The organism is Rathayibacter tritici, assembly GCF_002932875.1.
GTDB classification, from domain to species: domain Bacteria; phylum Actinomycetota; class Actinomycetes; order Actinomycetales; family Microbacteriaceae; genus Rathayibacter; species Rathayibacter tritici.
In genome coordinates this window covers 55,184-169,528 of the sequence record NZ_PSWS01000058.1, presented here as the reverse complement: position 1 = coordinate 169,528, position 114,345 = coordinate 55,184, and the positions used below count along the sequence as shown (strand labels likewise).

The following is a 114,345-nucleotide window of genomic DNA, read 5'->3' as shown; positions in this document are numbered from 1 at the left end:
GAGGACGTCGGCGTCGGCGTGCGGGTATTTGGTCGGCGTCGCCTCCCGGACAAGTTCGCGCAGCCAGGTCATCGAGGTGTGTCCCGCGGGGACCTGCTGGCGGGGGAGTCGGGGACGGACACGACCGAGTTCGAAAGCGATCTCGTCGGCGATGCGCACCGTGTTCTCGACGGAGCCCGGGTAGCGGGCGAAGCGCTCGGTCATCTCTGCACCGGAGCGTAGGTGGGCGCCGCCGGCCGCCGGCAGCCAGCCGTCCATTTCGTCGAGGCTCCGCCGCGCTCTGACCGCCGCGAGCGCTGTCTGGAGGGGGCGTTCCTCCGGCCGGGCGTAGTGCACGTTGCCGGTGGCGACCACCCGCAGCCGCAGGCGCTCGGCGATGCCCGCCAGTTGGTCGTTGGAGCGCGAGGCGAGCGGATCACCGTGGTCGTAGAGCTCGACGAGGACGTTGGCGGGCCCGAAGAGCCGGACGAGCTCGCGGACCTCCCGCTCGGCTGCGGCTTCGCCCGAGGCGGCGAGCGCCTGGCGGACCGCTCCCTTGCGGCAGCCCGTGAGCACGATCCAGTGCCCGTCCGCCGCGCGGGCGAGCTCCTCGAGCTCGTAGCTCGGTTTACCCTTCTCGGCTCCGGAGAGCTGGGCGGTGGTGATCGCGCGGGCGAGGCGGTGGTACCCCTCCTCGCGACGGGCGAGGACGAGCAGGTGGGATCCCTCCGGGTCGGCGACGCCGTTCTGCGGCGAGGTGAGTCCGATCGAGAGCTCAGCCCCGAACGCCGTGCGGACGTCGTGGCCCTGGGCGGCCTCGGCCATTCTGACGATGCCGTAGAGGCCGTCGTGGTCGGTGAGCGCGAGGGTATCGATGCCGAGCCGGACGGCCTCCTCGACCAGCTGCTCCGGCTTGCTTGCCCCGTCGAGGAAGCTGAAGTGGGAGTGGGCGTGCAGTTCGGCGTAGGGCACGGTGTGCGCCGGCGGGCGGACGTCGTCGCCCGGCATGTAAGCGGGCCGCTTGTGCGACCAAGCCGGGCTGTCGCCGCCGTCGCCGCGGACGACCGTGCCGTCGGCACGTCTGCCGCTGGAGAGGCGGCGCTCGAACTCCGACCACGGGATCGGCGGGTTGTTCCAGCCCATCGGGGCTCCTTCGTACTCGTTCGCGGATGGAGGGGGGAAGTGACTGCGCGTCAGTCGTATCGGGCCTCGGCGGCCCAGACTCCGTCGAGGCAGAGCAGCAGCCAGGCGACCCCGGCGGCGTCGACCACCTGGAAGCGGTCGTAGCGGACGGCCGTGCCCGGGTCCCACCAGCGCTCGTCGATGGGCCACGGCCCGGCCCATCCCGCTAGGGGCTCCAGGCGTGCCTGGGAGGTGCCGGGAGTGAAGTAGGCGGGTACGGAGCTGAGGGCGCCCCGCTCGTCGACCGAGACGGGCTCGCCTCGTGGCCCCCGCACGAGCACCGTGGCCGGCTCGGCGAAGACTGTCGGCGGCAGCGGAGGTGGCAGCGAGCCGGGCCAGGGCAGGCCGCGTGGTCGCGCGTCCCCGGGCTCGCGGTCGCCCCACGGGATCAGGTGCTGACGGTCGCGCAGCGCACGCCCTCCTCCGATCGACGCGGTCATGACGGCCTCGTGCCCGAGCATGCTCTGCACGCGGCTCAGTCCGTGGTGCACGCGCTCCTCGGGAGCGGTGCCCCAGAGGCCCTGCTCGTGGTTCCCGATCGCGTCGACGGCCTCGGGCTCGACGCACAGGCGCGAGATCGGCGCTCCGAGCCCCGTGTCGATGGCCCCGCTGCCCTGGAGCTGCCAGCGCACCCGGTCGAGCACGTCGCCCGGGGTGAACCAGCGCGGATGCAGCCAGCTCCGGGAAGAGACCTCGCCCCGTTCGCTGACGACCTCGATGCGGATGGCGGTCGCGACCAGTTGTGCGCGGGTGAGCCCGGCGACGAACTCCTCGGCGGGAACCCGGAAGGCGAAGGCGGCCTGGTCGATGCGGTCCAGCGGCGGCTCGAAGTCCATCGCCCGGTCGAGCCGCTCGGGCGGCAGCCGCGGCACCACCGTCGCCGACTCGGCTCCGGCTGCAAGCAGGTGCGCCCGGGCCCCGTCGGGTCCGAACCGGGCCGCGACATCCTCGCGGGGGAGTGCAGCGAAGGCGCCGAGGGTGCGGACCCCGAGCTTGCGCAGCAGCGCGACCAGGTCGTCTCCGCGGTGGGGGACTCGGGCGGGAGCAGCGACGGCCTCGGTCTCGAGGGCGTCGAGCGGGAGCGGGGCGAGGAACTCGGCCGCCGCTTCGGCCGGGACGATCGCGACGGGGTGGCCGGAGTGCTTGGCGGCGAGCTCGGAGGCGAAGAGCCCGTCGGCGATCCCGATGCGCGCGCCGGGCAGCCCCAGCTCGGCCAGCCGCCGCAGGATCGCCTCGGCTGCGCTCTGCTCGCTCCCGTAGTAGCGGCGCGGCCCGCGGGCGCGGATGGCGCAGAGGCCCGGCCGGATCAATTGGACGCCCGGGGTGATCTCCTCGAGCGCCTGCATCAGCGGCTCGAAAGCCCGGTGATCGAGCACCGGGTCGTACGGCAGGACTGCGAGATCCGTGCAGCGGGACTGCGCCTCGCGCACGCGCATACCCCGGCGCACTCCCTCGGCTCGGGCGGCGGGGGAGGAGGCGAAGACGAGGCTCTTTTCGGTGAGGGCCAGGGGGCGTTCGGCGCCGAGACCGGCTTCGGCGGCGGCCGCGAGGAGGGGCCAGTCGGGGCACCAGACGAGGATCGTCCGCCGCAGCTCGGGTGCGCTCTCCATCTCAGACCGCCCGTTCGCGCAGGCGGCCGTGCTCGCTCTGGGAGCCGAAGGCGTGCTCGAGGCCCGGCATGCTCATCCGCACTGTGCGGACGCGTGTGCCCGCGCGGCCGACCACGTCGACCATCGCCTCGCGCGAGCGGAGGTAGCCGTGACCGGCGCCGAGGCCCTCCCAGCGGCTGCTGCGGATGCTGAGCCGGGCTTCGGCCTGCGGCCACTCGCCGAGGACCACGAGCGCTGCTCCCCGCTGCCGCAGCCGTGCTCCGAGCCGTGAGACGTCGGCCGAGGAGACGGAGGCTGGCGGACGGGTGAGCACGACGGTCAAGACGTCGATGAGAGCGGCGGTGACGGTGAGCCAGTGCTCGGCCGGCGAGGGCACGAGCACGAGCCGCTCGAGGTCGATCCCCATGCCCGCCGCCGCTTCGGCCCCGAACTCGGGAACCCCCACGACGCCGCACCATGAGCCCTCGGCCGACGGGCCGGCGAGCAGCCCCATTGCCAGGCTCATCGAACCCTCGACCGAGTAGGCCGCGCCCTGCTTGAGCGAGCCGCCGGGGAGCACGGAGGAGAAAGCGGGCAGGGTGGCGAGGCTCGAGGTCTCGAGCGTGGCCGCCTGCATCTCGCGGATCCGGGACTGCAGCTCCTTCACCGACGCGAGCTGTCGCAGAAGGGGCTCTGCGGCCTCGGCCGTCTCCGCGGAGACGAGGGGGGAAGGGGGGCTCATCTGCCCATGTTCGAACATGTGTTCGAGTATGTCAATCGCCACCGACATCCGCCGCGGCGGTTTCGGAACAGTGCAGAAGCGGGCGGGAAAGCGCCCTGTGGAGGAGTGAACCACGGCCCGCCCCGGCAGTCTCGCACCCGCCTCCGACATCCCCGCACCGCCCCCTGTGCCGCGTCGCCGCGCGGAACCGCCTCCTCCCGCGCCTCTAGCATGGGAGCCATGTCCGACGCCCTACCCGACCCCGCCGACTTCGACGTCACCGCCCCGGCCGCACCTCGCCGGCGGACTCTCGTGGTCAAGATGGGCTCCAGTTCGGTGACCAAGCAGTCCGGCCCCGACCCGGTCCTGCTCGCCAGTGCGCTCGAGAGCGCTTTCGCCGCCCGCGCCCTCGGCTGGGACGTCGTGCTCGTCTCTTCCGGCGCCGTCTCCTCCGGCCGCGCGCTCTTCGCCCGTGCGCAGGAGGAGCCGATCAGTGCACGGCTGGCGGCGGCTGTGGGTCAGACCGTCCTGATGGGCTTCTACCGCTCGGTGGCCGAGCTCTCCGGCGCGCTGGTCGCGCAGATCCTGATCGGCGAGTCCGACCTCGCCTCGCCCCGGCAGATGTCCCACGTTGCGGAGGCGATCCGCCACGCACTCGACGCCGGAGTCGTACCGGTGGTCAACGGCAACGACACGATCGACTCTGCCGGCTCGGACAACGACGGCGTCGCGGGAGGGCTGGCGATGCTTCTCGGCGCCGACTTGCTGCTGCTGCTCACCGACGTCCCCGGCGTCTTCGCCGGCAGCATCGCCGAGGGCGTGCACCTGGAGGAGCTGGGCATCTCGGAACTGCGCCGGATCGGCGTGCAGAAGGGCGGCACTGGCCGCGGAGGCATCCGCTCGAAGCTGCGGGCCGCCGAACTCGCCGCGCACAACGGCGTCTCGACTCGGATTGCCGGCGCCCGCACCCCCGAGGTCATCCTCGGTGCGCTGGGAGGCTCCGGCCCCGGCACCCTTGTCCGTGCCGTGCATGCGCATCCGCCTGTGGAGCAGCGTTGGATCTCCGGCGTGGCCACCGGCCGTGGCCGCGTCGAGATCAACCTTGAGGCCGAGCGGAGCATCGCCGCCGGCTCGAGCCTGTTCGCCTCGGGTATTAAGCGCGTCTCGGGCGACTTTGGCGGCGGTGACGTGATCGAGGTGCGCGCCCTGGGCGGCGAGCTTCTCGCGCGCGGTGTCTCGCGGGTCTCCTCGCGCCTGCTGACACTGGTCCGCGCGCTCCGGGTCGACGAGATCGCCCGGGTCTTCGTGGCGGTCCTCGGTCATGCGGCTTCACTGTCACCGTCCACGGTCCCCGAGGCGGAGGAGCGGCCGCAGCTGACCCGTGCGCTCGAGTACGCGCGCACCCTCTCCTCCGAGCATGCGCGGGCAGTAGCGATGGAGATCGTCTCGCTCTTCCCCGCCGAGAGCATTTCGGCGCTACTGGGTCAGGGTGCAGGAGAGCGCGAGCTGGTCGAGCGCTACACGCGTCTCGTGCGCACCCTCGCCATCGTCGAGAACGAGAATCTCGCCGTCTTCCGCCCCTGACGGTAGGAGGCGCGCCATCCTTCGGTGCGTTTCGCGCCTCCGCGTCATGATCGCCATTCCCGGGCGTCTTCCTGGTGATGGTGCCACTCCTGGGCGCCCGACGGAACGGATGACCAATGAGCGTCCCCATTTCTACTGCCGACCACGCTTCTGAGTTCAGCATCTCGCACGAGAGCTTCCAGTCCGAGCGTCTCGCACGCCGGCTCGCGCTGCTCGAGACCTCGATCGCTGAGAGCGAGCGAGCTTTGCGGGACAAAACCGATCCGCGCAGCGGAGAGCCTCTGCCTGGAGCGTGCAAAGGACACTGCGCGCAGCTGATCAGCAATCTGGCCACGGAGCGGGTCCTGGCTGAGCACATCCGGGCGATGATCGCAGCTCGGAACTGACGCAGTGCGTACGGCAGCATGGAGTGATGGTCACCATCACCGTTGCCGGTCTCGCCCAGCACTTCCATCCCGCGGAGCGGGGCACGGTTCGCCTCCAGATCTGCCGGGAGTCGCGCTCGCGTGCTCAGGCGCTCGCCGAGGTCACCGCCCTGCACGCGCGGGTCCGCGAGGAGGCCGCGGCCGAGCAGGCGTCCGGTGCCGCCACCTGGTGGTCCTCCGATCAGATCTCGGTCTCGTCGATCCGCAGGTACTTGAAGGACTCCGATGTCACCCAGCTCTTCCAGGTGGCGGCCGCCGGCGTCCGAGTGAAATACCGCGATTTCGCGGCGCTCGGACGCTGGGTCGGCTCGATATCCGAGGTGCCGGGGGTCGAGGTCTCGGGGGTCGACTGGACCGTCACGGCGGCACGGCGGGCGGACATCGAGCGCGAGGTCCGCACCGCGGCCGTGCGCGACGCCCGCGAGAGGGCGGAGGCTTACGCAGCCGCCCTGGGGCTCTCCGAGGTGCGGGTGCTGACGCTGTTCGAGCCCGGGCTGCGCCCGCACACGCGCATCGAGGGCGGATCGGCCCTGATGAGCCGCGCCGCGGCGTTCTCGTCGGCGGAGGAGGCGCTCACCCTCAAGCCCGAGGACATCGAGGTCTCGGCCTCCGTCTCGGCTGATTTCGACGCCTGCTGAGACTCAGCCTGCCTTGTCGAGCGTGCTCCCGCCGATCACGGGAGCCGCCCTCGTGCAGCACCCTGCGGGGCGCAATCACCTGACCCACGTCACTCCTCTCTGTCTGCCTACCTGATGCGATCACCATACAAGTATTGAGCACTCCTCGGCGGAGCTGTCGCGGATCATCGGTTGTCCTGCGCCAGCGGCGGGAAGAGCAGCAGACCGGCGGATGCTGAGGGCATGGTTCGGCGCATCAGCATCCTCTCGTGCGGCCACTATCAGTCGGTCCCGGGGTCGGTGACCCACACCGCGTGGGACGTTCTGCTTAGACGATCGAGTTCGTCGACGTGGCAGAGGACAGGCACTGACGGCGCCGACGTCCGCGTGTACCATTTCGCGCCGCAGCTCGCGTCCCGTTCCTGGTCCTGGTCCTGGCGGCGATCACCGCGCAGCTGCTGCAGCGAGATCGGTACCGGTGTCATCGACGTACGGTATGAGTATCCGCTGTACATCGCGGAGGAGGCGGCCGCCACTGATTCATCTTGGGCGGCAGGCTCGAGTTCGGCGTAACTCGGGATCACCCGAGACGGCTCTGCGCCGCTCTGAGGCGTTCGGCTTCGTCCCGCCGGAAGGAATGACCGACGCCGATCTCGCCCGGCAGAAGGTGCAGATCCTGCGGGAGACGCTCGCCGGCGCCATGAACACCATCGAACAGGGACGGTCCGTCGCCTCTCCGGGCTCACGTCCCGCGGAGGACTGAGTGCCGAGGGTGCGCCGTCAGGCACAGCGCAGGTGTTCAGGCGGCGTCTTCCAGGGCGTTCGACTGGCCGCGGCCCAGCTGCGTCGGGACAGTACCGGCGAGGTGGCCGGGCTCTTCAGCGCCGCGCGCCCGCTGCGCAGCGCGTCGCGGCAGTCCCCCTCGCCCGGCTGCCCGGGGGTCCTCACGACCGGCCGCACGATCCCGCATTAGCAGGGCGAAGGGCCGTCACTGATTCTCGTCGGCGGTGTTCCCCACGCGATCCATGGTGGGCAGCGTCAGCACGTGCAGCGCCGGGACCCCTGCGCTGAGGATGTCCTCGAGAAGGAGAAGCGCTCGATCGGTCAGTTCATCGCCTGGATAGAAGGAGCGGTGCACCTCCGCCGCTTCCTCGACGGAGGCGATGCGGTGAAGTGCGAGGAGCCGAGCGATGTCATCGTCATCACGTCCCGGGCGACTGGCCCGGAGCTTCATCGCCAGGAGCGCGCGAGTCGACGCGATCTCCACGACGATGTCGTTCGCCGAGTGGATCGTCGTCCATTCCACGGTCTCGCCGTAGTCGGGGGAGAAGATCGAGGCGTCCGGGTTCAGCCAGAGAAGGGGCCAGCCCCGCTTTCTGGCGACGACAGCGGCAGCTCTTCTGATGTCCTCGGCCGGGGTCAGGCGCGCGTCGACGTCGTCGGTGAGTCGGCGGTCGCCGAACCAGAACGCGATCGCTGCACCGCCCACGATTCGGATCCCGGCTGGCCGGTGGGATCGCGCCAGGATCCCGACCACGTCGGACAGCCCCTCGACAATGTCCTCGCGGCTGAGCTGATCCCTTACGCGCTCACCAGCGTTTCCGCCTCGATGAGGACGTTGCGCCTGGCGAACTCAGCCGGGACCCGCGTCGCATCCACCCGGGTGCGGACTCCGCCCGTCGGCGGCTGCCACGGCGCCGGGAGAAAGCGCGATGCATCGTCGATCCACTCGGCGCGAGGGAGGCCTTCCTCGTCGAGCCGGTACGCGGCGACGGCCGCGAGTGCCGCACCCCAGCCCGGGTCGGCGAAGGGAGGGGGCTCGGCGAGCGTGAGACCGACCCGGAGAGCGGAGTGCACGTCGGCCAGATTGTCGGCGAGTTGGATGAGCTGCCGGTAGGCGGTCCTGACATCGTCACGGTTCAACGCGTCCGAGATGACCGCCCCGATTGTCGCCGCGTCTTTTCGGATCGTCGGCACGAGCACGATCGAGTGCTGAGTGTGGGAGAGCAGCCGCTCCAGCAGGTCCACCGAAGGCTGCCGCCGAGCGTTCTCGATGCGCGAGAGTGTGGCCTCGGCCACGTCCGACGTCTCGGAGAGCTCGCGCTGGGACAAGCGCGCTCCCCAGCGGGCGGAGCGCAGAAGTCGTGCTGCCGTCATCGCGGCCTCCCGGTTGACGAATGAGTCAATCCTAGCTCGGGAACGCTGCCCCGATCATGGAGGAGGGCGCGCGGGCGACGCCGAAACGACGAATCCCCCCGCCTCTCCGAGGAGAGACGAGGGGATCCGATCGGTATGTCGCCCGATCACTGTGTCCGAGGGGGGACTTGAACCCCCACGCCCTATACGGGCACTAGCACCTCAAGCTAGCGCGTCTGCCATTTCCGCCACCCGGACGAGTGTTGCTGCCGACCTGTGTTTCCGCGGCCGAAGACGACATTAGCACGGTTCCGGGGCCTCGAAGGCCAGCCGCGGCCGCCATCGTCCGAGCGCCGCCGGGCACACGCCGGTAGCGTTGCCGGCATGCCTGACAGTGCAGACGTGACCGGCGCCACCCTCGATGAGACCGCGCTTCTCGCGCGCGACCTCATCCGCTTCGACACCAGCAACTACGGCGACGGGAAGGCCGAGCCCGAGCGCCCTGCCGCCGAGTACGTCGCGGCGAAGCTGCGCGACCTGGGCCTCGAGCCGGAGTTGATCGACTCCGACCCGGGACGCACCAGTGTCGTCGCGCGGGTTACGGGGGAGGACCGCGAGCGCGGAGCCCTCGTCGTCCACGGGCACCTCGACGTGGTGCCGGCCATCGCGGACAACTGGAGCGTCGATCCGTTCGGCGGCGAGATCAAGGACGGGATGCTCTGGGGCCGCGGCGCCGTCGACATGAAGAACATGGACGCGATGATTCTCGCCTCGCTCGGCGACATCCTCCGCGAGGGCCGGCGTCCCTCCCGCGACCTCGTCATCGCGTTCTTCGCCGACGAGGAGGCCGGCGGCGTGCGGGGCTCGGGCTACCTGGCGCGTGAGCGGCCGGAGCTGTTCGCCGGAGCGACCGAGGCGATCAGCGAGGTCGGCGGCTATTCGATCGAACTCGCGGGCAAGCGCGCCTACCTCGTCCAGACGGGGGAGAAGGCGCTGATGTGGCTGACGCTCCGTGCGCACGGCACGGCCGGGCACGGCTCGCAGATCAACGCCACGAACGCCGTCACCCGTCTGGCGCAGGCGATCGCCCGCATCGGCAGTGAGGAGTGGCCCACCCGCCTGACCGATACCACGCGCGAGCTGCTCGACGAGGTCGCGCGCCTCCTCGGCCACGACCCCCAGCGCAGCACTCCGGAGGAGCTCGCGCTCGCCACTGGCACCGCCTCGCGCTTCATCGCGGCAACGCTGCGCACCACCGCGAATCCCTCGATGCTCTCGGCCGGCTACAAGGCCAACGTCATTCCGGACACGGCGGAGGCGACGATCGACGTGCGCGTCCTCCCGGGCGAGGAGGACGCAGTGCTCGAACGCCTCACGGTCCTTGCGGGCGAGCACGTCGAGATCCTGGTGCAGCACCGCGACATCGGGCTCGAGGTCCCCTTCGCCGGCCCCCTCGTCGAGAGCATGGCCGCCTCGTTGCGGCGGTTTGATCCGGGCGCCGAAGTGCTCCCGTACCTGCTCTCGGGCGGCACCGACAACAAGGCTCTCTCGACACTCGGGATCACCGGATACGGGTTCGCGCCACTCCAGCTCCCGTCATCGCTGGACTTCCCGGCGATGTTCCACGGGGTCGACGAGCGCGTCCCACTGGACGCACTAGTGTTTGGCAGGAAGGTCCTGACCGATCTCCTGCTGAGTTCCTGACGGTGCTCCGAGGGTCAGCACCCACCGACTCCGACCGCCTGCTGGCCGACGACGCCCCAGCCCTCTTCGAAAGTGACGCATGGGCCTGCTCGACGCGCTGATCCTGGGACTCGTCCAGGGTCTGACCGAATTCCTCCCCATCTCCTCCAGCGCCCACCTCCGGATCGTCAGCGAGCTGCTGCCCGGTCTCGGCGGGCGCGATACCGGCGCCGCATTCACCGCGATCACGCAGTTGGGCACCGAGACCGCGGTCATCATCTACTTCTGGCGCGATATCGTGCGAATCGTGTCGGGCTGGGCGCGTTCGCTCATCGGCCGGGTCCCGCGTACCGACCCCGAGGCGCGGATGGGCTGGCTCATCATCCTCGGCAGCCTCCCGATCATCGTGCTCGGGCTCGTCTTCCAGGACGCGATCGAGACGACACTCCGCTCGCTCTGGGTCGTCGCCACCACTCTGATCCTCTTCGGCATTCTGCTCGGCGTCGCCGACGCGGTCGGTGCGAAGAAGCGCCGCCTGCGCGACCTCGGCGTCCGCGACGGTCTGATCTTCGGAGGCGCGCAGGCGCTCGCCCTGATTCCGGGTGTTTCGCGCTCGGGTGGCACCATCACCGCCGGCCTCTTCCTCGGCTACGAGCGCAAAGCGGCGGCTCGATACTCCTTCCTTCTCGCGATCCCGGCGGTGTTCGGCAGCGGGCTCTACCAGCTGTACAAGAGCATCAGCGACCCGGAGGTGCTGCCGAACCAAGTCCAGGTCGGCGGGCTCGAGACCCTGGTCGCGACCATCGTCGCGTTCGTGGTCGGCTTCGTTGTCATCGCGTTCTTCATGAGCTACATCTCGCGCCGCAGCTTCCTCCCGTTCGTCATCTACCGCATCGTGCTCGGAGTCGTCCTGATGGTCGCGCTCGGCACCGGCCTCATCGCCGCGTAGATGCGCGCCTGGACTGCCACCGACGTCCCCGCCCTGCCCGGCCGGGGCAGCGCCCCGCGCCTGTACGACACCGCCACCGCGGGCCCCGTCGAGCTCGCTGCGCCGACCGGAGTGGCGGGCCTGTACGTCTGCGGCATCACCCCCTACGACGCGACCCATCTCGGCCACGCCGCCACCTACCTCGCCTTCGACACGGTGCAGCGCGTCTGGCTCGACGCCGGGTACACCGTCGAGTACGCGCAGAACGTCACTGACGTCGACGACCCGCTGCTCGAGCGGGCGAATGCCACGGGTGTGAACTGGCGCGAGCTGGCCGAGGAGCAGGTCGAGCTGTTCCGCGGCGACATGGCGGCGCTGCGCGTGCTGCCTCCCCAGCACTACGTGGGCGTCACCGAGACAGTGGCTCCGATCGCGGAGGCGGTCGCTCGACTGGAGCGCGACGGCGTCGCCTACCGCGTCCCGGCTGGGGATGCGGCCGCGGACGGTGCGAGCGACCTCTACTACGACATCGCCGCAGCCGAGAGCGCCGTCTGGCACCTGGGCAGCGAGAGCGGCCTCGACGCGGAGTCGATGGCTCGGTTCTCGGCCCAGCGCGGCGGCGACCCGGAGCGCGTCGGCAAGCGCGATCCCCTGGATCCGCTGCTCTGGCGCGCCGAACGTGCCGGCGAGCCCGCCTGGGACGCCGAGGTCGGCCGGGGGCGCCCGGGCTGGCACATCGAGTGCTCGGTGATCGCGCTGGACCGCCTCGGTCCCGACTTCACCCTGCAGGGCGGCGGAAGCGACCTCATCTTCCCGCACCACGAATTCAGCGCCGGCCATGCGGCCTCGCTGTCCGGTCGCCCGCTGGCCCGCGCCTACGCGCACGCCGGGATGGTGTCCTACCAGGGCGAGAAGATGAGCAAGTCGCTGGGCAACCTGGTGCTGGTCTCTCGCCTGCGCAGCGAAGGAGTGGACCCGCGCGCGATCCGCCTCGCACTGCTCGCGCACCACTACCGCTCCGACTGGGAGTGGCTACCCGAGGACCTGCCGACGGCCGAGGCTCGCCTGGCCCAGTGGGAGGCGGCGCTCTCCGGCGAGGGCCCGCGCTCAGCCCTGGAGGTGCTCGCGCGTCTGCGCGAGGTGCTGGCCGAGGATCTGGACACTCCGGGAGCGCTGTCCGTCGTCGACGCCGCGCTGGCGGACGGAGTGGACGATCCGTCGCTCCTGCGCGACGCCCTCGACGCCCTCCTCGGCGTCCGCCCGGCCTGAGCGCGCGAAAAGCCCTCGGCTACTCCGGTGGACCAGCGCAGACTAGGGACGCCAGGGCTCCTCGCCGGACCGGCCGTCGCCGCGGCGACGGAGGTAGCGCTCGAACTCCTGCGCGATCGCCTCGCCGCTGGCCTCGGGGGAGTCGACCGTATCGCGTGCCTGCTCCAGCTGGGCGATGTAGGCGGCCATCTCCTCGTCGTCGGCGGCGAGAGCGTCGATGCCGCGTTCCCACTCCTCCGCCTCTTCGACCAGGTCCCCGCGGGGAATCGCCAGGCCGACGACCTCCTCGAGCTTCTCGAGCAGCGCCAGCATGGCCTTGGGCGAAGGAGCGTTGTGCACGTAGTGCGGGACGGACGCCCAGATCGACACGGCCGGAATCCCCACCTTCTGCGCGGCCTCGCCGATCACGCTGAGAATGCCGACCGGACCTTCGTAGCTGGAGCGTTCGAGTTCGAACGAGTTGCGCAGTTCGCCGTTTTCGCTCGACGCGAAGATCGAGATCGGGCGGGTGTGCGGGACATCCGCGAGCATCGCGCCGAGGAAGACCACCGCCGAGATGTCGATCGCGAGCATCGCGTCGACCACCTCTGCGGCGAAACTCTTCCAGCTGCGCGAGGGCTCGGTGCCGATCATCAAATAGAGGGCGCTCTCGGCGTCGACAGAGGTCTCGGCGGGGCCGAAGATCTGCGTGCCGGGCCAGGAAAGACTGCGACGTCCGTCCTCCCCGATGGAGAGCAGGGGGCGGGTGTACTGGAAGTCGTAGTACTGCTCGGCGTCGACGGCGAAGAGGGGCACGTACTCCCCGGCGTCCTTGACGAGCCTCAGCGCGCCACTCGCAGCGTCGCCGGCGTCGTTCCAGCCCTCGAAGGCCACGACCAGGACGTTCCCCGTGATCACGTTCATAGGCAGGATCTCCGCGTTCGGCTCGATGTCCGGGAAGCGCACATCGCGCCTGCCCCGTCGGTCCAGGATAGGACCCGCCTTCACCCTCGCCTGTCCCGGCCGCTGGGATCGGCCGCGCTGTTCGCTCTCGGCTCGCACATCACTCCGCGGGCGAGAGTCGGTCCGCGGGCGAGAGTCGCTTCGGGGCTCTCGGCCCGCTCCTGAGTTCTCGGCCCGGGGAGGCGAACGCGCTGCCGGTACCATAGACGCTCGTGACTCCCGAGACCTCTGCCCGGCCGCTACCCTTCGAGCCGCTCGAGGAGGTCGGCGCTCTCGCCGCCGTCCTGTGGGACATGGACGGCACACTCGTCGACACTGAGCCCTACTGGATGGCGTCCGAGCACGCTCTGGTCTCGTCGTTCGGCGGAGTGTGGACGCACGAGGACGCGATGGGCCTCGTCGGCTCCGGTCTGCCGGACGCCGCTCGAATCCTGCAGAGCAAGGGCGTCGACCTCTCCGTCGACGCGATCATCGACCGGATGACCGACGAGGTGATCGCGCAGCTCGCCGTGAGTATTCCGTGGCGGCCGGGAGCCCTGGAACTCCTCCGCGCCGTCGCGGACGCGGGTGTCCCGCAGGCCCTGGTCACGATGTCGATCTCGCGGATGGCCGCCGCCGTTGTCGACCGGATCCCGTTCGTCGCCTTCGCGGCCGTCGTCAGCGGCGACATGGTCGAACGCAGCAAGCCCGACCCGGAGGCCTACCTCCTCGCCGCGAGCACGCTCGGAGTCGACATCACCGCGTGCGTCGCGATCGAGGACTCGCTCACCGGCCTCAGCGCCGCCGTCGCCTCCGGAGCCGCCGTCGTCGGCGTCCCGCACCAGCTCGAACTGGACCCCACCGCCCCCTACGCCCTCTGGCCCACCCTCGCGGGCCGCACCGTCGCGGATCTCACGAGGGTGTCCTCCGAGCACCGCGGTGCCGGCCCGGCTCCGACCGAGACGGGGTCCCGCCGATGACCGGTGAAGCACTTCAGCATTCCGGCCCCTTCCGCGCAGGTGACCGAGTCCAGCTGACCGGGCCGAAGGGGCGGATGAACACCATCACGCTCGTCCCGGGCGCGGTGTTCCACACCCACCGCGGCGGCATCGAGCACGACACCGTCATCGGGCTGCCCGATGGCTCCGTCGTGACCAACACGGTCGGAGTGGAGCACCTCGCGCTTCGCCCGCTCCTCGCCGACTTCGTGATGTCGATGCCCCGGGGAGCGGCGATCGTCTACCCGAAGGACGCCGCGCAAATCCTCGCGCTCGCCGACGTCTTCCCCGGCGCCCGCGTGGTCGAGGCGGGCGTTGGCTCCGGCGCGCTCTCCCTGTGGCTGCTCCGGGCGGTCGGACCGACAGGTCGGCTCGCCTCGTTCGAACGGCGCGAGGAGTTCGCCGATGTCGCCCGCGCGAACATCGAGACCTTCCTCGGCTACGCGCCCGACAACTGGAGCGTCACGGTCGGCGACCTTGTCGAGGCGCTGCCCGAGACTGTTCCCGCCGGTGAGGCCGACCGTGTCGTGCTGGACATGCTCGCCCCGTGGGAGTGCCTGGACGTTGCCGCCGAGGCCCTCACGCCCGGGGGAGTGCTCCTGTGCTACGTGGCCACCGTCACTCAGCTGTCGCGGACGGCCGAGGCGATCCGCGCCTCGGGACTGTTCACCAATCCGGCGTCGAACGAGACGATGGTCCGCGGCTGGCACGTCGAGGGTCTGGCCGTCCGCCCCGACCACCGGATGATCGGCCACACCGGTTTCCTCATCACGGCCCGCCGCCTCGCTCCGGATACCGTGTTGCCCGAGCTCAAGCGGCGCCCGTCGAAGACGGACTTCAGCGACGAGGACGTGGAGGCCTGGACCCCCGGCGCGCTCGGCGAACGGGCCGTCAGCCAGAAGAGCCTGCGCAAGCGGGTCCGGGAGGCAGCCACCAGCGCTGAGCTCTCCCGCGCCCGCGGCTTCGGCGAGGACCCTGCGGAGCCCGACGACGAGGGCATCCTCTAAGCTGTTCCCGGCCTCCGGGCCGACTCCACTCGGAGCGTCACTACTCGGGATGTCACCGCTCCCCTTCTCTCGAATCGAGGACTCGTGCGCAGGACCACCGCGCTCATCGCAGGCATCGGAATCGTCGCCGCTCTCACCGGATGCACCGCGTCCTCCTCGACAGCGGACTGCGACGCTCCGTTCTCCTCCGGCGACTCGTCGGCCGCGGTCAGGGCCACGGGCGACTTCGGCGTGAAGCCGGACGTCAGCGTGCCGTCGCCGCTGAAGGCCGACGGCACCCAGGTCAGCACGCTGATCAAGGGCTCCGGTGCTCCCCTCGAGAAGGGCCAGCTGGTCACCATCGACTACACCCTGGTCAACGGAGCGGACGGCACCGTCCTCGAGACCTCGCCCTACGACGGGTCGAGCACCGCGCGCTTCGGTGTCGGCGGGGCCGGACTCGCCGGCCTCAACGAGGGTCTGCTTTGCACCCGGGTCGGCTCAAGGGTGGCCATCGCGATCGCCCCCGAGGACGGCTTCGGTCAGGCGGCCTCCCAGCTGGGCATTTCTGCCGATGACACCCTCGTGCTCGTCGCTGACGTCCGCGAGGCGTCGCTCGCCCGCGCGAACGGCTCCGCCCAGCCCGTCCCCGACGGCTTCCCCATCGTGACCCTCGGCAACGACGGACGCCCCGGCCTGGCGAAACCCTCCGGTAGCGCTCCGACCGACCTGCGCATCGCGCAGCTCAAGAAGGGCGACGGCGACGTAGTCGCAGAGGGCGACCAGGTCGTGGTGGCCTACACCGGCTGGCAGTGGAGCGACGGGAAGGTGTTCGACTCCAGTTGGGAGAAGGGCGCGCCCACGGTGTTCACCGCGGCCGACGGATCGACGACCCAGGGCGGAGTGATCGCCGGATTCGCGAAGGCACTCATCGGCCAGCCCGTCGGCTCGCAGGTCATCGCGGTGATCCCGCCGGAACAGGGCTACGGCGACCAGGGCTCGCCCCAGGGCGGTATCCCCGGCGGCGCCACGCTGATCTTCGTCGCCGACATCCTCGGAAAGGTCTGACCGGACCCGCCCCTAGACTGGAGAGCGTGCCTGCCGACGCCCCGCCATCGAGCCGCGTTCCGGCCGAGGAGCGTCTGTTCAACCTCGTGCTCGCGCTCGTCGCGGCCGAGAACGGATTGACGAAGGCCGATGTGCTTTCCACTGTGCAGGGCTACCGCCAGCGCTCGGGACGAGGTGACCGTACGTCGCTCGAGCGTCAGTTCGAGCGGGATAAGGACGACCTGCGCGAGCTGGGCATCCCGATCGAGACGGTCGACGCTCCGGGCGATCCCGGCAACACGCAGACCGTCCGGTACCGCATCGCGAAGCGCAGCTACGATCTCCCCGCCGACCTCGCTTTCGACCCGGAGGAACTCGCCCTCCTGCGTCTGGCCGGCGCCGTGTGGCGGGAGGGTACCCTCTCGGCGGAGTCGCGGCGCGCGCTGATCAAGCTGCGCTCACTCGGCGTGGAGTCGGTTGACCCCGTCATCGGCATCAGCCCCTCGATCCGAGTCCGCGAGGCCTCGTTCGAGCCGCTGAACGCCGCGCTGGACCGCGGCCAGGTCGTCCGCTTCCCCTACCTCAAGCCGGGAGGCGACAAGCCGCGAGTGCGCACCGTGCAGCCCCGCGCGCTGGTCCATCACCAGGGCCGCTGGCACTTGCACGGCTGGGATGAGGGCGCCGAGGGCACCAGGACCTTCCTCCTCTCCCGGATCGTCGGACCGGTCGCTTCGACCGGCCGCCTCTCTCCGCCGGCGGACGGCGCTCACGCGGCGACGGCGCTCGCCCAGCTCGACGAGATCCTCCTGCGCAACAGCGCGCTCCTGCGGGTTGCCCCCGACTCCGACGCTGCCCTTCGCCTGGGCGGACGCGCCGAAGCCGCCGACGAGGGGCAGGACCTGCTGCGACTGCACTACACCGACCCCGACGTGCTCGCCGACGAGCTCGCCAGCCACGGCCCCGAGGTCCGCGTTCTCGAGCCGGAAGAGTTGCGTCGGCGCGTCCTCGAGCGCCTCCGACGCACCCTGGACGATCACGAAGGCGACCCCCGTGGCTAGACCCCGCTCCCTGCAGGCCCGTGACCGCTTGGCCGTCCTGCTCTCGCTCGTGCCCTACCTGCTCGACCGCGGCCGGGTCTCGGTCGCCGAGGTCGCCGCCCACTTCGAGATCGCCCAGGAGGAGGTGCGGCGCGCCGTGCGCCTCATCGCCGTCTCGGGGATCCCGGGCGAGACAGCGCAGTACCAGGCGAACGACCTCTTCGACATCAGCTGGGACGACTTCGAGGAGAACGATCACGTCGTCCTCACCCAGCAGGTCGCGATCGACGACTCGCCGCGGTTCTCGGCGCGCGAAGCCGCCGCGCTCATCGCAGGGATGCAGTACCTCGCGGCGCTGCCGGAGAACCAGGGGAACGATCGGATCGCCTCGCTGATGGGCAAGCTCGCGCGCGGCGCCTCGTCGGCCCCGAGCGCGGTGGCTGTTTCACGCGGCACCGGCGCCGACAGTGCGGTGGCGCTTCTGCGCACCGCGATGGCGTCAGCGACTCAGGTCGCCTTCGACTACCGCAGCGCGCGCGGTGAGACGGAGTCGCGGCTCGTCGACCCCTTCGTCCTCGAGTCCGTCGACCGGGACTGGTATCTGCGGGGGTGGGACCACCTGCGCGAGGGCGTCCGCACCTTCCGCGTCGACCGGATGCGCTCGCTCCGCGACACAGCGACGCCGATCGTCCGCCGCCGCAACGAGGTCACCCTCTCGGAGCGGCTGTTCGAGGCCTCCGCATCGGACCTGGTCGTGGATGTGCGGGTCGCGCCGAGCGCTGTCGTGCTGCTGGGTGACTACGCGGCCGACGCCGAGTTCCCCGAGCCGGTGCCGGGGGAGGAGGACCGGGGCGTCCTGGTGCGCCTGCGCGTTGCCCACTTGCAGGGTCTGACCCGGCTGGTTGCGTCGTTGGCGGGACTCGTCACCGTGGTGGCACCCCCTGAGGCGCGCGTCGCCGTCAGGCAGTGGGCGGCCGCCGCACTCGCCGCGAACGAGGAGGAGTCGTCGTGACCTGGTGGTCGTGGATCCTGATCTGGGTCGGGCTCGTTCTGGGTGCTCTCGCGATGCTCGTGCTCGTCGCGCTGGCCTACTGGCGCAAGGGAAAGCTCCTGCTCGGGCAGCTGTCGGAGGTGACCGCGAAGCTCGAGACCCTCAGCCCGGGTGCGACGGACGATCTGCCGCCGCGGCCGCCCTCGTCACTGTTCGCCGATCGGGACGACGTGCGGCGTGCTCGCGAGGGCCGCCGCGACGCCCGGCGCGACAGGATCGATCTCAGACGGTCGGAAAGGGTCGAACGGGGTAAGCTCCTGGTACACCGCAACCGACAAGTGAAGTGAGTCTGCAATGTTCGCTGGCCTCCAGGGGTGGCACCTCCTCATCATCCTCGCCGTGATCCTCCTCCTGTTCGGTGCGCCCAAGCTCCCGCAGCTGGCCCGCAGTGTCGGGCAGTCGATGCGGATCTTCAAGAGCGAGGTCAAAACCATGAAGGACGAAGACGGCACCGAGCGCCGTGAGTCGACCGACGGAACCAGCGGCACTGTCGCCGGGTCCACCGGGACGACCACCGGAACCGGCACCACCACGCCGCCTGAGTCCCCGCTCAAGTAATGACGTCCGTGGCAGCGAAGAAGCCACGGACGAAGCGGACGAAGAACACCGACGGGCGCATGTCGCTCGGGGCACATCTCGTCGAGCTTCGCAATCGGCTCTTCAAGTCGGCGATCGCCATCGTCATCGCGTGCGTCGTCGGATGGTTCGTCTCGGAGTGGGTCTTCGAGGCCCTCAAGGCTCCGATCTCCGAGGTGGCCGCGACCCAGGGCAAAGAGGCGATCCTCAACTTCCCGACCATCGCCGGCGCTTTCGACCTTCGGCTCCAGATCGCCCTCACGGTGGGCATTGTTCTGGCGAGCCCGGTCTGGCTCTACCAGATCTGGGCGTTCCTCGTGCCCGGCCTCACCCGCAAAGAGATGCGGTACGGGCTGGGATTCATCCTGACCGCCATCCCGCTGTTCTTCGCGGGGTGCGCGGCAGGCTGGTTCGTGTTCCCGCACATCGTCGAGCTGCTGACCAGCTTTACCGGTACCGACGCCGCTAGCTTCCTCGACGCGAAGATCTACTACGAGTTCGTGCTCAAGCTGGTCCTCGTCGTCGGCATCGCTTTCGTGCTGCCGGTATTCCTCGTGCTGCTCAACTTCCTCGGCGTGCTCCCCGGCATGCTGATCCTGAAGTCGTGGCGCTTGGCGATCATGGCGATCGTGCTCTTCACGGCGATCGCGACGCCGGCCGCCGACCCGATCTCGATGTTCCTCCTGGCCATCCCGATCATTGTCCTGTTTTTCCTCGCGTGCGGGATCGCGATCCTGCACGACCGGCGCGCCGCCAAGCGCCAGCTGGTGTTCGACGGTAGTCCCTCCGACCTGCCCGCGTGACCGAACCGTCTCCCGCCGAGCGGTTCGCCGCGTTCCGCACGCGCCAGGGTCACGCGAGGGTCGAAGCGTTCCGCTCGACCCTCGCGTTCGACCTCGACCCCTTCCAGTACGAGGCGTGCAGCGCTCTCGACGACGGCCACAGTGTCCTCGTCGCGGCACCCACCGGTGCCGGCAAGACGGCCGTGGCCGAATTCGCGATCCACCTCGCCATGCAGGATCCGACGGCCAAGGTCTTCTATACGACGCCGATGAAGGCGCTGAGCAACCAAAAGTTCCAGGAGTTCGTCGAGGACTACGGGGCGTCCGAAGTGGGCCTGCTCACCGGTGACTCCAACGTCAACTCGCGCGCTCGGATCGTCGTCATGACGACCGAAGTTCTGCGGAACATGCTCTACGCCGACTCCGACCTCCTGCGCGATCTCGCCTACGTGGTGATGGACGAGGTGCACTATCTCGCCGACCGCTTCCGCGGCGCCGTCTGGGAGGAGGTGATCATTCACCTCCCGCAGCGCGTGCGGCTGGTCTCGCTCAGCGCGACCGTGTCGAACGCCGAGGAGTTCGGCGACTGGCTGCAGACCGTCCGCGGTGAGACCGAGGTGATCGTCTCGGAGGAGCGGCCCGTGCCGCTCGACCAGCACGTCCTCGTGGGCGGCAAGCTCGTCGACCTCTTCGACTCCTCGGGCCGGGCGGCGACCAACCGGGTGAACCCGGAGCTCGCTCGGATGGCTCAGGGCGGCTCGCGCGTCGAGCGCGGTGGGCGCAGCGGCCGCGGTGGGCGGGGCGGTCGTGGCCGCGTCCCGGAGCAACGCAGCGAGGAGCTGGTGCTGCGTTCGGAGGTCGTCGACATCCTCCGTGGCAAGAATCTCCTCCCGGCGATCTTCTTCGTCTTCAGCCGGGCCGGCTGCGACCAGGCCGTCCGCCAGGTGCTGCGCTCGGGCGTGCGCCTCACTGAGCGGCACGAGCGCGACGAGATCCGCGCCATCGTCGAGGAACGCTGCCGGACCATCCACGACGAGGACCTCGCCGTCTTGGGCTACTGGGAGTGGCTCGACGGTCTGCAGCGCGGAGTCGCGGCGCACCACGCCGGCATGCTCCCTGCCTTCAAGGAGGTCGTCGAGGAACTCTTCCTGCGCCGACTCGTGCGCGTGGTCTTCGCGACCGAGACGCTCGCTCTCGGCATCAACATGCCGGCCCGCACCGTGGTCCTCGAGAAGCTCGAGAAGTTCAACGGCGAGGCGCGCGTGCCGATCACTCCGGGGGAGTACACCCAGCTCACGGGTCGCGCGGGGCGGCGCGGGATCGATGTGGAGGGCCACTCCGTCATTCAGTGGCGAGGCGGGATGGACCCCCAGGCGGTCGCCTCCCTCGCCTCGCGGCGGACCTATCCGCTCAATTCCAGCTTTCGCCCCAGCTACAACATGGCCGCGAATTTGATCGAGCAGTTCGGCCGAGTGCGCACGCGCGAGATCCTCGAGTCGTCGTTCGCGCAGTTCCAGGCCGATCGCTCCGTGGTCGACCTCGCCCGTCGGGTCCGCCAGCAGGAGGAGTCGATGGCGGGCTACGTCGCGGCGATGCAGTGTCACCTGGGCGACTTCGAGCAGTACGCGGCGATCCGCCGAGAGATCGGGGACCTCGAGCGCAGGGGAGCGGTGCGCGGCGAGTCGGCCTCGCACGCCGAGCGCGAGAAGCGGCAGGGACAGCTGACGAGTCTACGGCGGCGGATGAAGGCACACCCGTGCCATGCCTGCTCCGACCGCGAGCAGCACGCCCGCTGGGCCGAGCGCTGGTGGAAGCTGCGCCGCGAGACAGACGAGATCGAGCGTCAGATCCGCTCGCGCACCGGAGCCGTCGCCCGCATCTTCGATCACATCACCGAGGTCCTGCTCGAGCTCGGGTACTTCCGCCGCGACGAGGTCGGCGAACTCTCCCTGACTCCCAACGGACGGACACTGCGCCGGATCTACGGTGAGCGCGATCTGCTCGTCGCGGAGTGCCTTCGCAAGCAGGCGTGGATCGAGCTCGACCCCGCCGGCCTCGCGGCGATGGCGTGCTGCCTCGTCTTCGAGCCGCGGCGCGAGGAGGGGACGCTCGGTGAGCGCTTCCTGCCTCGTGGCGCGTTCCCGGAGGCACTCGAGAAGACGCAGCTGCTCTGGGCCCGCCTCGACGATGTCGAGCGCGAGCACCGGCTGCCCGGCAGCAACCCGATGTCGACGAGTCTCGCGCTCTCGATGAACATGTGGGCCAAGGGGATGCCGCTCGACATGGTGCTGCGCGAATCCGACATGGCGGCCGGCGACTTCGTCCGCTGGGCCAAGCAGACCATCGACCTGCTCGACCAGCTGTCGGTCGTCGCCGAGGGGAAAGTCGGCCGCGCCGCGCGCACCGCCCTCGACCTCGTGCGCCGCGGCATCGTCGCCTACTCGACCGTCGCATGAAGCCGGTCGGCCCTCCGCCCGACGGGCGGACCGTTCCCCTGTGGGTGGCGTTGCCCCTCGCGGCCCTCGGCGGCGCCGTGCTCGATCGCGGCTTCCCCGACTCGGATATCTGGCCGCTCGCCATCGCGGGTACGGCGGCTATCCTCTTCGCCCTGGCGGGACGCGGCTTCTGGAGCGGCGCCCTCGTCGGCCTCGTCGGCGGCGCCGTCTTCTGGGGTGTCCACATCGAATGGCTGACCCTCTACCTCGGACCTGTTCCGTGGGCGGCTCTCGCCGGCCTGCAGGCGATCTTCTTCGCTCTCGCTGCGGGGCTCATGGCGGTCGTCTCGACGCGCGGCCACCGCGTCTGGACGGGTCCGCTCGGCCGCATGGTCGGCCTCCCCGCCCTGCTCGCCGCGCTCTGGATCGGGCGGGAGACGACCACGAACGTCTGGCCGTACGGAGGGTTCTCCTGGGGACGGCTGGCGATCTCGCAGTCCCTCGGCCCGCTCGCTGGTCTCGCGGCGTGGATCGGCTTCGCCGGCCTGGGCTTCGTGGTGGCGTTCCTCGCCGCCGTGCTCGCGCAGGCGGTCCGGGAGGTCTCCGTCCCGGCTCCCGCACGGGTGAGTGCGGTCGCGGGCTTCGCGATCGTCGCTCTGGTGTTCCCCGCCTGGCCCGCGCCGACCGAGGGCACCACGCGAATTGCCGCCGTCCAGGGAGACTCCGACGCGGGGCTGTTCTCGCAGAGCTATCGCGGTCAGATCCTCGAGGATCACACTTCCGCGACGTTGCCGATCCTCGACCAGGACGTCGACATGGTGGTGTGGCCCGAGAACGGAGTCGACATCGACCCGACTCGCAACCGCCAGTCCGCCGCCGTGCTCGACTACCTCAGCCGGACGATGGACGCGCCGTTCATCATCGGCACCATCACCACTCCCTCCGACAACGTCTTCTACAACAGCTCGCTGCTCTGGAAGGCGGGGGAGGGTGCCACCCAGGTGTACGACAAGGTGCACCCGGTCCCCTTCGCCGAGTACATGCCGGACCGAGCGTTCTGGCGGATGTTCGCACCCGACCTGGTCGACCTGGTGAGCCGCGACTACTCGATCGGCACCCGGCCCAACGTCTTCGATGTGAACGGCGTGCTCGCCGGTATCGCGATCTGCTTCGACATTTCGGACGACGCGCTGACGAACGCGATGGTCGACGGGGGTGCGCAGGTCATCCTCGGACAGACCAACAACGCCGACTTCGGCCGGACCGACGAGAGCGTCCAGCAGCTGGCGATCGCACGCCTGCGCGCCATCGAGACCGGGCGGAGCGTGGTCAACATCTCGACCGTCGGGACGAGCGCGATCATCGGTCCGGACGGCACAACGATCGACTCTCTGACATGGTTCGAGCCGGGTGTCATGGTGGACGAGGTTCCCCTCGCCTCCACCACGACCCCGGCTCTGGTGTGGGCTCGAAACCTGGGCTGGTACTTCCTGGCCGCTGGTCTCGTCGGCATGGTCTCGTTCGTCCTCAGGACTCGCGAGACGCTCCGCCGTTCCCGCTGAGCGGCGCTAGGCGCCGATCTTGTGCTCGCCGCGCCGGGCCCGCAGGTAGGCGAGCCGCTCCTCGAGCAGCTCCTCCAGCTCTGCACGGGTGCGCCGCTCGAGCAGCATGTCCCAGTGGGTGCGCGGAACTTTTTGCTCGCCCTTGTCCACGACGACCGGCTTCGAGTCCACCATCAGAGTGGCCTCGTGGCCGCAGGAACGGCACTCCCAGGTCTCTGGCGCTTCCGCGTCGGCCGAGAACACCATGTCGGTGTCGTGGCCGCAGTTCGCGCAGTGGTATTCGTAGGTCGATCGCGCGGAGAAGACGACGCCTTCTTCGCTCTGCAGGCTCTGGGATCCGAGCCGCATTCCTCGCAAGCTTCGATCTGCCATTGTGTGGTCTCCTCTCGCTGTGATTCCCCAGTGTCAACGTCGTAGCTGGAGGTGGTCTTCCCGTCCCTGCCTTTGCCAGAGAATCCTCAGGTCGGAGGCATAATCGACGGCTCAGGCGGCCCGCGAGCGGGTGGCTTCGGAGAGCGTGTCGACGGCCGCTCGGGCGAGGTCGGTGCGGTCGGTCACGAGGGCGTCGACTCCGAGTGCGAGGAGTTCTCTCATCCGCTCTGGATCGTTGATCGTCCAAAGGTGGATGTCGCAGCCGGTCGCCCGCAGCCGGGAGAGAATCCGCGGTCGGGCGACCCGCAAACCGACCGCGGTCTCGGGCACGTGGAGCGCGTCGATGCCACGGAGGGCGTGCGGCGGAGGCGCCCATGATTGCAGCGACGACCGGCACGACCGCGTCGCCCGCCTTCACGTCGATGCTGAAGCGCGCATGGGGGAGGGAGGCGAGGGCCTGCTCGAGAGAGGCGCGTGCGTCGGTCTCCAGCAGATCGGCGCCGGCGGCGAGAGCCCGCTCGAAGGCGGCAATCGTGTTGCCCTCGGCGGGCGGACCACATCCGCGATGCGCGAGCACCCGGGGCGTCGGTCCGCTGAGGACGAGGGGACGCACGGGTGCGCGCATTGCGGGCTCTTCGCGCGGATCAGACGGCGGGCGGCGGGGGAGTGGGCGCGGATCCCGCCTGCGGCGAGTCCTGGGGCCGGACCGCGGGGGCGGCCTGGCCACGCTGGCCCAGCGCGCCTCCGATGCCCTTGAGCGCCTCCGTGAGCTCGCTCGGAATGACCCAGAGCTTGTTCGCACTGCCCTCGGCAATCTTGGGCAGCGTCTGAAGGTACTGGTAGGCGAGGAGCTCGCTGTCCGGGCGACCCTCGTGAATCGCGTGAAACACCGTCGTGATCGCCTTCGCCTCACCCTCGGCTCGCAGCACCGCGGCTTTCGCCTGCCCCTCCGCTGCGAGGATGGCGGCCTGGCGCTGTCCCTCCGCGTTGAGGATCTGGGACTGCTTCGTGCCCTCAGCGGTGAGGATCACGGCGCGACGGTCGCGCTCGGCGCGCATCTGCTTCTCCATCGAGTCCTGAATGGAGAGGGGCGGATCGATGGCCTTGAGCTCGACGCGTCCGACCCGGATGCCCCACTTACCAGTGGCCTCGTCGAGGACGATGCGCAGCTGGCCGTTGATGTTGTCGCGGGAGGTCAGTGCCTCCTCGAGGTTCAGGCCGCCGACAACGTTGCGGAGGGTGGTGGTGGTCAATTGCTCGACCGCGCCGAGGTAGTTCGCGATCTCGTAGGTCGCGGCCCGCGCGTCCGTCACCTGGAAGTAGACGACCGTGTCGATCGAGACCACCAGATTGTCCTCGGTAATCACGGGCTGCGGCGGGAACGAGACAACCTGCTCGCGGAGGTCGATCAGGGGGCGGACCCGGTCGACGAACGGCACCACGAGGTTCAGGCCGGGCAGCAGAGTCTTGTGGTACTTGCCCAGCCGCTCAACCACACCGGCGGTGGCCTGAGGGATGATGCGGACCGCCCGGAACAGGACGACCAGCGCGAAGAGGACGACGGCAGCGACGATGACGAGCGTCACCACGGAGGAGGGTGTCACGAAGTGCTCCTTTCGGCGGGGACGACGACCGCGGTCGCGCCCTCGATGGCGGTGACGACGACTCTCTCGCCGACTCCGAGTGTGCGGTCCTGGACGAGCGGGGACAGACGGACGGTCCACGTCTCGCCGTTGGCGAGCTTGACCTGGCCGGCGCCGGGGCCGGCGATGACGACGCTGCCGGCCAAGCCGAGGAGGGCGTCCGCACCGCTGGGGGTGGGATCTCCTCCGCGTTTGAGGAGGCGCAGAAGGGGAGGGCGCACGGTGAATAACAGCAGCGCGGCGAGGATTGCAGCAACGGGGACCTGGATCCAGAAGGGAACTCCGACCAGGCCGACGAGCAAGCCGCCGATGCTGCCGACGGCCAGCATCAGGAAGGTGAACTCGAGGGTGATCATCTCGATGATCACGAAGATGAGGATCAGCGCGAGCCAGAGGATCCACGCGTACTGGGTGACAGCGTCCATGCTGTGTGCTCCTTCCCCTCGACGAGCAGTTGCAGGCTAGCAACACCCCCCGGACAGGGCCTGAGAGCGGAGTGTGCTCCGTGGCCTCGGGGCGGTTGGTAGGCTTCGGGGTCGGGCCGCGGCCCGTTATCGTGCCCGATCCGGCCCCGAGTCGGCGTCCTGGAGGAATACCTCGTGTCCAATCCCCTCGCACCCGGTTCCCTCGACGGCACGCGCGCCCTCGTCACCGGATCGTCCCGTGGCATCGGCGCCGACACGGTCCGCTACTTCGCCGAGGCAGGAGCCCGCGTCGTCGTCAACTACCGCTCGAAGGCGCCCCGGGCCGACAAGCTCGTCGCGCAGATCGTCGAGGCCGGCGGCAGCGCCATCGCGGTCGGCGCCGACCTCACCGACGCCGACTCGCGCGCCCAGCTCTTCTCGCGCATCGAGCAGGAGTACGGCGGACTCGACATCCTGGTGCTCAACGCCTCCGGCGGCATGGAGAGCAACAGAGGAGAGGACTACGCGATGGTCCTCAATCGCGACTCGCAGCTCGCCGTGCTCGACGCGGCTCTTCCGCTGCTCGGCGAGGGCTCACGGGTCGTGTTCGTGACGAGCCACCAGGCGCACTTCATCCACACGACTCCGACGATGCCGGAGTACGAGCCTGTCGCCCTGTCGAAGCGGGCCGGCGAGGACGCCCTGCGCGAGCGGATCGGCGAGCTCGCGGAGCGCGGAATCGGCTTTGTCGTCGTGTCCGGCGACATGATCGAGGGAACCATCACAGCGACGCTGCTGGAGCGCTCGAACCCGGGTGCGATCAGCTCGCGGCGCGAGTCGGCGGGCAAGCTCTACAACGTGCAGGAGTTCGCGGCCGAGGTCGCGCTGGCGGCGGTCGAGCCGATCCCGGCGGACAACACGCGCTTGGTCGGCGACATCTCGGACTTTAGCTGATCAGATCCGCGGGTGATGGGCGCCCGTGGCGTCTCGGACACGTGCCGTCGACCAGTGCTCTGATCCGGTCGCTCCTCATACTCCGATAATGCACATTATGTCAGTTCGTGCTGACCAGTTCACCGTGGAGGGTCAGCGCTGGTGCGCAAGAATGTGCCGCACGATCGGGCCGGGAGTCCTGCTGTCGCAGTGCTCCCGGCCCGAGCTCGGTTACTCCAAGAAGTAAGCAGACACCGTCTCCTCGTTGACGGTCGCTGCTGTCACCGGTGACACGGCGCCGCCGAGTACTCCAGCAGACGTGATCGCCTCGAGGACGGGGCCGTCGAGGATGATCCTGACCGTGCCACCGGCATGCGGTGCGCTCCAGGTCTCCTCGCCCGTTCGTTCGAGCACGATGGAGTCTTCGGTCCGAATCAGAGCGGCGACTCGTTCACCGGCGTTGAGGAGGTCGATCCGCTCGCCGATCCCGCCCGGCGTCCATTCCAGGTCGACGACCTGCCCTGCGATCCGACTCAGATCCGCCCGACCGGCTCGAGCTGCCTCGAGCGACGGGTGGGCGGTGGTGACGAGGCTGCCGTCGCGGATCTCCAGGACGTGCGGGACGCTGAGTGCGCTGCTCCAGCCGACGTCCCCGTCCTCGACGCCACGCATCCAGAACATCAAGCACGGCCGGCCGTCGGCATCGCGGAAGAAGGACGGGGCGTAGTAGGACTCGCCGAAGCTCAGCCTCCCCCAGGTATCCGCGTCGAAGCGGCCGTTCGCGTAACTGCCGACGCCGTAGCCCGCGTAGTAGAGCACGTCGTCATCCCAGACCGAGCTGACCAGGACGTGGCGCCCGTCGACCTCGATGATCTGCGGGCACTCCCAGAGTGCACCGACCCAGACGGGTTCCCGTTCCGCTGTGTTGCGTCGTGCGGCGACGCCGTCGAAGGTCCAGTCCTGCAGGTCTGTCGAGGTGTAGGTGACGGCGAGGGCATCCCCGTCCGCGGTACCGGCGCCGACGACCATGCGCCAGCTCTTGCCCTCTCGGATGATGAACGGGTCGCGGAAGGCGATCAGGTCGAGGTCGTCGGGGGTTTCGAGCAGGACAGCGCCCTTCTCCCAGTGATCCCAGGATCCGTCCGTCGCACGGGCGATGCGGATGCGGCCCCGGCCGAGGTCGGGCTGGACGGTCGAGGTGTAAAGGATGACCGCTCCGTCGGGTTGATCGACGAGACTGCCGGTCCAGATTCCGTCGTCCCCATCGCCGGGCGCGAGGGCGACGGGTCGGCGGTCCCAGTGCAGCAAGTCCGGTCCGACCGCGTGTCCCCAGTGGCAGTTCGGGGCCCACACCGTGCTGTCCGGGACGTACTGGTGGAAGAGGTGGTACTCGCCGTCGTGGAAGGTGATCCCGTGCGGGTCATTGATCCACCCGGTCTCGGCAGTGAAGTGGATCCGCGGGCGGGTCACGCGCGTCCTCCGTCGTAGCGCCGGCGGATCTGCGCGGCCTGCTCGCGGTTCCCGCGTTCCCAGTCGTCGATCTGCGCACGGCGCTCCTCACGGAGGGCGTCGCGGGCGGAGGTGAAGTGCTTCATCCGTTCCGAGGCCGCCTCCCGCGCTGCCCGCTGCTCGTCGTTGAGGGCCGGGAGCTCGCTCGTGATCACCCGGTCGACGGGTCGCAGTGGGAGCCGCTCCTCGACAGGCGGAACCTCGAGGATCGGCGAGGGCAGTGTCTGGTACCAGTACGCGGTCGAGGACCAGTCGTCCGAGAGATGGTTGCCGTGCCCGTGCTCGAAGGTGACCTTGATGCGCTTCTCGAAGCGGATCGGGTCGACCAGGTGGAACCGGTAACTGTGGTGGAACCCGGGGACGTCCTCTTCGTGCACGATCGTGCCGTTGAACTGATACGCGTTGCGCTGCATTCCCCAGGCATGACCGAAGTAGTCCTCCATCCCGGTGCCGTGCAGGCTCGGCGGCCAGGTGTCGTCATCGATGAAGATCATGTCGTCGCCCTCACCCCACCAGGAGCCCTGGAAGTGACGGACCGCGAGGGTGCAGCCGACGTAGTGGCCGCGACCTTCGGTCTCGAGGGCGACGTAGTTGTCCTCGCCGGTCAGGTTCGCGACCGTCGTCTCGATGCTGTTCGCTTGCAGATCAGGACCCCAGCCAACGTTGGGGAGCGCTCGCCGCCAGTGTGCGTGGAAGTAGACGGTGTCCTCCGGCAGGGGCTCGGGCGAGAGTTCGTAGTCGATGTAGAAGTACTGGAGGTAGGGGATGTCGTTCTGGTTCTCGACGACCACGCGCGCGCGAGAGCCGAACGGCATCCGGAAGTAGCTGTTGAAGGCGGCGCTCCCGCCGAAGGAGTGCAGCTCCGGCTCCTTCGCGGAGACCGAGAGCGGGAGGGAATCATAGCTGCCGGAGAGGGAGTTCATCAGGCCGAAGAAGTCGCCCAGGGGCGCGACGACGCTCGGGGTCTCCTGGTCATCCCAGTAGATCTTGAGCAGGATCTTCCGGTAGTAGTCGGGGTCCACGACCTCCCAGCTCACGCCGAGCGCATTGTGGATCTCGAGCATCGGCACGCCGACGACCGCCGGGTCGATCTGCCCCGGACCGGGCTGGACGCGGCAGGACTGCGTCATCCAGATGTGGGTGATCGCACCGGGACCCTCGAGATCGGCGAGGGTGCGCTCCTCCCCCGGCATCACGATCCAGTTGTCCCGGTTGCGGCCGGTCTGATCGAAGCTCGACGCCCTGGCGGAGCGCCCCGGTCGAGTCCTCGTGAGATCGCCCAGGAGGCCTCCGGGAGTGATCGGATCGGTCATCATCGTCCTTCCTGCGAAGCGGCAGAGCTTCGATTCGCTTGTCGTACCGCCGCATCGAAACGTTTGCGCGGTGAGTGTGATCCTAGACAGGACGCCCCGTGGGCCGCAATGGCTCTGGAGCGGGAACCTGACTACGGTGGGGCCACGCGCAAAGGATTGATCGGAGAAAAATGGCCACCATGGTTCAGGTCGCACGCATGGCGGGGGTTTCGACGTCGACCGTTTCGCACGTCCTCAACAACACTCGGCCGGTCGACCCCGCCACGCGTCGCCGCGTGATGGACGCCATCAAGAAGACGTCCTACCGCCAGGACACCCTGGCCCGGTCCCTCCGGCGCTCCCGCACCGACAGCATCGGACTCGTCGTCTCGGACGCCGGCGAGCCCGCCTTCGCAGCCATGGTGCATGGCGTGGAGGATGCCGCCGCGGCCGAGGGCATGACCCTTCTCCTCGCCAACTCCTCCGAGGATCAGGTGCGTGAGGCGCGGGCCGTCCAGACCCTGCTGGGCCGACGCGTCGACGGCCTGATCCTCGCGCTCTCCGCAGACTCCGGCGACTCCGGGCTGGGCGAGCTGCAAGGCGGATCTCCCCCGGTCGTCCTGCTCGACCGCGTCTTCGACGCTGCGCCCGTCGATCAGGTCGGGGCGGACAATCGCGAGAGCATGCGCCGTCTCGTCGAGCACCTGCGCGCAGCGGGCCACCGGCGGTTCATCCTCATCGCAGGCGACCAGCGCGTGCCCACCCTGCGGGAGAGGGCGGCAGGATTCCGGGACGCGGTCCCCGCGTCCGACCGAGACGACCAGGCAGTGATCGACGACAGCGAGCGTGAAGCCGTCGATGCCGCGGTGATGGCGGCGATCCGTCGACCGCTTCGTCCCTCGGTGATCATCGCCTCGAGCACGCCGCTCGCCGTTCAAGCCCTCGAGCGCCTCCGCGCAGAAGGCCTCGCGATTCCCCGTGACATCGCCTTCGCGACCTTCGACGGCTTCGACCACGCCGATCTCTTCGAGCCCGCGCTCACGACGATCAGGCAGCCCGGATTCGACATGGGAACGGCGGCAGTGAGGCTGCTGCTCGAGAGAATCGAGCGGCCGGCCAGCAGCCCCCGCACCGTGCGGCTGCAGCAGACCCTCGAGCTTCGGACGTCGACAGAAGCGTTCGAGTTCTCCCTGTAAGCATTACTTGACAGCGGGTAGAAGCCGCTTCTACTCTCGGGCAAACGGTTCGCGCAAACGTTTCGATGTGCGAGTCTTCCTGACGCCCCCCTCATCAAAGGAGATGCCCATGCTCGGACATCGGATTCACCCGCAGAAGCCGAGGCTCACCGCGGCCGTCGCCCTCGCCCTCGTCAGCACCGTCGTCCTCGCGGGCTGCTCCACCGCCACCGGCGGGGACTCCGCTGACGGCACCACGACGATCACCCTCTCGATGCAGAACCCCGATGTCGAGACCGCTGACCCGGCAACCTGGGCGATCGTCCAGGCTTTCGAGGCCGCCAACCCCGACATCACCGTCGATGTGACCGGTCAGGCGGTCGCCGAGCACCTGCAGAGCCTGACCATCGCTGCGCAGAGCGACACCCTTCCCGACGTCTTCTGGGTCTACAAGGCCACCGCTGAGGACATGCTTGACGCGGGGCGACTCCTCGACCTCGCCCCCGTGCTCGACGAGCTGAACGTCACCGACCGCTTCCCGGAGAGCACGGTCACCAACTTCACGAAGGACGACGTGATGTACGGCGTCCCGTACCAGGGGCTGCTCACTGGCCTCTGGTACAACGAGAAGATTCTCTCGGACAACGGACTTGCGGTTCCCACGACGTTCGACGATCTCGTCGAGGTCGCCGACACCCTCAGCAAGAAGGGGATCGTCACGATCTCCAACGGCGCGAACCAGTCCTCGTTCAGCGTGTGGTCCTTCCTCGTGTGGCTCGACCGCTTCGGCTACCAGGACAAGATCGACGGCATCCTCGACGGCTCCGACAGCTACTCGAACCCCGACTTCCTGCGCATGTACGAGCACATCGCCGAGCTCCGCGACGCGGGTGCCTTCGCCTCGAACGTGTCGACGCAGACCTATCAGCAGGCCGTCGACCAGTTCCTGCAGGGCAAGGCTGCCATGCTCGACGCCGGCGTCTGGGCGTCCAGCTCCATCCAGGACTCGGCCGTCGCCGCCGACACCGGCTTCTGGGCCGGACCGCAGTTCAGCGACGGCGTCGGCGAACAGAACATCATCATGAACGTCGCCTCCGCCCCGCTCGTCGTCGACCACAAGGTCGGAGACGACGAGAACAAGCTCGCCGCCGTCGAGAAGTTCCTCGCCTTCTACTACAGCGACCAGGCGCAGCAGCTGCTGGTCGACAACGGCCAGCCACCCGTTACCGACTACGCACCCCAGCTCGACGCAACGAAGCAGAGCGCCCTGAAGAGCGCCCTCGACGCCACGACCGCCGACGGAGTGTCCAGCCCGCAGACCCAGCCCGATCTGCTCGTCTCGACCGCCGTCTCGAGCGCCATGTACGACAGCATCTACGGCGTGATCCAGGACCAGCTCAGCCCGCAGCAGGCCGTCGATCTCGTTCAGAAGGCCATCGACGCAGGCCAGTGACCTGCCCCGGGCGGAGTCGCAACCGCGACTCCGCCCCTCCCCCGATCACCCCTCTCGAATCGAGATCACTATGACCTGGGTCAGCTCTCGCTGGAAGATCACGCTGATGCCTCTCCCGGCGCTCGTCTTCTTCACCGCTTTCGTCGTCTACCCCGTCCTCTACTCCCTCGGCTACAGCTTCACCAGCTTCGCCGGCTTCGGCGCCGCGACCTTCAACGGGCTCGCCAACTACGTCGCGCTGGGCTCGGACCCTTTCTTCTGGCAGGCCCTGTCCAACACCGTCATTATCCTGATCGTCAGCCTCGCCGTCCTGATCCCTTCCTCGTTCGCCCTGGCACTCCTGCTCCAGCGGCACAAACGCGGCGGAGGACTGCTTCGAGCCCTCGTCTTCGGACCCGCGATCATCGCGCCGATCCTCGTGGGACTCATCTGGGTGTTCATCCTCGACCCGAAGATCGGACTCCTCAACCGCCTCCTCGCTCCACTCGGCGTCCCCGAGATCCAGTGGATCGGCGGAGACACCCTCACGCCCTACGCGGTCTCGCTCGTCTTTATCTGGAGCAGCATCGGCTTTGCCATGACGATTTTCTACGCCGGGCTTCAGCAGCTCCCGGAATCGATCATGGAAGCTGGCGACATCGACGGCGCCTCCGGCTGGCAGCGACTGCGCTACATCACCGTCCCGATGATGAACGAGACCTTCGGGATCGTCACCCTCCTCCTCATCACGAATGTCTTCAAGATTTTCGAGCTCGTCTACATGCTCACCGGCGGCGGCCCGGTCCATCGCTCCGAGACCCTGGTGAGCTACATGTACTTCGTCACCTTCACGAACCAGAACTACGGATCCGGCATGGCCATTGCCGTGATCGTGTTCGTCCTCGGCGCCCTGGTCTCCGGCGTCTACCTCGCACTCGCACGACGACGGAGCATCGCATGAGCACCCTCACCCCGCAGCACGACACCGTCCTGGCCACCGCGGAGACGGAGCAGAGAGGAGCAGACCGTGGTCCCTGGCGCGCCCGAGCCCGCCGAGCCTCGATCATCACGGGAATCGCCGCCTACCTGGTCACGTTCCTGATCATCCTGCCGATCCTCTGGATCGCCCTGCTCTCGCTGCAGCCCAGCGACAAGATCCTCTCCGACCCCTTCTCGCTGCTCTCCCTCACCCTGGACAACTACGCAAACGTCATCGGCTCGCTCCCGCTGCTGCAGATGTACGCGAACACGCTCCTCATCGCGGTGATCTCGGTCCTCGTCGGAACAGTCGTCTCGTTTATGGCCAGCTACGCGCTCACCCGGATGATCTTCCGGCGGCCGCGAGCACAGTCCGCGCTGCGCTTCTACCTCCTCGCGGGTCTCGCCGTTCCGGTCTATGTGCTGCTGTTCCCGATCTACCGACTCGACCTCGCGCTGGGCATCTTCGGCACCTTCGCCGCCGTGATCCTCCCCTACATCGCCGTCTCGATTCCTTTCAACACTCTCCTGCTCACCGGTTTCCTGCGCGAGTTCCCGACCGAGCTCGAAGAGGCGGCGATCATCGACGGCGCGGGACTGTTCCGCATCTGCCGATCCGTCGTGCTGCCCGTCATGCGACCGGTCATCGCCACCGTCCTGATCTTCAACATCGTCTACGTTTTCAATGAGTTCCCGTTCGTGTCGATCCTCCTCAACAATCCGGATATGGCGACCGTCTCGCTCGCAGTCTCCCGCTTCCAGGGGCAGTACACCGTCGACTACGGAGCGATGATGGCCGCCGCGACCCTGGTACTCCTCCCCCAGCTCGTGATCTACGCGCTTTTCCAGAAGCAGGTCATCGCGGGCCTCACCGCCGGCGCGGTCAAAGGATGACCGCCTCCGTGCTCGTGCTCGGCGACATCCTCGTCGACGAACTCCGCACTCCTGCAGGGTCGGTCGACGTCGCAGGAGGGTCCGCACTCAATGTCGCCGTCGGACTCGCCGTGCTGGAAGTCCCCGCCGTCCTGGCCGGGATGGTGGGCGAGGACGAGTCAGGCGGGATGCTCCGGCGGCACGCGGCCGACCACGGGGTGACCCTGCTGGCCACCACCGCTCCGCTGGGAACGGGGAGGGCGATCTCCGACCGGACGGCCGGGGAGCCGCAGTACTCCTTCTCCGAGGCCTCGCGCTCCCGTACTCTCGTGCCGACCGGGGAGCTTCGGCAGGCAGCCGCGCGAGCCGATCTCGTCGTCGTCAGCGGATTCCCGTTCGACGTCTCGGTCGAGGTCGCGATGCTGCGGGCCCTGGTCGTCGACGGCGCTCGATTGGCCATCGACGCCAACCCTCGACCCGGCCTCCTGCGCGACCGGGCCGCTTTCGCCGCGGGGCTCCTCGACCTCTCGGCCGGCGCCGCGCTCGTGAAGCTGGGCGCCGACGACGCCGAACTGATCTTCGCGACCGGGCTCGCTGCGGCAACCGCTCGCGTCCTCGACGCAGGAGCGCAGGCGGTGCTCGAGACGACAGGGCCCGACGGAGCAGCCTTCGTACGGCGCGGCGAGCGCGTCGCCGTGCCGATCGCGCGCGCCGACGGAGAGATCGTCGACACGATGGGCGCGGGCGACGCCGTCTTCGCCACCGTCGTCGCAGCTCTGGCCGCCGGCGTCCTCGATCCCGTCCCGGCGCTGACGCGAGCGATGGACGTCGCTGCCGCGACCATCCGCTCCCCCGGCGGACTCCTCCCACACTGCCAGCGAATGGATCGACGTGCTCACCGGACTCAGTGCCTTCCCCCTCACTCCCCTGACCGACGACAGTGTCGACGAGCCGTCGTTCGCGGCTCTCGTCGAGCGGCTGGCCCGTGCGGGGGTCGACTCAATCGGCGCGCTGGGCTCGACCGGCTCGGCGCCGTACCTCGACCGCGGCGAGCGCCGCCGGGCCGCGCAGATCGCCGTACGCAGCGCCGGCCCGGTGCCCGTCGTCGTCGGGATCGGAGCGCTGCGCACCTCGCAGGTGCTGGCGCTCGCCGAGGACGCGCAGAACGCCGGAGCGAGCGCGGTGCTGCTGGCTCCGCTCAGCTACCAGCCCCTGACAGACGAGGAGGTGTTCGGACTCTACGAGGACGTCACCGCGCAGCTCTCGGTTCCGCTGGTCGTCTACGACAACCCTGGGACGACGCACGTCACCTTCACCGATGATCTCTACGCCGCCGTCGCCGCGCTCCCGCACGTCGCGTCGATCAAGATCCCCGGAGTGCCTGCGGAGCAGGAAGCCGCGACCCTGCGCGTGCAGGCGATCCGGCATCTGCTCCCGAAGGAGGTGGGCATCGGGGTCTCCAGAGACGACGCGGCGGCGCGCGGACTGCTCGCCGGTTGCGACGCCTGGTATTCGGTGCTGGGCGGTCTCTTCCCGCAGACGGCGCTGAGGATGGTCCGGGCGGTGCGCGCCGGCGACTCGGCGGCGGTGACGGCGGAATCGGCGCGGCTGCAACCGCTCTGGGATCTCTTCGCCGAGTACGGCGGCAGCTACCGCGTGGTCGCGGCGATGGCGGAGCAGCTCGGGCTCGTTGCGGTGGACTGCCTGCCGAGGCCGGTCCGCGGGCTCGACCTTCGGGCGCGGAACCGGGTCGCGGAGGTGCTGGCGGCGCTCGGCTTGACGGCGGAGTGATTCGGGCCGGGAGGGAGTGATTCGGGCCGGGAGGGAGTGACGGAGCCGGCGCCGCCTCGCCGCGCTCCTCGCGTCTGCAACACTGGTCGCGTGTCGTCGACTCGTGCGCTCCGCACCCTCCGGGGTGTCGTGGCAGCGACCGTTTCGACGCTGATCGCTCTGTTCTCGCACGTCGTCGGGGGCGGGCCGATTCCGGGGCTGCTCGGCATCGCCGTGCCGCTGGTGCTGTCGGTACTCGTGTGCGTGGGGCTGGCGGGGCGGGGCTTGTCGTTGATCCGGGTCACGATCTCGGTCGCGGTGAGCCAGGTGCTGTTTCACACGCTCTTCGTTCTCGGTTCGAGCGAGGGCCCGGGCCCGGCGCCGACGCACGCACATCACGGCACCGTCATCGAGGTCAGCGGTGCGATGGCGCACTCCGGGATGGCCGGGTCATCGATGTCGATCGCGCACATGGTCGCCGCGGTCGTGACGATCGCCCTCCTGCACCGCGGCGAGGCGATGCTGATCCGGATCGCGGCAACGACCGGTCACCTCGTCACCCGGCTGGTGCGCCTGCCGCCGTTGCCCGCTGCCGCGCCTCGTCCTGCGCTGCGATCCTCGTTCGAACTCCGCGACGTCCTCCCGCTCGCGGTAGGAGTCTTCCCTCAGGCCGCCCCGCGCCGCGGCCCTCCCGTCCAGCGAGTTTCTTGACGAGACCGACGCCGGCCCGGCCGTGAACTCTGCCGAGGGTCCGGGTGAGCCGCTGTCGTGATGCCTCCGCGCCCGCTCCAGCGCGGCCGGACGTCAGGGCTTCGCCGTCCGCCTTTGCAGCGATGACGGCCATCGGGTTCCCCGGTGATCCCGGAGCCCTCGCGATCCCGCCGTGCACCGCCGAGAGCGGCTCCGTCGGCGACCCTCACTTCTCCGCACGCCAGCACCGAAGGACCACACTGATGACCACCACCGCCCGTGAGCCCCGCGAATCCGCCGACACCCCTCCCCCGCGCTCGCCCCGCCGGAGCAGTGCAGGCTGGTTCGGGCAGCTGCTGCTGCGCCTGCACTTCTTAGCCGCCCTGTTCGTCGGACCGTTCATCCTGGTCGCCGCAGGCAGCGGTGGGCTCTACGCGCTCACACCGCAGCTCGAGCAGCTCGTGTACGCCCAGGAGCTGCATGTCCCCGAAGCTGACCGCTCCCTGCCCCTGGCCGACCAGATCGACGCGGCCGAGGAGTACACCGGGGGCGGGCAGCGCATTGTCGCCGTCCGCCCAGCCCCTGATCCGGGCGACACCACCCGGGTCATGTTCGCGGACCCGTCACTCGGAGCGGGCGAGACTCGAGCGGTCTTCATCGACCCAGCGACCGCCGATGTCCGCGGGGATCTCACCGCCTACGGCACCAGCGGCGCCCTGCCACTGCGCACCTGGGTCAGCGACCTGCACCGCACGCTCCACCTGGGAGACGTCGGCCGCTCCTACAGCGAGCTCGCCGCCTCCTGGCTGGGTGTTGTGGCGCTCGCCGGCCTGGGCCTGTGGATCAATCGCGTCCGCCGGGCCCGGGTGAGAAGGGACCTGTTCCGGCCCGCGCCGAGGACAACCGGCTACCGGCGACTGTTCTCCTGGCACGCCTCCACCGGGATCTGGCTCCTTGTCGGCGCGCTGTTCCTCTCGGCGACGGGGATCACCTGGTCCCTGTACGGCGGGGGTAACGTCGAGAGCCTGCGCGCTGCGCTCGGCTGGACGACCCCCTCGCTGAAGACCACGCTCGGAGAGCGAACGGGAGACGTCGGAGACGAGCATGCAGGCCATTCCGGACACGCGGGCCACGGCGGAGACGTCGGACACGCGGCCGCCGCGGTCGACGACCCGCGGGGCTCCTACGACGACGTCCTCTCGCTCGCTCGCGAGGTCAACGTGAACACCGGAATGGTCGAGATCCGACCGCCCGCGGGCGAAGGGTCGGCGTGGGTGGTGCAGGAGATCCAGCGCAGCTTCCCGACCGAGGTCGACGCAGTCGCCATCGACGCGAAGACGATGCAGGTTGTCGACCGCGTCGACTTCGCCGACTTCGGTCTGGTCGCCAAGCTTTCCCGCTGGGGCATCGATACGCACATGGGCTCGATGTTCGGCCTGCCCAATCAGCTGCTGCTCTTCGTGACCGCAGCGGGAATCGCCACAATGGTCGTGCTCGGCTACCTGATGTGGTGGAAGCGCCGTCCCACCGGCGACCCACGGCGACCGGTGGGCAGTGCTCCTGCGCGTGGCGCCCTCCAGCGTGCCCCCTGGTGGGGTGTCGCTGCGGTCCTCGCTGTCGCCCTCGCGGTCGGACTGTTCCTACCGCTGGCGGGGGCTAGTCTCGCCGCGTTCGTCGTCATCGATGTGATCACCGGCCTCGTCCGGCGCCGTCGAAAGCGCGCAGGCGCCAGCGCAGGGTGACCCAGGCGGGGTCGGACGACGGCGGGAGCCGTGGTCGTCCGATCCCGCCGTCGCGCGGGTGTCGCGATTCGAGGGGGCAGCGGGCCCGCATCTCCCGCTAGCGTGAAGGAGTCAGACCCCGCCGATCCGGGCCGTACTGCCGATCCCGTCGGCGAGCGGCCTCCGCAGGAGGAGATTTCATGTCCCCCGACGATTCAGCAGGCATTTCTTCCCGAGCTCTCGGCCTCCGTCGGCGCACCGTCGTCGGCGGAGCCCTCTCGGGTGCTGTCGCGCTGGGCGCGGCATCGCTCCCGGCTGCCGCTGCTTCCCCCGTCCCCGGCCTGCCCGGGGAGACGAGCCGCACGACGTCCCTGAGGACGAAGAATCGAGGTGTGCTCTACGACGTCGTCACGGTCTCGATCAACGGCGACCTCGCGCGCATCTGTATCCCGCAGACGGTAGAGCCCAGGCAGGCGACCCCGACCCCGGTGATCTGGTTCCTCCACTCCGCTCAGGCCGACCACACTTCGCTGTCCACCGTCTTCGCCTACCCGGCTGAGCTCGCCGTCGAGCGGGGCGCCCTTGCGATCTGCCAGAGCCTCGGCGGCACGCTGTGGACCAACGACACTGCGCAGCAGCATCAGCGCGACGGCTACGCCTACCTCTCAGACCAGTTCCCGATCGCCGCGAGCTACCTCTGGGCGATGTCGGCCGGTGGAGCGCTGGCCTGCGAGAACTACGGTTCCCAGGTCTTCCCCGGCATCAACGGCATGTACCTGATCAACGGTGTCTACGACCTGCGCGACATCTACGACCGCACGGTCCGGGGCCGCTTCTCGATCGGCGGCGCCTTCGGCGGCAGCACCGCCCAGGTCGACGCGCACAATCCGAAGCGGTTGCCCGCCTCCGCCTGGGCCGGAGCCAACATCCGCGTCGTCGTCTCGGACACGGCGCACCCCGATACGAGCGTCCCGCCTGCCCTGCACGGTCGTGCTCTCGTCGACAAGGCGACATCGACCGCGAAGGAGGCGAGCGTCCGCACGCACAGCCTCGGCCACAACCCGCCGTCCTGGGCGAATCAGGACGGCATCGACGCGATCTTCCGCTGGCACTCCGCGCTGGGCTCGACACCTGCGCCGCCCGCAGTGGTCCGGCCCTCCCCCGCGGGCCGCTGGGACGTTGATCAGGCCGGAGCGCCGTACACGCGGGGGCCGGCGGCTCCCTCCGGATCGGGCTGAGAAGGTTCGACCAGTCCTCGGTCCAGCAGGAGCCACGCCTGGGCGGCGAGAGCCGTCGTCCGCTCAGTCGAGCCGCGGGCGGTAGGAGCGCACCACCGGGGCCCGCGCCGCCTGGTCCGCGCGCACCACGATCTCCACGCGCTGGAGCAGAGCGGGAATCGTCGGTGTCGTCTCGATCCTGCACTCGAGCTCCCCCTCGCGCCCCGGCAGGCTGAAGGCGAGCTGCGCCGCGGAGGCGCTCCACAGCAGCCGCTCGCGCAGGGGCCGCGCGGTCGGGTTCTGCGCGAGCCCGCCGATCTGGGCGATCGCAGCGGCGAGGCGACGCGCGCGCACCTCGGCCGGCACGTCGCTCAGGAGATTGGGGCTGAACAGGACACCGCTGCCCGCCGCCTGCGCGCGGGTGAGGTCTCCGGAGTCGATGATCGCGGCCTCGACGGCGCCGGCCGCGGCGAGCGTCGACGGGTGCAGGGTGATCGTCCGGGCCGGCGGGGCCGTATCCTCCAGGACTGCCCGGAGCAGGCCGGTCGCGGCGGAGGCGAGTTTTGCGCCGTTCGCGGTCGCGAACACCACGGCGCCGAGGCCCGAGTCGAGGTGCCAGCGCATGTTCGAGGACCAGCCCGGCAGCCCGCCGGAATGGTGGGCGATGCTGCCGAAGCGGACGTCGTGCTCGATCACGAGCCCGAAGCCGTAGGCCGAACCGTCGAGCGTGCCGTCCACGGCGCGCGGGCTGAGCGCGGGCACCGGGGTCAGCCCGCGCTGCATCTCGCGGCGGGAGGCGCGGCTGAGCACCGCGTCCTCGTCCGCGGGCCCGTCATCGCCGTCGAAGGCCGAGGACAGCCAGGCGCTCCACCGGGCGATGTAGCCGACCGTGCTGAACATGCTCGCCGCGCAGGCTCCGACTCCGGTGCCGGTGACGGGGCGCACTGTCCAGGTCACGCCGTCGTCGAAGCTGCTGAACCCTTGCGCGACATCCGTTCCGTTCGGGTAGGAGTCGGCGTCGTAACGAGTCTGCCCGAGCCCGAGGGGCTCGAGGATCGTCCGCGTCGCGAACGCGACGAAGTCCTCCCCCGTAACGTTTTCGACGACGACGCCGAGCAGCCAGAAGCCGATGTTCGAATACTGGTACACCTCGCCCGGCCGCTCCGTAAAGGTCAGTCCACGGCTGATGAGCTCGAGGAACTCCGCGCGCGGCATCGCCATGACGTGATCGGCCCAGCCGTTGTCCTCCGGGAGACCGGAGCAGTTGCTGAGCAGCATCCGGATCGTCACGGGCATCGTCCGGCCCGCGGCATTGACCGGGTCGGCGAACTCCGGCACGTGAGCGCCGACCCGATCGTCGAGGTCGAGCAGCCCCCGATCGCGCAGGATCAGTACGGCCGCCGCCTCGAAGCTCTTCGACATCGAGGCGATCCGGTGCACGGTGTCGGGGCCCGGGGCAGCACCGTCCCGCCGGTGCTCGCCGATCCCGTGCTGAACGAGGAGGCCACCGCGGTCGAACAGGGCCCAGCTGAGGGAGGGCGCCACGGGCGCTGCACCGTCGAACCACCGCGTCAGGCGGTCGAGCAGCTGAGGGGAGAGAGTCGTCTGCCGGGAGTTCGGGAGCGTCATGCCCTCATCCTTTCGCACCCGGTGCGGCCATCCGCCGCGTGCTGCGGGAGCACGCCTCGACCGGCGCGCACTCCGGTGCACGGTGCTCGTCGCGCATCGAACACTCGGATGACGGCCTGCTCAGAAGCGCGAGGCGACGTCGTAGAGGACGTCGTCGTCGCCGGCGTAGATCCCCTCTGGCCGCGGCCAGTGCGAGATCACGTCGGTGAAGCCGAGCTCTGCGGCTCTACCCGCCATGTCCTCGAAGCGAGCCACGCTCTCGAGGGAGTAGTCGCCTCCGGAGTCGAGCGAGAGGTGGCGCTCGAGGGTGCGCGGGTCGCGTCCGACGGTCTCCAGCGCCTGGTCGAGCCGGCGGCCGAGTTCTGCGACGCCCCGCCACCACTCCTCGCTCGACACGCCGCCGGGTCCGGTCGTGACCCACCCCTGCCCACGCTCGGCGACGAGAGCCAGCCCCTTCGGTCCGTTCGCGGCCAGGACGAACGGGACGCGCGGGCTCTGCGCGGGCTCGCCGACCATCCGAGCCGAGCGGGCAGTGAACCATTCCCCCTCAACACTCACGCCCCCCGAGCCAGGCTCCTCGAAGCGCAGCAGCGTGTCGAGGGCCGTCACGAATTCCGCGAAGCGCTCGTGCCGCTGTCGCGGCGAGTACTCCGGTTGCCCGAGCACGCGCGCGTCGAAGCCGGTGCCACCCGAACCGACGCCGAGGATCGCCCGACCGCCCGAGATCTCGTCGAGGGTGGCGATGTCCTTGGCGAAGGGCACCGGGTGCCGGAAATTCGGCGAAGCGACGAAGGTGCCCAAGCGCACGGTCTCGGTCACGAGCGCGGCGGCGGTGAGGGTGAGGATGCTCGCGCCCCACGGTTCGTCGGCGAGGGAGCGCCAGGAGAGGTGGTCGTAGGTCCAGGCGTGATCAAAGCCCAATCCCTCGGCTGACTGCCACTTCCTGCGGGCCAGAGCCCACGGGTCCTGCGGAAGGATGACGATGCCGTGTCGCATCATCCGAGTGTATGAGCGTCGCGGTCTCCGATCGCGGCGGCGGGCCCGCGCAGCACTCGGGCGGTGCTGCGCGGGTCGCCTTCTCGCGTAGGTATTGGAGTCGCCTCCGTCTCTCGGGGTGACGGTCGTGGACGCGGGCGTCTCTCCGCCTGGGACGACCCCCTTTCCCGACCGCGTCGAGTCACCGCCGAGAGGACAGCGCCAAGTGTTTTCTTCCATCGCCCGATGAGCACTCTCGCTCTTATCAGGCCCGTGTCACGCTCCCCGGGACATCAGGCGAGAGTGGATTTCTCGGCCGAATAGATCTGCTTCACTTGCTCCGCAGTCAATGCCCTGTCCCACACTCTCAGCCGGGCGAGAGTGCCGGTGAACCGATTGATCATCGTGCCGTCACGGCCGACCGCTCCGACCACGAAGTCACCCGGAGTCGCGTTCAATCCGTCGGGGTAGACGTAGGGATTCTTGGCGTAGGTCGCTCCGAGGGAGTCGGTGTAGCTCGGAGAGGCGGTCGCCGTGCCGTCGAGGTACGAGATCGCGACGCTGCCGTCGTAGGTGCCGACGTGCAGCTGCCAGATGCCACGGGTCAGACGGCGGGGCTCCGCCGAATAGTCGCGTGAGTGGGGGTAGCCGGGGGTGGGCCCGCCGAGCTTCGAGACGTGCATGCACACTCGCTCCCAGCCGCCGTACGCGGACAGATTGTTGAACAGCGCGTAAGAGCGCAGCGGGCCGACCGTCGATTCCTCCCAGACACCCGCGAGGCAGGCGCCGTCCGGGTCGGAGTTGAGCACCCAGACCGCGATCGTCACCTGGCCCGTCGAGGCGCCGAGATTGAGCGGACCCAGCTCTCCCTTGGGCACGAGGAGGTGATCCGTTTTCCCGTTCATCGCAATTCCGGGCCCGAACGGCGTGGCGACCACCTGGGCCGTGGATCCCACGCCCTGCTGCAACGCCGGTGCCCCCGCGACCGCCGAGGTAAAGGGGGCAGTGCTCTCGGCAAAGGACCAGTCGGCGACCGGGGAGGGCACGCTCGTCACGGGGGCGGGTGCGGAGTCGCCGACGACGAACGCGTCGAGGATCAGCGTGGTGCCGCTCGCGGCGGGGTTGCGGCTGCTTCCGCGCCGAATCGTTAGTGTGTGTGCTCCTGCGGCGAGCTGCCCGCTGCTCCATACCGTCTGCTTCGAGCGGGTGGTGGCGCTGTAGCGGTCGACCGTGGCGACGGGCACCCCGTCCACCTCCACCTCGTTGATGCCGGAGGATGCGGTGAGCCGGCTGATCCAGCTCACGCTGGTGCCCGAGAAGGCGAGCGTGGCAGAAGCGCCCGCCGTGGTGGAGTAGGCGATGCTGCCTCCGCTGTCCCCGGCGGCCTTCAACGTCGACCAGGTGCCGGTCGTGACGATCTGCGCGGCGCCGTTCTCGTAGGTACCCGCCCCGGGCAGCGCGGACACGGGCGGCGTCTCAGGTTCCGGCTCCGTCTGCGGCACCGGCCCCTCGGCGAGCCACCGCTGGAAGGTCTCGAGCATCTCCTTATTCGTGAAGCTCGGTACCGCGTGGCCGCCGGTGCCTTCTCCCGCGTGCGAGCGCAGGGTCGCCTCCTTCGCCAGCGGCAGCGCCGCGGCGTGCAGAGCCGCGCCGTGGAGGGCGAACGGCACGACCACGTCCTCCGGTGACCCCGTGATCCGCAGCCGCGCGCCGCGCCACACCGACGCCGGGAGACGCGCCGGGTTCGTGGCCACGACGGCCACGGCATCGACGTACTCGGGGCCGATCTTGTCCGGCTCGCTCGCGGCCCTCTCCTCCATGTCGTAGGAGCTGTTGACGAGATACGCGCCGCGGATGTTCGGCAGCATCCGGTTGCCGTACGCCCAGGCGAGCAGCGGTCCGCCCCCGGAGTCGGAGCGCAACAGGCTCGCGTCGATCCGCCACAGCGCCGTGGCCCAGGCGGCGACGGCGGTCTGGATCTCGATCGCCCTCGGGCTCGTCCAGATGCTGCCGCCGAAGGTCGGGCAGATGCTCACGATTCCGCGATCCACGGCGAGGTCGGCCGAGTAGGCGAAGGCGCTCGACAGTGCTGTGTGGGTGCCGTTGCGGGCGTGGTAGTACCAGAGCATCGAGGCGCCGACGCTCTGCGACGGGGGTGTCGCGTGCGGCACGAACAGGCGGGCTCTGTCTCCCGCAACGACGACATCGATGATCTCGTAGCGGTTCCGTCCGGTCCTCGAGGTCGCGGTCGCCTGGCGCGAGACCTCCCCCGGCAGACGCGGCACAGCGGTGAGGTCGCCGGCCGCGAGGGCGGGCGTCGCGAACGCGAGGGCGCCCGCGCCGGCGACGGATCCGGCGAGAATTGTGCGGCGCGAGAGAGAGGAGAGAGGTCGGGTGGCGGATCGGGAATCAGTGCGGGAAGAGTCGCCGGAGTCGCCGACGACGATGTCGCGAGGGGTCACGAAAGAAACTACCTTTCCGATCGTGTCCGTTCTGGGTACACCGATCGAAGGAGGAGGAGAAGGCGTTCAGTGAGAGAGCGGCAGTGCTCACAGTACTGATTCCGATTGCCTTCGCCTCAGCGGAAACAGGGAAGCCGTGTCAGCATAGAACAGTTAGTCAGAATCGGCTCCATTATTTTTTCCGCCTGGTCCTGAACGGAGAAGAGGATTGACTGACTCGGCTTATGCGGCGATAGTGCGGTCCTGTCCGGTCGGCTCATCACCCGCTCGACGCGTCGATCCCGCCTTTTCAGACCCAGGGAGAGCCCTCGGCCCAGGACTGGCATACCCGGAGCGACAGGTCGAGCAGGAGGGACCGGGTATCGCAGCGCGCCGGCCAGCCCAGCCCGCCACCTCGGACGGATCTCGCGCCACAGCGTCATGACCGGCGTCCGAGCGAGTCTCCCCTACATGCCTCTGCTCCACTGCGCACCCCCGACCATCCGCCCCGCGGGCACCCGCAGACGTCTGGACGTCCTCGCCATCGCGGCGGCCGCCCTCGTCAACGAGCGCTTCGTCGATCGACGCTTCACCGTCCCCGCGCTGGCCACCGAGCTGCGCATTCCGGTGATTCTGCTGCGGCTGCGCTTCCGGCGCTTCTACGGTCTCGGCCTCGACGAGCATCTCGCCCAGAGTCGCCTGGAGCTGGCGGACGTCTTGATGGCGAGCATCCCGGTCACGCTCGGTGGCCTCGATCGGATAGCCCGCGGCTCCGGCTACCGCGGCACAGCCGAGCTCGACCGCGACCATCGCCGGCACCGCCGCTACTCCGCCCTCGCCGCCTGGTTTCGGGCTGCCCCGCGACCCCGGACGTCGAGCCGCACCGCCTCTGCCGAGTCGCCGTCGGCCCGCTCGGCGCCAGTAACCCCCCTGAGGCCGCGCGCCTGAGCCTCGCTCCCGAGCGGTACAGTGCGACGATGCATAGCTCCGGGATCCGCCGATGACACCCGTCCGCTACGTCGCGATCGGCGATTCCTTCACCGAGGGCGTCGGCGACGAACGTCCGGACGGCACCCCACGCGGCTGGGCGGACCTCACGGCCGAGGGCTGGGCCGCTGCGATCGGTGAGCGGATCGAGTACGCCAACCTCGCCATTCGCGGTCGTCTGATCGCACCGATCCTCGCCGAGCAGCTCGAGCCCGCGCTCGCTCTGCGGCCGACCCACCTCTCCTTCAACGGCGGCGGCAACGACATGCTGCGTCCGCGCGCCGACATCGAGCGGATCGCCGACGCCTACCTCCGCGTCCTCGAACGATGCGACGAGGAGGGAGTCACCCTGATTGCCCTCGCCGGCCCCGATCCGTCCCCGCGGCTCCCCCTCGGCTCCCTCATCCGGCGCCGCGGCGATGCGCTGACCGACGCGGTGCGACGCCGGACGGACCACCGGAGCGATGTCGTCGTCGCCGACAACTGGCACGATCCCGCCTTCGCCGATCCGGGGCTGTGGGCGGAGGATCGTCTACACCTCGGCCACCGCGGGCACCGCCGGGTCGCCGACCGGGTCCTTTGCTCGCTCGGCGTCACGCCGCCGACGCCGCCCGCGGACCTTTCGGGCTCGCCCGCTGCCGCTCCTGCGCGCCGTGGCACAGTGCAGTATTACCGCCACCACGTCGCACCCTGGGTGCGGCGGAGGCTCACCGGCACGTCCTCCGGCGACGGTCGCGCGGCGAAGTATGGCGCCTTCGTCCCCGTCGATCCCGCCTGAGGTGCCGCCAGCGGAGAGGGTCGCGCTGGTCCCGGCGACACCGCTCAGCGCCTAGCGCTCAGCGCCTAGCGCTCAGCGCCTAGCGCTCAGCGCCACCCGTACCGCGCCGAGAGCACACGGGCGACAGCGTCGTACCGCGTCCGCTCCAGCGCGGCGCCCTCGCGGCGCATCCCCGCCGGATGCACCCGAAACACGCGCTCAGGATCGACCCAGCTGGGGCGCCCGTCCTTATCCCAGCCGCCGATCCCGACGGGCAGGTAGCCGGTGTGCTCCTTCGAGCTCAGCCGCACGGCCAGCACCGTCCCCGACTTCTCGACCGCCAGCACGAGTACCGGGCGGTCTTTGCCGCGGCCGTCGTCCTCCTCGTAGGGCACCCAGGTCCACACGACCTCGCCCGGATCCGGGTCGCCGTCCGGCGTGGGCGCATAGCCCAGGCGGACGCCGCGCAGGCGGCTCGGGTCGACCTCCACGGTGCGGCCGACTCCGCTCGCTCCGGGTGTCGGCGCCGTCGTGCTCAGGTACGGGCGCTGCGGCCGCGGGCCGACGTCCGGTCGTGGAGCGCCCGCGCGACCGAGGAGCCGGAGGAGCAGGGACACGACCGAGCGCGAGAAGGGCACCCCGGAACCCTAGCCCGGATGAGCGCTCCCCCGTCTCTCACGACGCGCCGCCCGTGCAGAGACGCAAACGGGGTGCCGACTCCGAAGAGCCGGCACCCCGTCCGGTGGCGAGGAGGGCGCGGAGTCAGTCCGCCAGGACGTAGCCCGCCTCGCCGTGGATGGCCGTGTCGATGCCCGCGATTTCGTCCTCGTTCTTCACGCGGAAGCCCATCGTCTTCTGGATGATCCAGCCGATGAGGAGCGTCATCACGAACGAGTAGACCAGGACGGTGAAGGCCGCGAGGGCCTGCTTGCCGAGTTGGCTTGCGTCGCCGGTGAGGAACAGGCCGACGCCGGTGCCGAAGAAGCCGATGTAGAGCGTTCCGATCAGACCGCCGACCAGGTGCACGCCGACCACGTCGAGCGAGTCGTCGTAGCCGAGGCGGTACTTGAGGTCGATCGCCAGGGCGCAGACCGCACCGGTGATGACGCCGAGGACGATCGCCCAGAACGGAGACAGGCTCGCGCAAGCTGGGGTGATCGCGACGAGGCCGGCGACCGCACCCGAGGCGGCACCGATGGAGGTGGGCTTGCCATCCTTGATCTTCTCGACGACGAGCCAGCCGAGGATCGCGGCGGCCGGGGCGGCGATGGTATTCAGGAACGCGATAGCCGCGATGCCGTCGGCCGCGAGTTCGGAGCCGGCGTTGAAGCCGAACCAACCGAACCAGAGCAGTCCGGCGCCCAGGAGCACGAACGGCGGGTTGTGCGGCTGGTGCGCACCCTTGGTGAAGTTGACCCGCTTGCCCAGCACCAGGGCGAGGGCGAGGGCCGCCGCACCCGCGTTGATGTGCACCGCGGTGCCGCCGGCGAAGTCGATCGCGCCGACGCCGTAGGCGATCCAGCCGCCGTCCACGACGCTCGCGTCGTCGCCGAGGGTGAAGTTGAAGACCCAGGACGCGACCGGGAAGTAGACGACCGTCGCCCAGACGCCGGCGAAGACCATCCAGGCGCCGAACTTCGCGCGGTCGGCGATTGCGCCGGAGATCAGCGCGACGGTGATGATCGCGAAGGTCGCCTGGAATGCAGCGAAGGCCAGCGTCGGGTAGGCCGCACTCTGCTCGCCGAGCGCGTCGGTGTAGAGGCCCTGCAGGCCGATCTGGGCGGTGTCGATGCCGAGGACGCCGTCGATGCCGACGAAGGTGTCGGTGCCCGCGGGGCCTGCCGGGCCGTTGCCGAAGGCGATCGCGTAGCCGTACAAGACCCAGAGGACTCCGATGAGTCCCATAGCTCCGAAGCTGAGCATCATCATGCTGATGACGCTCTTTGCACGCACCAGACCGCCGTAGAAGAAGGCGAGTCCGGGGGTCATGAGCAGGACCAGCGCGGCTGCGATGAGCAGGAACGCGGTATTGCCTTGATCCATTGTTGAACCTCTCGTGAATGTGCAGAGAAAAGCCCGGAGCGAGGACGCTGCGTCGGTGCGCGGCCTCGAGACACGCAGGTGTCGGGTCACCTCGGGTAGCGACAGTCTGGTCGCGAGAGGTTTCGTCCCGTGCGGCACCGCGTTTCGCGGAGGTTACGGATGGGGCCGCCGTGTAACAAGCGCGTGACGCAGCGCTGGCGATCGGTACCGATGACGGTCCCGGGTTCGTCGGAGATGCGCCGATCCGGAGCTAGGAGCGCGCCGCCATCGAGGTCAGCGCGATCAGGCGCGACATCGAGCGCAGGTACTTCTTCCGATAGCCGCCGCTGAGCATGTCGCCGCCGAAGACCTCGTCCAGCGGCGTCCCGGAGGCGAGCACCGGGATCTGCGCGTCGTAGACCCGGTCGATGAACGCCACCAGGCGCAACGCGTCGGTCTGGTCGGTGAGGGTCGCGACGTCGCGAAGCACGATCGTGTCGACGCCGTCGATTACCTTGATGTAGCGCGAGGGGTGCACTGTCCCCAGATGGCGCACCGCGTCGGCGAAGGAATCGTCCGTGACGACGGAGCCGGTCGGGGCGGCCGCGACGAGCGCGTCGATCTCGGCATCGGTGCGCACCACGGCATGGCCCTCGATGTCGCGGCGCCGGTAGTCGGTGCCGTCGATCCGCATCGTGTCGAAGTGCGCGGCCATCGACTGGATCTCGCGGAGGAAGTCGGCGGCGGCGAAGCGTCCCTCCCCCAGAGCGTTCGGCGGAGTGTTCGAGGTCGCCGCGATGCGGGTTCCGGAGGCGACGAGCTCGCCCAGCAAGCGCGTCATCAGCATCGTGTCGCCCGGGTCGTCCAGCTCGAACTCGTCGATGCAGAGCAGCGCAGAGCCCTTGAGGAGCGAGACGGTCGCCGCGTAGCCGAGGGCGCCGACGAGCGCGGTGTACTCGATGAAGGTGCCGAAGGAGGTGCGTCCCGGCACCGCGTGCCAGATCGCCGCGAGCAGGTGGGTCTTGCCGACGCCGAAGCCGCCGTCGAGGTAGACGCCCGGCTTGAGCGCCGGCGCCTTCTTCCTCCCGAAGCCGAGGAAGCCGCCTCCGCCGCCCGTGGACCCGCCTCCCGCCGCGAACGCACGCAGCGCTTCGACCGCTGCGGCCTGCGAGGGGTACTCGGGGTCGGGGCGGTAGCTCTCGAACGTGGCGCCCTCGAACTGGCGCGGGGGTACCAGGGTCGACGCGATCTCGTGCCCGCTGATCTGGGGCGAGCGCGCAGTCAGGCTGCTCGTCGATCGGACGTCGTCGGGGCTCACTCGCGTCTCGCATCCTGCGCAGGGCGGGGGCCGGTGCGCTCACGGGCGGCGGCCGCGCCGGGCACGGAGCCGCCGCGGTTCTGTGTCGAACTCTTACGGCGCCCTCCGTGCGGCGTCGTCCGCGGACGCGTACTGTCGCTGAAGGGCGGGCTCCAGCGTAGCCCGCCGTGGAATCACGCCCGCGCTCCGCGCACCATTCTGGAGGTCCTCCTTGTCCGTCGAAACCGATCCGTCTCCGAAGTTCGCCTCCTACGCGCACCCCGAGCGGCTCGTCAGCGCCGACTGGCTCGAGCAGCGCCTCGGCACTCCCGGCCTGGTCATCGTCGAGTCCGACGAGGACGTCCTGCTCTACGAGACCGGCCACATCCCCGGCTCGGTCAAGATCGACTGGCACACCGACCTCAATGACCCGGTGCAGCGCGACTACATCGACGGAGCCGCGTTCGCCGCGCTCGTCGGCGGCAAGGGCATCGCCCGCGACACCACCGTCGTCATCTACGGCGACAAGAACAACTGGTGGGCCGCGTACGCGCTCTGGGTCTTCACCCTTTTCGGTCACGCGGATGTGCGCTTGCTGGACGGCGGGCGCGACAAGTGGATCGCCGAGGGCCGCCCGACGACCACCGAGGCCTCCTCACCGGAGCGGGCCGAGTACCCGGTGCTCGAGCGCAGTGACGCCGAGATCCGCGCGTTCAAGGACGACGTGCTCGCTCACTTCGGCAACCCGCTGATCGATGTCCGTTCCCCCGAGGAGTTCACCGGCCAGCGCACCACCGCGCCGGCCTACCCGGAGGAGGGCTCTCTGCGGGCCGGCCACATCCCGAGCGCGCAGAACGTGCCGTGGGGCAGGGCCGCAGCCGAGGACGGCACCTTCCGGCCCCTGGACGAGCTGAACGGCATCTATCGCGAAGGCGCCGGTTTGAAGGACGGCGACTCCGTGATCGCCTACTGCCGCATCGGCGAGCGCTCCGCCCACACCTGGTTCGTGCTGACCCACCTCCTGGGCTTCGAGGGCGTCCGCAACTACGACGGCTCCTGGACGGAGTGGGGCAGCGCCGTGCGCGTCCCGATCGTGCAGGGCGCCGAGCCCGGCGAGGCCCCCGCTGCCCGCTGAGCGTCACAACGAAGGCCGAGTGCGCCGAGATGACCCAATGTGGGCCGAATCGGACCTCTCGGCCTTCGGTGTGAGGGCCCTTCGCCCCGCATCCCGATGAGACACTGGACCCGATGACTGACTCGACGCTCCCCGACGCTCTGCGCACCATCCGCGAGGAGTTCCTCGCCCTCGAGAAGCCGGAGCGTCTGCAGCTGCTCCTCGAGTTCTCGAACGAGCTCCCCGAGCTGCCAGAGCGCTACCGCGACCACCCCGACCTCTTCGAGCGCGTCGAGGAGTGCCAGGCGCCCGTGTTCATCGTCGTCGACGTTGAAGGAGGCATCGTGCACTTGCACGCGACGGCTCCCCGCGAGGCGCCGACGACCCGCGGCTTCGCATCGATCCTGGCGCAGGGGCTCGCCGGGCTCACCCCCGAGCAGGTGCTCGCCGTCCCGGACGACTTCCCGCAGACCATCGGCCTCTCGGAGGCAGTGTCGCCGCTGCGCCTGCGTGGGATGACCGCGCTGCTCGGCCGCACCAAGCGCCAGGTTCGCGCGCACCTGGCCGCATGATCCTCCGGCAGCTGGTTCCCACCGGACCCCCGATCGTTTTCGGCGAGGAGGGAGCGCGCGCGGCCGTCGTCGACGCGTGGCGCCCCGCCGACACGGTGCGGGTGCGGCTGAACATGATCGCAAGCGTCACCGGCTCGAGCATCGGCGCCGACGGCACCAGCGAGACCCTCACCAATCGGGTCGACCGCACGATCCTGGGTGTGATCCGCGAGCAGGCCGACGTGGTCCTCGTCGGAGCGGCGAGTGTCCGCGCCGAGGGCTACCGAGTGCCCAAGCGAGTTCCGCTCGCCGTGGTCTCCGCCTCGGGCGATCTCGTCGGGCACCGCCTCGAACTGGAGGAGGGTTCTCGGGTTCTCCTGCTGGTCCCGGAGTCGCGCGGCCCGATCGAAGGGCTCCCTGTCGGAGTCGAGGTGGTCGCAGTCCCGTCCGACTCGGACCGCCTCGGCGTGGACGCGCTGCTGGACGCGCTCGCCGCGCGCGGACTGCACCGCGTGGTCTGCGAGGGCGGCGCCTCCCTCTCCGGGCAGTTCCTCGCCTCCGGCCGGGTTGACGAGCTCTGCCTCACCACGTCGCCGCGCGTCGTCCTCCCCGGCCTGCCGGTCGCGACCGGTGCGGCCGAGGTGGACGACGCCTACACGCTCGTTCTGCTGGCGGCCGACGACTGCGGGGCCGTGTACACCCGCTGGAGTCGCGCGAGCTGACCGGCCGAGCTGACCGGCCGCGTCCGGCGTGCCTCCGCGTCCCTGGCGCGTTGGAACCCTATTCTGCACTCGTGCCCGAGTTCTCAGCGTCGTCCCAGCTCCCCGAGGAGTTCCGGGTCGCGACGGACTCGATCCGCGCTGCTGCGACGCGCGCCGAGCTGACCGTGTCCGAGATCGCCTCGCCCTCCGGCCTCGCTCCGTGGGCGCTCGCCCTCTCGGGCGACGTCTCGCCGGCCGCGCACGGCCGCGACTCCGATTTGGGCACCGGCCGCTTCATCCTGCTCTACGACCGCGACGAGCCGGAGCAGTGGGGCGGACCTTTCCGCGTCGTGTGCTTCGCCCAGGCGCCGCTCGAGGTCGAGATCGGCACCGACCCCTTCCTCGCCGAGGTCGCCTGGTCCTGGCTCATCGACGCGCTTGAGGCGCGTGGTGCCGTCTACTCCGCGGCGTCCGGTACAGCCACCAAGGTCCTCTCCACCGGCTTCGGCGAACTCGCCGCGCAGGGCGACGGTGCCCAGATCGAGATCCGCGCCTCCTGGAGTCCGGATGATGCGCACCTCGCCGCACACGTGGAAGGGTGGGGGGAACTGTTGTGCATGCTCGCGGGTCTCCCGCCCGTATCGAGCGACGGTGTGACCTCGCTCGCCTTCCGACGGAACAACCGTGACTGAATATCGTGTCCTCACCACGCCCGACGAGTTCCTCGCCGCGGTCGACGCTCTCGCCGCAGGCGAGGGCCCCGTCGCTGTCGACGCCGAGCGTGCCTCCGGCTTCACCTACTCGCAGCGCGCCTACCTGATCCAGGTCTATCGGCGCGGCGCCGGCGCCTTCCTCTTCGATCCCCCAGCCATCGGGCGGATGGACGCCCTGCAGGCGGTCATCGGGCAGGAGGAGTGGGTGCTGCACGCCGCCAGCCAGGACCTCGCCTGTCTGCGCGAGGTGGGCCTTGACCCGGTGCGGATCTTCGACACCGAGCTCGCCGCCCGGCTCCTCGGTCTGGCCAGGGTCGGCCTCGGCGCCGTCGTCGAGGACCTGCTCGGCATCCACCTCGCGAAGGAGCATTCGGCCGCGGATTGGTCGACTCGCCCCCTCCCGCAGAGCTGGCTCGTATATGCAGCACAGGACGTCGAGCTGCTCGTCGATCTGCGCGACCGCATGCAGGAGATGCTCACTGCCGCGCGCAAAACGCGCATCGCCCGCGAGGAGTTCGAGGCGACCCTCGCCCGAGCTCCCAAGGTCGTCCCGCCGGACCCGTGGCGCCGCCTCTCCGGCATGCACTCTCTCCGTGGGCCGCGTCCCCTCGCCGTGGCGCGGGAGCTCTGGCTGGCCCGTGACGCTTTCGCGCGCGAACGCGACATCGCCCCCGGACGTCTGATCCCCGATGCCTCGATCATCGCCGTCGCCCGCAACATCCCGACCAGCATCGGCCAGCTCTCCGGCCGCCGCGACTTCACCGGCCGCGCCAGCCGCGGCGAGGTTGAGCGCTGGTGGGCCGCTATTGAGCGCGCGACGACGACGGAGGACCTGCCGAGCGTGACTCGCCCGGCGGCCGACACGCTCCCCCCGCCCCGTGCCTGGGGCGACCGCAACCCTGCCGCCGACGCGCGCCTGAAGGCGGGACGCGCTGTCGTCACCGAGATCGCCGAGCTGCTCTCGCTGCCGGTCGAGAATCTGCTTACTCCGGAGTTGCTGCGCCGGGTGGCCTGGAACCCGCCGGAGCCGCTGACCGCGGAGACGGTCGCCGCCGAGCTGAGCCGCGCCGGCGCCCGTGCCTGGCAGGTCGAGGCGACGTCGGGCTCGATCGCGACTGCGTTTGTCGAAGCGGCCCAAGCGCCGACCGACGGCACCGAAACCCCTTCGTAGGAAGCGGCAAAGGATTCCGGCTGCGCGGTGCCGGTTCCTACGATCGACGGCGACCGTGAGTTCCTGGGAGGCATTGTGGCCGAGAGATCCGAAGTCGTGTTCGTGGATGGAGTCCGTACTCCGTTCGGGCGTGCCGGCGAGAAGGGCATGTACTGGCAGACCCGAGCCGACGACCTCGTCGTCAAGGCGATGATCGGGCTGCTGGAGCGCAACGGTGCGCTGCCGAAAGAACGGGTCGACGAGGTGGCGATTGCCGCCACCACCCAGCAGGGCGACCAGGGTCTGACCCTCGGTCGAACGGCGGCGCTGCTCGCCGGACTGCCGACGTCGGTGCCCGGCTTCGCCATCGACCGCATGTGTGCCGGAGCGATGACCTCGGTCACGGCCACCGCTGGCGGCATCGCGTTCGGCGCCTACGACGTCGTCTTGGCGGGCGGGGTGGAGCACATGGGCCGGCATCCGATGGGCTCCGGCGCCGATCCGAACCCGCGTTTCCTCTCGGAGCGCCTGGTCGGCGAGGACGCACTCACTATGGGCCGCACGGCCGAGCGGATCCACGACCGGTTCCCGCATTTGACGAAGGAGCGCGCCGACCACTACGCCCTGCGCAGTCAGCAGAAGCTCGCCGCCGCGTACTCCGCCGGCAGCATCCAGCCCGACCTGGTGCCGGTCGCGACGCGCAGCGCCTCCGGCTGGGGCCTCGCGACGGCCGACGAAGCGCCGCGCCCCGAGACGACCCTGGAGGGGCTCGCGGGACTCCGCACCCCCTTCCGCCCGCACGGCCGCGTCACCGCGGGCAACTCCTCCGGACTCAACGACGGCGCGACCGTGTCGCTTCTGGCGAGCGCGGAGGCGGCGAAGGAGCTGGGTCTGTCCACGAAGATGCGGATGGTGAGCTTCGCCTACGCGGGAGTCGAGCCGGAGATCATGGGCATCGGACCCGTTCCGTCGACCGAAAAGGCACTCCGCAAGGCGGGCCTGAGTGTCGAGGACATCGGGCTGTTCGAGCTCAACGAGGCATTCGCCGTGCAGGTGCTCTCCTTCCTCGACCACTTCGGCCTCGATGACGACGACCCGCGGGTCAACGAGTACGGCGGAGCGATCGCGGTCGGCCATCCGCTCGCCTCCTCCGGCGTGCGGCTGATGATCCAGCTCGCCCGGCAGTTCGAGGCGCACCCCGAGGTGCGCTACGGCCTGACCGCGCTCTGCGTGGGCCTTGGCCAGGGCGGCACGGTGATCTGGGAGAACCCGCACTTCGACGGCAAGCGCGGACGACGGAAGGGACGCTGACCCATGCTCGACGGATTCGAGAACCTCGTGGACCTCGCCGAGGGCGAGGTCGTCACCCACTCCTACGTCCGTGACGTGCCGCTGCCCAGCGGCCGCACGCTCGCCCTGATCACGCTCGACAACGATCGTGACCACACCCGCCCCAACACCTTCGGCCCGGCGTCGCTCTTCGAGCTGGCGGACGTGCTGGTCGCGCAGAAGGAGCGTGCCTCGCGCGGCGAGATCCAGGCGGTCGGTGTCACCGGCAAGCCGTTCATCCTCGCCGCGGGAGCCGACCTCAGTAAGGTCGGGACGATACCCAGCCGCGAGCTCGGCCGCCAGCTCGCGCGCCTGGGCCACCGCACGCTCGGGATGCTTGCCGAGCTGGGAGTGCCGTCCTTCGCCTTCATCAACGGACTCGCGCTCGGCGGCGGCACCGAGATCGGCCTGAACGCCGACTACCGCACTGTCGACTCCTCCATCCCCGCGCTCGGTCTTCCCGAGGTCTTCCTCGGCATCATCCCGGGCTGGGGCGGCGCCTGGCTGCTGCCGAACCTGATCGGGATCGAGAACGCTCTGAAGGTGGTCGTCGAGAACCCGCTGAAGAACAACCGCACCCTCAAGGGCCAGGAGGTGTTCGATCTCGGCATCGCGGACGCGATCTTCCCCCCGGCCACCTTCCTCGAGGACTCCCTCCGCTGGGCCGACGGCGTGATCGGAGGCTCCGTGACGGTGGAGCGGCCGAACGCGCCCGGCAAGCTGGAGCGCCTGGTCAAGTGGGATGTCGCGATCTCGATCGCGCGCAGGCAGCTGGAGTCGCGCATCGGCACCGTCGCCGCCTCGCCGTACCGCGCGTTGGAGCTGCTGAAGGCGGCGAAGAACACCACGCGCGAGGAGGGGTTCGCTGCCGAGGATGAGGCGCTGGCCGACCTGATCTCGGGAGATCAGTTCCGCGCGAGCATCTACGCGTTCGACCTGGTGCAGAAGCGGGCGAAGCGTCCGGCCGGTGCGCCCGATAGGGCGCTCGCGAAGCCCGTCACGAAGGTTGGAGTGGTCGGCGCGGGTCTCATGGCCTCGCAGTTCGCCCTGCTCTTCCTGCGTCGCCTCCAGGTGCCGGTGGTTATCACCGACCTCGATCAGGAGCGGGTCGACAAGGGGGTCGCGGGCATCCGCGCCGAGATCGACGCCCTGCTGGCGAAGGGCCGGGTCTCCCCCGACGACGCCAACCGCCTGCGCGCGCTGATCACCGGCACGACCGATCGCTCCGACTTCGCCGACGCCGACTGGGTGATCGAGGCCGTCTTCGAGGAGCTGTCGGTGAAGCAGGAGGTGTTCGCCGACATCGAGCGCTACGTCTCGCCGACGGCGGTCCTCGCGACCAACACCTCCTCGCTCTCCGTCGAGCGAATCGGCGAGCGGCTGCAGCACCCGGAGCGACTCGTCGGCTTCCACTTCTTCAATCCGGTCGCGGTGATGCCGTTGATCGAGGTGGTCCGCACCCCGCACACCGACGACGAGACCCTCTCGACCGCGATGGTGACCGCCGCGAAGCTGAAGAAGAATGCCGTGATCACTCGCGACACCCCGGGCTTCGTGGTGAACCGCGTGCTGGCGAAGATCCTGGGTGAGGCGATGCACGCCGTCGACACCGGCACCCCGTTCGAGGTGGTCGAGCAGTCACTCGTTCCGTTCGGTGTGCCGATGACGCCGTTCGAGCTGCTCGAGCTGGTCGGCCTCAAGGTCGGCGCACACGTTCTCGACACGCACCACGCCGCGTTCCCCGACCGCTTCTTCGAGAGTGCCAACCTGCACCGTCTCGCCGAACTCGGCCATGTCTTCGAGCGCGATGCGAAGGGCCGGGTGAAGGGCGTCGACAAGCGCGCGGTCGCGATCGTGGCGGGCGGCACGGAGCCGATGACGGCGGAGCAGCTGCGGCTGCGCGTCGAGACGGGTCTCGCGGACGAGGTGAAGCGGATGCTGGACGACGACGTCGTGCACGCCGCCGAGGACGTTGACCTCTGCGTGATCCTCGGAGCCGGCTACCCGTTTCAGATGGGTGGACTCACGCCCTACCTCGACCGAGTCGGCGCCAGCGAGCGCGCCTTCGGAGACACCTTCCACCACCCCGCCATCCGCGGCGTCGCCTGACCCGCAGGGGCGTCGGAACCTCCGACGCCCCTCCGCTCCTCGGGCGCCCGTCCAACGCCTGTCCGCTCCTCGGGCGCTCCTCCAACGCCTGTCCGCTCCTCCAACCTCCTCATCCCTCCGTTCGATCTGCAGGGGATGGTCCGATTCGCAGGAAATCGAACCATTCGCGACTACCTTTGGCGGCAGAATCACCAATCCGACGCAGGAGCCCTGCGAATCGCACCGTCTCCTGCGAATCGCACCGTCTCCTGCAAACGGCACGGTGGTCCAAGAGGCGCCCGCAAGCAGTCACCTCGTCAGTCGCTGCGGGCGTCGTCCCGAGCAGCGACCTCGTCCGGCAGAGGACGGGCGACCGGGATCTTGCTGCCCAGCACCTGCGCGACCACGTCGCGGGCGATGTTCTGCGGAGTGAGGCCCACGTCCTCGAGGATCTCCTCGCGCTTCGCGTGGTCGAGGAACTGGTCCGGGAGTCCGAGCTCGGTCACTGCGGTGTCCACCCCCGCCTGGCGCAGGTCCTGGCGGATCCGGGTGCCGATGCCGCCGACGCGCACGCCGTCCTCGATCGACACGACGATGCGGTGCTCCCGGGCGAGCTCGATGATGCTGGCGGGCACGGGCACGACCCAGCGCGGGTCGACGACCGTCGCACCGATGCCCTGCGCCGCAAGCCGCTGAGCCACCTCGAGGCCCATCGCGGCCATCGGCCCGACCGTGACAAGCAGCACGTCCCTCCGCTCGGCACGCGCAAGCACATCGACCCCGTCGTCGAGGCGCTCGACCGCATCGATCTCGTCGCCGACGCTCCCCTTGGAGAAGCGCACGACGGTCGGCGCGTCGGTGATCCCGACGGCCTCGCGCAACTCCTCGCGCAGGCGCACGGAGTCGCGTGGCGCGGCCAGGCGGATGTTCGGCACGACCTGCAGAATTGCGAGGTCCCACATGCCGTGGTGGCTCGGTCCGTCCGGCCCCGTCACTCCGGCGCGGTCGAGGACGAAGGTGACACCCGCCCGGTGCAGCGCGACATCCATCAGCACTTGGTCGAAGGCGCGGTTCACGAAGGTCGCGTAGAGGGCGACCACGGGATGCAGGCCACCGTAGGCTAGTCCCGCGGCCGAGGTGACGGCGTGCTGCTCCGCGATCCCCACATCGAACACGCGCTCCGGGTACTTTTCGGCGAGACGGTCAAGACCCACCGGGCGCAGCATGGCGGCCGTGATACCGACGATGGTCGGGTCCTCGTCCGCGAGGGCGACGATCTCCTCGGCGAACACGGACGTCCACGAGCGGGCCCCGGCCGCGCTGAGCGGCTCACCAGTCTCGGGGTCGATCTGGCCGACCGCGTGGAACTGGTCCGCGAGGTCGTGCACGGCCGGACCGAAACCCTTGCCCTTCTGCGTGATCGCATGCACGATCACCGGCTGGCCGTAGTCCTTCGCCTGCTGGAGAGCCTCTTCCATCGCGGTCAGATCGTGACCGTCGATGGGGCCCAGGTACTTGATATCGAGGTTGGAGTAGAGCGCCTCGTTGTTGATGAAGCGGCTGAGGAATCCGTGCAGGCCGCCGCGCATCCCGCGGTACATGGCCGCGGCGGGACCGCCCAGCCGCTCCGAGACGGCGCGGGAGCCGCGGTGCATCGTGCGGTAGGTCGGCCGGGTGCGGACGCCGTTGAGGAAGCGGGCCATGCCACCGATGGTCGGCGCGTAGGAGCGGCCGTTGTCGTTGACCACGATGACGAGGCCTCGGGAGTTGTCGTCGCTGATGTTGTTCAGCGCCTCCCAGGTCATGCCGCCGGTCAGGGCCCCGTCGCCGACCACCGCGACGACATGGCGGTCGGTCTGGCCGGTCATGGTGAAGGCGCGCGAGATGCCATCCGCCCAGGACAGCGAGCTGGAGGCGTGCGAGCTCTCGACGATGTCGTGCGGCGACTCCCTCCGCTGCGGGTACCCGGCAAGGCCGCCCCGCTGGCGGAGCTTGGAGAAGTCCTGGCGCCCGGTCAGCAGCTTGTGCACGTAGGACTGGTGGCCGGTGTCGAAGACGATGGCGTCGTGGGGCGAGTCGAAGACCCGGTGGATGGCGATGGTGGTCTCGACGACGCCGAGATTGGGACCGAGGTGTCCGCCGGTCTTCGAGACCTCGCGCACCAGGAAGTCGCGGATCTCCTGCGCCAGCGTCTCGAGCTCTGCTGCGGTCAGGCGATCAAGATCGCGCGGACCGCCGATGGTCTCGAGAACAGCCATGCGCGCCGCCTTCCGGGGGTGGGATCGTGGGGTGGGACGTTTCCCGAGTCTACGCACGGGCTCCCCGGAACGCGGGTGCGCCTCCCCCTTAGAGGAGGCGCACTCGTCCGGGAGCCGATTTAGACGAGCGAGCGCAGCACATACTGCAGAATGCCGCCGTTGCGGTAGTAGTCGGCCTCGCCGGGAGTGTCGATGCGGACGACCGCGTCGAATTCGACGGTCTGCTTGCCCTCGGCCGAGTGCTCGGTCGGCTCGGCGACCACGCGCACCGTCTTGGGGGTGACGCCCTGGTTCAACGTCTCGATGCCCGTGATACTGATCGACTCGGTGCCGTCCAGGCCCAGCGACTCCCAGCTCTCACCCACGGGGAACTGCAACGGGACAACGCCCATGCCGATGAGATTGGAGCGGTGGATCCGCTCGAAACTTTCGACGATGACCGCCTTGACGCCCAGCAGGCTCGTGCCCTTGGCCGCCCAGTCGCGCGACGAACCGGAGCCGTACTCCTTGCCGCCCAGGATCACGAGCGGGGTTCCCTCGGCCTGGTAGTTCTCGGAGGCGTCGTAGATGAAGGACTGCGGCGCGTCGGCCTTCGTGAAGTCGCGGGTGTAGCCGCCCTCCACGCCGTCGAGCAGCTGGTTGCGCAGGCGGATGTTCGCGAAGGTCCCGCGGATCATCACCTCGTGGTTGCCGCGGCGCGAGCCGTAGGAGTTGTAGTCCTTCCGGTCGATGCCGTGATCGTCGAGGTAGCGGCCAGCGGGGCTGTCGGCCTTGATCGAGCCGGCGGGGCTGATGTGGTCGGTGGTGACGGAGTCGCCGAGCTTGGCGAGCACGCGAGCACCGGCGATGTCGGTGACCGGAGTCGTCTCCATCGTCATGCCGTCGAAGTACGGGGGCTTGCGCACGTAGGTCGACGACTCGTCCCACTCGAAGATCGAGCCCTCGGGGGTCTGCAGCGCCCGCCAGCGCTCGTCGCCGTCGAACACGCCCGCGTACTGGGTGTCGAACATCGACTTATCGATCGAGGAGTCGATCGTCGCCTGGACCTCGGCCGCGTCGGGCCAGATGTCCTTGAGGAACACGTCGTTGCCGTCGGAGTCGGTCCCCAGCGCATCGACCTCGAAGTCGAAGTTCATCGAGCCTGCGAGTGCGTAGGCGATCACGAGCGGCGGGCTCGCAAGGTAGTTCATCTTGACGTCGGGGTTGATCCGGCCCTCGAAGTTGCGGTTACCGGAGAGCACCGCGGTCACGGCGAGGTCGTTGTCCTGGACCGCGGTGGAGATCTCCTCGAGTAGCGGCCCGGAGTTGCCGATACAGGTCGTGCAGCCGTAGCCGACGGTGTAGAACCCGAGCGCCTCGAGCGACTGCGTCAAACCAGCCTTCTCGTAGTAGTCGGTGACGACTTTGGAGCCGGGGGCCAGCGTGGTCTTGACCCACGGCTTGGCTTTCAAGCCCCTTTGCGCGGCGTTGCGGGCCAGCAGGCCGGCGGCGAGCATCACCGAGGGGTTCGAGGTGTTGGTGCACGAGGTGATCGCCGCGATCGCTACGGCACCGTGGTCGATCGTGAAGCTTTCGCCCTCGCCGAGCTCGACCGTGGTCGGCTTGGAGGCAGTGGACGGCGCGTGCGAGCGGTGGGTGTGCTCGTGGCTGCTGTGGGCGTCCTGCGGCTGGAGCTCGCCCGGGTCGGAGGCGGGGAACGATTCGGCGATCGTCAAGTCGACGATGTCGTGCGAGACGTCCGCGTAGTTGTTGAGGTCCGACTCGAACTGCGTCTTCGCGGAGGAGAGCTCGATCCTGTCCTGCGGGCGCTTCGGGCCCGCGATCGAGGGGACGACGGTGCTGAGGTCGAGCTCGAGGTACTCGCTGAACACGGGCTCGACCGCGGGGTCGTGCCAGAGCTTCTGCAGCTTGGAGTACTGCTCGACGAGCGCGATCTGCTCGTCACTGCGGCCGGTGAGGCGCAGGTAATCGAGGGTGACGTCGTCGATGGGGAACATGGCAGCGGTCGAGCCGAATTCGGGGCTCATGTTGCCGATGGTCGCGCGGTTCGCGAGCGGCACCGCGGCGACGCCGGCTCCGTAGAACTCGACGAACTTGCCGACCACGCCGTGCTTGCGCAGCATCTGCGTGATGGTGAGCACGACGTCCGTCGCGGTCACACCGGTCGGGATAGCGCCGGCGAGCTTGAAGCCGACGACCTTCGGGATCAGCATCGACACCGGCTGGCCGAGCATCGCGGCCTCGGCCTCGATGCCGCCGACACCCCAGCCGAGCACGCCCAGGCCGTTGACCATCGTGGTGTGCGAGTCGGTGCCGACGCAGGTGTCGGGGTAGGCGCGCACGACGCCGCCGACCTCGCGCGTCATCGTGACGCGGGCCAGGTATTCGATGTTGACCTGGTGGACGATGCCGGTCCCCGGCGGGACGACCTTGAAGTCGTCGAAGGCGGTCTGGCCCCAGCGGAGGAACTGGTACCGCTCACCGTTGCGCTCGTACTCGAGCTCGACGTTGCGCTCCAGTGCGTCCTCGGTGCCGAAGAGGTCGGCGATGACAGAGTGGTCGATGACCATCTCGGCAGGAGCGAGCGGATTGATCCGGTTCGCATCGCCGCCGAGGGCCGCAACGGCCTCGCGCATCGTGGCGAGGTCGACGATGCACGGCACACCGGTGAAGTCCTGCATGACCACCCGGGCGGGGGTGAATTGAATCTCGGTGTCGGGCTCCGACTCCGGGACCCACTCGCCGAGGGCGCGAATGTGCTCGGCGGTGATATTCGCACCGTCCTCGGTGCGCAGGAGGTTCTCGAGCAGCACCTTGAGGCTGAACGGAAGCTTCTCGTGACCGGGGACCCGGTCGATGCGGAACACCTCGTAGTCGGTCGAGCCGACCGTCAGGGTGTCTTTGGATCCCAAGCTATCTACCGCGGACACGTCGCCCTCTCCTTCGCTGACTGCAGCGTCCGCCGACGGGCGGCGCCGCTCTCCGCCCTCATCTTGACGACCGCGCACAGCGACCTGCCACCAAGGAGGACCTAACTCCACAACGTCGCAACTCCCGGTCGTCCTCCCCGCGACGATGCGGGGAGGCGAGCGCTATTTATCTCGACGTCGAGACAATTCTACGCACGATCCGGAGCATCGCCCGCATCGGCGCGCTCGGCGGCCCCGCGGTACTCCGCGCGAACGGCGAGCACGGTGAGCACCAGCAACGGCGCGTACAGGGGCAGACCCAGGACGAGCTTCCACGTGCCCAGCGCCGTGGTGTCCTGAGCGAGGTACAGCGGGTACTGCACGGCCAGGCGCAGGAGGAAGAGTCCGGCCCAGGCGAGAGTCAGCGCGCCGAAGAGGCGGCGCTTGCGCCGGTCGCCGCGCCAGGCGGTTCCGTCGCCCATCAGGTAGCCGGCGGCCACTCCGATCAGCGGCCAGCGCACCAGCACCGAGAGCAGGAAGACCAGGCCGTAGACCAGGTTCGTCACCAGGCCCGGCACGAAGTTGTCGACGGCACGCCCCGTGAACAGAGCGAGGGCCGCGGACACCACGACGCCGAGCAGCCCGCCGACCGCTTGGATGACCGGCGTGCGACCGAGGACCCTCGCCACGGTGAACGCCACGGCCAGACCGACGGAGGCGACCAGCGAGAGGACGAGCTCGGCAGTGATCGTGTAGAGCAGCACGAAGGCGATGCCGGGCACGACGGCCTCGAGGATCCCCCGCACGCCGCCCATCGTGCGCAGCAACGCGCGCCCGTCGAACGGCTCGCCGTCCGCTACGGCGCCCAGGCCGGAGCGGCGGGCCGCCTGCGCGATCGCGTCGCCCACCTCGGGCCGGGCCGCATCCTCGCCTCCGGTCGGGTCCTCGGGCCGCGCCGGGTCCATGCCGCTCAGCTCGCGCTCTGCTGGGTCTGGCCGCCGGTCGGCACCTTCAGCGGGATGAGGTCACGCGGAGGCATCGGGCCGCTGCCGCGCACCACGACGATGCTGCGGAAGAGCTCCTCGACCGAGGCCGCGGCCTGCTCGTCGACGGCACCCGCACCGGCGATCACGCCGCGGAGGAACCAGCGCGGGCCGTCGACTCCGACGAACCGCGCGACGCGGGTCTGACCGCCGGCGACCGGCAGCTCGGCGACGAGCTCGGGGCCGAAGACTCCCTCGCGCTCGGTGGTCGAGCCGCCCTGGCGGCCGATCTGCTCGGCGATCTGGCCGCGGATCTCGTGCCAGAGGCCCGAGGAGCGCGGCGCGGAGAAGGGCTGCACCTGCAGCGTCGAGCCTGCGTAGTCGAGGCCGACGGCAATGACTCGCTTGGTGTTCTCCTCGACCTCGAGGCGGATGTGCATGCCCTCGCGCGGGAGAACCTTCACCCCGCCGAGGTCGATGTAGGGGCGAACCGGATTGGCCTCGCGCTCGTCGAGCGGACCGGCCTCGGCGCGGTCCTCCGGGGCGGACTTCTCGAAGTCCTGCTGAACGGGCTCGGCGGCCTCGCCGGCCGTGGGCTGGATGTCGCTCATGCGCTCTCCTCGTGGATTCTGGTCTCCTGGGTTGCGGCGGCGTACCCGGTGGATCCGAAGCCGCCCGTTCCGCGCACCGACTCGGGAAGCTCCTCGACGGCTGTGAATCGCGCCCGCACGACGGGGACGATCACGAGTTGCGCGATCCGGTCGCCTGCCGTGATGCGGTAGCTCTCGCGACTGTCGGTGTTCAGCAGCGCCACCCGGATCTCGCCGCGATAGCCCGCGTCGATCGTGCCGGGGGCGTTGACGACGGTGATGCCGTGCCTGAAGGCGAGCCCGCTGCGGGGGACGACGAAGCCGACGTGCCCCTCGGGCAGCGCGAGGGCCACTCCGGTGCCGACGGACGCGCGCTCACCGGGAGCGAGCAGCACGTCCTGGGTGGACTGCAGGTCGGCGCCGGCATCACCCGGTCGGGCGTAGAGGGGGAGCCGCTCCGCGGTGATGGGGACGTCGACGGTTGCAAGCACGTGACGAGGGTAGACCACATCGTCTGGTGCAATAGGGTCATGCCGTCTTACCGAGAGAGGCTATGGCCCGCGCCCTGGCTCTTCGTCGCCACCGCCCTCGTCCTCCCCGCCAGCATTCTGGTTTTCGCGCCCATCGACCTCCAGGTTGGGGTGATCGTCGCGATCGTGCTGTACGCAGGTTGCGTGCTCTCGCTCCTCGCCCTGTCTCCGGTGGTCGAGGTAGCGGAGGGGGAGCTGCGCGCCGGTCGCGCGCACATCTCGCTCGATCTGCTGGGCGAGCCGTCCGCGCACACCGGAGATCAGGCCTTCGCCGAGCGGGGGCCCCGGCTGGACGCGCGGGCGTACCTGGTCATCCGCGGCTGGGTGAAGGACGTGGTTCGGGTCCCGATCGAGGATCCGGCCGACCCGACGCCGTACTGGCTGATCTCCAGTCGCCGCCCGAACGACATCGTCGCCGCGATCCGGGGATCACGGCGACGGAGCGGTCGTCCTTCGGAGCCTGGCGGCGTTTAGGCGGCGCACTCCAGGCAGATCGGCCCCAGCTTCTCCTCGTGATCGATCTGCGAGCGGTGCTTCACCAGGAAGCAGCTCACGCACGTGAACTCGTCCGCCTGGGGCGGAAGCACCACGACGTCCAGATCGAGGTCGGACAGATCGGCACCGGGCAGTTCGAATCCGCCCGGGTTGTCGGCGTCATCGACGTCGACGACTCCGGACATCTTGTCGGGGACTCGCTCCTTCAGGGCCTCGATCGACTCGGAGTCGTCATCGGTCTTGCGGGGGGCGTCGTAGTCCGTAGCCATTCCCATCCACTTCTTATTTCTGCTGTTCAACAAATCGGCGGGGTCAGTGTGCATCACGACGCATCGATTCGCAAACCACCGCGGACGGCTCTTGACACCCGCTCGCCCCGCCTCCTTCCGCACCAACTTTCGACCCGCCCGGGGTATTCCCGGTCAACGGCCCGGGCGCGTGGCATCCTTGCCCGGTCCGCGTCCACAAGGAGGGTCCCCGCGATGATGGAACTGAAGGTGATCGGCGTCGAGGGCGGATCGCTCGTGCTCGTGTCCGAAGGCGGCGAGCGCTTCTCGGTCCGCATCGACGAGACGTTGCAGAGCCAGCTGCGTCCGCGCGTCCACTCTCTCCCTCCTCGTGAGAAGCGTGTCTCTCCCCGCGAGATCCAGGCGCATATCCGCTCTGGGCTTTCGGCGGAGGAGGTCGCCGATCTCACCGGCGCCGACCTGGATTATGTGCAGCGCTTCGAGGGTCCGGTCACCGCCGAGCGCGAGCACATCGTCGCCTCCGCACTCGCGGTCCGCGTCTACACGAGCACCGACCCCGATCCGCTCGAGGAGGGGACGCCGTTCGGCGACGTGATTCGCGACCGGCTCGTCGCCCTCGGGGCCGAGGGCGAGCAGTGGTCCAGCTGGAAGGAGGAGGACGGCTGGGTCGTCAAGCTCCTCTTCCGCTCGGACGAGATCGATCACGACGCCCGCTGGCGTTTTGACCCGCGGAAGGCGCTGCTCTCCCCACTGACGTCCGAGGCCATCACGCTGTCCCAGCAGGGCGAGATCCGTCCGACGCTGATCCCCCGTCTGCGTGCCGTCATCCCCGCCGCCGTCGATGAGCTCGCGACGCGCTTCGACCCGGACTCGGCCGAGGCACCGACCCGACCCGCCCGGTCCGATCACCCGACGGCCGGCCGGCCGGCTGCGATGCCGCACGCGCGTCCCGCCGCCGTGCGTCCCTCCGACACGGAGCCGCAGCCGGCCCTCGCCGAGGCCCCGCGCCCGATCTCGACACTGCCCCGTCCCATCACCAGCACCACGGAGCAGCGCGAGCGCAATCTCACTGACACCGCCGACCTGCTCGACGCCCTGCGGCGACGTCGCGGCGAGCGCGATCACGCATCGAACCTTCGTGTCCGCGAGGAGCCGGAGCCCGAGGTCGAGGCTCCTGTGGTCGAGAAGGCGCCGGAGCCACCGCGTGCCGCTCCTGCGGCCCCCGAGCAGCCGTCGGGCGTGCGCGGGAGCATGCGCCGGGGCCGCGCCGCGATGCCGAGCTGGGACGAGATCGTCTTCGGAGCCCGCACGGACGACTGACCGGCGCTCACGGGCGCCCGGATCCGCTCAGGCCAGCGCGCCGAAGCGCAGGAGCGGCACCTGTGTCTCCTCCGGCGTGAGGGAGCCGTGCTGCCCGAGCATCGAGCGACCGGAGGAGTCGTCCGCCGCGTAGTAGGCGACGGTCTTCCGCGCTGCGACGAACACGTCGCCCATCCGGTCGGCCGCTGTCGGCGAGACCTCACCGAACCAGCCGCTCGCCACGACCTCCTCGCGTGTCGCGATCCAGGCGCGCGATCCCTCCGCTTCGACCCAGCGCCGCGCCACCTCCTCGGCCGGTACGCCCGTTTCGAGGTGCAGCTGGAGGCAGCGCGGCTCTCCGCCGAGGTGCCGGACGCCCTCGAGCAGCGGGCTGCGCTCGATCAGCACGTGCGAGGAGGCGGGAACGTCCACGATCCCGTGGTCGGCGGTGACCAGCAGCCCCTCCCGAGCCGAGAGCCCCCGGACTGCGCCGCCGACCTCGCCGTCTAGCAGCTCGAGGGCGCGGGTCCACTCCGGCGATTCCCAGCCCCGCGCGTGCGCCGCCTGGTCGAGTTCGGGGACGTAGAGGTACACCAGCTGTCGTCCGCCCTCGTCCAACAGGGCGCGTGCCGCCGTGAAGCGCTCGGCGACGCCGCCTGCGGAGTGGTAGTCGGCGCCACGGAGGATCGCGCGGGTGAGACCCGAGTACGCGTATCGCGCGGGGCCGATCACTCCCGCTCGGATACCGGCGGCCGAGGCCTGCTCGAAGACCGTGGGCTGCGTCTGCCACTGCTCGGGCACCATCCGCTCGTCCCAGCCGGAGAGTTGGTTCACCAGGCGGTCGGAGGCGCGGTCGAGCACGCGGTAACCGACCATCCCGTGCCCGCCCGGGCGCAGGCCCGTGGTGAGGCTCGCGAGGGCGACCGCCGTGGTCGTCGGGAATCCGGAGACGAGGGTGGTGCCGCGGTTCAGCGCGGGGGCGAGGATGCGCGAGTGGCCCGAGCGCTGGCGAAGGTTCGCGGCCCCGAGGCCGTCGACCAGGACCACCACGATGCGCTCGACTCGCGGAGATCCGAAGAGGCCGGGGCGACCCAGGAGCGCGTCGAAGGCTCCCGGCAGGACGTCGGCGAGGCTCCGCCGCCCGTCGGGGGCTGGCGGTAGCATGTGGGGCATTGCGCCCAGTTTCGCACAGCACCGCCGCTCCCGCCGGGCCGGTGCAACGGATCGCCTGCGTGCACGGGAAGGCCGGTCCCGTCCGCGAGGCGCTGCTTCCGCTCCGCTCGTCGGGAACCGATTGGCGGTGCACTCCCCCGCCGCCGTCCCGCGTCCGCCACCGAAGTGAGTCATGAACGCTGCAGCCCCCTCCTCCGGATCCTCGCTCACCGAACGCATCGAGGACGTCGACGTCTCGGCCGAGATGGAGGGATCCTTCCTCGAATACGCCTACTCGGTCATCTACTCGCGCGCGCTCCCCGACGCCCGGGACGGTTTGAAGCCCGTGCAGCGCCGCATTCTCTACATGATGAGCGAGATGGGTCTGCGACCCGACCACGGGCACGTGAAGTCGGCCCGCGTGGTCGGCGAGGTGATGGGAAAACTGCACCCGCACGGAGACGCCTCGATCTACGACTCCCTGGTGCGACTCGCGCAGCCGTTCACCATGCGGGTGGCGCTCGTCGATGGTCATGGCAACTTCGGTTCCCTCGACGACGGGCCGGCCGCGGCGCGCTACACCGAGGCCCGTCTCGCTCCGGCCGCCACGGCGATGACCGAGCACCTCGGCGAGGACGTCGTCGACTTCGTACCCAACTACGACAACTCGCACGACCAGCCCGAGGTCCTCCCGTCCGCGTTCCCGAACCTGCTGGTCAACGGCGCGAGCGGCATCGCCGTCGGCATGGCGACGAATATGGCACCGCACAACCTCGTCGAGGTGATCGGAGCGGCGCGGCACCTTATCGCGCACCCGGACGCCTCCCTCGACGACCTGATGTCGTTCGTCCCCGGCCCCGATTTCCCCAGCGGTGGAACGATCGTCGGCCTCGCGGGTGTGCGCGATGCCTATGCGACCGGCCGGGGCAGCTTCAAGACCCGCGCCCGCGTCTCGGTCGAGAGCATCACCGCGCGCAAGTCCGGCCTGGTCGTCACCGAGCTGCCCTACCTCGTCGGCGCCGAGAAGGTGATCGACAAGATCAAGGACGGGGTGCAGAACAAGAAGCTCAGCGGCATTTCGGACGTCACCGACCTCACGGATCGCGACAACGGCCTCCGCCTGGTGATCGGCATCAAGACCGGATTCAGCCCCGAGGCCGTCCTGGAACAGCTGTATCGCTATACCCCGCTCGAGGACGCGTTCTCGATCAACACTGTCGCACTGGTCGACGGCGGACCGCGCACTCTCGGTCTCAAGGAGCTGCTGCAGGTCTACATCGGCCACCGTGTGCAGGTCGTCACCCGCCGATCCCGCTACCGCCTGCGCAAGCGCCAGGAGCGGCTGCACCTCGTCGAGGGGCTTCTCCTCGCGATTCTGGACATCGACGAGGTGATCCACCTCATCCGTAGCAGCGACGACACGGCGTCGGCCCGCGCCCGGCTGATCGAGGTGTTCGACCTCAGCACTCTGCAGGCCGACTACATCCTCGAACTCCAGCTGCGCCGGCTCACGAAGTTCTCGCGCATCGAGCTCGAGACCGAGCGCGACACTCTGCTCGCCGAGATCGCCGAGCTGGAGGCCCTGCTCGCCAGTCGCTCGCGGATCGACGAGCTGGTCTCGGACGAGCTCGACGACGTCGCCCAGCGCCTGGGCACCCCCCGGCGGACCCTGCTGACCGAGGCGCGCCCCTCCGTCGCCACCACCGGGCGCAAGGCCGCGGCCGTCCTTGAGATCGCCGATGTCCCCTGCCGGGTACTCCTCAGCACCACCGGCCGCATGGTGCGCATCGACCGCGACCCCGACGCGGCGCCGCACCCCGAGCGCGCCACCCGCCGCTCGAAGCACGACGCGGTGCTGAGCGTCCTCGACACGACCACCCGTGCCGAGATCGGGGCCGTCACCAGCGCAGGGCGGCTGTTGCGCTTCTCCCCCGTCGACGTGCCGGCCGTCCCCTCCTCCTCCGTGCAGCTCGGCGCCGGGGTACGCATGAGCGATTACCTCCCGCATCTCGCCAAGGACGAGCGGGTGCTCGCTCTCGTTGCACTCGACGACGAGCGGCCGATCGCCCTCGGCACCCTGCAGGGCGTGGTCAAGCGCGTCGCGCCGGGCGAGCTGCCGAACCGCCCGGACATCGAGCTCATCGCGCTGAAGCCCAAGGACGCCGTCGTTGGAGCGGCCGCCTCGGCCGAGGAGGACGAGCTCGTCTTTGTGACCGGCGAGGCGCAGCTCCTGCGTTTCTCCGCGTCCGCTGTTCGCCCCCAGGGGCGCACCGCCGCGGGCATGGTCGGAGTGAAGCTCGCCGAGACCGACGACGTCGTGCACTTCGCCGTCGTCGCTGCCGAAGACAGGGACGGGGCGGTCGTCGCGACAGTCGCCGTCGACAGCTGGGCGCTCTCGGGGACCGACACCGGCAGCGCGAAGGTGTCGTCATTCTCCGAGTTCCCCGCAAAGGGCCGAGCCACCGGCGGAGTGCGCGCTCACCGCTTCCTCAAGGGCGAGACGGCCCTCGGAGTCGCCTGGGTCGGTCCCGGTCCCGCACACGCCCTCGAGGCCGACGGCTCGGCTGCCGCTCTCCCGGACTCCGGGATGAAGCGCGACGGCTCCGGAGTCGCCCTCGCGGCCCCGATCGCCACCCTGGGAGCGGCGCCCGAGCTGTTCTGACGCCGGGACGCCCGCACGTCAGACGTCGATGCGGTCCCGCGAGAGCGACTCCGAGCCGCGGACAATGAACTCCTTGCGCGGTGCGACGTCGTTGCCCATCAGCAGCTCGAAGACCCGCCCGGCGTTCTCGGCGTCGGCGACCCGCACCCGGCGCAGTGTTCGTCGGGCGCGGTCCATCGTCGTCGTCGCAAGCTGGTCAGCGTCCATCTCGCCGAGGCCCTTGTAGCGCTGGATCGGGTCTTGGTAGCGGCGACCCGCTTTGCCGAGGGTGGCGAGAACGCTCTGCAGCTCCTTCTCGGAGTAGGTGTAGATCGTCTCGTTCGGCTTCTTGCCCGCGTTCAGCACGACTAGGCGGTGCAGCGGAGGCACGGCCGCGAACACGCGCCCCGCCTCGACCAGGGGCCGCATGTAGCGGAAGAAGAGCGTCAGCAGCAGCGTGCGAATGTGGGCACCGTCCACATCGGCGTCGCTCATCAGGATGATCTTCCCGTAGCGCGCAGCGGACAGATCGAAGGAGCGGCCGGAGCCGGCGCCGATCACCTGGATCATCGACGCGCACTCGGCGTTCGAGAGCATGTCGGCGATGCTCGCCTTCTGCGTATTGAGGATCTTCCCGCGGATCGGCAGCAGCGCCTGGTACTCGCTGTGACGGGCGAGCTTCGCCGTGCCGAGCGCGGAGTCGCCCTCGACGATGAAGAGCTCGCTGTTCTCGACGTCGTTGCTGCGGCAGTCCACGAGCTTCGCCGGCAGCGAGGACGACTCCAGCGCGTTCTTGCGGCGCTGAGTCTCCTTATGCGCGCGGGCCGAGATCCGCGACTTCATTTCGGCGACGACCTTCTCGAGCAATTGCGCGGTCTGCGCCTTGTCCTCGCGGCGGGTGGAGGAAAAGACGGCGCCCAGAGTCGAGCCGATGGTCGAGGCGACGATCGCGCGGACCGCGGGCGTACCGAGCACTTCTTTGGTCTGGCCCTCGAACTGTGGCTCGGGGAGGCGCACGGTCAGTACGGCGCTGAGTCCCGCAAGCACGTCGTCCTTCTCGAGCTTGTCCGAGCCGACCTTCAGGCGCCGCGCATTCGCCTCCACCTGCGAGCGGAGCAGCTTCAGCAGGCCCTGCTCGAAGCCGGTCTGGTGCGTCCCGCCCTTGGGCGTCGAGATGATGTTGACGAAGCTGCGCATCACCGTCTCGTAGCCGGTCCCCCAGCGCAGCGCGATGTCGACCTCGCAGGTGCGCTCCACCTCGGTGGGCACCATCGCGCCGCCGGGAGTGAGCACCGGCACCGTTTCCGTGAAGGTTCCCGAGCCGGTCAGACGCAGCACATCGGTCACGGGCGCATCGGGAGCCAGGAACTCGACGAACTCCGAGATGCCGCCGTCGTAGCGGAACATCTCGGCGCGGCGCTCCTCCGCCCGGTCGTCGACGATGTCGATCGTGAGCCCCGGGACCAGGAACGCGGTCTGCCGAGCGCGGGTCACCAGGTCATCCGTCTGGAACGACGCGCCCTTCGTGAAAATCTGGCGGTCGGCCCAATAGCGCACGCGGGTGCCGGTGACGCCCTTGGCGACCTTCCCGACCACCGCCAGCTCCGATCCGTTCTCGAACGGCATGAACGGGGCGTCGGGAGTGGGCTCGCCCGTATCGGCGAAGCGGCCCGGCTCGCCGCGGTGGAACGACATCCGGTAGGTACGGCCATTGCGGTCGACCTCGACATCCAGGCGCTCCGAGAGCGCGTTGACCACCGAGGCGCCGACCCCGTGGAGACCGCCGGACGCGGCGTACGAGCCGGAGCCGAATTTGCCACCGGCATGCAGCTTCGTGAAGACGACCTCCACGCCGGAGAGTCCGGTCTTGGGCTCGATGTCGACGGGGATGCCCCGCGCACGGTCGCGTACCTCGACGCTGCCATCCGCGTGCAGCAGCACGCTGATCTCGGTGCCGTGCCCGGCCAAGGCCTCGTCGACGGAGTTGTCGATGACCTCCCACAGGCAGTGCATGAGGCCGCGCGAATCGGTCGAGCCGATGTACATGCCGGGCCGCTTCCGAACCGCTTCGAGACCCTCGAGGACGGAGAGATGCCGGGCGTTGTAGTCGGTAGAGGCCATCCGCTCAGTCTACTTTCGTGAGCGGATTCGACCGCGGTGGCGCGACGCACCGCGTGCGCCCGATGTCCGCCGGACGAGTGCCCCTACGCGCAGAGCGAAATGCCGCCCGATCGACTCCGTGCGGAAACAATCGCGTGCTTGGATGGGTTCCACTAAGCAGAGATCGAAGACCGAGTGCAGGAGGCCAAGTCATGTCGACCACAGCAACCCAGAACGGCGTGGACGAACTCGCCAGCGCCCACCAGCTCTCCGCCGCCGACCGCTGCGACAGCTGCGGTGCGCAGGCGTACATCCGAGTGGTCGTGAACAACGGAGAACTGCTGTTCTGCGCACACCACGGCAAGAAGTATCAGGAGAAGCTCTCCGGCATCGCCCAGAGCTGGCACGACGAGTCCGCCCGGCTTTTCGAGGAGCAGCGCCCCTAGCTGGTTCCCGACCGGCTCGGACGGCGTGTCCATGCCGCACTGACCGACACCGCTACCGACCGACACCGAGCCGCTTCGCGATCACATCGCGGGCGGCTCGTGCCGTGTCATCGACCGTGCGGATGCGCGCGTCGGACGCGGAGTAGGAGTCGCCGAGCGCGCGGCGCAGGATCGTATCGGCGAGTACCGGGTTCTTTGCCAGAACAGGGCCGTGCAGGTGTGTGCCGAGCAAGCCACCCGCGGAGTAGCCCTCATAACCGACTCCGTCCCCGGTGCCGTGCAGCACCCGGCCCAACGCGTCCGCGGGAGCGATGCCGGTCATCCGGCGCTCGTGGTTCTCGAAGCCCACCAGGACGCCAGAGGAGCTCTCGACCAGGAGGTCGTCGGTCACCCGCTCCCCCGCGATCGACGCGCCGGGAAAAAGGCCGATGCCCTCGACCTCGCCATGCGGAGTGCTGATCGACCCCGCCAGCATGTCCCAACCGGCGCCCACGGCGAGGACCTGCGTACCCTGCTCGACCCACGAGCGCAGCGTCGGAGCCACTTCTCGCAGGAGTGCGAGCACAGCGGCCAGGTCCTCGTCGGCGCCGGTGCCGGCGACCAGCACGTCCGGGCGCACCTCCGCATCCGCGGCGACGGCCAGGGGTACGACGTCGGCCGCGACCCCCGACCAGCGTGCGCGGGCCGCGAGGACCCGGGCGTTCGCTGCGTCGCCGTTGCTGTCCAAGACATCGGGGGCGAGCACGGCGATGCGGAGGGTGGTCACGCGGTCTCCTCGCGGTTGGTGACGAGTTGCAGGTGCGCGCGCGTGCGGCGCATGGAGTCGGCCGAGAAAATGATGGTCTTCCGGCCGGAGACGGGGGTCGGCAGTGCGAGGAAGGTGTCGAGCGCGCGGCCGAGGTCGTCGTCGACCTCGTCGATGACGACTCCGTCGTAGCGCAGGTGCAGCGCCGCCTCCTGCGCCTTCGACCCCGAGACGATCCGCACGCGTCCGAGCACCGAGGTGTCGACGGGCCAGAAGTAGGAGGGGTCGCGGACGTCGGAGCCGATAGCGAGCATGATCTGCTCGGTCCCCTCGGGGATCTCGGTGATGTTCAGACGGTAGCTGGCCGGGTTTTGCACGAGCACGAACTCGACCTCGTGTCCGCGCACAGTGACGATCTCGCCGCGCCCGAAGACGGGGTCGATGGCGGACAGCGCGGATGCGGTCAGCGTCGCGTCGAAGCGCTCGGCCAGGACGGCACGGGCCGTCGAGACGGCGGCTGCGGCGTCGACCGCGTAGTGCACTCCCCGGGCGGGCAGGCGCACCTCGAGCGGATCGCCGTCACTGACGATCCGCGCGGCCGCTCCCTGAGTGCTGTCGACGATGGTGGTGGCGCGATCGGCGCCGCCGTCCGACTCCGAGGCGTAGCCCAGACCGCCCGCAGCAGATGCGCGCACCGCGTCGGAGACCCCGTACCAGCGAACCCGATCGTCTGGGAGCGAGGTCGCGACATCGGCGATGTGGCGGTCGTCGGCATTGAGCACGACGGGACCGGTGGCTCGGGACGCGATCGTGCCGAGCATGCGGGCGACCATCGCCGGATCGAAGAAGCGGTCGATCTGGTCGACGACGACGTTCGTCAGCAGCACGACCCGGGGGCGCATCCGGGGCGCGAGCCGGGCACCGTGCCCCTCGTCCATCTCGAGGACGGCGATGTCCGCATCGATCCGCCCGCGCAGGTCGGCGCGTTCGAGCAGAGCGGAGGTGAGGCCCTGCGCGATGTTGGCCGTGGAGGGATTGGTGAACACGCGGAGACCGTGCGCGCGGAGGACGGCGACCAGCATCTTGGTGGTGGTCGATTTGCCCGCGGATCCAGTCACGACGACGAGGCCGTCGGGGAAGCCGTCGAGCGCGGCGGGCAGAAACCCGGGCGCGACCCGGTTCACGACGAGCCCGGGCACGGCGGACCCTCCGCCGGGCTTGCGGAGCCGCGCAGCGAACCGAGCGGCCCTCCCGAGGAGGACCGCCGGCGCATAGCGGATCACCGGCCTACTCGAGGTAGTCGCGGAGCGACTGCGAGCGGGACGGGTGGCGGAGCTTGGCCATCGTCTTGGATTCGATCTGCCGGATGCGCTCGCGCGTCACACCGAAGGTATCGCCGATCTGGTCGAGCGTCTTCGGCATGCCGTCGCCGAGACCGAAGCGCATGCGGATCACGCCGGCCTCGCGCTCCGAGAGCGAGTCGAGCAGCGACTCCAGCTGCTTCTGCAGCATGGTGAAGCCGACCGCGTCGGCCGGGACGACCGCCTCGGTGTCCTCGATGAGGTCGCCGAACTCGCTGTCGCCGTCCTCGCCCAGAGGAGTGTGCAGCGAGATCGGCTCGCGGCCGTACTTCTGCACCTCGATGACCTTCTCGGGGGTCATGTCGAGCTCGCGCGAGAGCTCCTCGGGCGTGGGCTCGCGACCCAGGTCCTGCAGCATCTGGCGCTGCACGCGGGCGAGCTTGTTGATGACCTCGACCATGTGCACCGGGATGCGGATGGTGCGCGCCTGATCGGCCATCGCTCGGGTGATCGCCTGGCGGATCCACCAGGTCGCGTAGGTCGAGAACTTGAAGCCCTTGGTGTAGTCGAACTTTTCGACGGCACGGATCAGACCGAGGTTCCCCTCCTGGATCAGGTCGAGGAACTGCATGCCGCGACCCGTGTAGCGCTTCGCAAGGCTGACGACGAGTCGGAGGTTCGCTCCAAGCAGGTGACTCTTCGCGCGCTGCCCATCCTTGGCCACCCAGCGCAGCTCGCGGACGAGCTCCGGGCTGAGCTCGCTGGAGTTGGCGAGCTTGTCCTCGGCGAACAGGCCGGCCTCGATGCGCATCGCGAGCTCGACCTCCTCGGCCGCGTTGAGGAGCGCGACCTTGCCGATCTGCTTGAGATAGTCCTTGACCGGATCGGCGGTGGCGCCGGTGATCGCGGTCGAGTAGACGGGGACTTCGTCGTCCTCGCCGCCGAACGAGAGGACGAGTGCACCGCTGGGGAGCGGCTCGACCGGAGCGGTCGCAACGGCGGCCGGAGCCTCGGGCGTCTCCGTGTCGTCTTTGGCCTCGGTCTCGGTGTCCTCGACGACGACCTCGGTCTCCTCGTCCTCCGCGACCTCGGCCTCGTCGGGCTCGGTGGGGCCTGTCGGCTCCTCGTCGGTCTCCGCCGGTGCAGCCGCCTTGGTGGTGGCGCGCGAGCGCGTGGTCTTGGCGGCGGCGTTCTTGGCCGCCGTGGTCTTCGCCGCGGGCTTGCGCGCCGCGGGCTTCTTCGTGGTCGTCGTCGCGTCGTCGTCGACGGCGTCGAGCGTTGCGGTCTTGGTAGCTCTGGTGGCCATGGCGGCACCTCTCCATCCGTTGCGACCCGGAGGCGGGCGGCGCCAGGAAAGGCGTCGTCCGTCGGTGGGCATTACGAGGACCCATGTCAAGTCGAGGACGTCGCACGCCCGACGTGGGCCTGGTGCTCCTCGACCCGAACGGGTCCTATTGACAATTATTGCACGTCTGAGTAGTGCAGCCGTGCGGTGCGGCGCGAGTGGGACTCGGTCCGAGGGATCCGGACCGCTCCTGGGGACAGTATGTCTACACGACGGCTGAGTTTTCGGATCGGCGAATCGGCGAAGACGATGGTCATCGCCCGGCGCGGCCGCGGCGCAGACGATCATTGAGTGCAACCCATAGCGGGGCCACTGTTATTCCCTCGTCCTCCGCGAGACGACGGCGGGTCCGGCGACGCGCGAGCAGGAGCCCCACGACTCCGGCTCCGATCACCACGTATTGCACGCACCACGCCAGGCGGAAGTGCTCCAACGCATAGGTCTGCGCGGAGGCGGCACCCGGGCCCGCGAGCGCGTCCAGGATCAGGCCGATCGCGAACATCATCGTGAAGCTGGCGAGAAAACCCCCGACGTTCACGACGCCGTTGGCCGCGCCGAGGCTCCTCGCGGGATTGAAGGTGCGGGCGAAGTCGAACCCGATCATCGACCCGGGGCCGCCCGCGCCTACGACGATCAGCAGGAGGACGATCAGCCAGTACGGCGGGACGCCGGGCCAGACCAGCACGACGGTCCAGGCGACGGCCATCGCCGAGACGATGCCGAGTACGAGGTTGCTGCGCCGCGTCGGGTGGCGCGCGGTCAGGATCCCGAGGACCGGCCCGACGATGATCCCCGCGATCACGACGATGGTGAGTGTTGGTGCCGCGACCGTGGGCGGCAGGCCGATCGCGTAGACGAGGAACGGGTAGCCCCAGAGGAGCGTGAACACCGTGCCGGAGGACTGCGTCACGAAGTGCGACCAGAAGCCGAGCTGCGTCCCCGGCCGTCGCATGCTCACTCCGAGCTGCGCGATCGTCGCGCGGAGTGTCGGCGGTACGAGAACGATCGGCTCGGTGCGCGGCGGGACATCGGCGATGAGGAGGAGGACGCCGAGGAAGGCCACGGCGCCCAAGCCCGCGGCCGAGAGGAACGCCGGCTCCCAGCCGAAGGTGTGCAGAACCGCCGCGAACGGAAGAGCGGAGAGGATCTGGCCGACCTGGCCGATGTTTCCGATCCATTGGGAGAGCTGGGGCACGATCGGCCCGCTGAACCAGGTGACGATCAGGCGGATCACCGAGGTGAAGATAGCCGCATCGCCCGCTCCCAGTAGGACGCGGCCGAGGATCGCAACACCGATGTTCGGTGCGAGCGCGACCACGACCTGTCCGGCCATCATCAGGGCGGTGCCCGAGAGGATGAGGGTCCGCGGACCGAATCGGTCGATCAGGATTCCGACTGGGATCTGCATCCCGGCGTAGACGATCAGCTGGACGACGGCGAGCGTTGAGAGGACGGCGGCCGCCACCCCGAACCGCTCAGCCGCGTCCACTCCGGCGACGCCCAGTGTTGTGCGGTCCAGGACCGCTACGAGGTAGGCGAAGGCTCCGGCACTGAAGACGAACCAGGCTCGACGATTCCGCACTCATCCGATCCTACGGCCGCTCAGGGGGCGGTCGGCTCCTCGCCGGGGCGTCGGATGGCGAGGAACTTCTCGAGTTCAGCGGCGATGGCGTCGGCGCTGGGAACGAAGCCGTCCTCGTCGGTGAGCGGCGAGCGCAGGCTCGTCCCCTCCATGTAGGTGTCGTGGCGGGCCTCGAGGGCCGAGACCAGTGTGTGCAGCTCCTCGTTTCCGCCCACCTGCTCGTCGACCTTGCCGAGGAACTCCCGCCCGCTTTCGCGCAGGCGATCGGTCGGGAAGATCAGACCGGTCGAGGCCGAAATGCTCTCGAGCGCCGCGACGGCCGCCTGCGGGTATTCGGTGTCCGAGAGGTAGTGCGGGATCAGCAACGCGAATCCGACGACGGCGAGACCGCGCTGGTAGAGGCGCAGCTCGAGCAGGTGGAGGACGTTCGAGGGGACCTGCGTGTGCGGCCTCCACACCGACATCGCGTCGATCAGGTCTTCGCGGTTGCCGCTCACGGTGACTCCGACGGGCCGCGTGTGCGGCACCGGCATCGGTATCGCCTGAACCCAGGTCGTCGACGCAACGTCGAGGCGCTCGATCAGCGAGACCACGGCCCGGGTGAACCGCTCCCACTGAAAGTCGGGCTCGAAACCGGTGAGCAGAAGGAACGGCTGATGCAGTTCGTCGTGCGCGAGCGAGAGCCGAAGCATCGCCGGTCGGTAGTCGGTCAAGTGGTCCTGGTCGAAGGTGATGATGGGACGCCGAGCACGGTAGTCGAGGAGCTGGTCCTGGTCGAAGACCACGACCTGGCGGTGTTCGAGTGTCTGGAACAGGTACTCGCCGAGCTGGCCCACCGCGCCGCCGGCGTCCGCCGAGCCGGTCAGACCCGCGACGAGGTGCAGCCCGCGCGGGATCTCGGAGAGGTCGCCCTCGATCTCGAACAGGTCTTCCGGATCCAGCATGGGTCCAGTGTAAACGGGGGTCTCCCCGCTCCGGCCGGGTCCGCTGAGCCCTCAGCGAACAGCGCCTAGCATTGCCGCCATGCCCCTCTCCTCTCTCGAGTACTCGAGCGTCCCCGCCTCCGACATCGACACCGACGCCCTGGTCCTGGGCGTCGCCCCCGGGCCTGACGGTCCTCGACTCGTCGGCGCAGAGGGCTTCGAGGAGCTGGCTTCCGCGCTCAGCGCGCTGGGCGCAACCGGTGCCGCCGACACGCTCGTCCGCGTGCCGTCCTCGGTCCGCGCGGGAGTGGTCGTCCTCGTCGGCCTCGGCTCGGCGGAGCCCGATGACACCGCCCTGCGCAGCGCCGCCGGGGCCGCTGTCCGCCTGCTGGCCGGCTCCGCCTCCGTCGCCCTGGCGCTTCCCGCCGGTTCCGACGGCACTCATGCCGCCGTTGCGGAAGGCGCGGCTCTCGGCTCCTACGCTTTCACCGCCTTCCGGGGCACCACCGCCGCGACGGTGAAGCCGGCTGTCGAGCGCGTCGTCCTGCTGGGCGCCCCCGAGACCGCCGACACCGCCGTCCTCGACCGTGCACTCGTGCTCGGCCGCGCCGTCTCGACGGTCAAGGACCTGGTCAACACTCCTCCGTCGCACCTCTACCCCAAGACACTCGCCGAGGCCGTGCAGTCCGGCGCGGAGGGGCTGCCCCTCGAGGTCACCGTCTGGGACGAAAAGGCCCTCGCTGAGGAGGGGTTCGGCGGCATTCTCGGCGTCGGCAGCGGCTCCTCCCGCCCGCCGCGACTGGTGAAGGTCGTCTACTCGCCCGAGGGAGCGAGCACTCACCTCGCGCTCGTCGGCAAGGGCATCACTTTCGACAGCGGCGGACTTTCGCTCAAGCCGCCGATGTCGATGATCGGGATGAAGACCGATATGGCGGGAGCGGCCACTGTCTACGCCGTCGTCCGCGCTATCGCCGAGCTCGGCCTGCCGCTGCGCGCGACCGCGTGGCTCTGCATTGCCGAGAACCTGCCTTCGGGCACGGCGATCCGGCCCGACGACGTGCTCACGGTTCGCGGCGGGACCACAGTCGAGGTGCTGAACACCGACGCCGAGGGTCGCCTGGTGCTCGCCGACGGCCTCGTTGCCGCGAGCGAGGAGCAGCCTGATGCGATCGTCGATGTTGCCACGCTGACCGGGGCCTCGGTCGTCGCCCTGGGCAACCGGACCATCGGCATCCTCGGCGATGACGAGCTCGTCGCGAGTGTCCTCGAGGCTGCTCGCACGGCCGGTGAGACCTTCTGGCAGATGCCCCTTCCCGCCGAGCTGCGACCGCTGCTCAACTCCGAGATCGCCGACATCGCGAACGTCAAGCCGGGCAACATCGCCGGCGGGATGCTGCTCGCCGGCCACTTCCTTCGCGAGTTCGTCGGCACGCGCGGAGAGGGAGACGACGCGACCCGGATTCCGTGGGCGCACCTCGACATTGCCGGGCCCTCGAGCAACGGAGGAACCGGCTACGGCTTCACCGGAGCCGGTGCCACCGGCGCCTCCGTCCGAGCGCTGATCGCACTGGCCGAGGGCTTCGCGAGCGCGTAGTAGGGTCGACAGGGCGGGAGATTCCGCCTCGTCCCTCCTCCCGATCCGCCGAGCGTTGTGCGCCGGATCAGGTCGGCCGGGCAGCGGGACCGCACGTCGCGAGGGAGTCACTGGGTGTCGGAAGAGCGCTACGACCTGGTCGTGCTCGGAGGTGGCAGCGGCGGGTACGCGGCCGCCCTGCGGGCGTCGCAGCTCGGGATGAGCGTCGCGCTCGTCGAGCGCGACAAGCTCGGCGGGACCTGCCTGCATCGCGGCTGTGTGCCGACCAAGGCACTCCTGCACGCCGCAGAGCTGGCGGACGGCGCTCGAGAGGGCGGCAAGTACGGTGTGCTCTCGAGCTTCGCCGGCATCGACATGGCGGGAGTGACCCGCTACCGCGAGGGCGTCGTCGCGGGCAAGTACAAGGGTCTGCAGAGTCTCGTGTCCTCGCGCGGCATCACCGTGGTCTCCGGCGAGGGTCGTCTGAGCGCGGCGGGCACGGTGACGGTGGGTGAGCACGTGCTGCACGGCGGGTCGGTCGTCGTCGCCACGGGATCCGCCTCGCGGACGCTCCCCGGGATCGAGATCGGTGGACGCATCATCACGAGCGACCAGGCGCTCGAGCTCGCTCACGTGCCCGCGAAGGTCGTCGTTCTCGGCGGCGGAGTGATCGGCGTCGAGTTCGCCAGCGTCTGGCGCTCGTTCGGAGCAGAGGTGACGATCGTCGAGGCCCTCCCCCACCTCGTCCCCAATGAGGACGAGAGCGTCAGCAAGCAGCTTGAGCGGGCCTTCCGCAAGCGCGGGATCGCCTTCCAGCTGGGATCTCGCGTCGCCTCGGTCTCGCAGGGCGAGGGCGGCGTCTCGGTGACGCTCGAGAGCGGCGCCACCGTGGAGGGTGAGGTGCTGCTCGTCGCCGTCGGCCGCGGCCCGGTGACCGCGGACATCGGCCTGGAGGAGGTCGGCGTGAGCCTCGATCGGGGCTACGTCCTCACCGATGAGCGGTTGCAGACCTCCGTCCCCGGCGTGTACGCCGTCGGCGACATTGTTCCGGGCCTGCAGCTCGCGCATCGGAGTTTCCAGCAGGGGATCTTCGTAGCGGAGGAGATTGCCGGGCTCGGCCCGCAGGTCGTCTTGGATGTCAACGTGCCGAAGGTGACCTATAGCGACCCGGAGGTCGCCTCCGTCGGCCTCAGTGAGGCGCGTGCGATCGCCGAGTACGGCGCTGAGCGCGTCGCCGTGTACGACTACGGGCTGGGCGGTAACGCCCGCAGCACGATCATCGGCACGACGGGCTCTGTCAAGGTCGTGCGCGTGCTCGACGGTCCCGTCGTCGGTGTCCACATGGTCGGCGCGCGGGTCGGCGAGCTGATCGGCGAGGCCCAGCTCATCGTGAACTGGGAAGCGCACCCCGAGGACGTCGCCCCCCACCTGCACGCCCATCCCACTCAGAACGAGGCGCTCGGCGAGGCGCACCTCGCGCTGGCCGGGAAGCCGCTGCACGCTCTGTAGAACCACTGCGGGGCGGCGACCCGCCGCGTCCGCATCACTAAGCTGAACATGGAAACACAAGCGTCTTAAGGAGACAGGCTCATGAGCGAATCCGTCAGCCTCCCGGCACTCGGAGAGAGTGTCACGGAAGGAACGGTCACCCGCTGGCTGAAGAACGTCGGGGACCGCGTCGAGGTGGACGAGCCCCTGCTCGAGGTCTCGACCGACAAGGTCGACACCGAGATCCCGTCGCCGATCGCGGGCGTGATCGAGGAGATCCTCGTCCAGGAGGACGAGACGGTCGAGGTCGGCGCCGAGCTGGTCCGCATCGGGGACGGTTCCGGAGCCACGACCTCGGCCGAGCCCGAGGCTTCGACGCAGGAGACCCCCGAGGTCGAGGCCGCTGAGACCGAGCCGACGGAGGAGGCGACGCCGTCGGTCGACGCGGACAGCGACGCCGAGGGTCCCGCTCCGGCCGAGCCTGAGCCCGCACCGGCGGCCGAGAAGCCCGCCGCCCCCGAGGCCGCGGCTCCCGCTCCGTCTGCGCCTGCGCCTGCGCCTGCGCCTGCGGCTGCTCCTGCTCCGGCAGCTGCCGCGGCCCCCGCTCCGGCTGCTGCGCCTGCCGCCTCGCCGGAGCCGACTGACTCCAACCCCGGCTACGTCACCCCCCTCGTGCGCAAGCTCGCGGGCGAGAACGGCATCGACCTCTCGACCCTCACCGGTACCGGCGTCGGAGGCCGTATCCGCAAGCAGGACGTCCTCGATGCGGTCGAGGCCGCGAAGTCGGCTCCCGCCGCGCCGGTGCCGGCTCCGGCAGGCGCCGCCGCCACGCTCGCCCGCACCCCGCTCGAGACCTCGCCGCTGCGCGGCACGACGCAGCCGATGTCGCGTCTGCGCAAGGTGCTCGCTCAGCGCGCGGTCGAGTCGATGCAGACCAGTGCTCAGCTCACATCGGTGATCGAGGTCGACGTCACCGCCGTCGCCCGCTTCCGCGACTCCGTCAAGACGAGCTTCCAGGAGAAGACCGGCGCCAAGCTGTCCTTCCTCCCGTTCTTCGCTCTGGCGGCCGCGGAGGCGCTCAAGGCCTACCCGGTGATCAACTCGACGCTGGACGGCGAGTCGATCGTCTACCCGGACCACGAGAACATCAGCATCGCCGTCGACACCGAGCGCGGCCTGCTGACTCCGGTCCTGAAGAATGCGTCCGAGCTGAACCTCGCACAAATCGCCACGACGATCGGGGACCTGGCCGAGCGCACCCGCAACAACAAGCTCAAGCCCGACGAGCTCGCCGGCGGCACCTTCACGCTGACCAACACCGGCTCGCGCGGTGCCCTGTTCGACACCCCCGTCGTCTTCCTCCCGCAGACGGCGATCCTCGGCACCGGCATCGTCACCAAGAAGCCGGCCATCGTGCAGGTGGACGGCGCTGACGCCATCGCGATCCGCTCGACCGTCTTCCTCGCGCTCTCCTACGACCACCGCACCGTCGACGGGGCCGACGCGGCGCGCTTCCTGGTCGCGATCAAGGAGCGCCTCGAAGAGGGCTCGTTCGAGAACGACCTCGGCATCTGAGCTGCCCGCGCTGAGCCGCCCTCTCATGGGGTCGCTCCGGCATAGACGTCGCGGATAAGCCAGCCGGCCTCCGTCCTGATGATCAGGACGGAGGCCGCTGCTGTTCCCGGCGGTGTTCCGAGATGGACCACTGCCGACGCTCCGTTCACGTCGGCGAGGACCGCCGATACGTCGCCGTGAGCGGGCAGGCGGTCGGCGACTCCGTCGCCGACCGTACCGAGCGGAGAGTCCGCAGTGACGAGGCGCCGGGTGCAGCTGTGGTCTTCGCATGCTCGTGCAGCGGCGAGCAGGAGTTCCGCCGCTTCCTCTGCCTCGAGCGCGGCCGGGACAGCCTGTGCAGCAGGAGTCGGGGGCAGCGACGGATTTACCGTCGGGTACGGAGTGCCGCTGCTCGTCGACACCGAGTCCGCCGCGCCGGCAGCGCGCAGCTCGTCCGGAGACCCGGCGAGCATCCCGGTGAGTACTGCACCCAGCAGGATCACGAGTGCCGTGGCCAGCGGACCCCGTCGCCGCACCGCGAGGGCACGCGCGCGATCAGGCCAACCGTCGAGCGGATGCACGCGTCGGTGCCTACCGAGCGGCACCGATGCGGCGCTTGGCCGGATGCCGGCCCCTGCGCTCGCCCGAAGAGCGCGCACTTCCTCCCCGATGCCCTGCGGATCGGCGAGCCCGTAGAGCGTACCCTCCAGCGCCAGCAGATCGCGATGCCGGGCGAGGGCCGCGACGGGAAGCTTCGGGCAGTGGGGGCCGACACGCTCCAGAACTCGTTGAAGTGACTCGCGTGCCTCCCGTGGAGTGTCGACGGCCGGGGTCGTCAGCAGCAGCACCGGGCGGCCCTGCTCGGTCAGGCCGATGTCGTCCGCTGTCGGAGCGAGCCAGATGCCCTCGGCCGCGGCGGAACGCACAGCACCGACCACAGGTGCGAGGAGGGTCACCGCGGCACCCGGCCCGATCGTCCGCCCGGCCGTCAGAAACTGCTCGAGGACGGCGACGACAGCAGGAGAGGTCAGCACACTGCGCTTACCGTGCCGCGGCTCCATGCGAACGATACGCTCGCGATGCCGATGCTCGGCGAGAACGGCGACCGGCACGCTCCGCAGCTCCTCCGCCTCCCGGCGTCGGAGGACCCGCGACGCGAACCCGGGGTCGTCGGAGGCGGGCGTGACGGGCGGGCGCTTCTCCCCGTCCATCCGGCCGGCGCCGTGCATCCGGCCCTGGGCCGTCCCGCTGCTCATCATGGGGAGAGCCTGCCCGGCTGCCACGCAGCGCGGGGAGTGCTCTCCCCGATCGGTGGAGAGAACGACGCAGTTCACCCCTGTGGAGGAGCCGGATCTCTCTCCCGGTCGGCCGCGGAGCTCCCGCTCGGTATCCTTGTGGTCATGGCACGCAGCACGGAACCGTCGACGAAGGCGGCCAAGGAACCCGGACGTCTCAAGCAGATGTGGCAGGTGTTCCAGATGACCCGCCGCTACGACAGCAGCGCCGTGTGGATCATCCTCCTCGCCCTCCTGCTCCCCGTCCTGCTGGGCGTGCTCCTCGGAATCCTGCTCGGCAACGGCAACGGCTTCGTGATCGCGCTGTGGATCGTCGTCGGCGTGATGGCGGGCCTGGTCGCCGGTCTCGCGGTCCTCTCCCGTCGCGCCGAGCGCGCCGCCTACGGCCAGATCGCCGGGCAGCCCGGAGCGGTGGGCGCGGTCCTGCGCAGCGGTCTGCGCGGCACCTGGACCGGCGGCGAGATGCCCGTCGCCGTCAATGGCAAGACCCAGGACGCGGTCTACCGCGCGGTCGGGCGCGGCGGCGTCGTGCTGATCGCCGAGGGTCCCGCCTCCCGAACCAAGCGGATGCTGGAGGACGAACGGCGCAAGGTGTCGCGGATCCTGCCGAACGTCCCCGTCACGTTCGTGACTGTCGGCCCGGATGCCGACGCCACGCCGCTGCATCGGGTACCGCGCCGCCTCGCGAAGACGAAGAAGGTCCTCACGAAGGCGGAGGTGATCGCGGTCAAGAACCGGCTCTCCTCCTTGAACACCTCGCTGCCGATCCCGAAGGGCGTCGACCCCTTCAAGGTGCGGTCGCAGCGCCCGCGCTGATGTTCGCCAGGCACGGCATCCGTTAGGAGCGCACGAGCACTGTGCCGGCGACCTTGTCGTGGAAGCCGCGCTGGTCCGAGTCCCAGACGAGCGCGGGAACGAGCACCGCCAGCAGCACGGAGCGCACGAGCGGGCGCCACACACCGACCCAGCCACCACCGAGCCGGACGACGCGCATGCCGAGGAGGCGGTGGCCGACGCTGCCGCCGATCGTGGGGATGAAGACCACCTGCAGCACAATAAAGAGCAGCAGGCTCGCCCAGCGGTCGTAGTCGAAGAAGGCCAGCGAGAGCAAGGCGGACACCGCGAAGTCGACGGCGAGGGCGGCGATGCGGCGTCCCGGACGTCCGATCGAGAGCCGGCCCTCGCGGGGGAGGCCGAGGCGCTCCCCCGGGTACTCGCTCGGGGCGGCGTCGGCGAAGGTCCTGCGATCGGCGGCTGACATCCTTCGATCTTATCCGCGGAGTCTCGCAGCGGCCTCGGGACAGCGGAGCGGGCGCGGCGGTCCGGCCCGGCGCCGTAACATGCCGGAAACAACAGGGACACGGTGGGGAAACCCCCCGTCACTACCCTGGAGCAGCTGCGTTCAGCAGCGACCCGTTACGCCATTGGAGACCTTTGCATGTTTAAAGATTCTTCCGAGGTGCTCACGTTCATCAAGGACACGGACGTCAAGTTCCTCGACATCCGGTTCACCGACCTCCCCGGTGTCCAGCAGCACTTCAACATCCCCGCCTCGACTGTCGACGAAGAGTTCTTCTCCGTCGGCCAGCTCTTCGACGGGTCCTCGATCCGCGGATTCGCGAACATCCACGAATCGGACATGCAGCTGATCCCCGACGTGACGACCGCCTACGTGGACCCGTTCCGCGTCGAGCGCACACTGATCCTCGTCTTCGACATCTACAACCCGCGCAACGGCGAGATCTACTCCAAAGACCCCCGCCAGGTCGCGAAGAAGGCCGAGAAGTACCTCGCGTCGACCGGCATCGCCGACACGGCGTTCTTCGCCCCCGAGGCCGAGTTCTACATCTTTGACGACGTCCGCTACGAGGTCACGCAGAACGCGGCCTTCCACTCCGTCGACTCCGTCGAGGGTGCGTGGAACTCGGGACGTGTCGAGGAGGGCGGTAACCTCGGCAACAAGACGCCCTACAAGGGCGGCTACTTCCCCGTCAGCCCGGTCGACAAGCAGGCCGACCTCCGCGACGACATCTGCCTCAAGCTGATCGATGCCGGCCTCATCCTCGAGCGGTCGCACCACGAGGTGGGCACCGGCGGACAGGCCGAGATCAACTACCGCTTCGACACGATGGTGCACGCGGCGGACGACATCCTGAAGTTCAAGTACATCGTCAAGAACACGGCCGAGCAGTGGGGCAAGACCGCAACATTCATGCCCAAGCCCCTCTTCGGCGACAACGGCTCGGGCATGCACACGCACCAGTCGCTGTGGAACGACGGCACGCCGCTGTTCTATGACGAGAACGGCTACGGCGGACTCTCGGATGTCGCGCGCTGGTACATCGGCGGCCTGCTCAAGCACGCCCCCGCGGTCCTCGCGTTCACGAACCCGACGGTCAACTCGTACCACCGCCTGATCCCGGGCTTCGAGGCGCCGGTCAACCTCGTGTACTCGGCCGGCAACCGCTCCGCGTCCATCCGTATCCCGATCACGGGCACCAACCCGAAGGCGAAGCGCATCGAGTTCCGCGCGCCCGACGCCTCCGGCAACCCCTACCTCGCGTTCGCCGCTCAGCTGATGGCGGGCCTGGACGGCATCAAGAACCGCATCGAGCCGCACGAGCCGGTCGACAAGGACCTCTATGAGCTGCCCCCCGAGGAGGCGAAGCTCATCCCGCAGGTCCCCGCGACCCTCGGCGAGGCACTCGACGCCCTCGAGGCCGACCACGACTTCCTGCTCCAGGGCGGCGTGTTCACGCAGGAGCTCATCGATACCTGGATCGAGTACAAGCGCGAGAAGGAGATCAAGCCCCTCGCGCAGCGCCCGCACCCGTTCGAGTTCGAGCTGTACTACGGGGTCTAGTCCCGCAGCACCGCCAGACGGGCCGTTCCTTTTCGGAGGAGCGGCCCTTCGCCGTTCTCGGAGGCAGGCGTCAGCGGTGGGTCGGAGAGTCCCCCGCGGCTGGCCCGTAGAACAGCCGCTCGAAGACCGCGCGGGCTCGGCGGGTTACGCCGAGATAGTCGTCCTCCAGGGCCGTCGCGGAGCCGGCCGGGTACTCCAGCAGGCGCGCGACGCCCTCGAGCTGGCGGCGATCGGTAGGGAGGACGTCGCTCGTACGGTTCCCCCAGAGCGTGGTGCCCGAGCGGACGCGGGAGGCGAGGATCCAGGCCGCGCGGAGTCGCTTCGCATCCTGGCCGCCGATCAAGCCCTCCTCCTCCGCCACCGCCAGCGCTACGAGGGTCGACGTGGTCCGGAGGGGCGGCAAGGAGCGCGCGTGCTGCAGCTGGAGGAGCTGCACCAGCCACTCCACGTCGCTCAGCGATCCGCGGCCGAGTTTGAGGTGTCGGCGGGGATCGGCGCCCTGCGGCAGGCGCTCGCTCTCGACGCGAGCCTTGATCCGCTTCACCTCGCGGATGTCGCGGTCCGAGATCTCGGCGGGATAGCGAACGCCGTCGGCCAGCTCCGTGAAGTCGTCGATCAGCGCCTGGTCGCCTGCCACTCCCCTGGCTCGCAGCAACGCCTGCGCCTCCCACGTCAGCGACCAACGGGCATAGTAGGCCCGGTACGAGTCGAGAGAGCGCACGAGCGGCCCGTTCTTGCCTTCGGGGCGCAGGTCGGCGTCGAGGTCCAGCGGGAGGCGCGAGTCCTCGGTCAACCGCACCAGCTCCGCGACAACGAACTGGGAGTACAGCTGCGCCTGGTGCGGTTCGGCTGTCCCTGGTCGCTGCACGTACATGACGTCGGCGTCCGAGCCGAAGCCGAGCTCCGCTCCTCCGTAGCGCCCCATGCCGATGATCGCGAACTCGGCCTGGGAGCCGGGCCGCGTGTCGCTGTCGCGGCGAATGGCAGCGAGCACCCCGGTCAGCAGGGCGCTGATGATGTCGGTGAGGCTCGTCGCGATCTCGTCGATGGTGCTGAGCCCCAGTATGCCGCCCATTGCTGTCCGCAGTACCTCCCGCCTGCGCATCGAACGCAGGACGGAGGCCACCGCGTCGGCGCTGTCGTGGCGGGCGAGCACGGCGCGGACCTCCTCGCCCAGCTGGGCGGCGTTTCGCGGGCGTACAGCGTCGTCGTCCTCGAGCCACGCGGCCGACTCCGGGATCCGGTCGAGGAGTTCACCGACGAAACGCGATCCCGAGAGCACCGTCGTCAGGCGCTTCGCGGCGCCCGAGGAGTCGCGCAGCATGCGGAGGAACCAGGGCGTACCGCCGAGGACGTCGCTGAGCCGACGGAACGCGAGCAGTCCGTAGTCAGGGTCCGGGCCGTCCGCGAACCACTGCAACATCACCGGAACGAGGTGGCGCTGGATGCTCGCGCGGCGCGAGACGCCCGAGGTCATCGCGGCAATGTGGCCCAGTGCCCCCCGGGCGTCCGCGAAGCCGATGGCGGCGAGGCGCGCCTCCGCCTGGCCGGTGGAGAGCTCGGTTCCCCCGTCGGAGAGTGCGGCAACGGCCGAGAGGAGCGGGCGGTAGAACAGACGCTCGTGCAGGCCGCGAACGCGGTTCTTGATGCCGTTCCAGACGCTCAGCAGTTCCTCCGCCGTGCGAGCGAGGCCGCTGGAGCGGGCGAGGGTGCGGAGTTCGTGCTCGTCGCGGGGCATGAGATGCGTTCGACGCAGGCGCCGCAGTTGCACGCGGTGCTCCAGGAGGCGCAGCGCGCGGTAGTCCTGCGCGAACTCCTCCGCAGCGGCGCGGCCGATGTAGCCGCGCTCGGCGAGTGCTCCCAGGGCGAGCAGAGTGCCGGGCATGTGGATCTCGTCGTCGGTCTGCCCGTGCACGAGTTGCAGCAGCTGCACCGTGAACTCGATGTCGCGCAGCCCGCCAGGCCCGAGCTTGATCTGGTAGTGGACATCGTTCTGCGGGATGTTCGCGGTGACTCGCTCGCGCATCCGCTGGACCGACTCGACGAAGTTCTCACGGGAGGCGCTCGACCACACTTTCGGCGCTACCGCATCGACGTACGCCCGACCGAGCTCCAGATCGCCGGCGAGCGGACGCGCCTTGAGGAGCGCCTGGAACTCCCAGCTCTTCGCCCAGCGGTCGTAGTAGGCGATGTGGGACTCGAGGGTGCGCACGAGGGCACCCTGCTTTCCCTCCGGCCGGAGGTTCGGGTCGACCTCCCACAGCTCCGGCTCCATCGCCAGGGCGGACGTGCCGCGCATCAGTAGAACGGCGAGCCGGGTGGCGATGTCGATCGCGCGCGCGTTCGAGAGCCCGCGCTCCGGGTCGCCCTCGGCCACGAAGATCACATCGACGTCGCTGACGTAGTTGAGCTCGGAGGCGCCGGCCTTGCCCATGCCGATCACGGCGAAGCGGGTGGCCGCCACCTCGTCCCGGCCGACATGTCCGGGGCCTGCGCCGCCGACCAGCTCGCTCCGCGCCACGGCGAGCGAGGCCTCCAACGCCGCGCCGGCGAGGTCGGCTAGCGCGCGTGTCACCCGGTCGATCGCCGAAACCGGATCGGCTTGGCTGAGGTCGTGCACCACGATCCGGGTGAGCAGGCGTCGGTACCGCACGCGCAGCGCGGTCCACCCCGCCTCCTCCCGAAGCGTCGAGAAGCCGTCGATCGCGCCGACCGAATCCAGCAGCTCGGCCCTCATCTCGGCGCGGCCGGAAAGAGTCCGGACCGGCTCCAGGATGCTCGCGAGCTCCTCGGGACGCCGCTGCAGGAAGTCGGAGAGCCCGGAGGAGGCCCCGACCACCAGCAGCAGGCGCGTCAGAGCCTCATCGTCGGCGAGGACCGCGTCCATCCGATCGCGGTTCCGCCGCAGCATGTCGATCAGTGCGAGCAGAGCCTCGTCCGGATCGGCCACGCGAGCAAAGGAGGGCAGTACGGACTCGAGCTGCCGACCCGCCAGCAGCTCCGCCTCGGCCAGCCGCGCTCCGGTCTCGCCGAGCGCGGCGAAGCCGAGGCGAGCGACATCGCGCAGAGAGCGTTCCCGGGGCATGGCCGAGAGGTCAGAGCATCTCGAGGTTGCTGCGCAGCTCGTACGGAGTGACCTGGGCGCGATACTCGGCCCAGTCCTTCCGCTTGTTGAGCAGCACGAAGTTGAACACCTGCTCGCCCAGCGTCTCCGCGACCAGCTCCGACTCCTCCATCAGCGAGATGGCGCGGTCCAAACTCGCGGGCAGGGCCCCGTAGCCGAGTGCACGGCGCTCCGCGTCCGAGAGCGCCCAGACGTTGTCCTCGGCCTCGGCGGGGAGCTCGTAGCCCTCCTCAATGCCCTTCAACCCGGCGGCCAGGAGCAGCGAGTAGGCGAGGTAGGGGTTCGCCGCGGAGTCGAGGGCACGGTACTCGATGCGCGAGGACTGGCCCTTGTTCGGCTTGTACAGCGGCACTCGCACGAGGGCGGAGCGGTTGTTGTGGCCCCACGAGACGTAGCTCGGCGCTTCGTCTCCGCCCCAGAGGCGCTTGTAGGAGTTGACGAACTGGTTGGTCACCGCGGTGATCTCGGGGGCGTGCTTGAGCAAGCCCGCGATGAACTGCCGGCCGAGCTTGGACAGCTGGTACTGGGCGCCCTGCTCGTAGAACACGTTCACGTCGCCCTCGAAGAGTGACAGGTGGGTGTGCATGCCCGAGCCGGGGTGCCCGGAGAGCGGCTTGGGCATGAAGGTCGCGTACACGCCCTGCTCGATCGCCACCTCCTTAATAACCGTGCGGAAGGTCATGATGTTGTCGGCCGTCGTGAGCGCATCGGCGTAGCGGAGGTCGATCTCGTTCTGACCGGGTCCCGCCTCGTGGTGGCTGAACTCGACCGAGATACCCAAGTCCTCCAGCATCCGCACGGAGCGCCGCCGGAAGTCGTGCGCCGTGCCTCCGGGGACGTTGTCGAAGTACCCGGCGGAGTCGACCGGCTCCGGCCCCTCGGCGCCGAACGACGACGACTTCAGCAGATAGAACTCGATCTCGGGGTGCGTGTAGAACGTGAACCCGCGCTCAGCCGCCTTCGCCAGCGTGCGCTTGAGCACGTTGCGCGGATCGGCGACGGCGGGCTGACCGTCGGGCGTCGTGATGTCGCAGAACATCCGCGCCGTCGGGTCGATCTCTCCGCGCCACGGCAGGATCTGGAACGTCGAGGGGTCGGGGTGCGCCAGGACGTCCGCCTCGAACGAGCGGGTGAGGCCCTCGATCGCGGAACCGTCGAAGCCGAGGCCCTCCGCGAACGCGCCCTCGACCTCGGCCGGCGCGATGGCGACCGACTTGAGCGTGCCGACGACATCGGTGAACCAGAGGCGAACGAATTTGATCCCTCGCTCTTCAATGGTGCGAAGAACGAAGTCCCGTTGCTTGTCCATCCAGACCCCTCCTGTTTCGACCCTCAGGCTACTGCCTTCGACCGGGGCCCGCGGGGCGCTGCAGGCGCGCCGTAGACTGGCGCCCATGCCCGCGCAGCCCGCCAAACGCGTTCGAACCCGCCACTTCCAGACCGCGAAGGACTCCGGTGTCCGCATCACCGGGCTGACGAGCTACGACCAGCTGACGGCGAAGATTTTCGACGAGGCCGGGATCGACTTCCTCCTCGTCGGTGACTCCGCCGGCAATACCGTACTCGGCTACGACACGACGCTCCCCGTGACCGTCGATGAGCTGATCCCCCTGGCGCGTGCTGTCGCTGGGGCCGTGGAGCGTGCCTTCGTCGTTGCCGATATGCCCTTCGGCTCGTACGAGTCCGGGCCCGACGACGCGCTGCACACGGCTTTCCGCTTCATGAAGGAGACGCACGCGCACGCGGTGAAGCTCGAGGGTGGAGTGCGCTCGGCCGAGCAGATCCGCCGCATCGTCGAGGCGGGCATCCCCGTCATGGCGCACATCGGCTTCACGCCGCAGAGCGAGCACGGGCTCGGCGGGCACATGGTCCAGGGCCGTGGCGAGGGGCTCGAGCAGCTGCTCGCCGACGCGCATGCCGTCCAGGAGGCGGGCGCCTTCGCCGTCGTCCTCGAGATGGTTCCGGCTGATGCGGCGCGGCAGGTCACCCAGGAGCTACGGATCCCGACGATCGGAGTCGGTGCGGGACCCGATGTGGATGGCCAGCTCCTCGTGTGGACCGACTTCGCAGGCTTCACCACTGGTCGCATCCCCCGTTTCGTCAAGCAGTATGCCGACCTGCGGGGAGTACTGACCGGAGCCGTAACCGCCTACCGGGAGGACGTCGAGTCCGGTGCCTACCCCGGCGCCGAGCACAGCTACGAATAGCCGCGCCTAGCGGTCCTCGGCAGCGTCCTCCTCGGCCCACTTCCGGCTGTTCTCGCGCAGCCGCTCCAGAGCATGCGCCGCCTCCTCGCGTGAGGAGAAAGGTCCGACCCGGTCGACGGAGGGGGATACGAAGCCCTGCTCCACCGTGCCGGCCGTGAGGTTGTACCACCAGGAATTCGCGTCGCCGTCAGCCATGCGCGCGATCCTACGCTGGACCCCGCTTCGGGCCGAACCACTCGCCCTTCGCTAGCATGGCGACTATGACTGCTGCGGCGACCGCCATCGGGATCGACATCGGGGGAACGGGCATTAAGGGGGCTTCGGTCGACCTGGCCGCGGGCACACTGCTCAGCGACAGGATGAAGCTCGCCACCCCCGACGGCGGAAAGCCGAAGGACATCGTCGCCACCGTTCAGCAGATCCTCGAGCACATTCCGGACCTCCCCTCGGACACCCCGGTCGGCATCTGCTTCCCGGCCGTCGTCGTCCACGGCCGCACGATGTCGGCGGCCAACGTCTCGGACGAATGGATCGGCCTCGAGGCCGAGAAGCTGTTCGAAGACGCGCTCAACCGGAACATCTTCTTCGTCAACGACGCCGACGCGGCGGGCTACGCCGAATCCCGCTTCGGAGCGGCGAAGGACACCAAGGGCCTGGTCATCATGACCACCCTCGGCACGGGAATCGGCACGGCGCAGATCCACGACGGGACCCTCATCCCCAACGCAGAGCTCGGCCACCTCGAGATCCACGGCGGAGACTACGAGAAGAAGGCGTCATTCGCCGCCAAGGAGCGCGACGACCTCGACTACAAGCACTGGGCGAAGCGACTCCAGCGCTACTACTCCCACCTCGAGGCGCTCCTCTGGCCCGACCTCTTCATCGTCGGCGGCGGCATCTCCAAACACCACGAGGAATTCCTGCCGCTACTCGATCTGCGCACGCCGATCATCCCCGCCGCGCTACGCAACAACGCCGGCATACTCGGCGCGGCAGCCCTCGCGGGCTGAGTTGTTGTCCGCGGCGGTCCCCGCCCGCCGCGGCGCGGTTGGCGTGCCAGGGTGGTGCGTTTCGTAGAGCGGGTCGCGGTCGGCTACGGGCGGCGGCCGCTGATGGTGGGGCTGCGACGCGCGGGGGACGTGCTGGTCGGAGTACCCGGCGGCGTTTCGAGACCGCCGTACGCGGAAGGCGGCACGGGCATGAGATGCCCCGCCGGGGCGGGGCATCTCATGGCGAAGGGGTCGGCTGATACGCCGGGTTCTGTTCACGCCGCGCCTCTCGGCGGGCGCTGGACGGCCATCTCTCTCGGAGCCACGTTGCCGTGACCCTCCAGCGGTCTACCCGAGGACCCGACGAGCAGCCGCATCGTCCTCTGTCTGACCTTGCTCCGGGCGAGGTTTACCGAGCGGACCGGATCACTCCGGCCCCTGGTGGTCTCTTACACCACCGTTTCACCCTTACCGCCGACCGAAGCCTGCGGCGGTCTGTTCTCTGTGGCACTGTCTCGCGGGTCGCCCCGGGTGGGTGTTACCCACCGCCCTGCTCTGCGGAGCCCGGACGTTCCTCGGCACCGGGCTCTCGCCGCGGTGACGCGACCGTCTTGCCGACCCGTTCGCCCGTCCAGTGTACGGCTCAGGCGAGCGTCGACTCTTCGCCGCGCACCAGGATGCAGCCGCTATCGGGGCAGAGGACAACCTCGTCCGGTGCAGAAGCGCGGATCCAGGACAGATCCGACTCGGTGAGCGCGACTCCGCTGCCCTCGGACACCTTGCCGCGCAGCAGTGCCGCTCCGACGCCATAGCGGGCGCGCTGCTTGTCGTAGAGCTCGACGAGATCCTCTGGGAGCGTCGTGACGAGATCGGCGCGGTCGCGGGCCAGCGCCTCCTGCTTGTCGCGGAGCTTCTCGGCCTGCGCGTCGCGCTCCTCGGCGAGAGTGGTGAGCGAGGCGATGACCTCGTCGCGCTCGGCTCGAGCGGCGGCGACCTCGGCTTCGATGCCCTCGATGCGCTCCATCAGCGTCAGCTCGATGTCCTCCAGGTCGCCCCGGCGTTTCACCAAGGAGGAGATCTCGCTCTCGAGCGCGGCGATGTCCTTCGCGGCAGATGCGGTCTGCAGGCGGTCCCGGTCGCGCGTGAGGCGCTTCTCGACGACGCTGACGTCAGACTCGATGCGGCCGAGTTCGGTGCGCACGTCTTCGAGGCGCCCGGTGCGCTCGGCGAGGCCGCGACGGGTCTCGTTGTCACGGGCCTGCATCGCCTGGATCCGCGCGATCTGCGGAAGCGTCGCGAGCGCGTGGCGCAGCTGTGCTCCCCTCGTGTCCAGACTCGCCAGAGTCAGGAGTTCGCGCTGGTGTGCGGGGCTGGCTTTCACGTGGCGGTCCTCGTTCCCGGCACGCAGGGTGGGCGCGCCGCGTCCATTCTCCCGTGCCCGCGGCAGCTCAGTGCACGATCGCGAAATCCCACGGGTCGGTACGGGTCTCGCTCACCTCGACGGTCACCGTGGGGAGGGCCTCGCGCAGAGCGGCCGCGGCGACGTCGAGCCACAGCCACTCACTCGCCCAGTGCGAGACGTCGATGAGCGCGGGGCCTGTCCCGTGCAGAGCCTTCTCACGGGCCTCCGAGGCCGGGTGGTGCCGGAGGTCGGCGGTGATGAAGACGTCGCTCGTGCGGACCGCGGGGGCGTCCAGGAGCGAGTCCCCCGCTCCTGCGCAGAGCGAGACGCGGCGCACCGGGCTCTCGTAGCCGCCCGCGACCCGCACTCCCCCGGCCGTGGCGGGCAGGAGGTCGGCGACCGCCGCGGCGAGACGGCCGAGGGTGACCTCCTCCGGCAGGTCGCCGACACGCCCCAGCCCGACGGAGGGGTCGGAGCCGGGGACCAGCGGTGTGGCGCCGGTCAGGCCGAGCCGCGTCGCGATGACATCCGAGACGCCGTCGGTCACGATGTCGGCGTTCGTGTGGGCCGACACGAGGGCGCAGCCGCTGCGGATCAGCTCGGCGAGCAGGCGCCCCTTGTAGCCGTCCTCCGCAATCGAGGTGACTCCGCGCAACAGCAGCGGGTGGTGCGCGATCAGCAGCTGGAAGCCGCCGTCGACCGCTTCGGCGACGGTGTCCGAGACGACATCGACGGTCAGCAGAATGCGTTCGACGGAGGCGGCGGGGTCACCCGTCACCAGTCCGGGAGCGTCCCAGCTCTCGGCAGCCGCCTCGGGCCAGAGACGATCGATGACGGCGTGGACGTCGCGCAGAGTGGGCATGTGTCCAGGGTAGGGGCGCCCAGCGCGGTGCTCGGTCTCGACGGCGTGAAGGGCGTCACCCGCACGGCCCGCTTGAAGGTGGCGAGGATGCCGCCTGGCCGATCCGCCGGGTCGGCGCGTTATCGAGCGCCACGGGCGCGTGGTCGGTGGTCCGTGATTGCCTGGCGGCATGAACGAGACACTGCCCTGGGCCGTAACGGCCGTGCTGACCCTGACCCTCGTGATCACGATTCTGCTCGGACGAAGGCGGCGTGCGGCGGCGGCGGTCGACGCGCGCAGAGCCGCGGAGGAGAACGAGCGCTCCTCCGCGCAGCTCCAGCAGGGCCACCGGGATCATCTCGACGCTGTGTCCCGCACGCACGAGGCGGAGCTCGAGGAGAGGCAGGTCGAGCTCCAGACGGTGCGTGAGGAGGCCGAGCAGAGTCGGAGAGCACTCGCGAAGACCTGGAAGGGAGAGGCCGTCTCGCACCGGTTGATCCGCGAGGCCTGCCTCGCGGCGGGTTTGTCCGGCCTGCTCGCTACGAATGTCGTCTTCGTGCCGGCTGATGCCCGAACGACGCGGCGCTTCCTCGCCCAGATCGATCACCTCCTGCTGACCCGGCACGGAGCGATCATCATCGAGGCCAAGTACTGGCAGGGGGTGGTCTTCGACGGCGTTCGGCCCGGTACTGTGCACCCGTCCTACGGCGTGCTCATGGACGAGGACGCGCTGCCCGATGCGTTCGCCGTCCAGATCGCTCCGGACACCGCGGCGCAGTGGACGGTCAGGACGCACCTCGAGCACCGGGTCCCCGCCCTGCACGTCCGGACACAGGCTGCCCGCTTGAAGGACCACCTCGCCGAGCAGGGACTGCCGACTCCGTGGTTCGATACCGCGGTCCTCTACAGCCACCCGGACGTCACGACCTACGCTCCCGCATGGCAGGGCGCCGGCTCGGTGCGGACCCGAATCGTCACCGGCGCGGAGGAGCTGACGGATGCACTGGCCGACCTCGCGCGGCGTCCCCACACCACCATCGCGGAGGACGCCTGGGGGGAACTCTCAACGTTCCTGACCGGCTGCGGTGCCCACGTGGAGCCGGTGGGACCGCGGGCGGCCTAACGGCGCAGCATGACGAGCCTGCCCGACGAGGTGACCTGACGGGGTGACCTGACGGGGAAGGATCCGAACGGAGCCCAACCGAGCGGGTCGCCCCGGATACGACGAAGGTCCGCACTCCCGGAGGAGTGCGGACCTGTTCGGTGGATCCGAGGGGATTCGAACCCCTGACCCCCTGCATGCCATGCAGGTGCGCTACCAGCTGCGCCACGGACCCGTACGCCGTACGATTTTTACTCGATCGCTGATCGTGATCGACCGTTTCTCTTGCCTTTTCCGCCCGGCGGAAGCAACTCGAATAAATTACAACATGAACGGCGCGAAGGGAAATCGACCGCTGTCGCCGGGCGTGTTCGTCAGGTCGAGGGCGTCGTCGCCTCGACGGCGGCCGTCCGGTCGATCGTGAACGGCACCGTCGGGCAGTCCTTCCACAGGCGCTCCAGCGAGTAGTACATCCGGTCCTCTTCGTGGAAGACGTGCACGACCAGGTCTCCGAAGTCGAGCAGGATCCAGCGCCCCTCCGCACGGCCCTCGCGACGCAGGAGCTTGGCACCGGACTCGTTCAGGCGATCCTCCACCTCGTTCGCAATGGCGACCACGTTTCGCTCGGAGCGGCCGGTGGCGAGGAGGAAGATGTCGACGAGCGGCAGCGGTCCCGAGACATCGAGGGCGACGAGGTCCTCTCCGCCCTTGGAGTCGGCGGCGGTGGCCGCGAGCTGGAGCAGGGCGCGGGCGGAGTCGGTAGCAGTCATGAAGCCTTCAGTGTTGGTGGTGGAGGTCAGAAGATGTTGAGCACGAAGCCACCGATGAACAGCGCGATCGAGGCGACCAGGAGGACGGCGGCGGTGATCGCGAGAACGACCGGGACGCTGATGCCGGCGCGTTTCTGCGGCGCGATCATGGAGGTTCCCGCGGCGTGAGTCGACACGGCGCTGGAGGCACGGACCGGCTCGGACTCGCCAGCGGGCTGCTCGCGGTCGATGCGGTCGACGTAGCGGTCGACGTCGGGCGAGTCGTAGAGGTTCGGGTGCTGCCCCGTGGAGCCGAGGCTTCGCGGGAGGTCGAACGATCCGGTGACGAGGATCTCGCCCGAGTCGGTTCCGATGGAGGTGGCGGGGCCGGTGGTCGGCAGGATCAGCGCGTTGGTCGTCGTGACGGCGCCGGTGGCGGCGACTCCGCTCGCAATGAGGGAGTCGAACGAGGCGTCCACCTCCTCCTTCGACTTGCTGTCCAACTCCTCGGTGATGGCGAGGTGCTCGATCGGCGGTTCGAAGCTGCCGGTGATCTCGGTCGCCTTCTCGTCGACGATGTCGAGCGAGCCGCCGACCGAGGCGAACAGGGCGGTGTTGAGATGCGGCTGCTCGGGCTCAGGCGCGGGTTCATCCACGGTCTGACCCGCAGGCTCCGGCTCCTCCGCAGGCGCCGGCCCGTCCTGCTCCTCCGGCGTGTCGGACGAGGACGACGCACCGGCCGGCTCCTCGAGCCCGCTGGTCGCCGTCGGCTCCTCGGGCGCGGGGTCATCGGACTCGGTCGAAGGAGGCGCGGCATCGTCGGACGCCTCCGACTCCTCGAGCGGCGCAGCCGTCTCGGCGGCCTCGGGCACGCCCCCCTCGGTGGCGGCGTCCTCGATCTCGGGGACCGGCTCGGCGTCGCGCGACTCGTCGGCGGCCTCGACCACGGCCACTGCGCCCGTCGGCGGAAGCGCCGACGCGCGCTCGAGCGCGTCCTCGACCTCGCTGGACCGCTCCCGACCGGCGAGAGCCGACGGCTCGGCCTCCGGCGTCGCCGCAACCTTCGCGGCCTGCTGCTGCGCCAGCAGGGCGCGCAGCTCGCGACGGGTCAGCGGCCGGCCGGTCGCGTTCTCGGTGGCGACGATCTCCGTCGAGGAGGTGCGCAGGTCGGGTTCGCTCGCGGGGCCCGGGTCGACGGGTGTGATCCTCAGGGCCTGAGTCGGAGTGAGCACCGGCATGTCGCCGGCGGTGGTGACGGAGGCCGTGGCAGCTCGACGAGAGGTCGTCGCAGCGACGGCAGCAGGGGCCGCGCCGGCCTCGCGCCTCTCGCGCTCGCGGATCTCGCGCCGGGTGAGCGGCTTCTCCTCGGGCTGAACTGTCATGACGTACTCCGATACAGGTGGTGCTTCGAGATGTACTGGACGACACCGTCGGGAACCAGGTACCAGACCGGATGACCCCGGTTCACGCGGCTCCGACAGTCCGTCGAGGAAATCGCTAGTGCCGGAATCTCCAACAAGGATACGTCCTGGGCCGGCAATCCCGAAACGTTGAGGACGTGCCCCGGTCGGCTGACGGCGACGAAGTGAGCCAGCTCCCACAGCTCGTCGTAATCCTTCCAGCTGAGGATCTGCGCGACCGCGTCCGCGCCGGTGATGAAGAAGAGCTCGGCGTCCGGATGCGCGGTGTGGATATCGCGCAGGGTATCGATCGTATAGGTCGTCCCGACCCGATCGACGTCGACGCGGCTGACCGTGAAGCTCGGGTTCGATGCGGTGGCGATGACCGTCATCAGGTAGCGGTGCTCGGCCGAGGTGACTGTCTTTTTGTGCCACGGCTGACCGGTGGGGACGAAGACGACCTCGTCCAAGTCGAACGACTGGGCCACCTCGGACGCGGCGACCAGGTGGCCGTGGTGGATCGGGTCGAAGGTGCCGCCCATCACGCCGATACGGGGACGCCGCGGGCCTCCGCTCGCGGCGGACGTCACGATCGCTGGGCTCCCCGCCTAGTGACCGTGACCGTGCTGGTCGTTCGAGCCCGCACCCGTCTTGTGCGAGTGGCGGTTTGCGACATCGCGGTAGCTCCAGGTGACGAAGCCGAGCGCCGTAAAGGCGACGGCGGCGATCAGCCCGAAGACGATCGGGGGGAACGGCAGCTCCGCATGGGCCGCTGCTTCGGCGAGGACGGTCGTCGCGAGGGACATGCAGTGCTCCTTGGAGGTCGTGGTCGCCCCGGCGGGGCTTCGTCGAGTCTACCCGGACGCCGCGGGGCGCCGAATCGTCCGCGTCGGTCAGGGGCGAACCTGACCGGAGCCGCGCAACAACCACTTTGTGCTGGTCAGCTCGGCCAGGCCCATCGGGCCCCGCGCGTGGAGCTTCTGGGTCGAGATGCCGACCTCGGCGCCGAAGCCGAACTCTCCGCCGTCGGTGAAGCGGGTCGACGCGTTGACCATCACGACGGCCGAGTCGACCTCAGCGAGGAAGCGCTCGGCGCTGCGGAGGTCTTCGGTCACGATCGACTCGGTGTGGTGCGTCGAGTAGCGGTCGATGTGGGCCATCGCCGCATCGAGGTCGTCGACCACAGCGACCGCGAGGTCGAGCGAATAGTACTCGGCCGACCAGTCCTCCTCGGTGGCCGGAACGGCATCCGGCCAGAGAGCCACGACGCGCTCGTCCCCGTGCACAGTCACGCCCGCCTCAGCGAGGCGTCCGAGCACCGGCGGCAGCAGGCGCTCCGCCGCGTCCTGGTGCACGAGGAGGGTCTCGAGGGCATTGCAGGTGCTCGGGCGCTGGACCTTCGCGTTGTGCACGATGTCGAGGGCCCACTGCTCGTCGGCGCTGGCATCGAGGAAGACGTGGACCACTCCGGCGCCCGTCTCGATCACGGGGACCGTCGACTCCGTCACCACGGATTCGATCAGCCCCGCGCTCCCCCTCGGCACCAGCACGTCGACAAAGCCCCGCGCGCGCATCAGCGCCTTCGCGCCTTCACGGCCGTGGTCATCGACGCTCTGGATCAGCTCGGCCGGAAGCCCTACCGAGGCGACCGCCTCCTGAAGCAGCTCGACCAGGACGCGGTTCGTGTTCTCGGCGGCGGTGCCCCCGCGTAGGACAACGGCGTTGCCGCTCTTGAGCGCGAGCGCGGCGATGTCGATGGTGACGTTGGGCCGGGCCTCGTAGATCGCTCCGACCACTCCGAAGGGCACGCGCACCTGCGTCAGCGAGGCTCCGTTGGGCAGGTTCGCTCCCCGCACCGTCTGCCCGACCGGATCGGTGAGCCCGGCGACCGCGACGACGGCGTCGGCGAGAGAGCCCAGGCGCGCGGCGTCGAGGCGGAGGCGGTCCTGCAGTCCCGCGCTCATCCCGCTCTCCCGACCGCGCTGGAGGTCGAGCTCGTTCGCCGGCACGACTCGTTCGGCGCTGGCGCGCAGCGCGTCGGCCAGAGCAAGCAGCGCCCGGTTCTTGAGGTCGGTCGTCGCGCTGCGGAGGGAGCGCGATGCTGCACGGGAGGCGGCGAACCGCTCGGTCAGCGCACTGCTGGCGGGGGTCGTCTGCGGCATCCGGCCAGTGTAGGCGCAGACGACCCCGAGGGCAGGGTCAGCTCTGCTCGTTGTGCTCCGTGCCGTCGTCCTCATCGGCGACGCGCCAGACGCCGCCCTGCCGCTCGCGTTCGAGTTCGGCCCGGGCCTGGGCCTTGGCGTCCATCCGCTCGAAGTAGTCCTCGCGGCGCTCGTTGCGGGTCTTGCGCCGGTTCTCGTCCAGGCGGACATCGGTGCCACGGGGCGCTGTGATGAGCTCGGCCGTCGAGGTGAGGGTGGGCTCCCAGTCGAAGACGACGCCGTCGCCTGGGCCGATGACGACCGTGGAGCCGGCGACCGCACCCGCCGTGAACAGGCCGTTCTCGACTCCGAGCTTGGCCAGACGGTCGGCGAGGAAGCCGACCGCCTCGTCGTTCGTGAAGTCGGTCTGGGCGACCCAGCGCACGGGCTTCGTGCCGAGCACGCGGTAGACGTTGCCGTACGAGCCGCCCTCGACCTTGATCTCGAAGTCTTTCTCGTCCACGGCGCGGGGTCGGATCGTGATCCGCTCGGCCCGCGGCACGGCGGCAAGCTCCAGGCGGTGCTTCTCGACGATCTCAGCGAGGGCGAAGGTGAGCTGACGGAGCCCGGAGTGGCTGACCGCCGAGATCTCGAACACGCGGTAGCCGCGGCTCTCGAGGTCGGCCCGGACGAAGTCGGCCAGTTCGTGGGCCTCGGGAACGTCGACCTTGTTGAGGGCGATCAACTGCGGGCGCTCGATCAGGGGAATCTGTCCGTCGCCGACGGGGTACGCCGCGAGCTCGCCCAGGATGATGTCGAGGTCCGTCAGCGGGTCGCGGCCGGGCTCGAGCGTGGCGCAGTCGAGCACGTGGACGAGCGCGGTGCAGCGCTCGACGTGGCGCAGGAACTCCAGGCCTAGGCCCTTGCCCTCGCTCGCACCCTCGATCAATCCGGGGACGTCCGCGACGGTGAATCGCGACTCCCCCGCCTGAACCACGCCGAGATTCGGGGCGAGGGTAGTGAAGGGGTAGTCGGCGATCTTGGGCTTGGCCGCCGAGATGGCCGCGACCAGGCTCGACTTGCCCGCCGACGGGAATCCGACCAGCGCCACATCGGCGACGGTCTTCAGCTCAAGGACGACATCGCCCTCCCAACCCGGCGTTCCCAGCAGCGCGAAGCCGGGGGCCTTGCGCTTGGTGGTCGCCAGCGACGCGTTGCCGAGCCCGCCCTGCCCGCCCGGAGCGATGACGAACCGCAGGCCCGGCTCGTCCATGTCGATCAGCTCGTCGCCGGCGGACGACTTCACGACTGTGCCGACCGGGACGGGCAGTTCCAGGAGCTCGCCGTTGCCCCCTGCGCGGTGGTCGCCCATGCCGGGGCCGCCGTTGTCGGAGCTGCGGTGCGGATGGCGGTGGTAGGCGAGCAGTGTCGTCGTCTGCGGGTCGGCGACGAGGACGATGTCGCCGCCGTGACCGCCGTTGCCGCCGTCGGGCCCGGCGAGCGGTTTGAACTTCTCGCGGCGGACGGAGACGCAGCCATTGCCGCCGTGGCCGGCACGCAGATGCAGCGTGACGTTGTCGACGAAGGTGACCATGATGTGAATCCGTCCGTGAGTGCGAGGGGCGCCGAGATGCCGACGCCGAGGGGCTGCGCCCCGAGAAACGCGCAAGGGGCGAGCCGAAGCCCGCCCCTTGCGTCCTGTGCCTGTGCGGCCGAGGAGGTCGACCCTACTGGGCGGCCGCCACGATGTTGACGACCTTGCGGCCACCCTTGCTGCCGAACTCGACAGCACCCGCCGAGAGGGCGAACAGAGTGTCGTCGCCACCGCGTCCGACATTCGCGCCGGGGTGGAAGTGCGTGCCGCGCTGGCGGACGATGATCTCGCCCGCGTTCACGACCTGGCCGCCGAAGCGCTTGACGCCGAGACGCTGCGCGTTCGAGTCGCGACCGTTGCGAGTGGAACTCGCGCCCTTCTTGTGTGCCATTTCTCATCTCCTCGAGACCGGGGGCCGCAGCCCCGTGCTGATCCCCCGCTGAGCGATGGCTCGCCCGGCAGGTCAGCTCAATTCTTGTGCAGGACTACTTGATGCCGGTGACCTTGACGCGCGTGAGGTCCTGACGGTGCCCCTGGCGCTTCTTGTAACCGGTCTTGTTCTTGAACTTCTGGATGATGATCTTCGGACCGCGGAGGTCCTCGAGCACCTCGGCGGTGACGGTGACGCCCGCGAGGGTCGCCGCGTCCGAGGTGATCGACTCGCCGTCGACGAGCAGCACGGCAGGAAGCTGCACGGTGCCGTTCTTGTCGGCCTTGACCCGGTCCATCGTCACGATGGTGCCGACCTCGACCTTCTCCTGCCGACCGCCGGCGCGCACAACTGCGTAAACCACTTCTCGTACCTGTTTCTCATCTGGACGGAGCGGAGGCCTCGTCCGGGGCTTGTAGGGACGGGGCTGAGCCCCGGTCTTCCGGTTCGTACCCGTCTCCTCACGACACGAGGGAACCGGCACCGCGGCCCGCGCCCCGCGAGGGGCCGAGCGACAACGGAAATCTGCGTGAGCACATGGAGCGCGCCACACCAACGGTCAAGAGTACGGGATCCGTGCTCCACGGTCAAACGCGCACAGCCCTGGAGCCGCGTCCGCCCGACCGGCGACCCCGTCACGATAGTCGAGCGCGACACGGATGAACGGACGGCGCGCCGCCTACGATGGGGGAATGGCCATCCTCGTGGATACCGCGCGCTGGCCGGCCCACGGTCGGCTTTGGGCGCACCTGGTCAGCGACGCCTCCCTGGAGGAGCTGCACGACTTCGCGCGCCGCCTCGGCGTGTCCGAGCGCGGCTTCGATCTGGATCACTACGACGTGCCCGAGGAGCGGATCGACGAGTTCGTCGCCGCCGGAGCGGTGACGGTCAGCGCGCGGGAGCTGGTCGAGCGGCTGCGCGAGAGCGGGCTCCGCGTCCGTGGGCGCGACCGGGACGCCGAAAGGGCCCGGCGTCGGCTGTCGCCGACTACCGAGCCCTCCTGATGCCACGTCGCGCTACTGGTCGGCGCGGCGCGGGGTCTGCTCGGGGATGACCGCGACTCCGGTGAGGGCCGCCGTGGTGACGCGTCGGCTCCTGGCGCGGCCCTGACCGGGCTGCTTCGGGGCAGGCAGCGCATCGAGTACGGAGTCGAGCAGGTGCTCGGCCACCTCGCTGCGGACCCGGCGCGGGGGCGTGAGCGGAGCGATCGGGATATCGAGGATCGGCGCGGCAGCGGCCGGCGCGGCCTCCTCCTCGACGGGGACCTCGATCGGCGCCTCGGGCGCCTCGGCGACCTCCGGGCGCGGCTCGCGATCGCGGCTGCGACGGCGGCGCTCACCCCGGGCGGGACGCTCGCCGCGACGACTGGACTCGGTCGGCTGCTCCTGCGCGATCTCGGTGATCTCCTCGGGTGCCTCCGCCGCGACCGCGTCCGTGGCGTCCTCGACAAGTGTCGCGGCCACCTCCGCCGCCTGGCGCACGGCCTGGGGCTGGATGGTGCTCGCGGCGATCTGCGCGAGCGCGTTCTTCGCGTCGTCGGTGATGGCGTGGGTGCTCACAGCCTTGGTCGCCGAGGCGCCCTGGCCGTTCTGCGCGCCGTTCGAGCGGCCCGAGGCGGCGGGCTGCTGCTCGCCACCCTTGCCGCGGCGGCGCTGCTCCTGCTGCGGAGCGGCGGTGGAGCGGTGCTTGAAGACCGGGTCGTGATGGACGATGACGCCCCGTCCGGCACAGACCTCGCAGTTCTCGCTGAAGGTCTCGAGCAGGCCCAGGCCCAACTTCTTGCGGGTCATCTGCACAAGGCCGAGCGAGGTGACCTCGGCCACCTGGTGCTTGGTGCGGTCGCGGCTGAGGCACTCGACCAGACGGCGGAGCACGAGATCGCGGTTGGACTCGAGCACCATGTCGATGAAGTCGACGACGATGATGCCGCCGATGTCGCGCAGGCGCAGCTGACGGACGATCTCCTCGGCCGCCTCCAGGTTGTTCTTGGTGACGGTCTCCTCGAGGTTGCCGCCCGAGCCGACGAACTTGCCGGTGTTCACGTCCACCACCGTCATCGCCTCGGTGCGGTCGATCACGAGCGAGCCGCCGCTGGGCAACCAGACCTTGCGCTCCAGCGCCTTCTCGATCTGCTCGGTGATCCGGAACTCGTCGAACGCGTCCTTCTCGCCGGTATAGATCTCGACACGCTCGAGCAGGTCGGGGGCGACCTGGCTGAGGTAGAGCTCGATGATTTCGCGGGCGTCCTCGCCGGCGATCACCATCTTCTCGAAGTCCTCGTTGAAGACGTCGCGGACGATCTTGATCAGGAGGTCGGGCTCGCTGTGCAGGAGGGCGGGAGCCTGCCCGGTTGCGGCCTTTGTGCTGAGGGCGGTCCACTGCGCGGTCAAGCGCTCGACGTCGACGGTCAGCTGCTCCTCCGTGGCGCCCTCGGCGGCGGTGCGCACGATGACGCCCACGTTCTCGGGGAGCACCTCCTTCAGGATCTTCTTGAGGCGCGCGCGCTCCGTGTCGGGCAGCTTGCGCGAGATGCCGTTCATCGAGCCGTTGGGCACGTAGACGAGGTAGCGGCCGGGGAGGGAGATCTGGCTCGTGAGCCGGGCGCCCTTGTGGCCGACGGGGTCCTTCGAGACCTGCACGAGGACGCGGTCGCCGGGCTTGAGCGCCAGCTCGATGCGACGCGGGCCACCGGCGTTGTTCGCGGCGTCCCAGTCGACCTCGCCGGAGTAGAGCACGGCGTTGCGACCACGTCCGATGTCGACGAAGGCGGCCTCCATGCTGGGCAGGACATTCTGCACGCGACCGAGGTAGACGTTGCCGATCAGCGACGCCTCCTGCGAGCGGGCGACGTAGTGCTCGGCGAGCACACCGTCCTCCAGCACGCCGATGCGGATGCTGTCCTCCTTCGAGCGGACCACCATGACACGGTCCACGGCCTCGCGGCGGGCGAGGAACTCGGACTCGGTGACCACCGTGCGCCGGCGGCCGGCGTCGCGGCCATCGCGGCGGCGCTGCTTCTTCGCCTCGAGGCGAGTGGAGCCCTTGATCCGCTGAGGCTCGGTGATGAGTTCGGGCTCGCGCGTCTCGCGCTGCTCGCGCGGCTGGCGGACCCGGACCACGGTGTTCTCCGGGTCATTGGACCCCGAGCGCTCACTTTCGCCGCTGCGACGGCGCGAGCGGCGGCGAACGGAGCCCTGCTCCTCGGAGGGACGCTCGCGCTCCTCCTCAACGCCCAGCGGTGCACCGCGGGGCGGCAGCGGGGCCAGTTCGACGTAGTCGGGGAGGACCGGCGCCTGGAACAGGAGCGACGGACTCGGCAGGGCGGGACGTCGTGGCTCCTCCTGATCGGCCGCCGCGGTCTGAGCCGGGGCATCAGCGAACACCGCGCCCGTCGACGTTGACGGCTCGCCCGCCTGAACGGCGCTGCCGTCCTGGTCGGCACTCCCGGTCTCGGCGGCAACCCCGCCTCCGGCGTCGGGCTGGTCGGCACTTCCGGTGTCGGGCTGGTCGGCACTGCCCGATTCGGGCTGCCCGACGCCCGCGATCGCGGTCCGGTCGGTCTCGTTGCTGTCGATGATCGTCTCCCCTGTCACTGGCGCGCTCGACTCGGTCCGCCGGGTGGCCCGGCGGCCACCGAAGAGGCGGCTGATCTTCCTGGCCCCGCTGCGGGGCTCGTCGCGGTCCGGATCGGATCCGCTCGTACTGTTGTCTTCCACCATTCCTGGTGCACTCCTCGGCCGGGTCGTCCGCCGCGTCGTCTTCCCGGATGCTTCTCTCGTGCGAGGGGCCTCAGCCCGACGCGAATCCTTCCGCTCCCCCGGTCCCGTCGCTCTCGTGGCGCGTGACTCCGGTTGCAGCTGCACTCTCGGAACTGACTATCCGACACGCGCTCCCCCGCGGTGCGACCTGCGGTCGTCTCCCGGCGGAGCGGAGATCCGGCGCGTCCATTCGCGGAACGCTGGCGATCTCCTGTGGCCCGGTACTCGCCCGGTAAACCTTCTTCGCGTCGATGCGGGATCTCCCGGACCGACGGCTCCGATTATCGCACGCATTCCCAGAGGCGCTGGTCCGACGCGTGTCATAATCCCCCGGTGTCCAGCGATCTCGGGGTGCGCGACGCCCCCTCCCAGCAGCGCCCCGTCACCTTCGCCGTCCTGCTGATCGTCCTGGGCGTGATCGGCTGGACCGCCGCCTTCGCTCTCACCCTTGACAAGTTCGCGGCGCTCACGGACCCCGGTGCAAGCCTGGGCTGCGACTTCAGCCTGCTGGTGCAGTGCAGCGCGAACCTGACCTCGGCGCAGGGGGCGGTCTTCGGCTTCCCGAACCCGCTCATCGGCCTCGCAACGTGGATTGCGCCGATCGTGGTGGGCGCCGGTCTGCTTGCGGGCGCCCGGTTCGATCGCTGGTTCTGGGCGTTCTTCAACCTCGGGTTCCTGCTGGCCCTCGTGTTCGTCGGCTGGCTCGTCGCGACGAGCATCTTCGCGCTCGGGACGCTCTGCCCCTGGTGCATGCTCACCTGGGCGGTCGTCATCCCCGGCTTCTGGCTGGTGACGCTCCGGAATCTCCGCGAGGGCGTGTACCCGGTGCCGGCCGGAGTGCGCCGAGTCGCCGGCGCCGCCTACGGCTGGAGCGGGTTCATCACGCTGATCTGCTACCTGCTGATCGCGGTGATCGCGCAGGTGCGCCTCGACGTGCTCGCCTACCTCTGACGACTCCCGTCAGAGGCAGGCGGTCGATCGGATCGAGCACACCGCGGGTGGAGCACACCTGAGGTCAGGCGAACCAGAGGCCGAGCTCGCGCGTGGCCGACTCCTCGGAGTCGGAGCCGTGCACGAGGTTCTGCTGCACCTTCAGTCCCCAGTCGCGGCCGAGATCACCGCGGATGGTGCCGGGCGCAGCGGTGGTCGGGTCGGTGGTGCCGGCGAGAGCGCGGAACCCTTCGATGACGCGGTCACCGGCGATGCGGAGGGCGACGATCGGTCCGCTCTCCATGAACTCGACGAGGGGCTCGTAGAACGGCTTGCCCTCGTGCTCGGCGTAGTGCGCGGCGAGCAGCGCACGGTCTGCCTCGACGAGCTTCACGTCGACGAGGGAGTATCCCTTCGCCTCGATGCGGCGCAGGATCTCGCCAGTGAGGTTGCGGGCGACGCCGTCGGGCTTGACGAGGACGAGAGTCTCCTGGGTGGCCATGATTCAGCGGTCTCCTTCGGTGGGGTCGATGGGGTCGGTGGGCTCCGCCGCCCTCCCCGTCTCGATGTCGTGTCGGGTCTGAGCGTCTAGGCGGGTGCCGGTGACCATGCAGTAGGTCCACAGCGCCACGAACGCGGCGCCGATGACGTACATGATCGGGACCAGTAGGCCCGAGGCCACGATAACGAACTGCAGCAGCCAGCCGATGCGGAAGCCGACCGGGCGGTTCAGCAGACCCAGCGTCGCGACGAGAGCGAGGCAGACCACCGCTCCGCCGACCAGCACGACGACGGGATCGGCGGCCTTCAGCCCGAAGGCGACGAGCGTGGCGAGGAAGACGATGACCGCCTCGAAGCCGAGGATGATCGAGCCGAGGCTCTCGCGGACCGTCCGGGTGCGGCGGGGCCGACCGGCCCTCACGAGCCGAGCCAGTTCTCGTCGCGCGCGGCGGTGATTGTGCGACCGACGAGAGTGATCGAGCCGGTGACCAGGAGCGCGCCCTTCTCGGTGCGCGCCGCGAGGACGCGACCGGCGGTGAGCGCGCCCAACGGATCGTCCGCGACGCGGACCGCCTCCTCCGGGAACACCGTCCGGGCCAGGGCCGCGAGCTGGTCGGCGGGCATCGCGCGCCCACTCGGTGCGGTCGTCACGATCAGCTCGTCCACGACCGGTCGCAGCTCCCGGAGGATCCCCTCGGCGTCCTTCTCGGCGAGGACGCCGAGGACGGCGGTGACGCGGTCGAAGTCGAAGTAGCGGCCGAGCGCGGCGGCGAGCGATGCCGCGCCATGCGGATTGTGAGCGGCGTCCACGATCGTGCGCGGTGCGAGGCCGACGAGCTGAAGGCGGCCCGGAGAGGTCGCGGCGGCGAAGCCCTCGTCGAGGACGTCGCCGGTGAGTTCTTGTGTGCCGCCGCCGAGGAAGGTCTCGACGGCGGCGACGGCGACGGCCGCGTTCTCGGCCTGGTGGTCGCCGAAGATCGGCAGCAGGAGCTGCTCGTAGGTGCTGACCAGTCCGCGAACGGTGACGACCTGCCCGCCGACCGCGACGGTCGTCGAGTCGACGTCGAAATCCGCCCCCTCGACGACGATCGAGGATTCGGTGGCCTCGGCCGCCTGCCGCAGCACCGCCTCCGCCTCCGGGACCTGCTTCGCCGAGACCACGGACGCCAGCGGCTTCACGATGCCCGACTTCGTCCGTGCGATCTCCTCTATGCTCGAGCCGAGGCGCTCCATGTGGTCGAGGGCTATCGGCGTGAAGACGGCGACCTGCGCGTCGGCGACGGTCGTCGAATCCCACTCGCCGCCCATGCCCACCTCGACCACGGCGACGTCCACCGGGGTGTCGGCGAAGGCGGCGTAGGCCAGGACGGTGATCGCCTCGAAGAACGACAGCGGCGCCTCGCCCTGCTCGGCGAGCTCGGCATCGGTCATCCGCAGGTACGGCTCGACGTCCTGCCAGTTGTCGGCGAGCCGGCGGTCAGAGATCGGCTCGCCGTCGATCACGATCCGCTCGTTGAAGCGCTCGAGGTGCGGACTGGTGAACAGCCCCACCCGCAGCCCGTGGGCGCGCAGGAGGCTCTCGATCATCCGGCTGGTCGAGGTCTTGCCGTTGGTGCCCGCGATCTGGATGACCGGGTAGGCCCGTTGCGGGTCACCGAGGATCTCGACGGCGCGGCGGGTCGGCGCGAGGCGCGGCCGGATGCTCGCCTCGCCCAGGCGCTCGAGGAGCGCCGCGTAGACGGCGTCGGCGGCTGCGCGATCGCCGTCGTCGGTCTCGAGCGGATCAGACATCGGCGGCCTCGACCTTCTCGACGCGGATGATGGCGGTGCCGGCGGGGCCGAACGCGATCGCGCCCTCGCCGCCCTCCAGCGCCGTGGTGAGCGGAGTGAACGCGCAGCCGGTCGCGAGCGTCTCCTCCGCGATCCACAGCGCGTGCGGTTCGAGCGCCCGCAGGCTCGGCTCGTCGAGCACGACGTCCAACACGATCCGGTCGCTGACCTCGAGGCCGGCCGCCTTGCGGGCGTCCTGCACCGCGCGGATGAGGTCGCGCGCGAGCCCCTCCGCCTCGAGCTCGGGCGTGGTCGCGGTGTCGAGCAGCACGAAGCCGCCGCGCGGGAGCAGGGCGATGGCGCGATCATCGCCGGCCGAGCCGCCGACCTCGAGCGTGAGCTCGTACTCGCCCTGGACCAGCTCGACGCCACCGGCGGTGACGACGCCGTCCGTCTCGCTCCAATCGCCGGCCTTCGCGGCCCTGATCACGCTCTGCACGCCCTTGCCGAGGCGCGGACCGGCGGCGCGCGCATTCACCGCGAGCCGAGAGGTGACTCCGTAGTCGGCCGCGCTGGAGCCGACGAGCGGCACCAGCGACACCTCTTTCACGTTCAACTCGTCACGGAGGATTGCCTCGAAGGGCGCGAGCTCCTCGGCGTCCGCGATCACGACGCTCAGGCGCGCGAGCGGTAGGCGGACGCGGAGCCCGGCCTGCTTGCGCAGCGAGAGAGCGGTCGACGAGATCGCGCGCACCGCGTCCATCCCATGCACGAGCACCTCGTCGGCGGGGAACTCGTCCGCCTCCGGCCAGTCGGCCAGATGGACGCTACGGCCGCCGGTGAGGCCCTGCCAGATCTGCTCGCTCACGAGCGGGAGCAGTGGCGCGGCCACCCGGCACACGGTCTCGAGGACGGTGAAGAGGGTGTCGAATGCCGCGGACCCGTGTCCCTCCTCGTCGACTCCCCGCCAGAAGCGGTCGCGGGACCGCCGGACGTACCAGTTGGTGAGGACGTCCGCGAAGTCCCGCAGTGCGGCGGCCGCGAGCGTCGAGTCGAGGGCCTCGAGGTGGCCGGTGACGGTCGCGACGAGGTCGCGAGTCTTGGCCAGCAGGTAGCGGTCGAGCACGTCGTCGGAGTCGGTGCGCCTGGTCGCCTCGTAGCCGCCTCCCGCCGAGGCGTTGGCGTAGAGGGAGAAGAAGTACCAGGTGCTCCACAGCGGCAGGAGCACCTGGCGGACGCCCTCGCGGATGCCCTCCTCGGTGACGACGAGGTTGCCGCCGCGCAGCACCGGGCTCGACATCAGGAACCAGCGCATCGCGTCCGAACCGTCTCGGTCGAAGACCTCCGCCACGTCGGGGTAGTTGCGCAGCGATTTCGACATCTTCTGCCCGTCATTGCCCAGCACGATGCCGTGGCTCACCACGTTGCGGAACGCCGGTCGGTCGAAGAGCGCGGTGGAGAGCACGTGCAGCGTGTAGAACCAGCCGCGGGTCTGCCCGATGTACTCGACGATGAAGTCCGCCGGGTTGTGAGTGTCGAACCAGTCGGCGTTCTCGAACGGGTAGTGCACCTGGGCGAAGGGCATCGATCCGGAGTCGAACCAGACGTCGAGCACATCGCTGATGCGCCGCATCGTCGAGCGGCCGGTGGGGTCGTCGGGGTTCGGGCGGGTGAGGTCGTCGATGTACGGGCGGTGCAGGTCCTCTGGCCGCACGCCGAAGTCGCGCTCGAGCTCGTCGAGGGAGCCGTAGACGTCGATACGCGGGTACTCGGGGTCGTCGCTCTTCCAGACCGGGATCGGTGAGCCGAAGTAGCGATTGCGGCTGATCGACCAGTCGCGAGCCCCCGACAGCCACTTGCCGAATTGCCCGTCCTTGACGTTCTCGGGCACCCAGGTGATCTCCTGGTTGAGCTCTTCCATCCGGTCGCGAAGCGCGGTGACGCGCACGAACCAGCTCGAGACCGCCTTGTAGATCAGCGGGTTGCGGCAGCGCCAGCAATGCGGGTACGAGTGCTCATACCTCGCCTGGCGGAGCAGGCGGTGCTCGGCACGGAGCAGCTGCGTGAGCGGCTTGTTCGCGTCGAAGACCTGCAAGCCGGCGACCTCGCTGATCTGCGGCAGAAAGCGGCCGCCGTCGTCCACCGAGATGATGACGGGGATGCCCGCCGCCTCACAGACCTTCTGGTCCTCTTCGCCGTAGGCGGGCGCCTGGTGCACGATGCCGGTGCCCTCGCTGGTGGTCACGTAGTCGGCGACGAGGATGCGCCACGCGTTCTGCGTGCCCCAGGCCCGGGTGTCGGCGTAGTGGTCCCAGAGGCGGTCGTAGCTGATCCCCTCCAACTCCGCGCCGCGGTGCGTGCGCGAGACGGCGGCCAGGGCCGACTCCGCATCGGGATAGCCGAGGTCTTTCGCGTAGGCGCCGACCTGGTCGATGGCGAGGAGGTACTCGGCCGACAGCTCGCGCTCCTCCGGCTCACCCTTGCCGTCGGCAGCGCCGTTCGGGCCGGCGGGAACGACGGCGTACTCGATGTCCGGCCCCACGGCGAGCGCGAGGTTCGTCGGCAGTGTCCACGGCGTCGTCGTCCAGGCGAGCGCGCGGACCGCCGTCAGCTGCAGCGCCTCCGCCGTCTCGCCCACCAGCGGGAAGGTGACGGTGACCGTCTGGTCCTGGCGCATCGCGTAGACGTCGTCGTCCATCCGCAGCTCGTGGTTCGAGAGCGGAGTCTGGTCGCGCCAGCAGTACGGCAGCACGCGGTGGCCCTCGTAGGCGAGGCCCTTGTCGTACAGCTGCTTGAACGCCCAGATCACGGACTCCATGAAGGAGGGATCCAGCGTTTTGTAGTCGTCATCGAAGTCGACCCAGCGCGCCTGGCGGGTGACGTACTCCTGCCACTCCCCCGTGTAGCGCAGCACCGACTCCTTCGCGGCGGCGTTGAAGGCCGCGACGCCCATCTCCTCGATCTGCGACTTATCGGTGATGCCGAGCTGGCGCTCCGCCTCGAGCTCGGCGGGCAGTCCGTGCGTGTCCCAGCCGAAGCGGCGGTGCACCTGCTTCCCGCGCATCGTCTCGAAGCGGGGGAAGACGTCCTTGGCGTAGCCGGTGAGCAGGTGCCCGTAGTGCGGCAGGCCGTTGGCGAACGGGGGGCCGTCGTAGAACACCCATTCCGGTGCGCCCTCACGCTGGCGGATCGACTCCTGGAAGGTGTCGTCCGCCTTCCAGTAGGCCAGCACGCGCTCCTCGATCTCGGGGAAACGCGGCGACGGGGTCACCCCCCGTCCGAACGCGGAGTCCTCGGCGGGCTCGGCTCCGTGCGGGGTGGGCGGGGTCAGAGGGTAGGTCACGTGCGGTCTCCTGGCAGTGCTGCTGGTCTGCACGAGGACGGCCCGCCCGGATCTCAGACCCCGGGCCGGGTCGCGGTACCACCTCGCTTGGACCGGTCGGCCGGACCCTCCCGGAGGAGTGTCCACTGACGCGTTCCCACTCGATCGGCTGTTACGGGCCGCACCCGTCCGGGTCTACTGGGCACCGGCCGGAGCCGATGCCGTTCTTCCGGAGACTCACCGGTGATGGCCGGGTCGACGTCTTCCGCCGCTATCCTAGCGCGTCGGGGAAAGTGGAGCAGGAGCAGGTCATGGTGTCAGGAGTGCAGCGCGGACGGCCTCGCGCATCGTCGCGCTCGATGCTCGAGGACGCCGCCCTGGACCTGTTCGTCGAGCGGAGCTACGCGGGCACGACCATCGAGCAGATCGCCCAGCGCGCAGGAGTCTCCCGCAACACGTTCTTCAACTACTTCGAGTCCAAGAGCGACGTGTTC

The 114,345-nt window shown here is 69.7% G+C and carries 101 protein-coding genes, 2 tRNA genes, 1 other RNA gene and 2 pseudogenes (2 of these 106 only partly in view); 51 read left to right on the top strand and 55 right to left on the bottom strand.

Going from position 1 to position 114,345, the window contains the following annotated elements:
* The 3 genes in view from C5D07_RS11220 to C5D07_RS11210 are tightly spaced (at most 50 nt apart) and all read right to left on the bottom strand, a layout consistent with a single transcriptional unit that may run on beyond the window.
* Positions 1-1,122 carry the 5' end (the start) of an error-prone DNA polymerase gene (locus C5D07_RS11220; protein WP_104259370.1) on the bottom strand. The gene continues 2,292 nt to the left of window position 1, outside the view, so the window shows 1,122 of its 3,414 coding nt (coding positions 1-1,122); it begins with the start codon at positions 1,120-1,122; its stop codon lies off the left edge, out of view.
* Between the two features lie 50 nt (positions 1,123-1,172).
* On the bottom strand, positions 1,173-2,771 hold the full coding sequence (locus C5D07_RS11215) for a DNA polymerase Y family protein (RefSeq protein WP_068253040.1): 1,599 nt from the start codon (positions 2,769-2,771) through the stop codon (positions 1,173-1,175).
* A 1-nt stretch (position 2,772) separates the two neighbouring features.
* On the bottom strand, positions 2,773-3,492 hold the full coding sequence (locus C5D07_RS11210; protein WP_068257223.1) for a hypothetical protein: 720 nt from the start codon (positions 3,490-3,492) through the stop codon (positions 2,773-2,775).
* A 219-nt stretch (positions 3,493-3,711) separates the two neighbouring features.
* On the opposite strand from C5D07_RS11210, the gene proB reads away from it, so the two are divergent.
* From proB to C5D07_RS16265, 4 genes are all read left to right on the top strand, one after another.
* Positions 3,712-5,055, top strand: coding sequence for a glutamate 5-kinase (gene proB, locus C5D07_RS11205; RefSeq protein ID WP_068253043.1), 1,344 nt, complete (start codon positions 3,712-3,714; stop codon positions 5,053-5,055).
* A 116-nt stretch (positions 5,056-5,171) separates the two neighbouring features.
* Complete coding sequence (locus C5D07_RS11200) at positions 5,172-5,441, top strand: hypothetical protein (RefSeq protein WP_104259368.1); 270 nt, start codon at positions 5,172-5,174, stop codon at positions 5,439-5,441.
* A gap of 26 nt (positions 5,442-5,467) precedes the next feature.
* Entirely contained in the window at positions 5,468-6,118 is a 651-nt protein-coding gene (locus C5D07_RS11195; RefSeq protein ID WP_068253049.1) for an SIMPL domain-containing protein, read from the top strand.
* A gap of 616 nt (positions 6,119-6,734) precedes the next feature.
* Positions 6,735-6,860: a hypothetical protein gene (locus C5D07_RS16265; protein ID WP_258061812.1), complete on the top strand. Its 126-nt coding sequence runs from the start codon at positions 6,735-6,737 to the stop codon at positions 6,858-6,860.
* 225 nt (positions 6,861-7,085) lie between these two features.
* On the opposite strand, the gene C5D07_RS11180 is transcribed toward C5D07_RS16265, so the two are convergent.
* The 3 genes from C5D07_RS11180 to C5D07_RS11170 all read right to left on the bottom strand — a co-directional run bounded on the left by C5D07_RS11180 (position 7,086) and on the right by C5D07_RS11170 (position 8,491).
* Positions 7,086-7,586: a hypothetical protein gene (locus C5D07_RS11180; protein WP_146076652.1), complete on the bottom strand. Its 501-nt coding sequence runs from the start codon at positions 7,584-7,586 to the stop codon at positions 7,086-7,088.
* A gap of 92 nt (positions 7,587-7,678) precedes the next feature.
* On the bottom strand, positions 7,679-8,254 hold the full coding sequence (locus C5D07_RS11175; protein WP_068251843.1) for a helix-turn-helix domain-containing protein: 576 nt from the start codon (positions 8,252-8,254) through the stop codon (positions 7,679-7,681).
* A 152-nt stretch (positions 8,255-8,406) separates the two neighbouring features.
* Positions 8,407-8,491: transfer RNA gene (locus C5D07_RS11170), tRNA-Leu, on the bottom strand.
* Positions 8,492-8,617: 126 nt separating this feature from the next.
* Here C5D07_RS11170 and C5D07_RS11165 point away from each other — a divergent pair.
* The 3 genes from C5D07_RS11165 (at position 8,618) to mshC (ending at position 12,113) form a co-directional block, all read left to right on the top strand.
* Positions 8,618-9,937: a M20/M25/M40 family metallo-hydrolase gene (locus tag C5D07_RS11165; protein WP_068253054.1), complete on the top strand. Its 1,320-nt coding sequence runs from the start codon at positions 8,618-8,620 to the stop codon at positions 9,935-9,937.
* A gap of 79 nt (positions 9,938-10,016) precedes the next feature.
* Complete coding sequence (locus C5D07_RS11160) at positions 10,017-10,865, top strand: undecaprenyl-diphosphate phosphatase (RefSeq protein ID WP_068253057.1); 849 nt, start codon at positions 10,017-10,019, stop codon at positions 10,863-10,865.
* A complete protein-coding gene (mshC, locus tag C5D07_RS11155; protein WP_068253060.1) occupies positions 10,866-12,113 on the top strand; it encodes a cysteine--1-D-myo-inosityl 2-amino-2-deoxy-alpha-D-glucopyranoside ligase in 1,248 nt (415 codons plus the stop codon).
* 42 nt (positions 12,114-12,155) lie between these two features.
* Here the strand turns inward: mshC and C5D07_RS11150 are convergent, their stop codons facing one another.
* Positions 12,156-13,016 (bottom strand): proteasome assembly chaperone family protein, encoded by an 861-nt coding sequence (locus tag C5D07_RS11150; protein WP_068257226.1) that lies wholly within the window; start codon positions 13,014-13,016, stop codon positions 12,156-12,158.
* 323 nt (positions 13,017-13,339) lie between these two features.
* Here C5D07_RS11150 and C5D07_RS11145 point away from each other — a divergent pair, with 323 nt between their 5' ends.
* The 10 genes from C5D07_RS11145 (at position 13,340) to lnt (ending at position 23,508) form a co-directional block, all read left to right on the top strand.
* Positions 13,340-14,014, top strand: coding sequence for an HAD family hydrolase (locus C5D07_RS11145; RefSeq protein ID WP_258061829.1), 675 nt, complete (start codon positions 13,340-13,342; stop codon positions 14,012-14,014).
* Entirely contained in the window at positions 14,011-15,039 is a 1,029-nt protein-coding gene (locus C5D07_RS11140) for a tRNA (adenine-N1)-methyltransferase (RefSeq protein WP_104259364.1), read from the top strand. The genes C5D07_RS11145 and C5D07_RS11140 overlap by 4 nt, the downstream gene beginning before the upstream one ends.
* An 84-nt stretch (positions 15,040-15,123) precedes the next feature.
* Positions 15,124-16,086 carry an FKBP-type peptidyl-prolyl cis-trans isomerase gene (locus tag C5D07_RS11135; RefSeq protein ID WP_068253066.1) on the top strand — a complete coding sequence of 321 codons (963 nt, stop codon included), beginning with the start codon at positions 15,124-15,126 and terminating at the stop codon, positions 16,084-16,086.
* A 26-nt stretch (positions 16,087-16,112) separates the two neighbouring features.
* A complete protein-coding gene (locus tag C5D07_RS15795; protein ID WP_068253069.1) occupies positions 16,113-17,123 on the top strand; it encodes a helix-turn-helix transcriptional regulator in 1,011 nt (336 codons plus the stop codon).
* Positions 17,116-18,114, top strand: coding sequence for a helix-turn-helix transcriptional regulator (locus C5D07_RS11130; RefSeq protein ID WP_249028226.1), 999 nt, complete (start codon positions 17,116-17,118; stop codon positions 18,112-18,114). Before C5D07_RS15795 ends, C5D07_RS11130 begins: the two co-directional genes overlap by 8 nt.
* Positions 18,111-18,440 (top strand): hypothetical protein, encoded by a 330-nt coding sequence (locus C5D07_RS11125; RefSeq protein WP_104259362.1) that lies wholly within the window; start codon positions 18,111-18,113, stop codon positions 18,438-18,440. The genes C5D07_RS11130 and C5D07_RS11125 overlap by 4 nt, the downstream gene beginning before the upstream one ends.
* 7 nt (positions 18,441-18,447) lie before the next feature.
* A complete protein-coding gene (gene tatA / locus C5D07_RS11120; RefSeq protein ID WP_068253077.1) occupies positions 18,448-18,711 on the top strand; it encodes a Sec-independent protein translocase subunit TatA in 264 nt (87 codons plus the stop codon).
* Positions 18,711-19,532, top strand: coding sequence for a twin-arginine translocase subunit TatC (gene tatC, locus C5D07_RS11115; RefSeq protein ID WP_373408347.1), 822 nt, complete (start codon positions 18,711-18,713; stop codon positions 19,530-19,532). The genes tatA and tatC overlap by 1 nt, the downstream gene beginning before the upstream one ends.
* A complete protein-coding gene (locus C5D07_RS11110) occupies positions 19,529-21,967 on the top strand; it encodes a DEAD/DEAH box helicase (protein WP_104259361.1) in 2,439 nt (812 codons plus the stop codon). Before tatC ends, C5D07_RS11110 begins: the two co-directional genes overlap by 4 nt.
* Before the next feature lie 44 nt (positions 21,968-22,011).
* Entirely contained in the window at positions 22,012-23,508 is a 1,497-nt protein-coding gene (gene lnt / locus C5D07_RS11105) for an apolipoprotein N-acyltransferase (RefSeq protein ID WP_237358247.1), read from the top strand.
* Positions 23,509-23,514: 6 nt separating this feature from the next.
* Here the strand turns inward: lnt and C5D07_RS11100 are convergent, their stop codons facing one another.
* The 5 genes and pseudogenes from C5D07_RS11100 to C5D07_RS11085 all read right to left on the bottom strand — a co-directional run bounded on the left by C5D07_RS11100 (position 23,515) and on the right by C5D07_RS11085 (position 25,948).
* Entirely contained in the window at positions 23,515-23,880 is a 366-nt protein-coding gene (locus C5D07_RS11100; RefSeq protein WP_068253083.1) for an RNA polymerase-binding protein RbpA, read from the bottom strand.
* 111 nt (positions 23,881-23,991) lie between these two features.
* Positions 23,992-24,210, bottom strand: coding sequence for a glycerophosphodiester phosphodiesterase family protein (locus C5D07_RS16160; protein WP_068253086.1), 219 nt, complete (start codon positions 24,208-24,210; stop codon positions 23,992-23,994).
* Positions 24,211-24,394: 184 nt separating this feature from the next.
* Positions 24,395-24,505, bottom strand: a pseudogene (locus C5D07_RS16325) (hypothetical protein); the annotation flags it as partial.
* Positions 24,506-24,524: 19 nt separating this feature from the next.
* On the bottom strand, positions 24,525-25,484 hold the full coding sequence (locus C5D07_RS11090; protein WP_104259359.1) for an SPFH domain-containing protein: 960 nt from the start codon (positions 25,482-25,484) through the stop codon (positions 24,525-24,527).
* Positions 25,481-25,948 (bottom strand): NfeD family protein, encoded by a 468-nt coding sequence (locus C5D07_RS11085; protein ID WP_104259358.1) that lies wholly within the window; start codon positions 25,946-25,948, stop codon positions 25,481-25,483. The genes C5D07_RS11090 and C5D07_RS11085 overlap by 4 nt, the downstream gene beginning before the upstream one ends.
* Positions 25,949-26,122: 174 nt before the next feature.
* On the opposite strand from C5D07_RS11085, the gene C5D07_RS11080 reads away from it, so the two are divergent.
* A complete protein-coding gene (locus C5D07_RS11080; RefSeq protein ID WP_068253092.1) occupies positions 26,123-26,881 on the top strand; it encodes an SDR family oxidoreductase in 759 nt (252 codons plus the stop codon).
* Positions 26,882-27,091: 210 nt separating this feature from the next.
* On the opposite strand, the gene C5D07_RS11075 is transcribed toward C5D07_RS11080, so the two are convergent.
* Together C5D07_RS11075 and C5D07_RS11070 are read right to left on the bottom strand one after the other, a co-directional pair.
* A complete protein-coding gene (locus tag C5D07_RS11075) occupies positions 27,092-28,330 on the bottom strand; it encodes a glycoside hydrolase family 32 protein (RefSeq protein WP_104259357.1) in 1,239 nt (412 codons plus the stop codon).
* Positions 28,327-29,682 (bottom strand): glycoside hydrolase family 172 protein, encoded by a 1,356-nt coding sequence (locus C5D07_RS11070; protein WP_068257241.1) that lies wholly within the window; start codon positions 29,680-29,682, stop codon positions 28,327-28,329. The genes C5D07_RS11075 and C5D07_RS11070 overlap by 4 nt, the downstream gene beginning before the upstream one ends.
* 170 nt (positions 29,683-29,852) lie before the next feature.
* On the opposite strand from C5D07_RS11070, the gene C5D07_RS11065 reads away from it, so the two are divergent.
* The 9 genes and pseudogenes from C5D07_RS11065 (at position 29,853) to C5D07_RS11025 (ending at position 39,538) form a co-directional block, all read left to right on the top strand.
* Positions 29,853-30,857: a LacI family DNA-binding transcriptional regulator gene (locus C5D07_RS11065; protein ID WP_104259356.1), complete on the top strand. Its 1,005-nt coding sequence runs from the start codon at positions 29,853-29,855 to the stop codon at positions 30,855-30,857.
* 109 nt (positions 30,858-30,966) lie between these two features.
* Positions 30,967-32,289, top strand: a complete 1,323-nt coding sequence (locus tag C5D07_RS11060; protein WP_104259355.1) for an ABC transporter substrate-binding protein — start codon at positions 30,967-30,969, stop codon at positions 32,287-32,289.
* A gap of 70 nt (positions 32,290-32,359) precedes the next feature.
* Positions 32,360-33,229, top strand: a complete 870-nt coding sequence (locus C5D07_RS11055; RefSeq protein WP_104259354.1) for a carbohydrate ABC transporter permease — start codon at positions 32,360-32,362, stop codon at positions 33,227-33,229.
* Positions 33,226-34,140: a carbohydrate ABC transporter permease gene (locus tag C5D07_RS11050; RefSeq protein ID WP_104259353.1), complete on the top strand. Its 915-nt coding sequence runs from the start codon at positions 33,226-33,228 to the stop codon at positions 34,138-34,140. Before C5D07_RS11055 ends, C5D07_RS11050 begins: the two co-directional genes overlap by 4 nt.
* Positions 34,137-34,919, top strand: a pseudogene (locus tag C5D07_RS11045) (PfkB family carbohydrate kinase); the annotation flags it as partial. The gene C5D07_RS11050 and the pseudogene C5D07_RS11045, both read left to right, overlap by 4 nt.
* A 91-nt stretch (positions 34,920-35,010) precedes the next feature.
* Positions 35,011-35,910: a dihydrodipicolinate synthase family protein gene (locus tag C5D07_RS11040; RefSeq protein ID WP_068253110.1), complete on the top strand. Its 900-nt coding sequence runs from the start codon at positions 35,011-35,013 to the stop codon at positions 35,908-35,910.
* A 90-nt stretch (positions 35,911-36,000) separates the two neighbouring features.
* Positions 36,001-36,600, top strand: a complete 600-nt coding sequence (locus tag C5D07_RS11035; protein WP_068253113.1) for a hypothetical protein — start codon at positions 36,001-36,003, stop codon at positions 36,598-36,600.
* A 242-nt stretch (positions 36,601-36,842) separates the two neighbouring features.
* On the top strand, positions 36,843-38,321 hold the full coding sequence (locus C5D07_RS11030) for a PepSY-associated TM helix domain-containing protein (RefSeq protein ID WP_104259407.1): 1,479 nt from the start codon (positions 36,843-36,845) through the stop codon (positions 38,319-38,321).
* 179 nt (positions 38,322-38,500) lie between these two features.
* Complete coding sequence (locus C5D07_RS11025; protein ID WP_146076653.1) at positions 38,501-39,538, top strand: hypothetical protein; 1,038 nt, start codon at positions 38,501-38,503, stop codon at positions 39,536-39,538.
* 63 nt (positions 39,539-39,601) lie between these two features.
* Here the strand turns inward: C5D07_RS11025 and C5D07_RS11020 are convergent, their stop codons facing one another.
* The 3 genes from C5D07_RS11020 to C5D07_RS11010 all read right to left on the bottom strand — a co-directional run bounded on the left by C5D07_RS11020 (position 39,602) and on the right by C5D07_RS11010 (position 44,583).
* Positions 39,602-41,146: a serine hydrolase domain-containing protein gene (locus tag C5D07_RS11020; RefSeq protein ID WP_104259352.1), complete on the bottom strand. Its 1,545-nt coding sequence runs from the start codon at positions 41,144-41,146 to the stop codon at positions 39,602-39,604.
* Positions 41,147-41,266: 120 nt separating this feature from the next.
* A complete protein-coding gene (locus C5D07_RS11015; RefSeq protein ID WP_068257246.1) occupies positions 41,267-42,142 on the bottom strand; it encodes an LLM class flavin-dependent oxidoreductase in 876 nt (291 codons plus the stop codon).
* A 272-nt stretch (positions 42,143-42,414) separates the two neighbouring features.
* Entirely contained in the window at positions 42,415-44,583 is a 2,169-nt protein-coding gene (locus C5D07_RS11010; RefSeq protein ID WP_068253143.1) for a LamG-like jellyroll fold domain-containing protein, read from the bottom strand.
* Between the two features lie 450 nt (positions 44,584-45,033).
* Between C5D07_RS11010 and C5D07_RS11005 the strand changes: the two genes are divergently transcribed.
* Positions 45,034-45,510 carry a hypothetical protein gene (locus C5D07_RS11005; RefSeq protein ID WP_146076654.1) on the top strand — a complete coding sequence of 159 codons (477 nt, stop codon included), beginning with the start codon at positions 45,034-45,036 and terminating at the stop codon, positions 45,508-45,510.
* A 52-nt stretch (positions 45,511-45,562) separates the two neighbouring features.
* Positions 45,563-46,327, top strand: coding sequence for an SGNH/GDSL hydrolase family protein (locus tag C5D07_RS11000; RefSeq protein WP_068253149.1), 765 nt, complete (start codon positions 45,563-45,565; stop codon positions 46,325-46,327).
* Positions 46,328-46,413: 86 nt separating this feature from the next.
* Here the strand turns inward: C5D07_RS11000 and C5D07_RS10995 are convergent, their stop codons facing one another.
* The 3 genes from C5D07_RS10995 to zapE all read right to left on the bottom strand — a co-directional run bounded on the left by C5D07_RS10995 (position 46,414) and on the right by zapE (position 49,646).
* Positions 46,414-46,944, bottom strand: coding sequence for a type II toxin-antitoxin system PemK/MazF family toxin (locus C5D07_RS10995; RefSeq protein WP_084415871.1), 531 nt, complete (start codon positions 46,942-46,944; stop codon positions 46,414-46,416).
* A 124-nt stretch (positions 46,945-47,068) separates the two neighbouring features.
* The gene (locus tag C5D07_RS10990; RefSeq protein WP_068253151.1) at positions 47,069-48,349 is read right to left on the bottom strand and encodes an ammonium transporter; all 1,281 of its coding nucleotides are present in this window, start codon (positions 48,347-48,349) and stop codon (positions 47,069-47,071) included.
* A 250-nt stretch (positions 48,350-48,599) separates the two neighbouring features.
* Positions 48,600-49,646: a cell division protein ZapE gene (gene zapE, locus C5D07_RS10985; protein ID WP_068253154.1), complete on the bottom strand. Its 1,047-nt coding sequence runs from the start codon at positions 49,644-49,646 to the stop codon at positions 48,600-48,602.
* Positions 49,647-49,857: 211 nt separating this feature from the next.
* Between zapE and C5D07_RS10980 the strand changes: the two genes are divergently transcribed.
* The 7 genes from C5D07_RS10980 (at position 49,858) to C5D07_RS10950 (ending at position 57,292) form a co-directional block, all read left to right on the top strand.
* Complete coding sequence (locus C5D07_RS10980) at positions 49,858-50,760, top strand: sulfurtransferase (RefSeq protein ID WP_068253157.1); 903 nt, start codon at positions 49,858-49,860, stop codon at positions 50,758-50,760.
* Positions 50,761-50,873: 113 nt separating this feature from the next.
* On the top strand, positions 50,874-51,311 hold the full coding sequence (locus tag C5D07_RS10975; protein WP_068253160.1) for a SufE family protein: 438 nt from the start codon (positions 50,874-50,876) through the stop codon (positions 51,309-51,311).
* On the top strand, positions 51,308-52,012 hold the full coding sequence (locus tag C5D07_RS10970) for a dihydrofolate reductase family protein (protein ID WP_068253163.1): 705 nt from the start codon (positions 51,308-51,310) through the stop codon (positions 52,010-52,012). Before C5D07_RS10975 ends, C5D07_RS10970 begins: the two co-directional genes overlap by 4 nt.
* Before the next feature lie 71 nt (positions 52,013-52,083).
* Positions 52,084-52,683 carry a DUF3000 domain-containing protein gene (locus C5D07_RS10965; RefSeq protein ID WP_068253166.1) on the top strand — a complete coding sequence of 200 codons (600 nt, stop codon included), beginning with the start codon at positions 52,084-52,086 and terminating at the stop codon, positions 52,681-52,683.
* On the top strand, positions 52,676-53,875 hold the full coding sequence (locus tag C5D07_RS10960; RefSeq protein ID WP_068253170.1) for a ribonuclease D: 1,200 nt from the start codon (positions 52,676-52,678) through the stop codon (positions 53,873-53,875). Before C5D07_RS10965 ends, C5D07_RS10960 begins: the two co-directional genes overlap by 8 nt.
* A 75-nt stretch (positions 53,876-53,950) precedes the next feature.
* Positions 53,951-55,165 (top strand): thiolase family protein, encoded by a 1,215-nt coding sequence (locus C5D07_RS10955; RefSeq protein WP_104259406.1) that lies wholly within the window; start codon positions 53,951-53,953, stop codon positions 55,163-55,165.
* 3 nt (positions 55,166-55,168) lie between these two features.
* A complete protein-coding gene (locus C5D07_RS10950; RefSeq protein ID WP_068253173.1) occupies positions 55,169-57,292 on the top strand; it encodes a 3-hydroxyacyl-CoA dehydrogenase NAD-binding domain-containing protein in 2,124 nt (707 codons plus the stop codon).
* Positions 57,293-57,588: 296 nt separating this feature from the next.
* Here C5D07_RS10950 and dxs read toward each other — a convergent pair whose 3' ends face one another.
* From dxs to dut, 5 genes are all read right to left on the bottom strand, one after another.
* Positions 57,589-59,529 carry a 1-deoxy-D-xylulose-5-phosphate synthase gene (gene dxs / locus C5D07_RS10945; protein ID WP_068253176.1) on the bottom strand — a complete coding sequence of 647 codons (1,941 nt, stop codon included), beginning with the start codon at positions 59,527-59,529 and terminating at the stop codon, positions 57,589-57,591.
* A 119-nt stretch (positions 59,530-59,648) separates the two neighbouring features.
* A complete protein-coding gene (gene acnA, locus C5D07_RS10940) occupies positions 59,649-62,459 on the bottom strand; it encodes an aconitate hydratase AcnA (protein ID WP_104259351.1) in 2,811 nt (936 codons plus the stop codon).
* Positions 62,460-62,647: 188 nt separating this feature from the next.
* Positions 62,648-63,403 (bottom strand): DUF3159 domain-containing protein, encoded by a 756-nt coding sequence (locus tag C5D07_RS10935; RefSeq protein ID WP_068253181.1) that lies wholly within the window; start codon positions 63,401-63,403, stop codon positions 62,648-62,650.
* 5 nt (positions 63,404-63,408) lie between these two features.
* Positions 63,409-64,032: a DUF3710 domain-containing protein gene (locus C5D07_RS10930; protein WP_068253184.1), complete on the bottom strand. Its 624-nt coding sequence runs from the start codon at positions 64,030-64,032 to the stop codon at positions 63,409-63,411.
* Positions 64,029-64,502 carry a dUTP diphosphatase gene (gene dut, locus C5D07_RS10925; RefSeq protein ID WP_068253187.1) on the bottom strand — a complete coding sequence of 158 codons (474 nt, stop codon included), beginning with the start codon at positions 64,500-64,502 and terminating at the stop codon, positions 64,029-64,031. The genes C5D07_RS10930 and dut overlap by 4 nt, the downstream gene beginning before the upstream one ends.
* Positions 64,503-64,541: 39 nt before the next feature.
* Between dut and C5D07_RS10920 the strand changes: the two genes are divergently transcribed.
* Positions 64,542-65,015, top strand: coding sequence for a DUF3093 domain-containing protein (locus C5D07_RS10920; RefSeq protein ID WP_068253190.1), 474 nt, complete (start codon positions 64,542-64,544; stop codon positions 65,013-65,015).
* Here the strand turns inward: C5D07_RS10920 and C5D07_RS10915 are convergent.
* On the bottom strand, positions 65,012-65,305 hold the full coding sequence (locus C5D07_RS10915; RefSeq protein WP_055792269.1) for a DUF4193 domain-containing protein: 294 nt from the start codon (positions 65,303-65,305) through the stop codon (positions 65,012-65,014). The genes C5D07_RS10920 and C5D07_RS10915 overlap by 4 nt on opposite strands.
* 213 nt (positions 65,306-65,518) lie before the next feature.
* Here C5D07_RS10915 and sepH point away from each other — a divergent pair, with 213 nt between their 5' ends.
* Positions 65,519-66,604 carry a septation protein SepH gene (gene sepH / locus C5D07_RS10910; RefSeq protein WP_068253193.1) on the top strand — a complete coding sequence of 362 codons (1,086 nt, stop codon included), beginning with the start codon at positions 65,519-65,521 and terminating at the stop codon, positions 66,602-66,604.
* A gap of 27 nt (positions 66,605-66,631) precedes the next feature.
* Here the strand turns inward: sepH and C5D07_RS10905 are convergent, their stop codons facing one another.
* Positions 66,632-67,756 (bottom strand): alkaline phosphatase family protein, encoded by a 1,125-nt coding sequence (locus C5D07_RS10905; protein WP_249028225.1) that lies wholly within the window; start codon positions 67,754-67,756, stop codon positions 66,632-66,634.
* Positions 67,757-67,928: 172 nt separating this feature from the next.
* Between C5D07_RS10905 and C5D07_RS10900 the strand changes: the two genes are divergently transcribed.
* Entirely contained in the window at positions 67,929-70,397 is a 2,469-nt protein-coding gene (locus C5D07_RS10900) for a DNA gyrase/topoisomerase IV subunit A (protein WP_104259350.1), read from the top strand.
* Between the two features lie 18 nt (positions 70,398-70,415).
* Here the strand turns inward: C5D07_RS10900 and C5D07_RS10895 are convergent, their stop codons facing one another.
* A complete protein-coding gene (locus C5D07_RS10895; RefSeq protein WP_068253199.1) occupies positions 70,416-72,497 on the bottom strand; it encodes a DNA gyrase/topoisomerase IV subunit B in 2,082 nt (693 codons plus the stop codon).
* A 191-nt stretch (positions 72,498-72,688) separates the two neighbouring features.
* Here C5D07_RS10895 and C5D07_RS10890 point away from each other — a divergent pair, with 191 nt between their 5' ends.
* Positions 72,689-72,922, top strand: coding sequence for a DUF7455 domain-containing protein (locus C5D07_RS10890; RefSeq protein ID WP_068253202.1), 234 nt, complete (start codon positions 72,689-72,691; stop codon positions 72,920-72,922).
* Between the two features lie 52 nt (positions 72,923-72,974).
* On the opposite strand, the gene C5D07_RS15790 is transcribed toward C5D07_RS10890, so the two are convergent.
* The 5 genes from C5D07_RS15790 to C5D07_RS10865 all read right to left on the bottom strand — a co-directional run bounded on the left by C5D07_RS15790 (position 72,975) and on the right by C5D07_RS10865 (position 78,839).
* Positions 72,975-73,688, bottom strand: coding sequence for a type 1 glutamine amidotransferase (locus C5D07_RS15790; protein WP_068253205.1), 714 nt, complete (start codon positions 73,686-73,688; stop codon positions 72,975-72,977).
* Positions 73,685-74,866: a Mur ligase family protein gene (locus C5D07_RS10880; protein ID WP_146076655.1), complete on the bottom strand. Its 1,182-nt coding sequence runs from the start codon at positions 74,864-74,866 to the stop codon at positions 73,685-73,687. The genes C5D07_RS15790 and C5D07_RS10880 overlap by 4 nt, the downstream gene beginning before the upstream one ends.
* An 88-nt stretch (positions 74,867-74,954) precedes the next feature.
* Complete coding sequence (locus C5D07_RS10875; RefSeq protein ID WP_068253207.1) at positions 74,955-76,274, bottom strand: RNA polymerase sigma factor; 1,320 nt, start codon at positions 76,272-76,274, stop codon at positions 74,955-74,957.
* 292 nt (positions 76,275-76,566) lie between these two features.
* Positions 76,567-77,895 carry an MFS transporter gene (locus tag C5D07_RS10870; protein WP_104259348.1) on the bottom strand — a complete coding sequence of 443 codons (1,329 nt, stop codon included), beginning with the start codon at positions 77,893-77,895 and terminating at the stop codon, positions 76,567-76,569.
* Between the two features lie 20 nt (positions 77,896-77,915).
* Positions 77,916-78,839, bottom strand: a complete 924-nt coding sequence (locus tag C5D07_RS10865) for a proteasome assembly chaperone family protein (protein ID WP_068253212.1) — start codon at positions 78,837-78,839, stop codon at positions 77,916-77,918.
* A gap of 79 nt (positions 78,840-78,918) precedes the next feature.
* Here C5D07_RS10865 and C5D07_RS10860 point away from each other — a divergent pair, with 79 nt between their 5' ends.
* From C5D07_RS10860 to sucB, 3 genes are all read left to right on the top strand, one after another.
* Positions 78,919-80,412 (top strand): leucyl aminopeptidase, encoded by a 1,494-nt coding sequence (locus tag C5D07_RS10860; RefSeq protein ID WP_104259347.1) that lies wholly within the window; start codon positions 78,919-78,921, stop codon positions 80,410-80,412.
* 114 nt (positions 80,413-80,526) lie between these two features.
* Positions 80,527-81,900, top strand: a complete 1,374-nt coding sequence (gene lpdA / locus C5D07_RS10855; RefSeq protein WP_104259346.1) for a dihydrolipoyl dehydrogenase — start codon at positions 80,527-80,529, stop codon at positions 81,898-81,900.
* 81 nt (positions 81,901-81,981) lie between these two features.
* The gene (gene sucB, locus C5D07_RS10850; RefSeq protein WP_104259345.1) at positions 81,982-83,454 is read left to right on the top strand and encodes a 2-oxoglutarate dehydrogenase, E2 component, dihydrolipoamide succinyltransferase; all 1,473 of its coding nucleotides are present in this window, start codon (positions 81,982-81,984) and stop codon (positions 83,452-83,454) included.
* Positions 83,455-83,477: 23 nt separating this feature from the next.
* On the opposite strand, the gene C5D07_RS10845 is transcribed toward sucB, so the two are convergent.
* The gene (locus C5D07_RS10845) at positions 83,478-84,692 is read right to left on the bottom strand and encodes a hypothetical protein (RefSeq protein WP_146076656.1); all 1,215 of its coding nucleotides are present in this window, start codon (positions 84,690-84,692) and stop codon (positions 83,478-83,480) included.
* Positions 84,693-84,833: 141 nt separating this feature from the next.
* Between C5D07_RS10845 and C5D07_RS10840 the strand changes: the two genes are divergently transcribed.
* A complete protein-coding gene (locus C5D07_RS10840; RefSeq protein WP_068253225.1) occupies positions 84,834-85,544 on the top strand; it encodes a DUF4191 domain-containing protein in 711 nt (236 codons plus the stop codon).
* 22 nt (positions 85,545-85,566) lie between these two features.
* Here the strand turns inward: C5D07_RS10840 and C5D07_RS10835 are convergent, their stop codons facing one another.
* Positions 85,567-85,989 (bottom strand): RDD family protein, encoded by a 423-nt coding sequence (locus C5D07_RS10835; RefSeq protein WP_068253228.1) that lies wholly within the window; start codon positions 85,987-85,989, stop codon positions 85,567-85,569.
* Positions 85,990-86,166: 177 nt separating this feature from the next.
* Between C5D07_RS10835 and glnA the strand changes: the two genes are divergently transcribed.
* Entirely contained in the window at positions 86,167-87,591 is a 1,425-nt protein-coding gene (gene glnA, locus C5D07_RS10830; protein ID WP_068253230.1) for a type I glutamate--ammonia ligase, read from the top strand.
* Between the two features lie 70 nt (positions 87,592-87,661).
* Here the strand turns inward: glnA and C5D07_RS10825 are convergent, their stop codons facing one another.
* Both C5D07_RS10825 and C5D07_RS10820 read right to left on the bottom strand, forming a co-directional pair.
* On the bottom strand, positions 87,662-90,676 hold the full coding sequence (locus tag C5D07_RS10825; RefSeq protein ID WP_104259343.1) for a bifunctional [glutamine synthetase] adenylyltransferase/[glutamine synthetase]-adenylyl-L-tyrosine phosphorylase: 3,015 nt from the start codon (positions 90,674-90,676) through the stop codon (positions 87,662-87,664).
* Positions 90,677-90,686: 10 nt separating this feature from the next.
* Positions 90,687-92,024: a glutamine synthetase family protein gene (locus tag C5D07_RS10820; RefSeq protein ID WP_068253236.1), complete on the bottom strand. Its 1,338-nt coding sequence runs from the start codon at positions 92,022-92,024 to the stop codon at positions 90,687-90,689.
* A gap of 85 nt (positions 92,025-92,109) precedes the next feature.
* Between C5D07_RS10820 and panB the strand changes: the two genes are divergently transcribed.
* Positions 92,110-92,922 (top strand): 3-methyl-2-oxobutanoate hydroxymethyltransferase, encoded by an 813-nt coding sequence (gene panB / locus C5D07_RS10815; RefSeq protein ID WP_068253239.1) that lies wholly within the window; start codon positions 92,110-92,112, stop codon positions 92,920-92,922.
* Positions 92,923-92,928: 6 nt separating this feature from the next.
* On the opposite strand, the gene C5D07_RS10810 is transcribed toward panB, so the two are convergent.
* A complete protein-coding gene (locus C5D07_RS10810; RefSeq protein WP_068253242.1) occupies positions 92,929-93,117 on the bottom strand; it encodes an SPOR domain-containing protein in 189 nt (62 codons plus the stop codon).
* Positions 93,118-93,182: 65 nt separating this feature from the next.
* On the opposite strand from C5D07_RS10810, the gene ppgK reads away from it, so the two are divergent.
* Complete coding sequence (gene ppgK, locus C5D07_RS10805; RefSeq protein ID WP_068253244.1) at positions 93,183-93,932, top strand: polyphosphate--glucose phosphotransferase; 750 nt, start codon at positions 93,183-93,185, stop codon at positions 93,930-93,932.
* Positions 93,933-94,155: 223 nt separating this feature from the next.
* Here ppgK and rnpB read toward each other — a convergent pair.
* The 3 genes from rnpB to C5D07_RS10790 all read right to left on the bottom strand — a co-directional run bounded on the left by rnpB (position 94,156) and on the right by C5D07_RS10790 (position 96,175).
* Positions 94,156-94,533, bottom strand: an RNA gene (gene rnpB, locus C5D07_RS10800) — RNase P RNA component class A.
* A 21-nt stretch (positions 94,534-94,554) separates the two neighbouring features.
* Positions 94,555-95,292: a zinc ribbon domain-containing protein gene (locus tag C5D07_RS10795; RefSeq protein ID WP_104259342.1), complete on the bottom strand. Its 738-nt coding sequence runs from the start codon at positions 95,290-95,292 to the stop codon at positions 94,555-94,557.
* Between the two features lie 67 nt (positions 95,293-95,359).
* Positions 95,360-96,175, bottom strand: coding sequence for a Nif3-like dinuclear metal center hexameric protein (locus tag C5D07_RS10790; RefSeq protein ID WP_104259341.1), 816 nt, complete (start codon positions 96,173-96,175; stop codon positions 95,360-95,362).
* A 169-nt stretch (positions 96,176-96,344) separates the two neighbouring features.
* Here C5D07_RS10790 and C5D07_RS10785 point away from each other — a divergent pair, with 169 nt between their 5' ends.
* Entirely contained in the window at positions 96,345-97,277 is a 933-nt protein-coding gene (locus tag C5D07_RS10785; protein WP_104259340.1) for a nuclease-related domain-containing protein, read from the top strand.
* A gap of 141 nt (positions 97,278-97,418) precedes the next feature.
* Here the strand turns inward: C5D07_RS10785 and C5D07_RS10780 are convergent.
* The 9 genes from C5D07_RS10780 to rplU all read right to left on the bottom strand — a co-directional run bounded on the left by C5D07_RS10780 (position 97,419) and on the right by rplU (position 103,934).
* A tRNA-Ala gene (locus tag C5D07_RS10780) sits at positions 97,419-97,491 on the bottom strand.
* Between the two features lie 139 nt (positions 97,492-97,630).
* Positions 97,631-98,026 carry a ribosome silencing factor gene (gene rsfS, locus C5D07_RS10775; RefSeq protein ID WP_068253252.1) on the bottom strand — a complete coding sequence of 132 codons (396 nt, stop codon included), beginning with the start codon at positions 98,024-98,026 and terminating at the stop codon, positions 97,631-97,633.
* Positions 98,027-98,052: 26 nt separating this feature from the next.
* Positions 98,053-99,387, bottom strand: a complete 1,335-nt coding sequence (locus tag C5D07_RS10770) for a hypothetical protein (RefSeq protein ID WP_104259339.1) — start codon at positions 99,385-99,387, stop codon at positions 98,053-98,055.
* Complete coding sequence (gene nadD, locus C5D07_RS10765; protein ID WP_084415875.1) at positions 99,384-99,995, bottom strand: nicotinate-nucleotide adenylyltransferase; 612 nt, start codon at positions 99,993-99,995, stop codon at positions 99,384-99,386. Before nadD ends, C5D07_RS10770 begins: the two co-directional genes overlap by 4 nt.
* Positions 99,996-100,013: 18 nt before the next feature.
* Positions 100,014-100,211, bottom strand: a complete 198-nt coding sequence (locus tag C5D07_RS10760) for a hypothetical protein (RefSeq protein WP_068253257.1) — start codon at positions 100,209-100,211, stop codon at positions 100,014-100,016.
* Positions 100,212-100,298: 87 nt separating this feature from the next.
* A complete protein-coding gene (locus C5D07_RS10755) occupies positions 100,299-101,567 on the bottom strand; it encodes a glutamate-5-semialdehyde dehydrogenase (protein WP_104259338.1) in 1,269 nt (422 codons plus the stop codon).
* Between the two features lie 37 nt (positions 101,568-101,604).
* On the bottom strand, positions 101,605-103,140 hold the full coding sequence (gene obgE, locus C5D07_RS10750) for a GTPase ObgE (protein WP_104259337.1): 1,536 nt from the start codon (positions 103,138-103,140) through the stop codon (positions 101,605-101,607).
* 133 nt (positions 103,141-103,273) lie between these two features.
* A complete protein-coding gene (rpmA, locus tag C5D07_RS10745; RefSeq protein WP_068209107.1) occupies positions 103,274-103,531 on the bottom strand; it encodes a 50S ribosomal protein L27 in 258 nt (85 codons plus the stop codon).
* Positions 103,532-103,625: 94 nt separating this feature from the next.
* A complete protein-coding gene (gene rplU, locus C5D07_RS10740; RefSeq protein ID WP_068209104.1) occupies positions 103,626-103,934 on the bottom strand; it encodes a 50S ribosomal protein L21 in 309 nt (102 codons plus the stop codon).
* A gap of 328 nt (positions 103,935-104,262) precedes the next feature.
* Between rplU and C5D07_RS10735 the strand changes: the two genes are divergently transcribed.
* Positions 104,263-104,574, top strand: a complete 312-nt coding sequence (locus C5D07_RS10735) for a DUF4031 domain-containing protein (RefSeq protein WP_068253264.1) — start codon at positions 104,263-104,265, stop codon at positions 104,572-104,574.
* Positions 104,575-104,586: 12 nt separating this feature from the next.
* Here C5D07_RS10735 and C5D07_RS10730 read toward each other — a convergent pair whose 3' ends face one another.
* Positions 104,587-107,289, bottom strand: coding sequence for an Rne/Rng family ribonuclease (locus C5D07_RS10730; protein WP_104259336.1), 2,703 nt, complete (start codon positions 107,287-107,289; stop codon positions 104,587-104,589).
* Between the two features lie 372 nt (positions 107,290-107,661).
* On the opposite strand from C5D07_RS10730, the gene C5D07_RS10725 reads away from it, so the two are divergent.
* Positions 107,662-108,279 (top strand): vitamin K epoxide reductase family protein, encoded by a 618-nt coding sequence (locus C5D07_RS10725; protein WP_237358255.1) that lies wholly within the window; start codon positions 107,662-107,664, stop codon positions 108,277-108,279.
* A 64-nt stretch (positions 108,280-108,343) separates the two neighbouring features.
* Here the strand turns inward: C5D07_RS10725 and ndk are convergent, their stop codons facing one another.
* From ndk to ileS, 4 genes are read right to left on the bottom strand one after another with little or no spacing between them, the layout of a single operon-like run.
* Positions 108,344-108,760, bottom strand: a complete 417-nt coding sequence (gene ndk / locus C5D07_RS10720; RefSeq protein WP_104259335.1) for a nucleoside-diphosphate kinase — start codon at positions 108,758-108,760, stop codon at positions 108,344-108,346.
* Between the two features lie 3 nt (positions 108,761-108,763).
* A complete protein-coding gene (locus tag C5D07_RS10715; protein ID WP_237358256.1) occupies positions 108,764-109,180 on the bottom strand; it encodes a DUF4233 domain-containing protein in 417 nt (138 codons plus the stop codon).
* Positions 109,177-110,550 (bottom strand): bifunctional folylpolyglutamate synthase/dihydrofolate synthase, encoded by a 1,374-nt coding sequence (locus C5D07_RS10710; protein WP_068253273.1) that lies wholly within the window; start codon positions 110,548-110,550, stop codon positions 109,177-109,179. The genes C5D07_RS10715 and C5D07_RS10710 overlap by 4 nt, the downstream gene beginning before the upstream one ends.
* On the bottom strand, positions 110,543-113,872 hold the full coding sequence (ileS, locus tag C5D07_RS10705) for an isoleucine--tRNA ligase (protein ID WP_373408348.1): 3,330 nt from the start codon (positions 113,870-113,872) through the stop codon (positions 110,543-110,545). Before ileS ends, C5D07_RS10710 begins: the two co-directional genes overlap by 8 nt.
* A 338-nt stretch (positions 113,873-114,210) precedes the next feature.
* On the opposite strand from ileS, the gene C5D07_RS10700 reads away from it, so the two are divergent.
* Positions 114,211-114,345, top strand: partial view of a TetR/AcrR family transcriptional regulator gene (locus C5D07_RS10700; protein ID WP_249028224.1) — the start only. The gene runs 423 nt beyond the window's last position; only the first 135 of its 558 coding nucleotides appear in the window; the start codon lies at positions 114,211-114,213; its stop codon lies beyond the right edge, outside the window.

Coding starts and splice junctions, on each gene's coding strand:
- C5D07_RS11200 (WP_104259368.1), top strand. CDS start 5,172: ATGAGCGTCCCCATTTCTACTGCCGACCACGCTTCTGAGTTCAGCATC.
- ndk (WP_104259335.1), bottom strand. CDS start 108,760: ATGGCCACCCAGGAGACTCTCGTCCTCGTCAAGCCCGACGGCGTCGCC.
- C5D07_RS11140 (WP_104259364.1), top strand. CDS start 14,011: ATGACCGGTGAAGCACTTCAGCATTCCGGCCCCTTCCGCGCAGGTGAC.
- C5D07_RS11165 (WP_068253054.1), top strand. CDS start 8,618: ATGCCTGACAGTGCAGACGTGACCGGCGCCACCCTCGATGAGACCGCG.
- C5D07_RS11070 (WP_068257241.1), bottom strand. CDS start 29,682: ATGACCGATCCGATCACTCCCGGAGGCCTCCTGGGCGATCTCACGAGG.
- rsfS (WP_068253252.1), bottom strand. CDS start 98,026: ATGACTGCTACCGACTCCGCCCGCGCCCTGCTCCAGCTCGCGGCCACC.
- C5D07_RS10820 (WP_068253236.1), bottom strand. CDS start 92,024: ATGGACAAGCAACGGGACTTCGTTCTTCGCACCATTGAAGAGCGAGGG.
- C5D07_RS10950 (WP_068253173.1), top strand. CDS start 55,169: ATGCTCGACGGATTCGAGAACCTCGTGGACCTCGCCGAGGGCGAGGTC.
- C5D07_RS11020 (WP_104259352.1), bottom strand. CDS start 41,146: ATGACGCTCCCGAACTCCCGGCAGACGACTCTCTCCCCTCAGCTGCTC.
- C5D07_RS10920 (WP_068253190.1), top strand. CDS start 64,542: ATGCCGTCTTACCGAGAGAGGCTATGGCCCGCGCCCTGGCTCTTCGTC.
- C5D07_RS11060 (WP_104259355.1), top strand. CDS start 30,967: ATGCTCGGACATCGGATTCACCCGCAGAAGCCGAGGCTCACCGCGGCC.
- C5D07_RS10730 (WP_104259336.1), bottom strand. CDS start 107,289: ATGGTGGAAGACAACAGTACGAGCGGATCCGATCCGGACCGCGACGAG.
- mshC (WP_068253060.1), top strand. CDS start 10,866: ATGCGCGCCTGGACTGCCACCGACGTCCCCGCCCTGCCCGGCCGGGGC.
- C5D07_RS10770 (WP_104259339.1), bottom strand. CDS start 99,387: ATGACAGTTCAGCCCGAGGAGAAGCCGCTCACCCGGCGCGAGATCCGC.
- C5D07_RS11160 (WP_068253057.1), top strand. CDS start 10,017: ATGGGCCTGCTCGACGCGCTGATCCTGGGACTCGTCCAGGGTCTGACC.
- C5D07_RS10755 (WP_104259338.1), bottom strand. CDS start 101,567: ATGCCGCAGACGACCCCCGCCAGCAGTGCGCTGACCGAGCGGTTCGCC.
- panB (WP_068253239.1), top strand. CDS start 92,110: ATGCCCGCGCAGCCCGCCAAACGCGTTCGAACCCGCCACTTCCAGACC.
- C5D07_RS10875 (WP_068253207.1), bottom strand. CDS start 76,274: ATGGCCACCAGAGCTACCAAGACCGCAACGCTCGACGCCGTCGACGAC.
- ppgK (WP_068253244.1), top strand. CDS start 93,183: ATGACTGCTGCGGCGACCGCCATCGGGATCGACATCGGGGGAACGGGC.
- C5D07_RS10895 (WP_068253199.1), bottom strand. CDS start 72,497: ATGGCCTCTACCGACTACAACGCCCGGCATCTCTCCGTCCTCGAGGGT.
- obgE (WP_104259337.1), bottom strand. CDS start 103,140: ATGGTCACCTTCGTCGACAACGTCACGCTGCATCTGCGTGCCGGCCAC.
- C5D07_RS10975 (WP_068253160.1), top strand. CDS start 50,874: ATGACTGACTCGACGCTCCCCGACGCTCTGCGCACCATCCGCGAGGAG.
- C5D07_RS16265 (WP_258061812.1), top strand. CDS start 6,735: ATGACCGACGCCGATCTCGCCCGGCAGAAGGTGCAGATCCTGCGGGAG.
- C5D07_RS10900 (WP_104259350.1), top strand. CDS start 67,929: ATGAACGCTGCAGCCCCCTCCTCCGGATCCTCGCTCACCGAACGCATC.
- C5D07_RS10710 (WP_068253273.1), bottom strand. CDS start 110,550: ATGTCTGATCCGCTCGAGACCGACGACGGCGATCGCGCAGCCGCCGAC.
- C5D07_RS10785 (WP_104259340.1), top strand. CDS start 96,345: ATGAACGAGACACTGCCCTGGGCCGTAACGGCCGTGCTGACCCTGACC.
- C5D07_RS11065 (WP_104259356.1), top strand. CDS start 29,853: ATGGCCACCATGGTTCAGGTCGCACGCATGGCGGGGGTTTCGACGTCG.
- C5D07_RS10905 (WP_249028225.1), bottom strand. CDS start 67,756: ATGCCCCACATGCTACCGCCAGCCCCCGACGGGCGGCGGAGCCTCGCC.
- C5D07_RS11085 (WP_104259358.1), bottom strand. CDS start 25,948: ATGGACGCTGTCACCCAGTACGCGTGGATCCTCTGGCTCGCGCTGATC.
- C5D07_RS10790 (WP_104259341.1), bottom strand. CDS start 96,175: ATGCCCACTCTGCGCGACGTCCACGCCGTCATCGATCGTCTCTGGCCC.
- C5D07_RS11030 (WP_104259407.1), top strand. CDS start 36,843: ATGACCACCACCGCCCGTGAGCCCCGCGAATCCGCCGACACCCCTCCC.
- C5D07_RS11215 (WP_068253040.1), bottom strand. CDS start 2,771: ATGGAGAGCGCACCCGAGCTGCGGCGGACGATCCTCGTCTGGTGCCCC.
- C5D07_RS10860 (WP_104259347.1), top strand. CDS start 78,919: ATGCCCCTCTCCTCTCTCGAGTACTCGAGCGTCCCCGCCTCCGACATC.
- rpmA (WP_068209107.1), bottom strand. CDS start 103,531: ATGGCACACAAGAAGGGCGCGAGTTCCACTCGCAACGGTCGCGACTCG.
- C5D07_RS11015 (WP_068257246.1), bottom strand. CDS start 42,142: ATGCGACACGGCATCGTCATCCTTCCGCAGGACCCGTGGGCTCTGGCC.
- C5D07_RS10845 (WP_146076656.1), bottom strand. CDS start 84,692: ATGATGAGCAGCGGGACGGCCCAGGGCCGGATGCACGGCGCCGGCCGG.
- sepH (WP_068253193.1), top strand. CDS start 65,519: ATGATGGAACTGAAGGTGATCGGCGTCGAGGGCGGATCGCTCGTGCTC.
- C5D07_RS10735 (WP_068253264.1), top strand. CDS start 104,263: ATGGCCATCCTCGTGGATACCGCGCGCTGGCCGGCCCACGGTCGGCTT.
- C5D07_RS11055 (WP_104259354.1), top strand. CDS start 32,360: ATGACCTGGGTCAGCTCTCGCTGGAAGATCACGCTGATGCCTCTCCCG.
- dxs (WP_068253176.1), bottom strand. CDS start 59,529: ATGGCTGTTCTCGAGACCATCGGCGGTCCGCGCGATCTTGATCGCCTG.
- C5D07_RS10825 (WP_104259343.1), bottom strand. CDS start 90,676: ATGCCCCGGGAACGCTCTCTGCGCGATGTCGCTCGCCTCGGCTTCGCC.
- tatC (WP_373408347.1), top strand. CDS start 18,711: ATGACGTCCGTGGCAGCGAAGAAGCCACGGACGAAGCGGACGAAGAAC.
- C5D07_RS10915 (WP_055792269.1), bottom strand. CDS start 65,305: ATGGCTACGGACTACGACGCCCCCCGCAAGACCGATGACGACTCCGAG.
- C5D07_RS11175 (WP_068251843.1), bottom strand. CDS start 8,254: ATGACGGCAGCACGACTTCTGCGCTCCGCCCGCTGGGGAGCGCGCTTG.
- C5D07_RS11195 (WP_068253049.1), top strand. CDS start 5,468: ATGGTCACCATCACCGTTGCCGGTCTCGCCCAGCACTTCCATCCCGCG.
- C5D07_RS11150 (WP_068257226.1), bottom strand. CDS start 13,016: ATGAACGTGATCACGGGGAACGTCCTGGTCGTGGCCTTCGAGGGCTGG.
- proB (WP_068253043.1), top strand. CDS start 3,712: ATGTCCGACGCCCTACCCGACCCCGCCGACTTCGACGTCACCGCCCCG.
- C5D07_RS11050 (WP_104259353.1), top strand. CDS start 33,226: ATGAGCACCCTCACCCCGCAGCACGACACCGTCCTGGCCACCGCGGAG.
- C5D07_RS11100 (WP_068253083.1), bottom strand. CDS start 23,880: ATGGCAGATCGAAGCTTGCGAGGAATGCGGCTCGGATCCCAGAGCCTG.
- C5D07_RS10835 (WP_068253228.1), bottom strand. CDS start 85,989: ATGTCAGCCGCCGATCGCAGGACCTTCGCCGACGCCGCCCCGAGCGAG.
- C5D07_RS11000 (WP_068253149.1), top strand. CDS start 45,563: ATGACACCCGTCCGCTACGTCGCGATCGGCGATTCCTTCACCGAGGGC.
- C5D07_RS10890 (WP_068253202.1), top strand. CDS start 72,689: ATGTCGACCACAGCAACCCAGAACGGCGTGGACGAACTCGCCAGCGCC.
- C5D07_RS11005 (WP_146076654.1), top strand. CDS start 45,034: ATGCCTCTGCTCCACTGCGCACCCCCGACCATCCGCCCCGCGGGCACC.
- C5D07_RS10970 (WP_068253163.1), top strand. CDS start 51,308: ATGATCCTCCGGCAGCTGGTTCCCACCGGACCCCCGATCGTTTTCGGC.
- C5D07_RS10935 (WP_068253181.1), bottom strand. CDS start 63,403: ATGGACCCGGCGCGGCCCGAGGACCCGACCGGAGGCGAGGATGCGGCC.
- C5D07_RS10840 (WP_068253225.1), top strand. CDS start 84,834: ATGGCACGCAGCACGGAACCGTCGACGAAGGCGGCCAAGGAACCCGGA.
- C5D07_RS10990 (WP_068253151.1), bottom strand. CDS start 48,349: ATGGATCAAGGCAATACCGCGTTCCTGCTCATCGCAGCCGCGCTGGTC.
- C5D07_RS10760 (WP_068253257.1), bottom strand. CDS start 100,211: ATGTCCCTCGCGACGACCGTCCTCGCCGAAGCAGCGGCCCATGCGGAG.
- C5D07_RS11210 (WP_068257223.1), bottom strand. CDS start 3,492: ATGAGCCCCCCTTCCCCCCTCGTCTCCGCGGAGACGGCCGAGGCCGCA.
- glnA (WP_068253230.1), top strand. CDS start 86,167: ATGTTTAAAGATTCTTCCGAGGTGCTCACGTTCATCAAGGACACGGAC.
- tatA (WP_068253077.1), top strand. CDS start 18,448: ATGTTCGCTGGCCTCCAGGGGTGGCACCTCCTCATCATCCTCGCCGTG.
- C5D07_RS10810 (WP_068253242.1), bottom strand. CDS start 93,117: ATGGCTGACGGCGACGCGAATTCCTGGTGGTACAACCTCACGGCCGGC.
- sucB (WP_104259345.1), top strand. CDS start 81,982: ATGAGCGAATCCGTCAGCCTCCCGGCACTCGGAGAGAGTGTCACGGAA.
- C5D07_RS10865 (WP_068253212.1), bottom strand. CDS start 78,839: ATGCTGGATCCGGAAGACCTGTTCGAGATCGAGGGCGACCTCTCCGAG.
- C5D07_RS10930 (WP_068253184.1), bottom strand. CDS start 64,032: ATGAGCGACATCCAGCCCACGGCCGGCGAGGCCGCCGAGCCCGTTCAG.
- C5D07_RS11025 (WP_146076653.1), top strand. CDS start 38,501: ATGTCCCCCGACGATTCAGCAGGCATTTCTTCCCGAGCTCTCGGCCTC.